This window comes from Streptomyces sp. NPDC004610, from assembly GCF_040609715.1.
In the GTDB taxonomy this organism is placed as follows: Bacteria; Actinomycetota; Actinomycetes; order Streptomycetales; family Streptomycetaceae; genus Streptomyces.
In genome coordinates this window covers 1-93556 of record NZ_JBEXLA010000042.1, presented here as the reverse complement: position 1 = coordinate 93556, position 93556 = coordinate 1, and the positions used below count along the sequence as shown (strand labels likewise).

The window sequence follows — 93556 nt, the reverse complement described above, 5'->3', positions numbered from 1 at the left end:
CGGAGGAACTCCCACTCCTCATCAGACAGCTCATGACGACGTATCACCCGACCATGATCCACCACGCAAGATCAATTGAAGACACGCCCTAGGTGCGGGCCGTCCCCGTGCCCTTCTCCGCGTCGAGCGCGTAGACACAGCGGTCCTTGCTGCACGCGTAGACGATGCCGTCCCGCACCACCGGGGAGCCGGTGATCTCGCCGCCGGTGGCGAGCTTCCAGCGCAGGCGGCCGTCGTCGGCCTTGAGGGTGTAGAGGAGCCGGTCGGTGGAGCCGAAGTGGATGCGGCCCTCGGCGACCGAGGGGGCGCCGACGATGTCGCCGCCCGCCTGGAACCGCCACTTGGGGGTGCCGGTGACCGCGTCCAGGGTGTAGAGACCGGTGCCGCTGCCCACATGGACATGGCCGCCGGCCACCAGGACCGGTTCGGTGGAGGCCCGGGACTCCGTGGCGATCCGCCAGCGGTCGCGGCCGTCGGCGCCGTCGAGGGCGTACACCGTGCCGAGGTAGTCGGCGAGATAGACGCCGCCGCCGGTGACGGCGGGCCCGGGGGCGAAGGCGGGCGGGGAGAGGAACACGGCCGGGGCCTCGAAGTGCCACTTCACATGGCCGCCGGTCACCTCGATGGCGAGGACCCGGGTCCCGGCCGAGACATATACGTACCCGTCGGCCGCCGGGGTGAGCCGGACCGGGACGCCGCCGCAGGAGGCCGCGTCGCCGATGGGGTAGGACCAGCGTTCGTCGCCGGTGCGGGCGTCCAGGGCGCGCAGCCGGGCGTCCTGCCAGACATAGGCGGTGCCGTCGTGCAGGGCGGGCCCGGCCTCCGGGGACTCGAAGTCGGTCTGGGCGCCGCTCAGCTCCCACAGCTTCTGCCCGGTGGCCGCCTCCCACGCCTGGACGCCGCCGCCGCGGGTGCCGGTCAGGACGGTGCCCCGGTCGGCCTTCAGGGAGTACACCCAGGCCTCGGTCTGGAGCCGCCACAGATCGGTGCCCCGGCGGGCGTCCAGGGCGAACAGGGTGGGCCCGTCGGAGGCGTGCACCCGGCCGTCGGCGATGGCCATGGACCAGGCCACGTCCCGGGTCTTGAAGCGCCGCCGCCCGGTCGCCACATCCAGCGCGTGCACCTCGAAGGAGGTGACGTAGACGAGGTCGCCGTCGACGGCCGGGGTGCCCCAGACGTCGTTGGACATCCGGAACCGCCAGGGCCGCCAGCCGGTGGTGGCCGGATCGGCGGGCGGGACGGCCGGGGCGGCGGGGACGGCGGGTACGACGCCACCGGGGGCGCCACCGGGAGCGCCGCCGGGGGCGGGGCGGGCCCAGGAGGCGACCAGACCGGCCGAGGGCGGCGGGGCCTGGACGGCGGCGGCACGGGCGTCGGCGACCCGGGGGCCGGGCCCGATCGGTACGGCGGCCCCGGCGAGCCGTACCGGGCCCGCGTCGGGAGCGGCGGCCGGGCCGGGCACGGGGGCGTGGCCGTGGGGCGCGTGCGGGGCGTGGGGTGCGTGCGGCGGGATGGGGGGCGCGTGGGAGGGCGGGGGCGGGACCGGGGGGCGTCCGCCGGCGCTGCGTCCGCCGTGCGGGGCGGGGCGGGGGGCGGGGCGGCCACCGCGGCGGGTCTCGATCAGGGAGACCGCCTTCTCGGGCAGCCAGGCCGACGCCGTACCGCTGTCGTCGGAGCCGGAGCCGAAGAGATGGGGCGCCAGCTGGGACTGGAGGTCGGCGGGGCTGGGCCGGGCGGTGGCCTCCATCTGCATGAGGGACTCGATCAGCGGGCGCAGCTCCTCGGGCAGGCCCTCCAGGTCCGGGCCCTCGCGCAGCAGCATGAAGACCGTCTCGACCGGGTTGGCGCCATGGAAGGGCGGATGGCCGGTGGCGGCGAAGACCAGGGTGGAACCGAGTGAGAAGACATCGCTGGCGCCGGTGACGGACCGGGAGTCCTTGGCCTGCTCGGGGGACATGTAGGCGGGGGTGCCGACGGCGACGTTCGTCATGGTCAGCCGGGTGTTCGAGACGCCGGAGGCGATACCGAAGTCGATCACCCGGGGGCCGTCCTCCACGACCAGCACATTGGACGGCTTGAGGTCGCGGTGGACGAGTCCGGCGCCATGGATCGACTGGAGCGCCTCGGCGACCCCGGCGGCCAGCCAGCGCACCGCCTGCGCGGGCATCGGCCCGCACTCGTTCACTATCTCCTCCAGCGACGGGGCGGGCACGTACGCGGTCGCCAGCCAGGGCACGGCGGCCCGGGGATCGGCGTCGACCACGGCGGCCGTGTAGAAGCCGGACACCGCGCGGGCGGCCTCGACCTCCCGGGTGAAACGGACCCGGAAGAGCTGGTCCTCGGCCAGTTCGGTGCGCACGGTCTTGATCGCCACCCGGCGTCCGGACGCCGAGCGGGCCAGATAGACCAGCCCCATGCCGCCCGCGCCCAGCCGTCCCAGCACCTCGAACGGACCGATCCGCCGCGGATCGTGCTGTGTCAGCTGATCCACCACTTAGCCTGCCACCTCCCCGTACGAGCCGCGTCCCCAGACATGGACGCGACCGAAGTGCAGCGTCTCACCACCGCACCGCCGAGGCGGCACGCACCCTGATTCTTCCTGTCCGGCGCTCAGGTTGCGAACCCGGTGACATACCGGGGTGTCTCCGGCTTTGTGCTCATATGGGAGGACCGTGCGCGGGACCGTGCGCGGCGGTGGCCCTCTCCGTCACCCGCTCCAGCAGCGCGAAGGACGCCCCCTGGTCGTCGGTGACGACCCCGACGGTCCCGTACGACGTGACGAACGGCTCGGCCTGGACCCGGCCGCCGAGCCGGGTCACCTTCTCCAGGCCCGCCGCGCAGTCCGGTACGGCGAAGTGGACGAGGAAGTGCGGTGGCATGCCCTCGGTGAACAGCTCGGTGACCGCCGCCCGCCCGACCTCCGGCTCGGCGCCGGGCCCGAAGAGCGCGTCGCTGAACAGTCCGCCGTAGAAGGCGTCGGCCGCCTCGGTGTCCCGGGCGTACAGCTCGGCCCAGGCGAAGGTGCCCGGGGCCTTGCGCAGGCCGAACCCTTGGTGGCCGCCCGCCTGCCACAGCCCGAAGACGGCCCCCTCCGGGTCGGCGGCCAGCGCCCCGGTGCCCAGCCGTCCGGTGCCCAGCGGGGCGGAGACCAGCTGTCCGCCGGCGTCCCGGATCCGCCGCCCCAGCGCGGCCACGTCCGGGGTGGCGAAGTACACCGTCCAGACGGTGGGCATCCGCCCGTCCGTCTTGTGGGCGAGCCCGGCGACCGGCTCCCCGTCCAGCCGGGCCCACAGCCCCGAACCGTCCGCCCGCTCCTCGAAGGACCACCCGAAGAGCCCACCGTAGAAGCGCCTGCCCGCCGCCACGTCCGGCAGCTGGGCGTCCACCCAGCAGGGGACGCCCTCCGCGTACCCCTGGGGGGCTACGGATCCACTGTTTTCGGCCATACCGCCAAACTAGCGGCGACCCAGACACCCCGCTCACCAGGAATGGGCCGCTCCGCACCCCCATGCACCCCATTTGCAGTCGGCCGAATCGCGCTCCGATCACCCCTCGGTAAGCTGACGGCATGACAGGACAAGTGCGTACCGTCGACGGCCGCGTGGCCGGTCGGCGTGGGCAGGCGACCCGGCAGAAGCTGCTCGACTGCCTCAGCGAGATGCTCAGCTCTTCCCCTTACCGGGACGTCAAAGTCATCGATGTCGCCCGGAAGGCGGGCACTTCACCCGCGACGTTCTACCAGTACTTTCCGGACGTCGAAGGCGCCGTCCTGGAGATCGCGGAGCAAATGGCCTCCGAGGGCGCCGGATTGACCGAGCTGCTCGACGGCCGCTCCTGGGTCGGCAAGGCGGGCTGGCAGACATCCCAGGAACTCGTGGACGGATTCCTGGACTTCTGGCGCCGCAACGACGCGATCCTCAGGGTTGTCGACCTCGGTGCGGCGGAGGGCGACAAACGCTTCTACAAGCTCCGGATGAAGATCCTCAACTCGGTGAACAGCTCCCTCGCGGACGCGGTCGCCGAGCTCCAGTCCAAGGGCCGCGTCGACAAGGACGTCAATCCGGCCGCCGTCGCGGGGGCACTGGTCACGATGCTCGCCGCCGTCGCCTCCCACCAGAAGGGCTTCCAGTCCTGGGGTGTGAAGCAGGCCGAACTCAAGCCGAATCTGGCGCTGTTGGTCCATCTGGGGATCACGGGGAAGAAGCCGACGAAGTAGTCGGCGAAGTAGTCGGCGAAGTAGTCGGATCCCTGCCTCGGTGAGCCGCTAGGCCGGCAGCCCCCGGTCCCTCACCACATGCTTCATCACCAGCGTGGACGTCAGCTTCTGCACCCCCGGAAGCGCGGCCAGCCGCTCGTCGTAGAGCCGCTGGTAGGCCGCGAGGTCGGCCGCGACCACCCGCAGCAGGTAATCGGGTTCGCCGAACAGCCGCTGCGCCTCCACCACGTTCGCCACCTCTCCCACCGCCCGCTCGAACTCGGCGACCGTCTCCCGGTCCTCCTGCCGCATGGACACGAAGACCAGCGCCTCGAAGCCCAGCCCCACGGCCACCGGGTCCACCATCGCCCGGTACCCGCTGATCGCCCCCGACCGCTCCAGCTCCCGCAGCCGCCGGTGGCACGGCGACACACTCAGCCGCACCCGCGCGGCCAGCTCGGTGACGGTCAGCCGCCCGTCCAGCTGAAGCTCGGCAAGAATCTTCCGGTCCATGTCGTCCATGGGGGAGATTTTCCCCCTATCTTCGGGGTCTCGGGCAAATTCAGGAAACACTTTCGCCCGATTCCCGCCTAATGTCCCCACCATGGACTCGGGAACCCTCCTCGCCTTCCTCGCCGTGGACCTGCTGCTGGTCTGTGTCCCGGGCGCGGACTGGGCCTACGCGATCTCCGCGGGCCTGCGCGACCGCTCCCCGCTCCCGGCGGTAACGGGCCTGGTCGCCGGCTACGCCCTGCACACGGCCCTGGCGGTGGCGGGCCTCGCGGTACTGGTCGCGGGCTCCCCGACGGCCCTGACGGCGCTGACGGTGGTGGGGGCGGTGTATTTGGTGTGGCTCGGGTGGGGGGTGGTGCGTCGTCCGGGGACCGCGTCGGAGGGGCCGGTGCCGGTGCCGGTGGCGGGGGCTCCGTCTCGTGGGCCTGTGCAGGTGGCGGGGGCTTCGTCTGGTGGGTCCGTGCCTGTGGAGGGGGCTCCGTCTGGTGGGTCCGTGCCGGTGGCGTCCTCGCGGCGCCGGGTGTTTCTGCGGGGCGCGACGATCAGCGGCCTCAACCCCAAGGGCCTGCTGCTCTACCTCTCGGTCCTCCCGCAGTTCCTGACCACCACCACCGGCGGTGCGGGCGGCTGGCCCGTCCCGGCCCAGACGGCGGTCCTCGGCGCCCTGCACATGGCGTGCTGCGCGGCGGTCTATCTGACGGTGGGCCTGACGGCCCGCGCGGTGCTGGGCGCCCGTCCGACGGCGGCCCGCGCGGTGACCCGTACCTCCGGCGCGGCGATGCTGGGTATCGGCGCGGTCCTGCTGGCGCAGAAACTGGCGACGCTGTGAGCGGGTGGGGCGGGCGGTGTCTGAGTGGGCGGGGCGGTGCCTGAGTATGCGGGCCGGTGTCTGAGCGGGCACAGGGGATGCCCGCGAAGGCACACCCCGTGCGCGGGGCCGCGCCAAGCACCCCGGACGGCCCTAGTGTCACCCTCCCAACGTCCCGCCCCGTGCCGGAGACGAGGCCAGTGGCGGGACCCGAGCGGGAAGGGACCTGTGATGCGCTTGAGGAAGACTCTGGCGGGGCTGGGGCTCGCGACCCTGGTCGCCACCGGCACGGTCGCGATGAGCGCGCCCCCGGCAGCCGCCGCGCACCAGTACATCCTGGACACGTACTGGTCCTCCACCCAGGCAAGGGCCGACGCGGGCTGCCAGGGCTGGGCGAATCTGTACAACCAGTCGGAGTCGGATCCGAACTTCTACTGGTGCGGCGCCGACAAGCCCGCGAGGTCGCCGGCGGGCCTGTACGGCACGCATCTGTGGGTGCGGTTGGCCTGAACGGCTCCCGAGGAGGACCGGCAAGCGCCCCTCGGGGGGCACCGGTCCTCCTCACCTTCCTCTCCTCACCAGCCGGAACACCGCAGTGCCCGCCGGTACTGCGCCAGGTGACGAGGGTGCATCCCCCTGACTCTGCCCCTGACTCTCTGAGTCTCGGTCAACTCTGTCCGTCGAGGAACGCGCCGCCGCGCAGATCGAGCCCAGGTTCAGCAAGTCGCCCCGGCCTCGCCGCAGGGGGACTCCGTATCCGCCGACGATCAGCCCTCGGGGTCGACTTCGGGGTGCGTGAACCGCACGGGCCTGCCCAGTGACCGGGCGTAGGCGATTTCGGCTCGGGTGCTGTCTCCGATGTAGTCGCCGACCACGAGCACCTCATCGGCGAGCCGGATCTTCGCCCGGTGCAGATCGTCGAGTCGGGCCTTCAGTGCCTCGGCCTCTACGGGATCGGACCAGAGTGCGTGCGGCGACTTCATGTCACAGCCCGGTTTGACGACAATCCGTCCGGCCGCGGTCTCCCGTAGATCGGCCTCGTTCATCGCGGTCATGAAACGGGTGGAGCCGCAGATCACGACGATACGCGGGAGGCTCAACCGCTTCTTCGCGTCGGCGAGCTGCTCCTCGGGGCCGAGCGGTTCCGGGTGGGACACCGGGTCCTCCTGGTGGTGCCTGCGGAGAAGAGGAGGGGGAGGGGGTTCGAGATCGCTCAGTGAGAGACGACACGTGGGCACCCTCGCGGCAGCACTCTATGGGGCGACCGGGACGACCGGCGACAGGCTGAGGAGCATCCTGACCCGGCGGCGGCCGGGGCGCTCCGGCCTACCATGGAAGGGCCGTTGGCTGAGCGAGCGCGCGGGAGTGGTGATCGTGGGCGACTGGTCCGATCTGACGAATGGCAAGCGCATCAAGCATCTGCGGGGTTCCGCGCTGACCCAGCAGGGGCTGGCCGATGTGTCGGGGCTGTCGCTGGCCCTGGTCCAGAAGGCGGAGCAGGACCGGGGCGAGTTGTCGGTGGGTTCGCTGCTGAAGCTGGCGCATGCGTTGAACACGGATGTGTCGGTGATTCTGGGGCAGCAGGCGCCGAGGAGAGGGATGAACCAGGGCGATCGGGCCGCCCTGCGTCAATTGTCCGACGCCGTGCACGAGAGCGCGCTCGGTGAATGGGACGGCATCGAGGACCCCAGCAGCGTGCGGGAGTTGGGCGAGGCCAGGGACCGGGCCTGGGACGCCTACTGGGCGAGCGACACGGCGAAGGTGAGCATGTACGCCTCCAAGGTGCTGATGGAGGGACAGGTCCGCTACGCCGGCGCCACCGGCGATGAGCGGCTGCTGCTGGGGGCGATCCTGGCGAGCACCTACCGGGTGGCCGCGTCCTGTTCCAATGGATTCGGGCGGCGGGATCTCGCCCTGAGCGCGCTCACCTCGGCGAAGGCGCTCGCGAAGGACGCCGGTGACCCGGTGATGACCGCGCTGCTGGAGTCGACCCTGTCGTGGGTCTATCTGCGCGGCGCCAATCTGCCCCGGGCCGAGGCCGTCGCGACGCGGGCGGCGCGGGCGATCGAACCGTCCTTCAGCAACGGCCATCGCCCCCAACTCCTCGCCTACGGAAGGCTGATGATCTCCGCCGCCGTCGCCGCCTCGCGGCGGGAGGACACGGCGACCGCCGACGACTACATCTCGCAGGCCCACGCGGCGGCGGCCCGGCTCGGCCGGGACGAGAAGCTGTACGGGACCAGCTTCGGCCCGACCGCCGCCAAGACCGAGGCGGTCGGCATCCATGTGGCGTCGAAGGAGTACGGGCGGGCACTCAAGCTGGCCGGGCAACCGGACATGAAGCTCCTGCCCCGGACGATGTCCAAGGTCGCCCGCAACCGCTACAAACTCGACGTAGCCCTCGCCCAATGCTCCGCCGGGCTCTACGACCAGGCCGAGAACACCCTCGTGGAGGTCGCCCTGGACGCCCCCGAATGGGTCCGGCACCAAGCACTCCCCGGGGTCATCGGCAAGCGGCTGGCCAAGGTGTCCACGGCGCGGGTGCGCAGCCTCGGCGAGCTGATCGGCGTACCCCTGATCGCCTGACCGGCTCCTACGGAGCGTACGACCCGCGTTCTGTCGACCTCGTGGAGTCGTACGCTTCATCACTTCACGCTGAGTGATCGAGCGGGCACGATTGATGCATGGTCAGTGAGCAGAGCGAAGAGGGCGGTCCGGCGGCCGGGCGGTCCCGGCGTACCGACGGGCAGGTGCGGCGCCGCAGGGCGCTCGCGGACGCGGCGGCCGGGGTCGAGCCCGGTGAGGCGGGCTTACGGAGGGACGCCACCCGGGTCGGACGGTTCCGGTGTGTGATCTACCTCTGCGGAGCGTCCCGTACGGACATCGCGGCGCCGCGTGAGGAGTGCACGGAGTACGCGGAGGCGTTCGGGTGGGTGATCACCGAGGTGATCGAGGAGCGCGCCGGGCTGCTGCCGCCGCACGGGCGGGACGGCCTGCGGCAGGCGGTCGAGCAGATCAGACAGGGCTCCGCCGGGGCCGTGCTGACGGCATGGCGCGCGATGATCTCGCCGGTGGCGCAGGAGTACGACGAGGTGGCGCGGGAGATCGAGAGCGCCGGAGGGTTCCTGCACGTCAAGGACGCCGTCCGGTGATCCGGGGCCTGGGCGGGGACGGCCCGTGGCTGACCGGGGTCTGCTGGCTCTACTGCCGGAGGCAGGGCGTGCCGGTGCTGGCGATCGGGTCGGTGACGGCGGCGCCGGGCGGGACGAAGGGGCTGTATGCCTGCCGGATGTGCGTCGCCGAGCTGGAGCACATGGTGCGGGGGCGGGTCGGGGTGGTGGCGCTGGAGATCACCGCGGCGGACGGGCCCGGGTGCGGGCGCTGCCGTGCGGGGGACGGGGCGGCGGGCGGCGGTACGGCCCGATGACGCACCGCCGCCGCACGGCCCACCGCCGCATGACCTCCCGCTCAGACCACCCGCCGGTCGGCGAGCGTGGCCACCTCGGTGAAGTACGCGCGGAACAGGGGCTCGTCACCGGGCGGAATCCGGAACTCGGGCGTGGTGCTGTACCAGAACGCGGTCCGGTCGGTGCCGTAGAGCGCGGCGTTCGGATCCTTTACGGTGCCGATGAACACCTGGCCGGGCCGGTCGGGCTTCTTGTGGAGCACCAGCGCCCCGAGCCACCGCAGCGGCACCCGCAGCTCGGATCTGCCCCTGGCGAACAGCTCGAACACCCCCCGGTCCACGCGCAGATGCCAGCTCTCGTAGTCGAACGTCAGTGGCTCCATGGCGGGAAGATAGCCCGGCTCCCGGGTCACGGCGCGACCACCCCCGCCTCACCCCCCGTCAGATCAGATCCACCCGCACCGTGAGCAACCCCGTCCCCACCACCCGTACCGCCGCGCTGTTCCCGCGCGGCAGCGTCCGCAGTCGCGCCACCGGGTCGTCGTCCGGCAGGAGATGCGCCGTGCCCTCGTGCCACCGGCCCCGCAGCCGGACGCGGACGCGCGGGTCGGCCTTGATGTTGCGGACGTACTGCGAGCGGTCCCCGAACTCCGACACCAGCCAGAACACGTCCCCCACCCGCCGTCCCCCCACCGGCGTCCGCCGCGGCTGCCCCGACACCCGGCCCGTCGTCTCCAGCAGGATCTGACCCGGCATCCGGCGCATCAGCGGATTGGCCACCCGGCGCTGGAAGGCCGTCGTCCCACGGAATCTGAGCTCCGCCCAGCGGGACGGTGAGGACGGTGAGGACGGCGAAGGCGGTGAGGACGGCGAAGGTGACATGAAGCGCTCCCGTCGTGAGAGTGAACGTTCGGACACGCGTGCATGGACGTATGGACGTACAGAGGCGTACCCCTCGTCTCCATCCTCCTCCTCCCCATCACCCTTGCTTCAATGGTTCCCGAGTCACGGGGCGAGAGCGGGGGGCCGCACGGTATGAGGGTCGTGTCCTGGAATCTGTGGTGGCGGTTCGGGCCCTGGGAGGCCCGGCAGAAAGCCGTCCTCGCCACGCTCCGCGAACTCCAGCCGGACATCGTCGGCCTCCAGGAGGTCTGGGACGCCGACGGGGAGGGGGAGGAGGACGGGGGGAGAGACCGTGACGGCGGGCGGGTCAATCTCGCCGACTGGCTCGCCGGTGAACTCGGACTGCACGCCCTCTACGCCCCCTCGTCCGCCCCCGAACGCTGGCAGCGGCGCATCGGCGATCCGCGCGTCGGCGTCGGGGTCGCCGTGCTCAGCCGGTGGCCGGTCATCGAGAGCGCCACCCTGCCGCTGGCCGCCCCCGCCGACCTGGACGACGGCCGCCTCGCCCTCTACGCCCGGCTCGCCGCCCCCGGCCACGAGGTGCCCTTCTTCACCACCCACCTCACCTCCGCCCCCTACGGTTCGGCCGTACGGGTCGGGCAGGTGAGCGCGCTCGCCGGGTTCGTCGCCGGGCACCGGGGCGGGACCGCCTTCCCGCCCGTCGTCACCGGGGACTTCAACGCCGTCCCCGACTCCGACGAGATCCGGCTCTTCGGCGGCCACCGCACCGCGCCCCCCGTACCCGGCCAGACCTTCGTGGACGCCTGGGCGTACGCCGACCCCGCCGCGCCCTGGGCCACCTGGGACTCCGCCAACCCCTATGTCGCCCTGGGCGGACTCCCGTCCACCCGCATCGACTACATCCATGTCGGCCCGCCCGGCCCCGGCGGCCTCGGCCGGGTCCTCGCCGTACGCCGGGGCGGGGACGGACCCCAGGACGGCGTCTGGCCCTCCGACCACGCGGCGGTGGTGGCGGACCTCGCGGATCTCGCCGTTCAGAGGGGATCGTGAGCGGCGCGCTCGCCATTCGGCGGCCTCCGGGAGTTTCGCACTGTCCCGAGTGGTGGGCGGCAGATGTCCGATGTTCAGGTCGGCAGGTGCCAGTGCGGTCCGTCAGGGCTGCCGAGCCGGACCGTTTGCCGCCAACGGTTGTTGCTGGAGCTGGTCGGTGGTCGTGATCAGGGCATGTACTCCCCCGGTGCGGCTGTGGCGCTGCGGGAGCACAGTTCGCGGGTGATGGTTGATGTGTTCCGCGATGTAGATGCCGCGGTGGCGGTAGTAGTGGCCGGCCTCCGGGGCCCCGGAGGCCAACCGACCTCCGGGGCGGCGGCGACGTGCCGTCACGGACCAAGCGCCGCAAGGCGGCTCGGCTTGCGCTCCAACAGACGCTCAAGCCGGGTCAGTAGCGCGGAGTCGGGGCCGACCCGTGACTTCCCGCGAGGTTTTGGGACCCGGCCCGGCAACGGCTCCGGGGGTAGCTCCGCCTCGGCTTCCGCGACCCTCACCGGCGGAGGCACAAGAGGCATCACCGCGTACACGACCTTGCCGCCCGAGGGGTGGTGGTACGAGTCCCAGCGCTCGCTCAACAGCGTCACCAAGGGCAGGCCACGCCCGTCCTCGGCATCCGACTCGGGCGTCCGCATCTTGGGCAGGGTGCGACTGGTGTCGTAGACCTCGACCAGCAGCCTCCCACCGGTCATGCGCAGCCGGACCGCCACGAGCGGCAGAGTCTCGCGGTCCTGATACGTCACGCCGGGCTCGGTGGTGCCGGTGGCCCGCACGGCGTTGGTCAACAGCTCCGAGACGATCAGGGTCACGGACTCGCTCATGTGGGAGAGGCCCCAGTCGGCCAGCACGTTGGCGGCGAACCGCCGTCCCAACGGCACGGCCTTGGACTTGGCCGCGTGCTGGAACCAGTACGTCATTCGGTCCACGCCGCGCTCACCTCCCGGCACCGCGAGCAGGTCGACAGCCTGCGGCGACCGCTGCCGGGCAGCAGACGATCAAGGACATACGTGATGAGGGTCAAGGGTCGGTCCTTCCGGTCGATCCGGGCCACGCCCAAACGCGCGGTCCACCTGCCGCGATGTGCGCACGGCGGTGATGCGGAGCCGCTCCGCGAGCCTCGCCACTCATTAGGGGCAGCATCGACTCACGGCGACGGTCCCGTCACGGTGAGTGCCGCGCCGGTCCTCAGCATGGCCTTGCATCAGGGTCTTGTGCAACTGGTTCGTATGCATCAGCTGCATTTGGGATTGGACTTGGCGATCCGGCCCGGCGTGAGCCAGACTCGGCGCTGACCCGCTCATGCGCATGAAGGGATGTGAGCGTGACCGCGAAGCCGCCGACGGTCCGCCGTCGTCGTCTGGCAGCAGAGCTGCGACGGCTGCGGAAAGCCGCCGAGCTGAGCCACGAGGAGGTGACCGAACAGACCGGCATCAGCCGCACGACGCTCTATCGCATCGAGAGCGCCCGCGTGACGCCCCAGCCGCGCACCGTGATCGCGATACTGGACACCTACCGGGTCGGCGACGCTGACCGCAGCGAGATCCTCGAACTCGCCAAGGGAGCGGACACGCCTGGGTGGTTGCGTCCCTACCACTCCGACCTGCGCGAACAGCTCACCGCCTACATCGCCTTCGAGGCCGAGGCGTCAGGGGTCCGCAACTATGAGAGCCTGTTCATACCGGGCCTGCTCCAGACCGAGCGGTACGCGCGTGCTGTGATCCCCGGTGTCTGGCCATCGGCTACCACCAAGGACATTGACCAGCACGTACAGGCGCGCATGGAACGCCAAGCGCTGCTGACCAAGGACGACCCCCTCGACTTCACCGTTGTCATCGATGAGGCCGCGCTACGGCGCTGCGTCGGGGGACCCGCTGTCATGGTTGAGCAAATGCAGCGGCTGCAAGTGGCCGCCAAGCAGCCGCACATCGGCGTGCAGATCATCCCGTTCGCGGTGGGTGCGCACCCCGGGATGCCAGGGAGCTTCAGCCTGCTCAGCTTCCCGGCCGCCGATGCGGACGAGATCGTGTACATCGACGGGATGGCCGGTGATGTCTTCCTCGAATCCGAAGCCGACATCAGCCTGTACACCGACACCTTCAGCGCCCTGCGGGCGCTGGCACTCAGCCCCGACGACTCGCTCAGCCTGATCGCGACAGCGATGCACGACCTGACGCGAGAAGAGGAGACATCATGAACACCGCCGTCGAACTCGCCGACGCAGCCTGGTTCATAAGCTCATACAGCAGCGGCCAAGGCCAATGCGTGGAGGTCGCGTGCCTGCCCGACGCGGTCGCCGCCCGTGACAGCAAGAACCCCACCGGCCCGGTCTTGGTGTTTGCGCGGGAGGACTGGGCAGGGTTCATCCGAGGCGTCAGCGCTGGCGAGTTCCGCCCGTAGCCCACGCAGCCAAGCGCCCCGTCAATCACCGGCTCTACAAGACGAGGCATGGGTGGATCCGGCAACTGGAGACAGCATGAACACTCCCGACTCTTTCGCCGCTGCCCGCTGGATCAAGAGCAGCTACAGCAGCGGCGAAGGCGAATGCGTAGAGGTCGCCGGCCTGCCCGGCGCAATCGCCGCCCGTGACAGCAAGAACCCCACCGGCCCGGTCCTGGTGTTCTCGCGAGAGGACTGGGCCGGGTTCATCCGAGGCGTCAGCGCCGCCGGGTTCCGCCCGTAACCCGCGTACCCCAGCGCCTCCGCCCCGTCACCGGAGCGGGGGCCTGCGCACGTGACACCAGCGCGACGCTTACGCCCGCCCCCAGAGCGCCGGATTGGTGAACCCGTCATCACCCCGCCAGCGCCCGGAACCGTTCCTCCAGATCCGTGACGCGCTCGGCTCGGCGGCCCAGGAGGTAGACCTTGGTGTGTGTGCGCTGCACTTCGTGCACCAGCGCGAACCCTTGGGTCTCGTAGTACTTCACCAGTTGGGGGAAGTGGCAGCCACGGCGAACCCATGTGCGCCCTTGTTGCGCGGCCCGGTCCACCGCCCACAGCGCCATGGCGGTTCCCGGCTTCAAGGCGCGGTAGGCGGGGTCGGTGACGGTCGAGTACAGGTAGTGCGCCGGCTCGTTCAGTTCCTCTTCCGTCCAGCCCCACGGGGGAGTCTGCTCCTGAACGGTGGTGCACCCGATGATGCGACCGTCACCCTCTGCGAGGACCCACACGTCGCCATCGGGATTCTCCGCCTGGCGCGCGAGTTCGGCCGCGTTCTCCCGCCAGCTCGGGAGCCCGCACTCCTCCAGCCAACCGGAGCGGGCGAGGATCACCTTCTCCACGGCGGGGATGTCGTCGGCTGTGGCCGGGCGCATGGCGAACACGCTGCCTCCTGATGGGGGGGAAGGGGTTACAGGAAAGATCACGCATTCTTTCCCTTCCGGGGAGCCCGAGGGCAGGGCGGTGCCGTCCTCCCAGCCCTTACGCCCTCCCCTTTGGGCCTCAGCAGCTCTGACGGAGCCACTCGTATGCTCGAAGGATGACGACACCCGCGACCACCGGACCCGGACCCGTACCCGGCCCCACCGAGAACTCCCTGCGTCGCGCCCTCAAACGTGCCCGTGACGGCGTCGCCCTGGACCTCGCGGAAGCGGCCACCCTGCTTCAGGCCCGTGGCGCCGCGCTGGACGATCTCACCGCGTCCGCCGCCCGCGTCCGGGACGCCGGGCTCGAACAGCACGGCCGCCCCGGCGTCATCACCTACTCCAAGAGCGTCTTCATCCCCCTCACCCGGCTCTGCCGGGACAAGTGCCACTACTGCACCTTCGTCACCGTCCCCGGCAAGCTCCGCCGCGCGGGACACGGGATGTTCATGTCCCCGGACGAGGTGCTGGACATCGCCCGCAAGGGCGCCGCCCTCGGCTGCAAGGAAGCGCTCATCACGCTGGGCGACAAGCCCGAGGACCGCTGGCCGGAAGCGCGGGAATGGCTCGACGCCCATGGGTATGACGACACCATCGCCTATGTGCGGGCCATCTCCATCCGGATCCTGGAGGAGACCGGGCTGCTGCCCCACCTCAACCCGGGCGTCATGAGCTGGACCGACTTCCAGCGGCTCAAGCCCGTCGCGCCCTCCATGGGCATGATGCTGGAGACGACGGCGACCCGGCTGTGGTCCGAGCCGGGAGGGCCTCATCACGGCTCGCCCGACAAGGAACCCGCCGTCCGGCTGCGGGTGCTGGAGGACGCCGGGCGTTCCTCCGTCCCCTTCACCTCCGGCATCCTCATCGGCATCGGCGAGACCTACGAGGAGCGCGCCGAGTCGCTCTTCGCGCTGCGCAAGGTCGCCCGCACCTACCACGGCGTCCAGGAACTGATCATCCAGAACTTCCGCGCCAAGCCCGACACCGCGATGCGCGGCATGCCGGACGCGGAGCTGGACGAACTCGTCGCCACCATCGCCGTCGCCCGGCACATCATGGGCCCCGCCGCCTGCCTCCAGGCCCCGCCCAACCTCGTGGACAGCGAGTACGAGCGGCTCATCGGCGCCGGGATCGACGACTGGGGCGGGGTCTCCCCGCTCACCATCGACCATGTCAACCCCGAGCGGCCCTGGCCGCAGATCGAGGAACTGGCCGAGCGGTCCCGGGCCGCCGGGTTCGAGTTGCGGGAACGTCTCTGCGTCTACCCGGAGTTCGTCCGCCGCGGCGAACCCTGGCTCGATCCCCGGCTGCGCCCGCATGTCGCCGCGCTCGCCGACCCCGCCACCGGACTCGCCCTCCCGGACGCCACCGTCGAGGGCCGCCCCTGGCAGGAGCCCGACGAGGCGTTCACCGCCTCCGGCCGCACCGATCTGCACACCACCATCGACACCGAGGGCCGTACCGGCGACCGCCGCGAGGACTTCGACGAGGTGTATGGCGACTGGGGCGCCCTGCGCGAGGCCGCCGCCCCCGGCATGGTCCCGTCCCGCATCGACACCGACGTCCGCGCCGCCCTCGCCACCGCCGCCGACGACCCGACGAGGCTCACCGACGACGAGGCCCTCGCCCTGCTGCACGCCGACGGCCCGGCGCTGGACGCGCTCTGCCGGATCGCCGACGACGTCCGCCGGGACGCGGTCGGCGACGAGGTGACCTACATCGTCACCCGCAACATCAACTTCACCAATGTCTGCTACACCGGCTGCCGCTTCTGCGCCTTCGCCCAGCGCCGCACCGACGCCGACGCCTACACCCTCTCCCTGGACCAGGTCGCCGACCGCGCCCAGCAGGCGTGGGAGGTCGGCGCGGTCGAGGTGTGCATGCAGGGCGGCATCCATCCGGATCTGCCGGGGACCGCGTACTTCGACATCGCGCGCGCGGTCAAGGAGCGCGTTCCGGGCATGCATGTGCACGCCTTCTCGCCGATGGAGGTCGTCAACGGCGCCACCCGCACCGGGATGTCCCTCCGCGAGTGGCTCACCGCCGCCAAGGAGGCCGGGCTCGACTCGATCCCCGGCACCGCCGCCGAGATCCTGGACGACGAGGTCCGCTGGATCCTCACCAAGGGCAAACTCCCCGCCGCCACCTGGATCGAGGTCGTCACCACCGCCCACGAACTGGGCCTGCGCTCCTCCTCCACCATGATGTACGGGCATGTCGACCAGCCCCGCCACTGGCTCGGCCATCTGCGCACCCTGGCCGGCATCCAGCAGCGCACCGGCGGCTTCACCGAGTTCGTCACCCTCCCCTTCATCCACACCAACGCCCCCGTCTATCTCGCCGGGATCGCCCGCCCCGGCCCCACCGTCCGCGACAACCGCGCGGTCACCGCCATGGCCCGGCTGCTGCTCCACCCCTGGATCCCCAATATCCAGACGAGCTGGGTGAAACTGGGCAGCGAGGGGGCGGCGGAGATGCTCCGCTCCGGCGCCAACGACCTGGGCGGCACGCTCATGGAGGAGACCATCTCCCGGATGGCGGGCTCCTCCTACGGCTCCTACAAGTCCGTCCAGGACCTGATCGCCGTCGCGGAGGCGGCCGGTCGTCCCGCCCGGCCCCGCACCACGCTCTACGGCGAGGTCCCGGAGGAACGGCAGCGGGTCGCGCGGGCCTCGGACGGTCATCTGCCGGAACTGCTGCCCCTGCTCGACTAGGGCCTGTGTGATACTGCCGTTTCGGTCGTGATCCTTGTCCCACCCGCTCTTGAGGGAGATTGCCGCGTTCCATGGCGACTGCACCTGACTCCGCGGCCCCCGGAGGGGCCGTCCGTCCGTCCGCCGCTCCCGGTGATGACGACGGCCGGCCCGCCTCCGGGACGCGTCCCGTGGGCACCGTGCAGATCGTGGACCACGCCATCCAGGTGCTCAAGGCCATCGCCGACGCCGACCGGCCCCGCGGGGTCCGGGAACTGAGCCGGGACCTGGAGATCAGCAAGAGTTCGGTGCAGCGCATCCTCGCCTCCCTGGAGCGCGAGGGGCTGGCCGTCGCGGACGAGGGCACCCGCAAGTACGTCATCGGGCCCGCCGCCCTCACCCTCGCCTGGAAGCACACCGCCAACAGCGATCTCGTCGGCGCCGCGTCCGCGACCGCGTCCCGGATCGCGGCGCTGACCGGCGAGACGGCCTGTGTCTCCACGGTCGTCGACGGACGCCGGGTCACCGTCTACGAGGCGGAGAGCCCTCAGCCGCTGCGGCTGATCACGGGCGTGGGGCGCCCGTACTCGCTCTTCTCCGGCGCCACCGGGCGGGTACTGCTGTCGATGCTGCCGCCCGAGCGGCTCGCTCCGCTGGTGCGGGAGCACGCGGGCGGGGACGCGGGGGTCGAGTCCGGTCTCCTCGCCCGGATCGAGCTGGCCCGTGAGCAGGGGTTCGCCGTCAGCCGGGAGGAGTGGATCCCGGGGGGGTGCGGGGTGGCCGTGCCGATCGGGTCCCAGGGGCGGATGGTGGCCACGCTCAGTATTTACGGGCCGCAGGCACGGCTCACTGATGAGCGGACGGCGGAGCTTGTGCCGTTGTTGAGGGCGGCTGCCGCGGAGATCACTGTGCGGTGGCGTCAGCCTGCGTGACGCCTTCGTTGTAATCGTTCGTCTGCGGGCCGGTGGGGGCTGGTCGCGCAGTTCCCCGCGCCCCTAGAGGCGTTCTACTCACCTACGTCATCAGTGGCCGGATCTTGTCGCCCGATGGCGGATTCAGTGCTTCCCTTCTTCCCCATCCTCCCCATTGACCTGTCTCCATCGCCGTAGGTACGTTGTCCCAACCGATCTGGTCCACTGTCCCAGATTGAGGGACACACCCCTTCCGGCCCCTTCGGGTCATCGTGAGAAAGAGGGATTCGTATGCTACTCGGCTGGCGTGCCCGTATTGGGCAGATACGTCCTGCTACGGCGATCGAGGGGGCTGAGGAGTGGCGTTCCGTCGCGCCCACCGGCGTGGCCTTCGCCGATGCGCGGACCATCGTGCCCAAGGTCGACGCCGAAGGGCTGCGGACGATGATGGCGCAGGTCCTGGAGGCGTCCCGGCAGCTGGCCACCGCCAAGGTCGATCTGATCGTCCAGTGCGGAGCACCCGGCACCTTCATCCCCGGCCCCGGCACCGATGAGAAGGTGACCGCCGAGATCACCGCCGAGACCGGCGTCCCGGCGATCACGATGATGCAGGCCCAGGTGGACGCGCTGCGCGCGGTCGGCGCCACCTCCGTGGCCGTCGGGTCCATCTACACCGACGAGGTCAATGAGGCCCTGCGCGCCTATCTCACCGCCGTCGGCTTCGAGGTCCCGGTCGTCGAGGGGCTCCAGATCACCGACCCGTACGAGGCCAGCGTCCATGACGCCGACAGCGCCTACCGGCTGGGGCGCAGGCTGCACCGGGCCGCGCCCGACGCCGACGCCCTGCTGATCTCCTGCGGCACCTTCCGCACCTTCGAGGTGCTGCCCTATCTGGAGATGGACACCGGGCTGCCGGTCATCAGCAGCAACCAGGCGTCCCTGTGGCGGGCGCTGCGCCATCTCGGTCTGCGGGACGAGATCCCGGCGCTCGGGCGGCTCGGCCGGATCGCCGAGCGATGAACGCCGGTTCCGGTCCCCGCCCCCACCCCGAGGAGAACACCCCCGTGCTCGTCGACGCCCTTCAGTTCGTCAAGCCCTCCCGCGACCGCTTCGAGGAGTGGCACGCGGCCGGTATCACCGCGATCCACGCCACCGTCGCCATCTGGGAGGACTCCACCGAGACCATGCGCGAGGTCGGCCGCTGGCAGCGGCTGCTGGCCGAGCACGCCGATCTGCTGCGCGAGGGCCGCTCCGCCGACGACATCCGCGCCGCCGGGCGGGAGGGCCGTACCGCCGTCGTCCTCGGGTTCCAGAACAGCTCGCCGTTCGAGGACGACCTCGATCTCGTCGGCGCCTTCCACCAGGCCGGGGTGCGGATCGCCCAGCTCACCTACAACACCCAGAACTCGGCGGGCGCCGGCTGCTGGGAGGGCGAGGACGCCGGGCTGTCCCGCACCTACGGCCGCAATCTGATCCGTGAGATGAACCAGGTCGGCATGGTCGTCGACATCTCGCACTGCAATGAGCGCACCTCGCTGGAGGCCATCGAGGCGTCCGAGCGGCCGGTCGCCGTCACCCACGCCAACCCGCGCGCCTTCGTCGGCGAGGACGTGGAACTCGCGCTGCGCAACAAGTCCGACACCGTGCTCAAGCAGACCGCCGCGTCGGGGGGAGTGGTCGGGCTCAGCATGTATCCGAGGATCGCGCCGGACGGGGTCGACTGCACCGTGGACAAGTTCTGCGACATGGTCGTCCATACCGTCGACCTCATCGGTGTCGAGCATGTCGGTCTCGGCTCCGACTACTACGCCGGGCACGGCGACGAGGAACTCCACTGGTGGCGGCAGGGCCGCTGGAGCCGCAGCCCCATGGTCCCGATCTCCGGGCCCGTCGAGTTCCCGGAGTGGTTCGCCGCCGGGCGGGGGTACGCCCTCGTCCGGGAGCGGCTGCTCGCCCGGGGCTTCACCGCCGCCGAGGTCGAGCGGATCTCCGGCGGCAACTGGCTGGATCTCTTCGAGGACGGCTTCACCGCCGCCGCCCGCGACTGACATGCGCCGCTATGACGCCGTGATCGTCGGCGCGGGACACAACGGGCTGGTCACCGCCGCCTATCTGGGGCGGGCGGGACTGCGGGTCGCGCTGCTCGAATCCCGGCCGGTGGCCGGTGGTCCCTGCGGGGGGTACGAGTTCCTGCCCGGCCGCCGGCTGGCCTTCACCAACTCGCCCGGCTCCCTCAGCCCGGATGTCGTCGCCGAACTCGGCCTCGCCCGGTACGGGCTGCGGTTCGTCCGGGTCGACCCGACCGTGGTGCACCGGTTCGACGAGGGGTGTTTCGTCGGGTGGCGGGATCAGGGGCGCGTGGATGCCCAGCTCGACGCCTTCGCGCCCGGTGAGGCCGGGCGGTATCGGGGGCTGATCGAGGGGCTGGAGCGGCTGGGTGCCCGGTTGGGGGTTCGGCTGGACACCCCGCCGCCCGAGACCGACGTCCTGCGGAAACGTTTGTCCGAGCCGGACGACCTGCGGTTGTTCGAGCTGGTCTTCGACCATGGGCTGACCGAGCTGCTCGACGCCCATCTGCGCTCCGACCGGGCCAAGGCGCTGCTGATGCTGCTCGCGCTCAACGCCCAGCTCGTACCGCCGTCGGAGCCGGGCAGCGGGGTCGGGCTGCTGATGCGGCCCTTCGCGCTCGCCGCCACCGGGGGCCGGGACCCGGGGGGTGCCGAACGGGTCGCCCTGCGCGGCTCCACCGGGCTCCCGGTCGGCTCCATGAGCGCCATCGCCGACGCCCTCACCGCCGCCTGCCGCGCCCATGGCGTCGAGCTGCGCACCGGCACCCCGGTCGCCCGCGTCCTGCACGGGCCGGACGGGGTGCGGGGCGTGGTCACCCCGTCCGGCGAGGAGTTCCTCGCACCCCGGGTGATCTCCACCGTCAACCCCCAGCACCTCTTCGGCGACCTGCTGGCACCGGACGCCATGGACCCCGGGATCGGGGACGCCGTCCTCGCCACCCCGATGCGCGGCTCCGCGTTCAAGGTGGTCCTGGAGGTCGATGAGCTGCCGTCGTACGCGGGGCTCCCGGACGGCACCGATCCCGAGGCGGCGCGGCTCTGCCAGTTCCGCTTCGGGTCCTCGCCCGCGAGCATCGCCCAGGCCATCGCGGCGGCGCTGGAGGGCCGCAGCGGCGACGAGATCCTGATGTGGGGGCTCACCCCCACCCTCACCTCACCCGGTCTCACCCCCGGCACCACCCATCTCATCAGCGTCAACGCCTGGCACGCCCCCTACCGGCCGCACGACGGCCCCTGGGACGCCGAGCGCACCGACCGCTTCGGGCGCCGCTGCGTCCGGCAGCTGAGCCTGCTGATGCCGGGCCTCGAAGACCGGATCGTCGCCCACCGTTTCATGAACCCGGTCGAGATGGCCCGCGAACTCGGCCTCACCGGCTCCAACATCACCCACGGAGACATGCTCCCCGCCACCCTCTTCGGCACCCGTCCCCACCCCGCCCTCGCCGCCCACCGCACCCCGCTGCCCGGTCTCTACCTCGGCGGCAGCGGCACCTGGCCGGGCGGCTATGTCACCGGCATCCCCGGCCGGAACACCGCGGCGACGGTCCTGAAGGACCTGAAGCACGCGAACGAGTCGCCCCGCCCGTCCGACCGCCCCTCCGGCCGCTCCGACGGCCACAGACCGCCCCCATGAGACTCCCCGAGCAAAGGCACCGTCCATGAGGCTCACACCACCATCCGGGCCGCCCGGCCCGACCCGTCCCCTCCGTACCGTCTCCCGCCGGGGCTTCGGCGTCCTGGTCGCCGGGGCGCTGCTGCTCACCGGCTGCGCCACACCGCCCAGCTTCGGGCGCGACCCGGACACCCTGGTCATCGGGGCCGAGGGCGAGATCCCCGTACTCGATCCGCAGCGGCTGTCCGGGACCGTGGGGCTGCGGGTCGTGGACGCGCTGTTCGACCCGCTGATCCGGGAGGACCTCGGCACCGAGACCGACCGGGCGCCCGCGCTGCGGCCCGCCCTGGCCACCTCCTGGGAATCGTCCCCGGACGCCATGACCTACACCCTCCAGCTGCGCACCGGTGTCACCTTCACCGACGGCACGCCCTTCGACGCGGACGCCGTGAAGCTGAACTTCGACCGGATCACCGACGAGAAGTCCCCGGTCCACGACGCCACCGCCGCCGGCAACATGAAGTTCCTGACCCGCTGGATCGACCGCGTCGAGGTCAGCGGCCCGCACACCATCGTGCTGCGGCTCACCACCCCGTACGCCGGACTGCCCCGGGTGCTCACCGACCGGCGGATGTCACTGATCAGCCCGGCCGTGCTCACGGAGTACGGGCCCGACGAGGTGGGGCTGCACCCGGTCGGCACCGGGCCCTTCCGCCAGCACGCCGCCGACCACGGCAAACGGGTCGAGCTGACCCGCAACACCGGCTACTGGGGCGGCACCCCGCGCACCGCGTCCATCATCGTCGAGTCCGTCAGCGACCCCACCACCCTGGCCATCGCCGCCCAGACCGGCGAGGTCGACGCGATCCTCAGCGCGGGCGCCCAGCAGGTCCGCCAGCTCGCCGGGCAGGGCACCATGACCGTCCAGTACCCCGAGCCCGCCAACCAGTACTTCCTGCGGCTCAACACCCGTACCGCGCCCACCGACAACGCCCTCTTCCGCCGCGCCCTCAACCACGCCGTGGACCGGCGGGCCATCGCCACCCTCACCGCCGACCAGGTCACCCCGTCCTCCGGCCCGCTGGCCCGCGGCAACGAGGCGTACCAGGAGGACGGCACCGGCGCCGACCGCTACGCCCACGACCCGGCGCTGGCCCGGCGGCTGATCGCCGAGAGCGGGGTGCCCACCCCCGTACGGCTGAAGCTGCTCGCGCCCGACAGCGGGCCCGGCTTCTCCCAGGCCACCGAGATCATGTCGCTGATCCAGCAGGACCTGAAGGCGGTCGGCGTCCGGCTGGAGGTCCAGTACATGGAATTCGCCTCGCTGGTCGCCGAGGAGGGCGGCGGCTACAAGGACGGCGTCCACGGCTCCTTCAACGGCTGGACCACCGGCGCCGACGCCGGGGACTTCCTGGAGCGGATGTTCAGCGGCGAACTGCACCCGCCGGACGGCGTGAACCGCGGCTGGTACCGCAACCCGGCCGTCGACACCCTCCTCGACCGGGCCCGCGCCGAGGCCGACGAGGCCACCCGCACCGGCCTGTACCGGCAGGCCGCCGACACCATCGCCGAGGACGCCCCCTGGGTCTTCCTCTACCAGGACCGGCTGCCCCGGCTGCTCAGCCGCACGGTCGACGGGGTCGTCGCGGCCCCCTCCGTCTACATCGACTACACCACCGTCCGCCGTGGGTGAGGAGGTTCCCGCCATGACCGCCACCAAGGCCGCCACCAAGGCCGCCGTACCGCCGGCGACCGCACCGGCCGCCGGGCTGCGCGAGCGGCTGCGCGCCGCCCGGGGCGGCAACACCACCGCGATCATCGGCGGCGCCGTCGTCGCCGGGACCGTGCTGGTCGCGCTGCTCGCCCCCTGGATCGCCCCCGCCGACCCGCTCGCCACCGACCCGGCGGCCATCGGCCTCGCCCCGTTCACCGACGGCCATCTCCTCGGCACCGACGAGGTCGGCCGGGACATCCTCAGCCGGCTGATGCACGGCAGCCGCCTCGCCCTGCTGGTCGCCGTACTGCCGACGCTGCTCGCGCTGCTCATCGGCGGACTGCTCGGCCTGGTCTCCGGCTATGTCGGCGGCTGGGTCGACAGCGTCCTGATGCGCGTCTTCGACGTGATGTTCTCCTTCCCCGGCATCCTGCTCGCCCTCGGCATCGGGGTCGCCCTCGGCCCTGGGCTGACCTCCATGGTGATCGCCATGGTGGTGGTCACCGTCCCCGAGTTCGGCCGGATCGTCCGCGGCAGCGTGGTGTCCCTGCGGCAGGAGCAGTACGTGGAGGCCGCCGCCGTCCTCGGCTACCGGCACCGCCGGATCGCCCTGCGCCACATCGTGCCCAATCTGCTCGGCCCGCTGGTGGTCTTCGCCACCCTCCAGACCGGCCGGAACGTCATCCTCGGCGCCAGCCTCGCCTTCCTCGGCCTCGGCGCCCAGCCGCCCGCCCCCGACTGGGGCCAGATGCTCAGCGGCGGCCGTGCCCTGCTGGTCACCTCACCCCATGTGGCGACCGTCCCCGGCCTGGTGATCGTCGTCCTGGCCATCGGGTTCAACCTGCTCGGCGACGGCGTACGCGACCGTCTCGATCCCCGCAGCCGCACCGCGCGCGGCCGGTCATGAACAGCCCAGGAGACACGCCATGCTGACCTTCACCCTGCGCCGGGCGCTCCAGATGATCCCCGTCGTCCTCGGGGTCACCATCGCCACCTTCGCGCTCGGCCAGATCATCCCCGGCGACCAGGCCACCGCCCTGCTCGGCCCCACCTCCACCGAGGAGGACCGGCAGGCCCTGCGCACCGACCTCGGACTCGACGAGCCCGCGATCTCCCGCTACTTCACCTACCTCGGCAACCTCTTCGGCGGCGACCTCGGCCGCTCCCTCTCCTTCGGCCGCCCGGTGTCGGAGGTGCTCTCGGAGCGGTTCCTCAACACCCTGCTGCTGTCCGGCACCGCCATCGTCGTCGCCGCCCTCGCCGGGGTCGCCATCGGCACCTGGGCCGCGATGAAGCCGGGCTCCCTGCGCGACCGGGGGCTGACCGTCGGGGTCCTCTTCCTCAACTCCGTGCCCTCGTTCTGGTTCGGGCTGGTGCTGATCGTCGTCTTCTCGCTCCAGCTGCGGATGCTGCCCGCCACCGGGATGACCTCCATCGGCGGCAGCGGCGGCTTCCTCGATGTCGCCGCGCACATGGTGCTGCCGGTGCTCACCCTCGCCGCCTGGTCCCTGGCGGTGATCGCCCGGATGACCCGGTCGGCCGTCCTGGAGGTGATCGGCAACGACTATGTCCGCACCGCCCGCTCCCGGGGCATCGGCGAACTGCGGGTCGTCGTCCGCCATGTGCTGCCCAACGCGATGCCGTCCGTCATCACCGTCATCGGGCTCCAGGCCGGATTTCTGCTCAGCGGGGCGGTGCTCACCGAGACCGTCTTCTCCTGGCCCGGTATCGGCCTCGCCCTCCACCAGGCCATCTCCACCCGGGACATCCCCCTGGTGCAGGGCGGAATCCTGATGATCGCGGTCGCCTTCGTGCTCATCAACTTCCTGGTCGACGTGGTCCAGGCGTACTTCAACCCCAAGATCAAGCTCGCGTAGGAGGGAGAAGGAGATGGAGAGGGAGACAGACACCGTCATGTCCGTTCTGGAAGTGGAACACCTCCGGGTCGCCTACCCGGACCGCCGCGCAGGCCGCGGCCCCGAGCCCGCCGCCCCCGTGGAGACCGTCAGGGACGTCTCCTTCCGGGTCGCCGAGGGCGAGGCCCTGGGCGTCGTCGGTGAATCCGGGTGCGGCAAGAGCCAGACCATGCTGGCCGTGCTCGGGCTCCTCGGGCACGAGGGCGCCGAGATCTCCGGCCGGATCACCTTCGACGGCCGCGACCTCACCGGGCTCGGCGCCCGCGCCCTGCGGCGCGTCCGGGGCAGCGGTATCGCCCTGATCTCCCAGGACGCCCTGTCCGCGCTCAACCCCGCCATGACCATCGGCGCCCAGATGGCCGAACCCCTCGTCCACTACGACGGCCACGGCCGCCGCGCGGCCAGGGCCCGCTGCGAGGAACTCCTCGACCTGGTCGGCATCCCCGCCCCCCGCGACCGGCTCCGCAGCTACCCCCATGAACTCTCCGGCGGGATGCGCCAGCGCGTCCTGATCGCCATGGCCGTCAGCCGCGAACCCCGGCTGCTGATCGCCGACGAACCCACCACCGCGCTCGATGTCACCATCCAGTCCCAGGTCCTCGGCCTGATCGACCGGCTCCGCCGCGAACTGGGCACCGCGCTCGTCCTCATCACCCATGACCTCGGGGTGGTCGCCGGGGTCACCGACCGCATCGCGGTGATGTACGGCGGCCGGATCGTCGAGACCGCCACCACCACCGCCCTCTTCGACGCCCCCGGCCACCCCTACACCCGCGCCCTGATGGCCGCCGTCCCCCGCATGGACCGCCAGGTCGACCGGCTCCCCGCCATCCCCGGATTCCCGCCCCACCCCGCCGACCCGCCCCCCGGCTGCGCCTTCCAGCCCCGCTGCGCCGGCGCCCGCCCCGAGTGCGGCGACGCCGTCCCCGAACTCCTCCAGCTGACCGGGGTCCGCCCCGCGCACCAGGTCCGCTGCCCCTACCCGGAGCCCGCCGCCGACGCCCCGCACCCCGCAGGAGCCCCCGCATGAGCCCGTCACCGACCGCCGCCGAGGTGACCGACGCCGTGACCGACGCCGTCACCGTCGAGGACCTCCAGGTCCACTTCCCGGTGCGCACCGGGGTGCTGCGCCGGGTCACCGGCACCGCCCGCGCGGTCGACGGCGTCTCCTTCACCGTCCCGGCCCGCTCCATCGTCACCGTCGTCGGGGAGAGCGGCAGCGGCAAGACCACCACCGGACGCGCCCTGGTCGGCCTCTCCCCGGTGGTCGCCGGACGCATCCTCATCGAGGGCCGCCCCCTGGCCGGGCTGCGCGCCGACCGGACCCTGCCCCGGGTCGCCCAGATCGTCCACCAGGACCCGTACGCCAGTCTCAACCCCCGGATGACCATCGGGGCGATGATCCGCGAGGTCGTCCAGGTGCACCGCACGGTCCCCCGGGAACGGACCGCCGAGCGCGCCGCGGAACTCCTCGCCCAGGTCGGCCTCGCCCCCGAACTCGCCGGGCGCCACCCGCACGAACTCTCCGGCGGACAGCGCCAGCGCGCCGCCATCGCCCGCGCCCTCGCGGTCGAGCCCCGCTTCATCGTCTGCGACGAGATCGTCTCCGCCCTCGATGTCAGTGTGCAGGGCCAGATCGTCAACCTCCTCAAGGACCTGCGCCGGGACCGCGAGGTGAGCTTCCTGTTCATCTCCCACGACATGAGCGTGGTCCGGCACATCTCCGACCGGGTGGTGGTGATGTACGGCGGCCGGGTCATGGAGAGCGGCCCCTGCGCCGAGGTCTTCGCCGCGCCCCGCCACCCCTACACCCACGCCCTGCTGGCCGCCGTCCCGGTACCCGACCCGAGGGCCCCGCTCCCCGGCACCGGCATCCGCACCCGCGCCGAACCCCCGGACCCGTCGGCCCCGCCCCCCGGCTGCCGCTTCCAGAACGCCTGCCCCTTCACCACGGACCTGTGCCGGACGCAGCCCCCACCGACCAGGGAGGTCCCCGCCGCCCCTGCCCCGGTTCCTCTCCCTCCCCCCGACCCCACCGGGGGCACCCACACCGTCGCCTGCCACCACCACGACGACCCCGCGGTCCGCGCCGCACTCACCGGGAAGAAGGCGGCCCAGCCATGACCCTTCCCCGGCCAACAGGACGCCCACCTGACCAAGCCCGCCGACCGAATCTGCGGGACGGCTACCCGACCAAGCCCGCTGGCCGAACCGGCGGGACGACCACCGCTCGCCGGACCGGCGGGACGTCCACCCGACCAAGGCCGCTCGCCGGACCGGCGGGACGACCACCCGGCCAAGCCCGCACGCCGAACCGGCGGGACTTCCGCGCGGCCACGGGTCCGCCTGCGACTGTCGGGCGAGGGGCGTCCGCTTGGTCGGCGGGACGCCGGTGCGGCGCGGGCTCCGCGCCGGGCCGGGTGGGTGCCTGTGGGGCGGTGGGTTCTTCCCGGGCCGTCGGGACGGCTGTCGGGTGGGGGGCGTTCGTCCGGCCGGTGGGATGTCGGTGCGGCGCGGGGTTCGCGCCGGGCCGGGAGGGTGCCTGTGCGGCGATGGGCGCTTCCCGGGCCGTCGGGACAGCCGTCCGGTCAGGGGTGTTCGTCCGTCCGGCAGGACGCCTGCCCGGCCTCGGGCCCACCCACCGCCGGGAGGACGCGCGTCCGGCGACGGGCGCTTCCCCGGCCGTCGGGACAGCCGTCCGGCCAGGGGTGCTCGCCCGCCCGGCAGGACCCCCGCCCGGCCTCGGGCCCACCCACCACCGGGAGGACACCCGTCCGGCAATGGGCCCTCCCCTGACCGCCCTCAGGACAGCCGTCCGGCCAGGGGCCTTCCCCACCCGGCAGGGCCCCCGCCCAGCAGTGGGCCCGCCCACTGCCCAGAGAGCGCCCGCCCGACACTGACCCCGCCCACCACCGAGATCGCACCCACCCACCCATGACCCCGCCCACCACCGAAGGGACCACCCCCCTCATGACCACCCCCACCCCCACCACCACCCCGCCCGTCTGGACCTCGTTCGTCGGGGAGCGGCGTCGCGCCCCCGGCGGTACCGAGGTGCCGCTGATCGACCCGGCCACCGGGGCCCGGTGGGCCATCGCCCACCAGGACCCCGACGCCGTGGCGGAAGCGGTCGCCGCCGCCTCTGGGGCTGCCCGGGACTGGGCCGCGAGGCCCCAGCACGCCCGCGCCGACCTCCTGCACCGGCTCGGCGACGTCCTCGCCGCGCACGGTGACGAACTCGCCGCACTGGAGACCCGGGCCAACGGCAAACCCCTGAGCGCCACCCGCGCCGAGGTCGCCGCCCTCGTCCGCTGGTACCGCTACTTCGCGGCCGTCGCCGAGACCCTGGAGGACCGTTCCCGCACCCTGAGCCCGACCGCCAGCGCCCTGGTCCGGCAGGAGCCGCTCGGGGTGGTCGCCGCGTTGACGCCGTTCAACGGGGCGCTCTCCCTGGGCTCCTGGAAGCTGGCCCCGGCGCTCGCCGCCGGGAACACCGTCGTCCTCAAGCCGCCGCCGCACGCACCGGCGTCCTCGGTCCGGCTCGCCGAACTCGCCCTGGAGGCCGGGTTCCCGCCCGGCGTCGTCGGCACTGTCATCGGCGGCGCCGAGGAGGCCCGGCTGCTGACCGAGCACCCCGATGTCGCCATGGTCACCTTCACCGGCTCGACCGCCGTCGCCCGGGACCTCGGGGCGCGGGCCGCCGCCCGGATGAAGCCGTTCGTGTGCGAGGCGGGCGGCAAGTCCGCCCATCTCGTCTTCGCGGATGCCGATCTGGACACCGCCGTCGCCGCCGCCCGCCAGGGCGCCTTCTCCGCCGCCGGGCAGACCTGTGTGGCCGGCTCCCGGCTGCTGGTGCAGGACGAGGTGTACGACGAGTTCCTCACCCGGTTCGCCGCCGCCGTGGACCGGCTGCGGGTCGGGGATCCGCGCGACCCCGCCACCCAGATCGGCCCGCTCGCCTCCCGCTCCGCCCTGACCAGGGTCGCGTCCTATGTCGACGACGCCGTACGGGCCGGTGCCCGGACCCTCACCGGGGGCCGCGCCCCCGACCTCGACGGGGAGGCGAAGAACGGCTTCTGGTATCTGCCGACCGTCCTGGCCGACGTCCGCCCCGAGATGCCGGTGTGCCGGGAGGAGATCTTCGGCCCCGTGGTCACCGTCCAGCGTTTCACCACCGAGGACGAGGCCGTGGCCGTCGCCAACTCCCTGGAGTACGGCCTCGCCGCCGGGCTGTGGACCCGCGACGCGTCCCGCGCCCACCGGGTCGGCGCCCGACTGGAGGCCGGGGTGGTGTGGGTCAACACCTACCGCCTGCTGCACTGGTCCGTCCCCTTCGGCGGCTACAAGCAGTCCGGCCTCGGCCGGGAGAACGGCGTCGAGGCCGTCGCCGAGTTCCTGCGCACCAAGTCCGTCATCACCGAGCACGGCACCGCCCCCGACCCCTTCGCCCACTGACCGCATCCCGAAGAACCCGCAAGGAGACGAACCACCGATGGAATTCCTCGTCAACATCCAGATCGCCTGGCCGCACGGCATGGACCCGGCCCAGAAGGACGCGGTGTCCGCCGCCGAGCGCGACCGGGCCGCCGAACTGGCCGCCGCCGGGCATCTCGTCCGGATGTGGAGGGTGCCCGGCCGCACCGAGAACTGGGGTCTGTGGCGCGCGGCCGACCCCACCGAACTGCACGCCATCATCTCCTCCCTGCCGGTCTGGCCCTGGATGACCGTCACCGTGCACGCCCTCGCCGTCCACCCGGTCGACCCGCTGCCCCCGGTCCCGGTGAGCAGCTCAGGCTGAGCCCCCCCGTTCCCCCCGTTCCCCCCGTTCCGTCCGTTCCGTCCCCCGTTCGCCCCCGCGCACCACGAACAACCCGGTAGAAAGGGGCGGTTGGCGCGAGGGCGACGATGTGACGTGATGTGACGAGCACGGGGGCACAGCGATGACGGGAAACGGGCCGGGGCTGCACCACGACGGGATGCCGGTGGTGTTCCGATCCTCGGACCGGGCGTCCACCAGCGGCCAGCGCCGCTACATCAGGGGCACCAAGGGACGGCTGGTGCTCGCGGTCGGCGCGGCGGTGTGCGGGGCGCTCGGCTCCCGCGCGGCGGTCGTCGCCCTGGTCCTGGTGTTCGTGGCGACGGTGTGCGTGGAGATCTGGCTGCTCACCGAACGCCCCGAGGAGGCGTGGTACGACGGCCGGGCGCTCGCCGAGTCCACCAAGACCCTGGCCTGGCGGTACGCCGTCGGCGGCAGCCCCTTCCCCGGCGACCTCCCGCTCCCCGAGGCCCGTGAACGCTTCCACGCCCGCCTGGAGACCCTGCTGCGCGAGGCACCGCCGGTCAGCCTCGCCCCGGTCGGCTCCACCGCCGTCACCCAGGAGATGAACGCCCTGCGCGCCCTCCCCTTCGCCGAGCGCCGACGCGCCTATCTGGAGGGCCGGATCGGCGGCCAGCTCGCCTGGTACTCCCGCAAGGCCACCACCAATGTCTCCCGGGCCCGCACCTGGCGGCTGCTGCTGATCGCCGTGGAGGGCCTCGGCCTGACCGCCGCCGTGCTCCGCCTCACCGGGGTCTACGACTTCGACCTGGCGGGCATCCTGGCCGCCGTCCTCGGCGCGGGCTCGGCCTGGTTCGCGGTCCGCCAGTACGAGACCCAGGGCCGCGCCTACACCTTCGCCGCCACCGAACTCAGTGTCATCCAGGGCCGCCTCGCGCACACCGGGGAGGACACCTGGGCCCAGGAGGTCGCCGACGCGGAGGACGCCATCAGCCGCGAGCACACGATGTGGCGGGCCTCGCGGGGGGCGGGCTGAGCGGTACGGGCACAGTACGATGATCCGACGCCGCCGCGGTCACGCGTTCCGCGTCGGGCGCTGTGGGTCGGGGCCGGAGTCCGCCGGAGACTGAGGAGTTGGGTGCCGTGGCTGCTCGTCGGCTGCCCTCGTGGATCTGGATCACCGGGCTGACCGCGGGTGCCGTCACCGCCGTCGGGGTCCTCGCCGTCCAGGCCGCCGAGGGGCCGCGCCCCGTGGCCGCCGCCGGTGATCCGGGGCCGTCCGCGTCCGCGAGCGCCTCACCGGGGCCCAGCGAACCGGCCTCGGTCCGGGTGCCGGACGGCTCCGGCAGCGGGCGCCGGATCGTGTACTCGCTCTCCGACCGGCGGGTCTGGCTGGTCGACGCCAGCGACGCGGCCCGCCGTACCTTCACCGTCTGGCCGGGGACGGTCGACCCCGACCCCGGCAGCTACCCGGTCGGCGACCGGGCCGAGTCCACCACCGGCTCGGACGGCGTGGAGATCGAGAACATCGTCTACTTCGCCGCCAAGTCCGGGGTGAACGTCGCCTTCTCCAGCGCGCTGGACGGTTCCTCGCCCCCGCCGCCCGCCGCCGGGGTCCGGACCGGCGGGATCCGGATGAAGTCGGCGGACAGCGCGGCGCTGTGGGCCTTCGGCACGACGGGGACGACGGTCACGGTCGTCGAGTGACTAGGGCTTCCGCCCCCGTACGGCGTCCGGCAACTGGTTCACCAGCAGCACCACCCCGCTCATCAGAAACACCCGGGTCGCCGCGTCCAGCCCGTTCCAGTCCTCCGACTGCCACATCGCGAACCACTCACCCCCGATCGCGATGAACCCGGCCCCGAACAGCAGCATCAGCATCAGCAGCCCGTACGTCGACCAGCGCCGCGCCCGCTCCGTGTCCCGGCGGGCCCAGAACCAGGTCCCGGCGATCAGCACCAGCGCGGCGGCGGTCTCCCAGACGATGATCGCCACATAGGCGGTGTCCTGGAGGGCGGTGCTGGTGATCGCCCGCCACATCAGGTCCTCGTCCCCGAATGTGGTGTCCATGGCCAGCACATGCCGGACGAACTGCTGGTTGGAGTCGAAGTCGGTGATGTTCCCGAGGGCCACCAGCGCGATGTAGAGCGCCAGGGTGCCGGTGAGCGCCAGCGAGGTCAGCCACAGCGCACGCGAGGCCGGGGGAGCGGCGGCGGGCGCCGGAGGGACGGTGGGGGTGGAAGTGGTCATGACACGGATCTTTCCAGGGACCGGTCCCGCCATTCCATGTCGAATACAGTGCTGAGCTGTCGTAGCACGGGACGCGAGCGCTGAAGGGGGTCCGGGTGGAGATCACGTCCGGTGCCGGGTGGGGCCGTGCCGAGCAGCAGGACTTCCGCAGCCGGGTGCGCGGCACGCTGCTCGGGGTGGCCGTCGGCGACGCGCTCGGCGCCCCCGTGGACGCCCTCGGCCTGGACGAGATCCGGGCCGCGTACGGCGCCGAGGGGCTGGTCGACCTGGTCCCGGCGTACGGCCGGCGCGGCGCGGTCAGCCATCTCACCCAGCTCACCCTGTTCAGCGTGGACGGGCTGATACGCGCCCAGGTCCGCCGGGACACCGGCGCCTGGCATCCGCCGACCGATCTGCACCGCGCGTATCTGCGGTGGGCGGCGACCCAGCGGGACTGGGGTCCCGACGAGCGCCGCAAGGACGACGGCTGGCTGGCCCGCGAGGAGTGGCTGTACGCCCGCCGCGCCCCGACCCGGGCGCTGCTGCTCGGGCTCGGCGACGAGACGATGGGCACGCTGGAGGCGCCGAAGAACCCGGGCGAGACCGGCCCCGAGGCGACGGCCCGCTCCGCGCCGTTCGGCCTGCTGGTCGGCTGGGAGCCGCAGCTCGTGGTCCAACTCGCGATCGAATGCGCCGCCCAGACCCACGGCGACCCGGTGGCGTACCTCTCGGCGGGCGCGTACGCGGTGGTCGTCCACGGACTCGCGCGGGGCGACGGGCTGGACGCGGCGGTGCAGCGGGCGCTGTCCCTCCTCTCGGCCCGCCCCGGCCACGAACCGGTCTCCGGGGCCCTGCAACGCGCCCTCGGCGCGGTCCGCCAGGGCATCCCGACACCGGACCGGGTGACGGAGCTGGTGGCAGGGGGTACGGCGGCGGCGGTGCTGTCGGGGGCGGTGTACTGCGCGCTGGTCGGCGACGACGTCCGCCAGGGCCTCCGGCTGGCGGCGAACCAGGAGGGCCCCTCGGGTCCGACGTCCACGCTGACCGGGGGCCTACTGGGCGCCCTGCACGGCGAGACAGCCCTCCCCCCGGCCTGGCTCACCGAACTGGAGGGCCGCGCGACCATCCTGGAACTGGCCGACGACTTCGCGATGGAGATGACCCAGGGCTCCGCCTTGCACACGCCCGCGGCGGCGGCGCCGGGTTGGCTGACCCGGTATCCCCGATAGGGGGGAGGCCGGGACGGGACGCCCGGTCGCGCAGTTCCCCGCGCCCCTAAAAACCCGCCTAGCCCCGCGCCGCGATCCCGCATAGCCGCGGGCAGTCGTGCCGCTGGGGCGGCACGGGTGGGCGCGGCGGCACCCCGCCAGCGCGGGTGAGCGCCACGCCCCGCCCCGTACCCCTTCGCCGGGCCAGTGCCTCACCGGCGTTCCCCCGGTACCGCCTCCACCCGCCCTGTGCGCGGTTCCCCGCGCCCCTAAAAACCCGCCTCGCCGCGCCCCGCGATCCCGCCCAGCCGCACCCCGCGATCCCGCCCAGCCCCGCGCCGCGATCCCGCCCAGCCGCGCCCCCCCATAGACCCGCTTAGCTGCGGGCAGTCGTGCCGCTGGGGCGGCACGGGTGGGCGCGGCGGCACCCCGCTCGCGCGGGTGAGCGCCACGCCCCGTACCCCGTCGCCGGGCCAGTGCCTCACCGGCGTTCCCCCGACCCGTACCCCGTCCCCGGATCAGTCCTTCACCGGCGTACCCCCCGCCTGCGCGGGAACGGCAGCCGCCGCTGAGTCGTCGTCATCCGTATTGATCCGCTCGATGATCGCGTCCCGCTCCGCCGTGTCCTCCGGCTTCACCCACCCGATCACCACGTACAGCACCAGCGACACCGCGAGCGGCACCGACACCTGGTACTGCAACGGCACCCCGCCCTCCACACTCCAGTTGATCGGATAGTTCACCAGCCAGAACGCCACCAGCCCCGCCCCCCACGACGTCAGCGCCGCCGTCGGCCCCGAGCGCCGGAACTGCCGCAGCAGACCCAGCATCATCGGAATCGCGATCGGCCCCATCAGCCCGGCCACCCACTTGATGACGACGGTGATGATGTCCTTGAACGTGGGGGAGTTGATCTGCGTGGCGACCGCCATCGACAGCGCCAGGAAGGCCACCGTGGTGACCCGCGCCGCGATCAGCCCGGACTGCTCCGACCACGACCGCGCCTTCGCGGACAGCACCGGTGCCACATCCCGGGTGAAGACCGCCGCGATGGCGTTCGCGTCGGAGGAGCACATCGCCATGGTGTGGGAGAAGAAACCGACGATGACGAGACCCAGCAGCCCGTGCGGCAGCAACTGCTCGGTCATCAGCGCGTACGAGTCGGAGCCGTCCGGTTTCTGCGACTCCACCAGCAGCGGCGACATCCACATCGGGAAGAACAGCACCAGCGGCCAGACCAGCCACAGCGCCGCCGACAGCCGCGCGGAGCGCTCCGCCTCCTTCGGCGTGGCGGTGGCCATGTACCGCTGGGCCTGGTTGAGCATCCCGCCGTTGTACTCGAAGAGCTTGATGAAGAGGAAGGCCAGCAGGAAGACCGTGCCGTACGGTCCCACCAGCGGTTTCTCATGGCCGTCCAGCTCCGGCCGGTCCCAGACGCCGAAGAAGCCGCCGTAGTCGCCGAGTTCCACCAGCACCGCGACGAACATCGCGAGCCCGGCGAGGAGCTGGATCACGAACTGGCCCAGCTCGGTCAGCGCGTCGGCCCACAGTCCGCCGATGGTGCAGTAGATCCCGGTCACCACGCCGGTGATCAGAATGCCCTGGTTCAGGGACACACCTGTGAACACGGCGAGCAGCGTCGCGATCGCCGCCCACTTCGCCGCCACGTCCACGATCTTCAGCAGCATCCCGGACCAGGCCAGCGCCTGCTGGGTGGGCAGGTTGTACCGGTTCTTCAGATACTCCAGCGGCGACGCCACATGCAGCCGTCCGCGCAGCCGGTTGATCCGCGGCGCGAACAGCTTCGACCCGATGGCGATACCGAGGGCGATGGGAAAGGACCAGGTCACAAAGGAAGTGACACCGTAGGTGTAGGCGATGCCCGCGTAGCCGGTGAACATGACCGCGCTGTAGCCCGACATATGGTGCGAGATGCCGGACAGCCACCACGGCATCTTCCCCCCGGCGGTGAAGAAGTCGCTGACGCTGTCCACCCGCTTGTGGGACCAGACGCCGATCGCGACCATGACGCCGAAGTAGCCGATGAGCACGGCCCAGTCGAGACCGTTCATGAGCCCCCTTCCACAGTTCAGTCCAGGAATCCGTCTGCTGTTCCGGCTTGTGAACGCCTCGCGACGGCTCGCTCATCGTCCGGGCGTCGGCGCGGACACGACAAGAAAGCTGAGGGTCAAGAGAACGCAAAATCGTTCGCCTTGATGACTTCAGTTCATGGACGTGAATAAATGGAAGGAGAAAAGGGAGGGTGGAGAGAACAAGGGATGAGTAGGGAACGTGCACAGGACGAGCACAGGACGAGCAGAGGGCAGGGCCCGGAGAGGTAGGACCCGATGACGGAGCGGCAGCGCTACGGCTGCTCCACTCCCGGCACCCCCACGCGCAGCTCCTCCGGGCAGGGCGTCCCGCGCGGCAGCTGATAGGGCGCCCCCAGCCGGTACGTCCCGGCCTCCGGCGCCAGCAGCACCGTCCACTTGTCGCCCTGGGCGTCCTCCGCCGCCTCCATCACACACCCGTTGACATTGTCGAACGTCCTCGGTGTGCCCTCCGGGCGCTCCTTGGACGCCTCCGTCTCCTGCGGCGGCTCCACCCCGTTGCCGTCCGCGTCGACCAGCCCCAGCCACGGCGAGTACGGCACCCGGACCAGCACCTCGCCCGGCCGGCTCACCCGGATCGTCCAGCCCTCCTGCCCGGCCCGCTCCACCGTGGCCGGCGGATCCGCCAGCGGCGCCGGATCGGTCACCTCGAACAGCTGCCAGTTGGCGTCGCCCCAGATCTGCGTCAGATACGGCAGCCCGCGCTGCACCAGCTCCCGCTCCCGCTCACCGCCGTCCCCGTCCGGCGCCCCCTTGGGCAGCACCACGTAGTGCACGGCCCAGCGCTTGAGCCACTCGTGGTAGTTCGCCGAGTTGAGGGTGTCGTCGTAGAAGAGCGGATTGCGCTCCATGTCGGCCTGCCGGTTCCAGCCCCGCGCCAGATTCACATACGGGGCCAGCGCGGACGCCTCGCGGTGCGAGCGGGCCGGGACCACCTCCACCCGGCCCCGGTCGGCGCCGACCTCCTGCAACTCGTTCACCAGCGGCGCCAGCTCCCGCGCCCAGGACGCGGCCGGGGTGGTGTTCACCACGTCGTCCACCGACTTGTAGCCGATCCACACCATGAACCCCGCCGAGGCCACCACCAGCGCGTACCAGCGGCGCGAGCGCTCCACGGTGAACGGCAGCGCCGCCACCAGCGCCGCCCCCGCGAACAGCATCGGCAGCCGGGTGATGTTCGACCCGATCTGCGAACTGACCAGCCACACCAGCAGCACCGCCAGCGCGTACACCGCCGCCGTGATCCGCACGGTCTTCCACGCGGGCGGCACCGCCAGGAACACGAACACCGAGTAGAGCAGCGGCAGCGCCGCCGACCCGAACGACATCGGCTGCGTCCCGGAGAACGGGAACGCCCACGCCGACACCGCGACCACCGCCACCGGCGGCAGCCCCAGCACCCAGGCACCCGGCCGCCGCTTCTGGAGGAACAGCGCCGCCGCCACCAGCCCCACGAACAGCCCCGCCACCGGAGACGCCATGGTCGCCAGCGCGGCCAGCGGCGCCGCGCACAGCGCCTTCGCCACCCGCCGGTACCGCCAGCGGTACGGCCAGCAGAACACCGCCGCGACCGCGCCCAGCGCGAACAGCACCCCCAGCCCGAACGTCACCCGCCCCGAGGCCGCGTTGCACAGCAGCGCGAACACCCCGGCCAGCGACGCCCACAGCGGATTGCGCACCTCCCTGACCCTGACCAGGATGAACGCCAGCAGCGCCGCCGAGACCGTCCCGGCGATCATCATGGTCGTCCGCACCCCGAGCACGGACATCAGATACGGCGACACCGCGCTGTACGACACCGGATGCATCCCGCCGTACCAGGCCAGGTTGTACGCCGAGTCCGGATGCCGCCCGGCGAACTCCGCCCAGGCGTCCTGCGCCGCGAGATCACCACCGCTGTTGGCGAACGTGAAGAACCAGACGAGATGCAGCAGGGCGGCCAGCGCGGTCGAGAACAGCACCGGATGCGCCGACGGCCACCGGCGCAGCGCCGAGACGTCCCCGTCCTCTATTCGGCGGGGTCCCTCGCCCCGTCGCGCGTCCCTGTCCTCGGCGCGTGTCGGCTCCGCAGTGGCCACCTCAAGGCACTCCCCGTGTCCCGTCTTCTCCCGGCGTCGCATCACGTCCCCGGTGGTTCCGCCACCGGTCGCGCCCTGTTCTTCCCGGCTCCACCGTGCCGTCGCCATGCCCGCCGACCTGTCCCGATTCGTGACGCTAGCAGAGACCCCGCCGACGGGCTCCGGGGTGGGTGCCCGCCGACGGGGTCGGCCGACGCGGTTCAGCTGATGCCGTTCAGCCGATGCGGGTCAGCCGATACGGGTCAGCCGATGCGGGTCAGCTTGTCCGTCCAGGCCGGTTCCACCAGGTCCGCCTGGAGCGCCACCGGCACCGACACCGCGCCGCCGCTGCCGTCGCCCACGGTCAGCGAACCGACCTTGGTCCCGGCCTTCGCCGTGCGCGGCAGCTCGTCCTCCGTGAAGGACAGCTCCACCTCCAGACCGGACCAGCCGGCCGCGTTCACATCACGGGTCGCCACGACCGGCGTCCGCCCGCCGAGCCCGTCGTCCACATACCCGACGACATCGCCCTTCTTCAGCAGCGTCTGCGCGGTCAGCGCCTCCTGCGCGGCCCGGATGAGCCGGTCACCGGCGGAGAGCGCGCCCTGGAGGATGGTGTTGTCGGAACCGCCCGCCGGCTGCCGCACCACCGCGCCGACCACGGTCCGGGTCTCCCCGCCGACCTCCTTGGTCGCGGCGAAGAGCAGATTGCCGAGCGCGGAGGTGGTGGTGCCGGTCTTGATCCCGACGACACCGTTGCTGCCGACGATCTGGTTCCAGTTGGAGTGATTGACACCCTTGTAGTCGTCGTACGACATCATCGCGGCGACCTCGCGGAAGACCGGCATCTGCATCGCCGCCTTCCCCAGCTTCACCTGGTCCACGGCCGTCGACACCGTCGAGTCGTTCAGCCCCGAGGGGTCGGTGTAGGTGGTGTCGGTCATGCCGAGGTCCTCGGCGGTGGCATTCATCTTGTCCACGAACGCCTGGTCCGACCCGGCGTCCCAGCGGGCCAGCAGCCGGGCCACGTTGTTCGCCGATGCGATCAGGATGCTCTCCAGGGCCTCGCGCTGGGAGATCTGGTCCCCGGCGGTGACATCCACCGTCGACTCCTGACCGGCGTCCGACTCCTCCTCGGCGCGCTGGTCGATGTCGAGCATCCGGCCCTCCTCACCGCTCTTGAGCGGGTGGTCGCGCAGGATGATGTACGCCGTCATGACCTTGGCGACACTGGCGATCGGTACGGGCTTCTGCTCACCGGCCGAGCCGAACGAACCGATGCCCTGGACATCCAGCGCGGCCTGTCCGTCCTCCGGCCACGGGATGCTCACCTCGCCGCCCTCGAAGGTGTGGCTCTCCTGCGCGGTCAGCGCGAGGGTGGGCGACGGGACGGGGCGGACGGTCTGTACGACCGCAAACACGACGAGGAGCAGCAGGACCAGGGGGGTCCAGATCTTGACCCGGCGCACCACCGTGCGCAGGGGGGTCGCCGGGGGCGGGGGTGTGTTGGTCAGCTCGGCGAGGAGGTCGAGGGGGGGTTTGGGGGGGAGCGGTTGCTGGGTGGTGAACTCGGGGCCGACCTGGGGGATGGCGGTGGTGCGGGTCTGGCCGGCGGGGCGTTCTGCGGGGCGCTCCGCCGGGCGCTCCGCGGGGGTGTCGAGGGGCTTGAGGGCGACGAACTTGCTGGTGCGCTCCGCCTCCGGCGTGGGCGGGAGTTTCAGCATGGCGGTCGGCTGGTCGACGGGTTTGGCCTCGGCCTCGGATCCAGCCTCGGCTTCGCCTTCGGCCGGGTCTTGTTTCCCACCCGCACCGCCCGTGCGGGTCTCGTCGTCGGGTGCGGGTGGCCCCTGTGGGGCGGGATCGCCGTCGGCGGCAGCGGGCGCGTCCTCGGCGTCCTCCGGGGCGTTCTCGTCGTCCTCGTGTGCGTCCTCGGGGGCCGTCGCCCTGCTGCGGGCCTCCGCGGTGAGCGTCAGGGTGGCACCGGCGGGGGTGGGCTCGGGGGTGGCGGGCTTGTCGCTGTCTGCGATCCCGGTCCCGGTCCTGTCTTCGGGCCCTTCCTCGTCGGCGTCCTCCGGCGTCTGCGGAGCCTCCGCCTCCGGGGTGGCGTCCTCGGGGGGCGCGGCGTCCTCCGGGGCCTCCTGAGCGCCCTCAGGGGCGTCCTGGGCCCCTTCGGGGCCCTTCTCGGCGTCCTGGGGCTCCCCGGCGCCTTCAGCGGCGTCCTCGGCGGCCTCTACGCGCTCCCCGGCACCGACAACCGCGTCCTCTGGCTCCCCGGCGTCTGCAACCGCGTCCTCGGGCTCCCCGCCGTCAGCAGTCACCGCCTCCCGCTCCCCCGGCCCCCCGGCGTCCGTCAGCGAGCCGGGGCCGTCAGAGCCGTCAGAGCCGTCGGGGTCGGAGCCGGAATCGGAATCGGAATCGGAATCGGAGCCGGGGTCGGAATCGGGCTCCGGGGTGACCCAAGTCGCCACCGCCTCCCGCAGGCGGGACGTCTCCGTGGGGTCGTCGGGACCCTCGGGACCCTCGGGCTCCTCCGGCGTGGTCCTGGGCGGGACCGTCAGGACGCGGGTCGTCGAGTCCGTCGTCGCCCCGTCCGGGTGGGGCTGGTCGCGGGTGACGGCTACGCGGGGATCGGGAACCGGGGCCCCGTTCCCCGACGTCGGTTCTGCCGACGACTCGCGCTGCTTCGACCTGTCGGGGGACTCGCCCGCCACCGATGCCTCCTCTGCGCCGCACGCTTTCAGCGCGCTGTCCGAACCATGTACCAGTGTCCTGTGTGAGGGCTTGGCCCCTGCGGTAGACGAGAACGACATACCTACCGGTTCCACAACAAACAGGTCACGCACCCTCGACAGACCAATGTGAGAGGGGTCACCCTGTGATTCATCCACGCGGGGAGGCATGGATGGGCAGGAGCCGCAGAACAATTCCGGAGGAGCTTCTGCTGCTGGCGTTGGACCCGACCACGGGTACCACCGCACAGCCGCAGTCGCTCGACCTCGGTCTGGCCGGAGCACAGCTAGTAGAGCTGGCGCTGGCCGGACGGATAGCCCCAGACGGGGATCGTATCGCCGTGGTCGTACCACGGCCGACAGGAGATCCGACTCTGGACTGTGCGTTGGAGCTGCTGCGCAGGCGCGGCGCTCCGGTACGTGCTGTCCACTGGATCGGCGGACCCCGGCTGGGGCTCCGCCAGACGTATCTCTCGCATCTGGAGCGGTGCGGCATGGTGCATGCCGTGGCGGGCCAGATGTGCGGGGTGCTGCCGACGACTCGCTATCAGGCGACGGACACCGACATCAGCCGGGAGATCAGGTCCCGGCTGGACTCAGCGATCCGCACCGGTGTGCCACCGGACCCGCGGACCGCTGCGCTCGCCGCGCTGGCGCACGCGGTCGGTCTCGGCAAGCACCTGTATCCGGGCAACGAGGGCCGATCCTCGCGCTCCCGGCTACGGGATCTGATCCGGCACGACCCGATGGGCGGTCTCGTCGCGCACGCGGTGATGGACGTCCAGAACGGTGCGGCGGCACAGCCGCGCCGCAACCCGGCGACGGCCGCCCGACCGGCCCCGGCGGGCCGGCAGGCGGCGGAACCCGCCCGAGGAGTCCCGGCACAGCCGCGCCGGGGTTCCATGGCACGCGCCGTGGCTCACTGAGCCGCAGTCACGGCACACGCGTACGCCCCAGACCCGGTTCGGGAGCCGCTGGTCCGAGCGGGGCGGTGAGACCGTCATGGCCTCGCCGCCCCGCTCGGCCGTGTCCGCCGCCACGGTGAACGGGGTGGCGTGCGACGGCGTGAAGTGGTGTGTCCTCGCTGCATATCCGCCGTTTGCCAGCGGTGGTAAGCACCTTGGTGGCAGTCTGCTGAACAGCAGATACGCATAGTTGCAAGTTTTGAGGCACGCAGCCGGAGGTGCACGTCCCGTGGCGTCCAATGTCAATCCCACCGTCAGACGACGCCGGCTGGGCCAGGAGTTGCGCCGGCTCCGCGAACTGAAGGGCATGACCGCGGAGGAGGTCGCCGAGCGGCTGCTGGTCTCCCAGTCGAAGATCAGCCGGCTGGAGAACGGGCGGCGCAGCATCAGCCAGCGCGATGTCCGCGACCTGTGCGGGGTGTACGAGGTCGAGGACATCAGGATCGTCGAATCGCTGATGCAGATGGCCAAGGACTCCCGCCAGCAGGGCTGGTGGCACTCCTTCGGCGACATCCCCTACAGCGTCTACATCGGCCTGGAGACCGACGCCGCGAGCCTGCGCGTGTACGACCCGCAGGTCGTCCCCGGGCTGCTCCAGACCCGGGGTTACGCCGAGTCGCTGATCATGGGCGCGCTGCCGGAGGCGGCCGGGGCGGACATCGACAAGCGCGTACAGGTCCGGATGCGGCGGCAGGAACGTATTTCTGCCGCCGAGAACCCGCTGCGGCTGTGGGCGGTGCTGGACGAGGCGGCGCTCCGCCGCGAGGTGGGCAACAAGCAGGTGATGATCGAGCAGCTGGAGCATCTGCTGGAGATGTCCCAGCTGCCGCATGTCACCGTGCAGGTCATCCCGTTCTCCATGGGCGCCCACCCGGGTGTCAGCGGCCAGTACGCGATCCTGGAGTTCCCGGACGCGGCCGACTCCAGCGTGGTCTACATCGAGGGTGTCACCAGCGATCTGTATCTGGAGAAGCCGCAGGACGTCGGCAAGTACAGCGTGATGTACGAGCATCTGCGGGCGCAGGCGCTGAATGTGGAGCAGACCCGCCAGTTCATCGCCGACACGGCGAAGGAGTACGCCCGGGAGTCGGCGGGCTGAGCCCTCGCCCGGCACGGCGGGGCAGTGTAAGGGGTGGCGCGGCCGGGAGGGAAGGTTCTACCGGAATATGCCCCCCGGTCGAGTGAATGGCAGCTCCGTTCAGCGGCGTTGGCGAGTAGCGTCGATCACGCCATCCACTGATGTGGATGGCGCAAACCGTGTGCCGCACGGTGACAGCAACTCAGCAACTGCTTACCGGAGCGAAAATGGCAATCACACAGGGCGCGACGGACACCTGGGTCAAGTCGTCCTACTCCCAGGGCAATGGCGCGTGCGTCGAGATCAAGTCCCCTGTCCGGTCGGCGATGGCCGTCCGGGACTCCAAGGTCCACGACGGCCCCGTCCTCGCCTTCCCCGCGACCGCGTGGAACGAGTTCGTGGACTCGGTCAAGGCGTAACGGGAGGATCTCTCCGATCCTGCGCCACCTCCTACGACCACAACTCAACAAGCACCACCCACGAGCCCTCTCGACCAGCCCGCCGTCCTTGCCGAGAGGGCTCGGCCCCTGCCCGGACCCCCGCGGCGGCGGCCAAGTCCTCCATGGCGGCTACGGCGGCTACGGCACGGGAGCGCGGCCGGGAGCGCGGCCGGGAACACGATCTTCCTCCCCGACAGCCAACCACCCAGGTACGCGGCGAGCGTGCGCTGTCCGGCGGCCCTGGTCTCCACCCGGGCCCGGCGCAGGGCCTCGGGGGAGAGCCGGGCGCGGACGGCGAAGGCACCGATGGTGAGCGGCCCGGTGCCGTCACCGTCTCCCTGTGCCGGTTCGTCGTGCATGCCGCCCTCCTCCGTCACCGGGCGCGGTCGGCCCGGTGACACAGGACGCTCGGGTCTGCCCCAGGGGCGAGGTCAACCCAGCTGGGCCTCCACGGCGGCGGTCAGCTCGGCGGACTCGGGGTCGGTCCCCGGGGCGAACCGGGCGACGACGGTGCCGTCCCGGCCGATCAGGAACTTCTCGAAGTTCCAGCGGATGTCACCGCTGTGCCCCTCGGCGTCGGCGAAGCCGGTGAGCAGGGCGTAGAGGGGGTGGCGGGCGTCCCCGTTGACCTCGATCTTCTCGGTCAGGGGGAAGGTGACGCCGTAGGTCGCGGAGCAGAACTCGGCGATCTCCCCGGCGCTGCCGGGCTCCTGCCCGGCGAACTGGTTGCAGGGCACGCCGAGCACGGTCAGCCCGCGCTCGGCATAGCGCCGCTGGAGCCGCTCAAGGCCGGCGTACTGCGGGGTGAGACCGCACTTGGAGGCCACGTTGACGATGAGCACGGGCCGGCCGGTGTACTGGGCGAGGTCGGCGGGGGTGCCGTCGAGGGCGTGGATGTCGACGTCGAATACGGAGTTAGCCGTCATGGGGAGAGCGTAGGCCGCGGCCGTTTTCCGCCGGTTTCCAGGGGGCGCTACGGGTGGCGGTGCGGGCTCGCGTCCAGCAGGACCTGACCGGCGGCGGTCCGCTCGTAGTAGACGGAACGCCCGGCCGGACGGCGTTCGATCAGCCCGGCGTCGCGCAGGACGCGCAGATGGCGGCCGACGGAACCGAGCGGCTGCCCGGTGAGGGCGGTGAGCTGGGTGGTGGTCATCGGGGTGGCCAGCAGGGCGAGCACCCGGGCACGGGCGGCCCCGAGAAGGGTGGCGAGGGCGGCGGCGGGCGCCGGGGCCCGGCCGGGGTCGTGGGCGAGGGTGCCGGCGCAGGGGTAGATGAGGGCGTAGGAGCCGGCGGAGGCTGATCCGGATTCCGACCCGGAGGCCATGCCGGATCCCGCGCCGGATTCCGACCCGGAGTTTGGTTGTTCCCCCTCCTCCCAGGAGACCCAGCCGGTCTGTGGGGTGACCGGGACCAGGAAGAGCTGGGCGCCGGAGATCTCGCGGGGCGGGTACTCGTGGTGGTTGACCTGGAGGCGGCTCCCGCCCAGCCAGCGGGTGCCGGGCCGCAGTTCGTCCAGCACGCCCGCCCAGCCGCCCCGGCTGACCCGGGCGGTACGGGCGATGACATCGGCCTCCAGGATCCGTCTGCGCCGGGGCCAGGAGGGCCGTACGGCGTCCTCCCAGACCTGGGTGAGGAGGCGGGCGGCGCGGTCGGGGAGGTCGTCGCGGTCGAGGGCGGGCGGGAGGGGCCCGGCGAGGGCGACCCGCAGATGGGCGCGGGCGGCGGCGGGGTCGGCGCCCCGGACCCGGGCGAGCGCGTCCTCGAAGGTCTCGCCGTCGAGGGGGGTGGGGGTGAGGAAGTCGGCGATCCACTCCCGGCCCAGCCCGGCCCGGACCAGCAGCGCGGTCACCGGGTCGGCGGCGAGCCGGGCCCGGTGGGCGAGGAGGTGGGCGCGCAGCCACGCCTGTTCGCCGGGGTGGGAGCCGGTCCCGGCGTGCAGCAGCTTCAGGGCGGCGAAGGTCTCCGCGAGCGGGGAGAGCAGGAAGCGGCTGCGGGCGAGGGTGTCGGCGTTGACCTGCCACCACCCCATGGGACCGGCCCCCTCCTCGACCACGTTTCGCGTACCGGCGAAACATTATCGGCCCGGTCGGGAGCCGTCCCAGACTCCGCGCATGCCAAGCACGTACCGGGAGTTGTTCCGTACGCCGGAGTTCCGGCCGCTGTTCGTGAGTACGGGGGCGCAGGTCGCGGCGCAGACGGTGAGCGGTCTGGCCCTGGCCACCCTGGTCTACGGGGCGACCGCGTCCCCGCTGCTCTCCGCCCTCAGTATGTTCGGCCCGTCGCTGGCGCAGATGCTGGGGGCGACGTTCTTGCTCTCCGCCGCGGACCGGCTGCCGCCGAGAGCGGCACTGACGGCGGCGTCCCTCGCCTTCGCGGCGGGCACGGCGGTCCTGGCGCTCCCGTCCCTGCCCCTGGGGGCGGTCTTCGCGGTGATCCTCGTCCAGGGCCTGGTCGCGTCGGTGGGCGGCGGGGTCCGCTGGGGCCTGCTGAACGAGATCCTGACCAGGGAGAGCTACGTCCTGGGCCGCTCGGTCTTCAACGTCATGAACGGCCTGACCCAGATCACGGGCTTCGCGACCGGCGCCGCGCTCCTGACCCTGCTCTCCCCCCGCCCCACCCTGCTCCTCGCTGCCGCCCTCCACCTCCTGGCGGCCCTGACGGCGGCCGTCGGCCTCACCCCCCGCCGCGCCCGATCCACCGACCGCCCCTCGATCCGCGCGACCTGGCGCACCAACACCCTGCTCTGGTCCTCCCGGCCCCGCCGCCTCACCTACCTCGGCCTGTGGATCCCCAACGGCCTGGTCGTCGGCTGCGAGTCCCTCTTCGTCGCCTACGACCCCGGCTCCGCGGGCACCCTCTTCGCCTGCGCGGCGCTCGGCATGCTCATCGGCGACGTCTGGGTGGGCCGCTTCCTCACCCCGGCCCGCCGCGCCCGCCTGGCCCACCCCCTCCTGCTGCTCCTGGCGGCCCCGTACGCCCTCTTCGTCCTGCACCCCTCCCTCCCCCTGGCCGCGACCCTCGCCACCCTCGCCTCCACCGGCTTCGCCGCGAGCCTGATCCAGCAGGAACACCTGATGTCCCTCACCCCACCCCACCTCTCCGGCCAGGCCCTCGGCCTCCACTCCGCGGGCATGCTCACCGCGCAGGGCACATCAGCGACCTTGGCCGGCACGATCGCCCAGTTCACGTCCCCGGGCACGGCGATGACGACCCTGGCGACGGCGTCGGTGGCGGTGACCGGGGGGTTGGTGGTGGCGGGGCGCCGACGGGGGCGGAGGGGGAGCCGACCTGAGGAGGGGAGGGTCCGAAGGCGGGATGAGAGGGCGGGATGAGAGGGAGAGGGTGGCGGGCCGGGCGGCCTCTCCCTCTCCCGCCCCGGCCCGGTTCCTTCCTCGGAGTGCGCGCCTCCCCCCGCTCCCCGCCCCTACGTTGGGAGCCACGTCATTGCCGAGCCCCAGGGAGTTTTCATGCCGGTGGATCCCGTGATGGTCAACAGTGAGGTTCCGCATTCCGCTCGGATCTGGAACTACTGGCTGGGTGGGAAGGACTGCTACGAGGTCGACCAGGAGGTGGGGGACCGGATTCGGGAGGGGAATCCGGCGATCATCGAGATCGCGCGGGCGCAGCGGGCGTTTCTGGTGCGGGCCGTGGAGTATCTGGTGCGGGAGGCCGGGGTGCGGCAGTTCCTGGATGTGGGGACCGGGCTGCCGACCGCCGACAACACCCATGAGGTCGCCCAGCGGCTCGATCCGGCGGCCCGGATCGTGTACGTCGACCACGACCCGATCGTGCTCGCGCACGCCGAGGCGCTGCTGACCACCACGCCCGAGGGGGCCACCGCCTATGTCGACGCCGATCTGCGCGACCCGGAGGGGATTCTCGCGCAGGCCGCCGGGACGCTGGACCTCGCCGAGCCCGTCGCGCTGATGCTGCTCGGCATCACCGCGCACATCACGGACGACTCGGTGTACGGGATCGTCGGCCGGCTGATGGACGCGCTGCCCGCCGGGAGTCATCTGGTGCTGTGCGACGACACCGAGGTGATCCGGCCCGAGGCGATGCGGCGGATGATCGAGGACTGGAACCGGGCCGGTGACAATCCCCGGGTCAACCGCAGCCCGCGGGAGATCGCGCGGTTCTTCGCGGGGCTTGAGGTGGTCGAGCCCGGGGTCGTGTCGGTCAGCCGGTGGCGGGGTGAGGGTGAGGAAGTTGATGACTTTGGTGGGGTGGGGAGGAAGTAGGGAGGTGAGGGGGGAAGTGGGTCGGCTCTTGGCTCAACTTCATCTGTGTTTACGGGAGTTCACCTGATTTTCGGTCTCGTTCGCCGGGCGCGGGCCTACAGTGACCGCACCCGTACCGGGGGAGCGGCGAGAGGGGGACGCCCGTGTCCGTGCGCAGAAGGATCGTCCTGCTGTGTGTCCTCCTCGCGGTGCTCGGCGGCCCCTGGGCGCAGGATGCCCGGCTCGACCTGTACGAGGACCTCTACGACAACGCGTTCGCGCGCTGGCTCCTCGACGCGCTCTTCCTCGTCAGCTGGGACACCGCCGACGACAGCCTCCTCGGTACCGAGTACGTCGTCGTCACCGGTCTCAGCGCCGCTCTGCTCCTCGCCCTGTTCGCCTTCCTCGCCCTGCGGTTCACCGGGCGGGGGACCACCGGGTGGGCGCGGGCGCTCGCCGTCGGGCTGCTCGCCGGGCAGCTCGGCGGGTTCGTGCGCTGGGTACTGCTCTCCTCGTTCACCGTCGCCCTGGAGATGGAGTTCTGGCCCGAAGGCGCCCTGCGCGGTCTGCTCCGCGGCGCCGCCCTCGACTTCGGGCTCCTCGCCGGCATCCTGCTCGCCCTGCTCACCGCCGGGTTGCCCCGCCCCACCGCCGCAGCCGCGACGCTCCGCCGCCCGATCAGGAAGGGGAGCGTCGGCATGACGACTCCGCAACCGCACATGCCGGTCGGACGCGAGCCGGGCGATGTCACCCGGTATCTGTGCGCCGCCGCCCATGTCGACGAGGACTTCGCCGAGCGGATCGTCGAGGAGGTCGTCGCCGACGAGGCCAGCGCCGCCGCGCCCTCGCCCGATGTCGACCTGGTCGCCGTCGCCCACCACAGCCTCGCCGCCCAGGAGATCCGGTACGCCCGCGATCTCCGGCTCACCGCCGCCTGCGGCGCGGTCCTGCTCTGCGCCCCGCTCTGGGTGGTGCTGCCCGCCGCGCTCGTCGCCGTCGCCTCCGCCGCCGGGCGCTCCCGGCCCAGCCTCGCCACCCGCGGCAGCCGTCCGCCCACCCGCCGGGCCCTGACCGGTGCCGCCCTCGGTGCCGCCGTCGCGGTCTTCTGCGCCTTCCTCGTCGCCTTCACCCTCGGCCGGCTCGGCCTGTCCGGCTTCCCCGCCTGGCTGTTCGGCGGCTACGGCGGCGGACTCCCGGCCCTCCTGATCGCCCTGGCCGCTACGGCGTACGCGTATGTCATCGTCGTCCAGCACGACATCGCGACCGATCGGCGGCTGCGGGCCGGGATGACCCGGGAGCGCTTCTACCGGTTGCCGCTGCCGCCGCTCCCGCCCCGCCCCTGGATCGCCGACCGGATGGCCGCCCTGCGCGAGGCCCGCGACGGCAATGTCACCGTCTACAGCGGTTACACGCCGTTCAAGGGCTACGCGCGGACCGACTCCACCTGGTCCCTCGCCGTCCCCCTGCTGCCCGCCGACGAGCCCCCGGGCGGGACCTCGGGCGGGACTCCGGGCCGGACGCCGGGCGCCGCCGACGAGCCCCGGCCCTTCGCCGTCACCGAACTCATCGATCATGTACGTGAACAGCTGCGGGGTGTCGCCGCCCGGAGTGAGGGCGGTGAGGGGGGCGGTGACGAGGGCCCTCGCGGGGGTGGTGACGAGGGCAGGGTCGCCGGGGAGAGTCTTTCGTCGCTCACCATCGAGGACCGGGTCTTCGTCGCCGGCACCAGCGTCGCCGACGACAGCCGGTTCATCCAGCCGGACCGGCTCACCCCCACCGCCCGCCTCACCCCCGAGGCCGTCGAGCAGATCATGCTCCACCCCACCGGCGCGGTCCGGCACTATCTCGCCGTCCATGTGCCGCTCTGGGGCGGGGACGTCGTCCCCAGCGTCTTCCTGCACTTCTCCACCGCCGGGCGCACCCTCCATCTGCACTGCGACAACCATGTCCTCAGCCCCGTCGCCGCCCGCTACCACCTGGTGGACCGGTTGCGCGGGCCGCTCTCCCGGGACGACGAGCGCGGTCTGCTGCTCGCCGCGCTCCCCCGTACCGGCCGGGCCCTCTACCGCGCCCCCCGCGCCGCCCTGCGCCACCTCCGCTTCGAGCACCGGCACAACCGCCGGATGCTGGACGAACTGACCGCGATGGAGCAGGACCCGGTCTACGACTTCGGCGCCCGGGTCAGCGTCCGCGAACTGGGGCTCAGCCCCGAGTACCACAACTACTTCCAGGTCGTGGACGCCACCCGCATCGTCGCCACCGTCCAGCGCCACACCCTCGCCGCGATCCGCGCGTTCCTCGACGCCCGCGGCTATGACACCACCGACTTCCGCAGCCAGCAGCAGACCATCCTCAACCAGGGGCTCATCCAGCAGGGCGGCACCAGCATCATCGGCAACCAGGCCATCGGCGCCGGGGCCACCGCCACCCAGCAGGTGGGGCGGCAGGCCGGACCCGCGCGGGGGACGGCGGGAGCGGGCGCCGGATCGGGGACCTCCGGCGCCGGTGAGTGACAAGACGCAGTTACCAGCGACCAGTTACCGGTTACCAGGGACCAGGGACCAGGGACGATGAGTGAAGGAGGTCCGGCATGGGTGAGGACGACAGCCGTGAGGGCGACAGCCGTGACGCCCGGCGGGTCCAACCGCCGGTCAATCATGGCGTGGTGATCCAGGGCGGTACCCACTACGTCGGCAACCAGGCCGTCGGCCACCGCGCCCAGGCGTTCTCCGGCACGGTCGGCTTCCAGCAGCACGGCGGCGCCGAGGCCGCCCGCACCGCCGAACTCCTCGCCCTGGTCGAGCGGTTGCTCCAGGAGCACCGGGAGGACCTCGCCGACCCCGACGCCAGCACCCGCGAACTGCGGCGGCTGCGCGAGGAACTGGACGAGGCGGAGCCCCAGCCGACGGTCCTGCGCCGCGCCCTGGACCGGCTGACCGCCTTCGCCCAGCCGGTCGCGCCGCTCGCGGTGGCGGTGGGGGAGCTGTCGACCACGGTGCGCGGGGTGCTGGGGGCCTGAGGGGGCGTTCGGGGGATTGACCGCGTGCGTTCCGTTGGCAATGCTGAGGTCAAGGGTCGCAGGACTGGACCAAGTCCACATCCATGAACGAGGGTGACAATGACCATCCCCCTGTTCCGGCTGCTGACGACCGGCGCCCTGCTGGCCGGCGGCCTGGCGGCGACGGGCGCCGCCCCCACCGCCGTACCCCCCACCGCCGTACCCCCCGCCCCCACCGCCGTACCGACCACCGTCACCCCCCTCACCACCGGCCTCAGCGTGCCCTGGGGGCTGGCCTGGCTGCCGGACGGGTCCCACGCGCTGGTCACCGAGCGCGACGACTTCCGGGTCTGGAAGGTCACCCCGAGCGGCCAGAAGACCCAGGTCGGCACCGTCCCCAACAGCCAGACCACGGGCGGCGAGGGCGGGCTGATGGGCGTCGCCGTCGACCCGGCCTGGGCGACCACCCGGCACGTCTACTTCATGCACACCGCGGCGGAGGGCAACCGCGTCGCCCGGATGACCTACGACGGCACCTCCCTCACCGGCTACACGGTGATCCTCCAGGGCATCCAGAAGGCCCGCTACCACAACGGCGGACGCCTCGCCTTCGGCCCCGACGGCCATCTCTACGTCGCCACCGGTGACGCCCAGAACACCGCCCTGGCCCAGGACCGTGCCTCCCTCAACGGCAAGATCCTGCGGATCACCAGGACGGGCGCCCCGGCGCCGGGCAACCCCTTCGGCACCGCCGTCTACAGCCTCGGCCACCGCAACCCGCAGGGCCTGGCCTTCGACCGCAACGGGCGCCTGTGGGAGGCGGAGTTCGGCGACACCCGCTTCGACGAGCTGAACCTGATCAAACCCGGCGCCAACTACGGCTGGCCCACCTGCGAGGGCACCTGCTCGACCGCCGGGATGACCAACCCCCGGAAGACCTGGACCACCGGCGAGGCATCCCCCAGCGGCATCGCCATCGCCGACAACGTCGTCTACATGGCCGCCCTGCGCGGCCAGCGCCTGTGGCGCGTCCCCATCGACGGCGACACCGAGAACGTCGGCACGGCCACCGCCTACTACGTCGGCACCTACGGCCGTCTCCGCACGGTCGTCACCACCCCCGGCACCGCACCCCAGCTCTGGCTGACGACGACGAACGCCGACGCGAACGGCGGCCAGCCGGACGGGGCGGACCGCATCCTGCGAGTGACCCTGGCCTGACGCCCACCCCCCCCGTCTCCCCCCCCTATTTCCCCCCTGTCTCCCCCCATCCGAGCCCTCTCGCCCCCCGCCCCCGGCTCACCCGCCCGGCGGTACGCTGCGGTGCGCGCGCGGCGGATCCCGAAGGATCGTGCGACCGGGGTCCGATGGACGGGGAGGCAGGGGCGTGGCAGGCTCGGAGAAGATGGACGAGGGCAGCCGCGAAGGGCCCCCACCAGGGCCCTCGGCAGATCCTGAGCACCTCCCTGACGTACGTGGCGCGCTGGAAGCCATCGGGGCCGGGGCCTATGTCGTGGACGAACAGGGCTGCATCCTGGTCTCCAATGAGCACGCCCAGCGGCTGCTGCGCCGCTCCGGCGCCGAACTGGCCGGGCACGACGCCCATGACCTGCTGCACCGCGGACCGCACGGACAGCCGCTGCCCCGCACCCAGTGCGCGATGCGGCGGGCGTTCCACACCGGCGGGACCGCGCAGGCCGACGAGGACTGGTTCGCCCGTGGCGACGGCACCCTGCTGCGGATCTCCTGGCTGGTCACCCCGTACGCGCTCGGCGACGGACGGCAGGGCACGCTGGTCGTCTTCCACCCCGCCCCGGCACCGGCGCCCGGCGAGCCCGCGGAGACCGGGGCGCTGCCGCAGCTGGAGCGGCTGGCGCTGCTCGCCGAGACGACCACACAGCTCAGCACCACCCTCGATGTCGATGAGGCGCTGGCGCGGATGGCGGAGCTGATCGTGCCGCGCCTCGCGGACTGGGCGATCGTCGATCTGATCACCGAGCGCGACGAGGTGTGGCGCACCGTGGTGGCGCACGCCGAGGACGGCGGCGTCGCCCGCCGGGAGGACCTCCAGGGTCCGATGCCGCCGATCCCCGAGGACTCCCCGTTGCCCCTGTCCCGGGCCCTGCGCGGGGTGGCCTCCACCCTCACCGGCCCGCAGGTCTACCAGGGCGCGCCGGACTCGGGCATGGCCGTCGAGCAGCGGCATCTCTTCGAGTCCACCGGCATCCACTCGGCGGCCATGGTGTCGCTGCGCAGCGCCCGTGAGGTGCTGGGCGCGGTGACGCTGGGCCGGGCCGAGAACCCGGTGGCGTTCACCCCGACCGATCTGTCCCTGCTGGAGGACATCGCCCGCCGCGCCGGGCTCGCCCTGGACAACGCCCGCCTCTACCAGCGGCAGCGGGCGGTCGCCGAGACCATGCAGAAGCATCTGCTGCCCCAGATGCCCCGCGTGCCCGACCTCAGGATGGCCGTCCGCTACCAGGCGGCCCCGGACGCCTCCCAGGTCGGCGGCGACTGGTACGACGCCTTCCGGCTCTCCGACGGCTCCACCGCGCTGGTCATCGGCGATGTCGTCGGCCACGATCTGGAGGCCGCGGCGGGCATGGCCCAGATACGCAACATGCTGCGCGCCTACGCCTGGTCCGCGCACGAACCGCCCAGCCGGATCGTGGCCCGCCTGGACGAGGCGCTCCAGCACATCACCGATGTCACCATGGCGACGCTGGTCTTCGCCCGCATCGAGCGCGGCGACGGCGACGGCGACCATGACGGCGATGGCGACCGCGACCGCGCCGGCGACCGCGACGGCCACTGGCGGCTGTCCTGGACCAACGCCGGCCATCCCCCACCGCTGCTGATCAGCCACGACGGGGTCGCCGACTATCTCACCGACGGCCACGGCATCCTGCTCGGCGCCGGAGCCGACCTCCCGCGCACCGACGCCACCCGGACCCTGCCGCCCGGCTCCACCCTCGTCCTCTACACCGACGGCCTCATCGAGGCCCCCGGCCACCCCCTGGACGAGGGCCTGGACCGCCTCCGCCGCCACGCCGCCGCCCTCGCCCACCGCCCCCTGGGCCCCTTCACCGACCAGCTCCTGCACCGGGTGCGCTACCCGGAGAACGACGACGACGTGGCGGTACTGGCGCTGCGGACGCCGGGCCGCGACCGGTGACCCGGATCCCCTGATCCCCGGACCGTCGGACGCTCAGATCCCGAACGGCGCCGCGTACCGGATCGTCCCGCCGGGCAGCGGGTCCCCCGGGGTGAGGCTCAGGGCCATCAGTGCCTCGTCGGGGACGTCGAGGGTGATGGAGATGCCGTGCGCGGAGGCGCGGGTGAAGCCGAAGCGGGGGTAGTACTCCGGATGCCCCAGCACCGTCACGAAGCGCTCCCCGCGCTCCGCCGCCGCCGTCAGCGCCGCCCGGATCGCGGCGGACCCGGCGCCGCCGCGCTGGTACTCCGGGAGCACCGAGCACGGGGCCAGGCACAGGGCGGGGGCGTCCCCGATATGACACCGGGTGAGCAGCGCGTGCCCGACGACCTTGCCGTCCCCGTCCTCGTCCCCGTCGACGGAGACGACTGACAGCCCGTCGATCCAGGAGGGGTCGGCCCGCAGCGCGTCGACCAGTTCCGCCTCCTCCGGCCTCCCGAAGGCCGCGCGGACGACTTCCCGGACGGCGGGGATGTCGGCGGGGGTCTCGGGACGGGTGGTCCAGGCGGAATCGGTCGTCTGCGACATACGGCTGCTGCTTTCGTTCGGGAACGGCCGGCCCGGCGGACATCTCCTGCCCGGCCGGGGGACCTCCGCGCGCTCGCGGGAGCGGGCGACGGCCCCGAGCCGCGACTGTAGTACGGGAGCAGGGGAGCAGCGCGGGAGCACGGGCGGACGGGCCTGGGCGGAAAGCCCGAGTGGCGCCGCCGGGTGAGGGACGGGAGGGCAACGGACCCCCGAGTTCCACCGATCGGCCTACCGCCCGACACCCTCCCCCGGCACAATCACCGGTATGACGATCACCACGGGTGGGCCGCCGCGGCACAATGTCGCCCTCGAACTCGCCCGTGGCCTGCTGGGCGGTGGGGTGATCGGCGTCTCGCTGGCCTCGCTCGTGGTCGGCGTGATCATCGAGAATGTCCCGCTGTTCGTCACCGGTCTCGCCCTCCCCCTGGTCCACGGCCTGCTCGTCTTCGTCCCCGGCGCCAGGCTCCGCGCCCGCCGGGCGGCCGTGGTGCCCCGTACGGCACTCGCCGTGATCGAGAGCGCGGAGGTCGCCAAGGGCGGGGACAGCGACGTACCGGTCGGCTTCGAGCTGACCGTCGCGCCCGACGACGCCCCCGCGTACCGCGTGCTGCTCACCCATCACGTCAATCCGGTCGATCTGCCCGACCGCCGTCCCGGCGCTGTCCTGGTGGTTCAGTACCCGCCGGACGAGCCATGGCGGGTGAAGATCGTGCGCCGCCCGACACCGGAGTGGGAGCGGCGTGCCGCCGGGGCCCGGATCGACTCCGTGCCCGGACCGGCGATGCTCAGCGAGCGGCCGGACAGCGCGGCCCTGGGCTGCGGGGGGCTCCTCGCGGTGCTGCTCGGCGCGGCGCTGATCGTCCTGCTGTTCCGGGCCGAGTTGTTCGACGGCGAGTCGGCCGAGGGACGGCAGCCGTCCCCGTCCGTCTCCTCGTCCACCTCCACCTCGACCTCCACCACGATCGTGACCTCGGCGACCGGCACGGTCACCCTCGGCGAGGGCCAGTCGCTGCTGGACGAGGGCGCGCTGCGACGGGCCATGGAGTCGCTCACCGAGGCCAAGGACGGGGACGAGGCGCTCACCGTCGTCGTGCAGGAGCGGATGCTGACGGTGGTGTTCGTCCCCACCGGCGACTCGGCCGGTACGGCGGCGACACCGGGCTTCGACCCGAAGTCCCTGCCCTACGACCGGATCCCCGCCCTGGTCGCGGAGGCCGAGCGCACCCTCGGCACCGGCACCCCCCGGACCTGGCAGCTCACCGCCGACCGGACCATGGGCTCCCTCACCCTCCGGGTCGCGGTCACCGGCTCCGAGGGCACGGGCCTGCTGGAGGCGGACGGCGACGGCGAGGTCGTGCGGCGCACACCGGCGGCGGGGTGAGGGGGGCGGGGTGACGGGCCGAGGTGACGGGGCCGGGGTGACGGGTCCGGGTCCGGACCCGGAGAGAGCCACTGCGGACATGGGGAGAGAGAAGGCGTCATGAGCTGGCACGGCTATATCGCGCTGTGGTGCGCCCTGTGCGCCGCGGTCGCGCTTCTCGGCTACGGCCGCTCGCTCGCCGGGATGACCCGCGCCCAGCGGACGGTCCGGACCACGGGACGGGTCGAGGAGGTGCGCGAGCTGCGGCACGGGGGCTCCCGCCGGGACGGGGTACCGGTGGTCGTCACCTTCCAGGACCCGGCCACCGGGCAGGAGTTCACCGTCACCAACGACCGGGACCGCGGCGAGACGGTCACCGCGGCCTGGATCGGCCGCAGGGTCGCGATCCGCTACCACCGGGGCAGACCGCACGCCTACGAGTTCCACTTCACCGGCGAGGCACCCGGCGAGGAGCCCGAGCGGGACCGCGGCCTCGGTGTCCCGAACTGCGCCGTCTTCCTGATCTACGCCGGGCTGGTGACCGGCGCGGCGATCGAATGGGGCTGGCCCTGGGCGCTGATCGCCACCTGCGGCCCCCTCGCCGTCGGCGCGGCCCTGCAACTGCCCGAATCCCTGCGCGCCACCGACCGGCGCCGGGCGACGACGGCCACCCTGGTCGCCGTCCCGGCCCGGGTCGTCGCGGTGCTCCGGGACGTCTCCACGGACGGGGAGGGCAGTTCGTACACCACCTGGACCCCGGTCGTCGACTTCACCACGCTCGACGGCACCGCCGTCACCGCGTACTGCCCGACCGGGATCCCCGACCCCGAGAAGTCCCGGGGCCGGACCTTCACGCTCCACTACAACCCCGCCGACCCGGCCCACTTCACCCCGGCCATGACATCCGAACAGCGCTCCCACGCGCTGGACGACGCCTTCACCATCCTGTTCCTGCTGGCGACCGTGGCGGCGACGGTCGCCGGGGCGATCCTGCTCTGGCGGTGAGGCCGCCCGGTGGGGCCAGGCGGTGGGGCTGGACGGCGAGGGTCAGGCGGTGGGGCGGCGGGTGCCGCGGCGCCCGCCGGAGCCGCGCCGGGCCGCCGTACCGGATGCCGAGCCAGAGGTCGAACCGGAGCCGGAGCCGGAGCCGTTGCCCCGGCCCTCCGTCGCCGCCGCGCCCGGCTGTCCGGTGCCGCCGCCCTCGCCGCGTCCGCGCCGCCGGGACCGTCGGCCGGGCTCTCCGCCCGCCTGGGCCCCGCCCGACTGACGGGCCCCGGACTGGGGGCCACCGCCGGACCTCCGCCCGCCCGACCGGGACGCACCGCCACCGGACCTGGCGGACTTCGCCGCCCTGGCGGGCGCCGGCGGCTGCGGTACCTCGATCGTCACCGGCACCCCGGACGGCTCGCGCGCCCCGGTGATGGTGGCCAGCTCGGTGTCACCGGAGGTGAGGCGGGTGGTGCGGGGCCGGATGCCCGCGTCCGACATCAGCCGGGTGACGTCCCGCTTCTGCTCGGGCAGCACCAGGGTGACCACACTGCCGGAGTCCCCGGCGCGCGCCGTACGGCCGCCCCGGTGGAGGTAGTCCTTGTGGTCGGTGGGCGGATCGACGTTGACGACCAGATCGAGATCGTCGATGTGTATGCCACGGGCGGCGACATTGGTCGCCACCAGAGCGGTGACCTGCCCGTTCTTGAACTGCTCCAGGGTGCGGTTGCGCTGCGGCTGGGAGCGTCCGCCGTGCAGGGCGGCGGCGCGGACCCCGGCGGCGAGCAGCCGCTTGGCGAGCCGGTCGGCGGACCGCTTGGTGTCGAGGAAGAGCAGGACCCGGCCGTCGCGGGCGGCGATCCGGGTGGTGACGGCCTTCTTGTCGGTCTCGTCCTGGAGGTGGAGCACATGGTGCTCCATGGTGGTCACCGCGCCCGCGGACGGATCGACGGAGTGCACCACGGGATCGGTCAGGAACTGCTGGACCAGCCGGTCGATATTGCGGTCCAGGGTGGCCGAGAACAGCAGCCGCTGCCCATCCTCCCGAACCTGCCGGATCAGCTTGACGATCTGCGGCAGGAAGCCCATGTCCGTCATCTGGTCGGCCTCGTCCAGCACGGTGATGCGGACGTCACCGAGTACGCAGTCCCCCCGCTCGACCAGGTCGTTGAGCCGACCCGGGCTCGCGACGACGACCTCGGCGCCGCGCCGCAGCGCCGCGGCCTGCTTGGTGATCGACAGTCCGCCGACGACGGTGGCGAGCCGCAGATTCACGGCGGTCGCGTAGGGGGTGAGGGCGTCGGTCACCTGCTGGGCGAGTTCCCGGGTGGGGACGAGGACCAGGGCGAGCGGCGCCCGGGGCGCGGCGCGCAGTCCGGCGGTCCGGCCCAGCAGGGCCAGCCCGAAGGCGAGGGTCTTGCCGGAGCCGGTGCGTCCCCGGCCGAGGACATCACGGCCGGCGAGGGAATTGGGCAGGGTGGCGGCCTGGATGGGGAAAGGGGTGGTCACCCCTTGGTCGCTGAGGGTTTTCAGCAGTCCCTCCGGCATGTCCAGAGCTGCGAAGTCCTCGACTGCGGGAAGAGCGGGTGTCGTGTTCTCCGGCAACCGGAATTCCTGCGGCGCCGACGCGGCGGGGCGGGGCGACGGGGCACGTCGTTTGGGCGGCTTCTGGGACCTGCGGGACATACGGCTCTCTGCCTTCCTGGAAACACACAACCGGGGCCGCACCATGACGGTGCAAGCCCCGGTGAGCGAAAACGCGCCCGGCGATCAGGCGGGGAGAATGTTCTCCGCCTGCGGACCCTTCTGGCCCTGCGTGACATCGAAGGAGACCCGCTGGCCCTCCTGGAGCTCCCGGAAGCCCCGCGTCGCGATGTTCGAGTAGTGGGCAAAGACGTCGGGACCGCCGCCGTCCTGCTCGATGAAGCCGAAGCCCTTTTCAGAGTTGAACCACTTGACGGTTCCCTGTGCCATGATCTTTTCCTTCTGTAGGCAGAGGCCCCATCCGGAGAAGCCGGAAAAACAAATAATGCGCCTGAGGATAAACATTCCCGTCAGGCGCACATAGGTTCATGGGTACCACAACTGCAACGTCGAAACTTTAGCACAGGCCACTGCCCGGATTGGGGACGAGAGGGCGCCGGGAGTGTCCGCCGTGACCCATCTCTCACCACGGATACGGCAGCCGCCGCTCTCACCCGCTCCCGCGCCCCGGCCGCCACATCGCCGTCACCGTCAGGCCCCCGAGGCGGGTGCGGGCGAGGACCCCGAAGCCGAAGTACTCGTAGAACGGCTCGTTGGCGGGGTCGGCGGTGGTGAGGAAGATGCCGTCGCGGGCGGGGACGGTGTCCACCGTGTGGGTGAGCAGACGGCCCCCGGCGCCCCGGCCGCGGGCCCCCGGCGCGACGCCGAGGAACTCCAGGGTCCAGGCGCCGGGCGGGGCCTGCGGCTCGGTGGCGTGCAGATAGCGCAGGGTGCGGAGCAGCGGGCGGGGGCCGCAGTGGCGGAGGGTGGCCAGGCTCCAGGTGGCCGAGGCGCGGGCGGAGGGCTCGGCGCCGGGCGGGGTGAGCACGGCGGCGGCTAGCGGGGCGGGTGCTGGTATCGCTGCTGGCGCTGGTGCCGGTGCCTGTACGGGTGCTGATGCCGGTGGCCTCTGAGGGGCGTCGGTCAGGACCGTCCGCCGGGCGCCCGGGAGGGTCGCCTGCGTCGCCAGGGTCGCCGCGAACCAGCGCTCCCGTACCGCCGTCGAGTCGCCGCAGATCCAGCGGGTGGCCGGTTCCCGGGCGAAGGCGGCGGCGAGGACGGCGCCGCACTCCTCGACGGAGGCGTTCTCGCGCACGGGGGAGAGGGAGCCGTCAGTCATGCGCCCCCCTCGCCCTCGCCCTCGTCAGCCGCAGCGGAGCCTCCGGTACGAGATGGCACACCAGCAGCTTCAGATGGAACAGCGGCGCGAACCACACCAGCGCGAGCGGCACCGTCAGCCAGAAGAGATTGACCAGCACCACCGCCGTCCAGACCCCCACCGCCACCGGACGGGCCAGCCCGGCAGGCGCGTACTCCACCGCCGCCGCCCCGGCCAGCAGCAGGCCCGCGTTGCCCAGCGTCCAGCCGATGTCGCCCTCCAGCACCACCGTCCCCAGCACCGCGAGATGCAGCAGATGGGCCGTCACGAAGAGCAGCCGGGCCCGGCGGGCGCCCGGAGCGCGCCGGTGGTACCAGCGCTTGGCCGCGTTGGTGGCGTTGGTGAGGATCCCGCCGATCAGATCCAGCCCGGCGACCAGGACGACCGTCAGCTGCACGGCGGACCAGGACTCCCGTGTCGCCGAGGCCGCGGGCGACCACAGCCCGGCCACCAGCAGCGCCGCGCACAGCAGCCCGCCGCCGATCTCCACCGCCGACTCGGCCCGGGACTTGCCGGGACCGAGGAACCGTTCCAGACGGCCCGCCAGGCCCGGTGGCGTCGGCGGTATCTCCCAGTCCACCACCGGCTCAGCGCGCATCCCCGGCTCCTTCCCGGCCGCCCCAGAGGCCGCGCAGCAGCAGCCACACCGGGGCCCGGTCCACCGCGCGGCCCGCCGCGAGGTCCGGCAGCGCCCACTCGTCCGCCGCCCCCAGGACGGCGGCGGTGGCCGAGGCCATCAGCGCGGTGTCGATGTCCGTACGGATCACCCCGAGCCGCCGGCCGTCCTCCACGAGGGTGACGAACCAGCCCCGCCAGGCCGAGCCCCCGGCCCGCGCGAGCGCCGCCCCGGCGAGGGCCAGATCGTCCGGGTGCGCGGCCAGATGCAGGGTCAGCGCGTCCGCGCTGGACTCCAGCCGCGACCAGAAGGCCGCCGGGTCCGGGGCGGGGGAGTACGGGCCGAGGGCCGCCAGCAGCCGGGCCAGCACCTCGTCCAGGACCGCGCCGAGCAGATCCTCCCGGCCGTCGAAGTAGTGGTAGGCGGCGGTCTTCGACATGCCCGCCGCCTCGATGATCCGGTTGTACGAGGCGTCCTGCGTGCCGTGCTCGGCGAAGTGCGCGCGGGCCACGGCCAGGATCTCCGCCTGCCGCTCGGGCGGCAGACGGTGGAAACGGGGGAGGGGTGGGGGTGTCATGGGAATGAGTGTACGTACTGGTGGGGTGTACCGCTAGTACACCCTCGCTTCGGCTGTCGGCTGTTGGCTGTCGGCCGCCGGTCAGTCGAACCACAGGGCCAGTACGCCCAGCACCAGCGACCGGAGCGTGACGGTGGCGGCGAAGGCCCTCGCTGTGAGCCTGGCGCCGAGCACCACGACCAGCAGCGCCAGCACGGCGAGCAGTGCGGAGGAGGGGGCGGCGGGGGCGGACGGGGAACCGGGTCCGTGCATGGTGGGCCTCCGGGGTGCGAGCCGCCGTCCGGGCGGTCCGGACGGGGTGAGCCCCGACTTTCGGCGTTCCGGTGTTCGCCGCCGTTCGCCGCGAACACAATGAACGCGGTCGCCACCGGGGGGAGGGGGGACGGGCGGAGGGGGGCCGGAGGAGCTGGGTGGTGTGGACCGGAGGGGGGCCGGGGACATGCGGGACGACGACGAGCCGCTCGGCGCGCTCAGGAGCGCCCCGGACGATCCGCTCGGCGTGCTCAAGACCACCCTGCGCGAGGCGATGGCGCGGCGACGCCTCCAGGTCGGCCAGTTGGAGCGGCGGTCCGGGCTCAAGCACACCACCGTCAGCCAGGCCCTCAACGGACGCAAGGTGCCCAGCGCCGCCACCGTCCGCGCCCTCGCCCGCGCTCTGGACCTGCCCGCCGACGACCTCCTCGCCCTGCGCGAGCGCGCGCTGCGGGGCGCCGCGCCCGGGGTGGACGGCTGCCCGTACCCCGGGATGGCGGCGTTCGGCGCGGACCGGGCCGAACTCTTCTTCGGGCGGGACGAGTTGATCGCCCGGCTGGTCGGCGCGCTCGACCGGCGGGCCCGGAGCGGGGGTATCCAGCTGGTGATCGGCGCGTCGGGCGCCGGGAAGTCCTCGCTGCTGCGGGCCGGGCTGGTGCCCAGGCTGCTCGCCGGGGCCCTGCCCACGGAGGGGCTGCCGCCCGTCCCGGTGGTCCTCACCCCGACCGCCGAGCCGGGCGCGGTGCTCGACCGGTACCGCGAGGAGCGGGACCGCGCGCCCGACGCCCGGCATGTCCTCGTCGTCGACCAGTTCGAGGAGCTCTTCACGGAGTGCCGTGCCGAGGCCGAGCGCCGCCGCTTCATCGACGCCCTGACCCGGCTCGCCACGCCGGGCGCCGACGGCACCCCACCGGCCGCGCTGGTCGTCGTCGGACTGCGCGCCGACTTCTACGCGCCCTTCCTCGCCCACCCCGCCCTGCTCGCCGCCTCCGACGAGCCCCTCACCGTCGGCCCGATGACCCCCGCCCAGCTCCGCGACGCCATCACCGGCCCCGCCGCCGGGGCCCGCCCCCGACTCCGGCTCGACGGCGGCCTGGTCGAACGCCTGCTCGCCGACCTCGGCACACGCTTCGACGCTCCCCCCGCCCCGGGCGGCCACGACGACCGCGACGGTTACGGGGGTTACGGCGGTGATGACGGTTATGACGCCGGGCGGCTGCCGCTGCTCGCCCACGCGCTGCGCGCCACCTGGACCGTGCGCACCGGCGACACCCTGACGCTCAAGGGCTACGAGACCACGGGCGGCATCCTCGGTGCCGTCCAGCGCTCGGCGGACCGGGTCTGGGAACGGCTGGACGGACCCGCCCGTGAGGAGGCCGACGCGCTGTTCCGGCGGCTGGTGCGGGTCGGCCGGGGCGAGGCCGACACCCGGCGCCGGGTCACCCGGGACACCCTGTTCGCCGCCAGCGGCAGACCGGAGGTGCTCGCCGGGGTCGTGGACGCCTTCGTCGCCGAACGACTGCTGACGCAGTACCAGGACACCGTGGAGATCACCCATGAGGTGCTGCTGCGGGCCTGGCCCCGGCTGCGGGACTGGGCGCAGGAGGAACGGGCCCGGGATCTGGTCCACCAGAAGCTGGAGGACGACGCCGCCGTCTGGCACCGGCGCGACCGGGACCCGGCGCTCCTCTACCGGGGCAGTGTGCTGAGGACGGCCGAGGACAGCGTGCCGGGACGGCGGCGCAAGACACCGGCCCCGGAGGGGCGACCCCCTTCTCCCTCCTCCTGGGGTCCCGGCTCGCCCGTCGCCCGGGACTTCCTCGCCGCCGCCGTCCGGTTGCGGCGCCGGAGTCTGGTCCTGCGGCGCGGTGCCGTCGCGCTGCTCAGCGTCCTCGCCCTGCTCGCGACCTCGGCCGCCGTCTACGCGCTGCGCCAGCGCACCGCCGCGCAGGACGAGCGGGACCGCGCACTGGCGGCCCGAATCGCCTTCGAGGCGGACCGGGTCAGGGCCGCCGATATGTCGCTGGCCGCGCAGCTCGACGCCGCCGCGCACCGGCTGGACCCGGCCGAGGACACCTGGGCGGAGGTGGTCTCCGCCGCCGCGAACCCCCTGTCCGAGCCGCTGCCCTGGCAACTGTCCCGCGAGGACATGGTGGCCTTCGGCGCCGACAGCACCACCCTCCACGGCTTCGAGGCGCTGCCGCTGGCCGATGACACCACCGTCGCCACCTGGCGGATCGGCGAGGAGCGGCCGGGCCGGGGACTGACCGCGACCCTGCCCCGGGACTGGCGGCCGGTGCGGTGGATGAGCGTGAGCCCGGCCGTCCCCGTGATGGCGGTCCGCGACGACCGGGGCCGCACGGGCCTGTGGGACACCCGCGACCCGGCCCGCCCGCGCCTGCTCACCCTCCTCGACCCGGCGGTGGTCGCGGTGGAGTTCGCCCCGGACGGCGCCGTGATGGCGACGGTGGCGGATGTCGGGGGCGACGCCGGACAACTGTCGAACGTGGACGAGACCCGCGTCCGGGTGTGGGACATCGCCGACCCGGCCCGCCCCCGTCCGCTGACCCCGTCCTTCGGAGCGCCCGGCACCGCGATCGACACCGTCTCCCTGGCGAACGGCGGGCGGACCCTGGCCACGGGGGCGCTGCGGGAGGCGAGCGGCATCCAGCTCTGGCGCGTCGGGCCGAAGTCGCCCGACACACCCCCTGAACCGGTCGGCAAGCCCTTCGCCAAGGGCGCGAACACCTTCCGGCTGCGCCCCGACGCACGGGCCGTCGCCGTGCTCGCGGGCCATCGGGCGAGCGTCTGGCGGCTGGACGACGGCCCGCCCACGGCCACCGTCCTCGGCAACCCGCCCGCGAACGTGGGCGCCCTCGCCTACAACCGGGACGGCACCCGGCTGGCCACCGCCTACACGGACCGGCCCGAGGTACAGCTCTGGAACGGCGATGTGTCCCACCTGGAGGCGGTGGGCCCGCCCCTGACCGGCCACACCACCCCGGTCGCCGCCCTCGCCTTCGCCCCCGACGGCACCTCCCTGGCCACCATGGACGAGGAGACCGTACGGCTGTGGCGGTTCCCGGCGTCCACCCCGGTGACGGCGGATGTCTTCAGCGACGGCGGCACCCTCGCCTACCGGCGGGACGGCGATCTGCTGCTGCTCAAGGTCCTCGGCGAACGCCTCCAGCTCTGGGACACCTCCGCCCCTCTGCGCCCCCGCCGCCTCGCCGAGCTGGACGCGCCCTACCTCGCCGACGGCGTGTTCGGCCCGGACGACCGCACCCTGATCACCTACGACGGCCTGGGCGAGGTCGCGTTCTGGGACATCGGCACCCCGAGCGCGCCGCGCCCCACCGGAACGGCGTTCCGGCCCGGGGAGGGTGAGGTGACCTCCTTCGCCCTGTCCCCGGACGGCCGGCTGCTCGCCGTCGCGGTCGACGAGGGCGTGGCCCTGTGGGACGTCGGCGACCCCGGACAGCCCCGGCACACGGGCACGCTCAAGGAGTCCGGGGCGGTCACCGGGCTGCTCTTCACCCCGGACGGCCGGGGGCTGCTCACCCTCGGCGACACATCGGGCGCCGACCTCTGGGACGTACGGAACCCCACCTCCCCGCCGTCCGAGGAACGCGCCACCACCGACACCGTGACCACCTACGACAGCGCCGCCTTCGCCACGGACACCCGGGTGCTGCTGACCGGGCTGTCCAGCACCGTGCTCGGCGGCAGCGTCTGGATCTGGGACACCGCGCGCCCGGCGGGCCCGGACAACCCCCAGGAGATCCCGACGGGACAGACCGGCCCGGTCGACTTCGTCGCCGTACAGCCGGGAACGGGCGTGGTGGCGACCGCGGCCCAGTACGGCTCGGTGCGCCTGTGGCACCTGGAGGACACCCGGCTGCGCCCCCGGGGCGGCCCCCTCACCGGCCACGGCCCCTCCGCCCCACCCGTCTTCGCCCCCGACGAGCCCGTCCTGACGATCGGCCCGAGGGGCGGCACCCTGCTCCTGTGGCCCCTCGACATCGCCGACGCCACCCATCAGGTGTGCGCGGCGAGCGCGGGGGCGCTGGGGGTGGAGGAGTGGGGGGCGGTGCTGCCGGAGATGGACTACGCGTCGGCGTGCGACTGACGCCCGTCCGGCCCCGCGGGTTCCCGGCGGGTGTGGCGGTCGACCGCTTCGAGGAGGTGGTCGATGGCGTCGGGGGTGTGGGAGAAGGCGGTGACGAAGCGGACGACGCCGGGTTCCCAGCGGTCGTGGTAGAAGACATAGCCCTCGGCGAGGAGCCCTTCGGTGACCTGCCGGGGCGGGCGGCAGAAGACGATGTTGGCCTGCGGGGCGGCCAGCAGACCGGTGCCGGGGATGGCCTTGAGACCGTCGCCGAGGCGGGCGGCCATCGCGTTGGCCTGGCGGGCGTTGCGCAGCCAGAGGCCGTCGCTGAGATAGGCGTCGAGCTGGGCGGTGTGGAAGCGCATCTTCGAGGCGAGCTGACCGGCGCGCTTGGTGCGGAAGGCGAGTTCGGCGGCGAGCGCGGGGTCGAAGGAGACGATGGCGTCGGCGGTCATCGCGCCGTTCTTGGTCGCCCCGAAGGACAGGACGTCGACACCGGCCTTCCAGGTCATCTCGGCCGGGTCGGCGGCGAGATGGTCCAGGGCGTTGGCGAAGCGCGCGCCGTCCATGTGGACGCGCAGACCGGCGTCCTTGGCGATGGCGGCCAGACGGCGGATCTCGGCGAGGGAGTAGACGCTGCCGCTCTCGGTGGCCTGGCTGATGCTCACCACGGACGGCTGCACACTGTGCACGTCCCCGGCCCGCCGCCGCACGGCCCGCTGGAGCGCGTCGGGGTCGATCTTGCTGTCGGGGCCCGGGACGCCGACGAGTTTGGCGCCGCCGGTGAAGAACTCGGGGGCGCCGCACTCGTCATGGTGGATATGGCTGTCGGGATGGGCGAGCACGCTGCCCCAGGGCGGGGTGAGGGCGGCCAGGCCCAGTCCGTTGGCGGCGGATCCGGTGGAGACCGGGAAGACATCGACGTCCCGCTCGAAGATCTCCGCGAGCCGGTGGCGGGCCCGGTCGCTGAAGGGGTCGTTGCCGTAGGGGAGCACCTGCCCGACGGCGGCCTCGGCGACGGCCTGGGCTATCCGCGGGGAGGCCCCGGCCATGTTGTCGCTGATGAAGGCGCGGGTGGTGGGGGTGATGGGGGTGGTGGTGGGGAGGGCAGTAGGGGTGGTGGCGGGGCTGGAGGGCATGAGGGGGCGTCCTTGGTCTCAGGTCTCAGGTCCAGGGGTCAGATCTCAGGGGTCGGTGCTCAGGTCTCAGCTGCTGATCGGGGAGGCGAAGACGACGGTGATGTCCACGTCCTCGGCGCCGGTGCGGTAGAAGTGCGGGGCGTCCCCGGCGAAGGCGAGCAGATCGCCGGGGCCCAGGTCGTGCGGGGCGTCGACCGGGCCCGCGGTGACGTGCCCGGTGGCGACGAGCAGGTGCTCGATCGTGCCGGTGGCGTGCGGGACGCCCGCCAGTTCTGTCTCCGGCGGGATGCGCAGCCGCCAGATCTCCAGGCTGTTGCCGCTGCTGATCCGGCGCAGCAGTTCCCGGGAGACCTCACCGGGCTCGCCGTCCGTGGCGGGCCTGAACACCGGCCCGGTGTCGGCGTCCCGCGCCAGCAGGTCGGCGATCGGGATGCGCAGGGCGATGGCGATGGCGTCCAGGGTGTCGATGGTCGGATTGCCGTTACCGGCCTCCAGCTGCGACAGCGTGGCCTTGCTCAGCCCGGCCCGCCGGGCCATCTCCGCGGCACTCATACCGCGCTGCTGGCGCCGCAGCCGGATCTTGGCGCCTACGGCGGCGGCGGTACTGCTTACCGGTGGTCGGTTGGGGGGCGGGGGCGGGGGCGTCATCGGTGGTTTCCGGGGATGGAGGCGGGGGTGCGGGTCGCGGGGGCGCGGTTGTCGGTTGGGTGAACCATGGGTTCACTATAACGAACGATGAGGCGGGAACGGCGAGAATGGCGAACCTCTCGTTCATTTCAATGAACGCGCCTACGCGCCGCTCCCCTCCCCGGCTGCCCCGCGTGATGGCTCCCCGGACCGGTGTCAGATCTCGTCGGAGTGGGCCCCGGTGCCGGCGGGGCCCAGGCCGGGGGTCGGCTGTGAACGGGCGTCGTCGACGGGTGTCGCCGTGTCCACGGTGAGATGGAGCCGGGTGTCGCCGTCCAGGCCGGGATAGCTGCGCTGTTCCGCACCGGCGAAGCGGTGACGCAGTGTCTCCGCCACGGCTCGGGCGGCTTCGGGGGTGCGCGCGATGATCCGCACCTCGGCGTGGCCGAGCGAGGGCAGGGTCTGGGGCTCGATGTACTTCATGGGGGCGGGTTCCTTTTCTGGGCGGGTGTTCGGTATGTGAAGGGGCAGCGGATGCCGAGGGGCAGGGGTGAAGGGCGGTGGCCGTCACTGTCAGGTGGGGACGATGGTCCCCGCGGGGCTCACTCGCAGGCGGTTCCGCGCAGTGGCAGACGGCGGCGGGGAAGCAGACCCCCGGGCGGGGACATACAGGCCCCGCCCTCGCCCTCCCAGATGTCCTCCCGGCGACGGGCGTCGCGGATACCGCGTCCGATGGCGGTCTCGTCGGCCATCAGCATCGCCGCGGTGAGGACACTGCCCGGCATCGCCGCGGCGGCCATCAGACGGGCGGCTGCGGCGGGTGCCGTCTCGGGCGGGACGACGAGGAGGTCCCAGCGGCCGACGGTGTAGGCGAGCAGGATCAGCTTGTCGGGGTCCTGCTCGGTGAACCAGCCCACGTGCAGCTTGTGCCTGTCCACGACGACGGTGCGCGGTATCACGGGCCAGCGGGTGGGGTTCACGGTGACGCGGGTGATGCGGCCCCAGGGCTCCGCCAGGGCGGCGGCCAGCGCCGGAAGTTCGGCTATGAGGTCGCGGGAGCGGGGCCACCAGGCGCCGTCCAACTGACCGGCGGGGGCGGTCTTCGGGGCCTTGGAGGTCTTCGGGGTCTTCGGCGTCTTGAGGGTCTTCGGGGTGAGGGACAAGCGTGCCGGAGGCTCTGCGGCGAGGTCGCGGGGCGCGGTCCGGTCGAAGGTGATGGTCATGATGCGGACCCTGCCCCCGGGCTGCGCGTCAGCAGCCCGGTTTCTAGGCGATCACCGGAAATGGCACCCGCGTGAAAGCCGGTGCGCGAAGTACCTCCGATGACTCCACCGTACGCCCGCCCGATGGGTCACGGCCGGTGTCAGGTCGCCCGGAGCAGGGCGCGGCCGGAAACGGCGTAGCGCGCGCCGGCCCGGAGACAGGTGCCGAGGTTGCCGGCGTCGACACCGCCGTCGACGCCGACCGGGAGGGCGTGGCGGGTCTGTCCGGCCCTGGCCGCCAGTGCCGGATCGGCGGCGTCGGTGCTGCCGGGTTCGATCAGCATGACGAGGAGTCCGTCGACCATGTCGAAGCAGGGGCGGACCGCGCCGAGTTCCGTGGTCGGCGCCACCGCGAGCCAGGCGTGCGCACCGGAGGCGCGGATCTGTTCGGCGGTGTCGGCCACGGCCGCGTGGTCCGGGCAGGACTCGTAGGGGAAGGTGACGCGGTCGGCCTTCTCGGCGCAGACCTCGTCGATCAGACCGTCGAGTTCCGGTGCGATGAGATGGATGTCGAGCGGCCCGATCCGGCGTTCGGCGAGTGTGCGCACCAGGGAGAGGCTCACACCGCGATGCGTACCGTCGTCCACGATGAGGTCGGCGTGGATCCACAGGCCGGCGCGGTGCAGGCGCTCGGCGGCGGCGAGCCGGTCCGTTTCGGCGACGGCGTAGAGACTGCCGGCGAGGACCGACCCGGGGTGGCGCGCGATCTCGGCGAGGAGATCCGGGTTCAGGCCGGGGTTCAGGTCTGGGGTCAGGCTCGGATTCAGGTCCAGGTCCAGGTCCGGGTTCAGGTCCGGGTCTGGGTTCAGGTCCGGGTTGTGCCGTGTCATGTTGTTGCCCTCATATGTCCGTCGCGGTCGCGGTCGCCGTCGCCGTCGAGCGCGTCCCAGCCCGCGAGCACCGTGTAGGCCCGTTCCCGGGCGTCCGTCGAGGCGGGGCGGGGAGTGGCGGCCGGGCGGGTGGCCGGTGCCCACTCGCTGCGGATGTCGCGTACCGGACGGCCGGACGCGATGGCCGCCGCCTGGACGCAGGCGCCGCGCGCCGATGCCTCGGGGGCGTCGGCGACGAGCACCTCACGGCCGGTGAGGTCGGCCAGGAGCTGGGTGTAGGCGGCGGAGCGCGCGCCACCGCCGGTGGCGATGAGGCGTCCGGCGGTGGCGACCCCGGCGGCGTTGAGGTGCCGCTCGCCGGAGAGCAGGCCGAGGATGACGCCCTCGAAGGCGGCCCGTGCGATGTCCTCGCGGCTCGTCGCGGAGGTCAGCCCGGCGAGGATGCCCTGGGCGCCGGGCCGGTTGGGCTTGCGTTCGCCGTCGAGATAGGGGACGAGGACAGGCCCGGCGGTGGCGGTGGCGGTGAGCGCCAGTTCGGCGAGGGCCTGGTGGCCGACGCCCAGGATGCGGGCGAAGGTGTCGGTGACGCGGGCGGCGTTCAGGGTCGAGACGAGGGGGAGGTAGCCGTCGGTCATGTCGGCGACGCCGTCGACGATGCCGTGGAGATCGAACACGGGGCTGTCGCTGGGCGAGAGGACGACACCCGAGGTGCCGAACGTGTAGACGATGTCGCCGGGGACGACACCGAGACCGAGGGCCGCCGCGTGCTGGTCCCCGCCGCCGGGGCCGACCAGGGTGCCGACCGGCAGTCCGAGTTCCGTGCGGGCGGTGGCGGTGAGCGCTCCTACGGCCGTCGAGGCGTTCATGACCTCGGGCAGGGCGTCGGTCCAGTCCCGTTCGGCGTCGACCCGGGCCAGGACTTCGGGGAGATAGCGGGACTGCGCGGCACTGTAGTAGCCGGTGCCGGACGCCTCGGAGCGGTCGGTGGCGTAGCGGCCGGAGAGTTTCCAGGTCAGCCAGTCGTGCGGCAGCAGGACGCGGTGCAGGCGCCGGTAGTGGGCCGGTTCGTTCTCGGCGAGCCAGGCGATCTTGCTGAGGGTGAAGGCCGCGGTCGGCAGGGAGCCGGTGGCGCGAATCCACTCCGGTGCCCCGATCAGGCCCTTGAGCCGTTCGAGCTGGGGCGCGGAGGTGGTGTCGTTCCACAGCTTCGCCGGCCGCAGGACCCGATCGGCGCTGTCCAGGGGGACCATGCCGTGGCACTGGCCGTCGACCGCGATCGCGGCGATGTCGCCGGGGGACACGCCCGCGCCGTCCCCGGCGGCCCTGAGCGCGGCTCCGAGCGCCGCTTTGAGCGCCGTCCACCAGGCGGCGGGGTCCTGTTCGCTGCTGGGCGGGAACGCGGGGGGATGGGGTGCGCTGCCCGAGCCGAGCAGCGAGCCGTCGTGCAGGTCACGCAGCTCGACCTTGCAGGACTGGGTCGAGGAGTCGACTCCGGCGACGACGGGCATGGGGTTCTCCTTGCGGGCGGGCCAGCGGGCGGCCGAGGTCGTGCAGGTGGTGGCGGAGGCCGGTATCGAAACGGCGGGGTGGTGGACCCTCCTAGCCTGCCGGGACGGCCGCGGTGACGGATGTGTCCGGTGGCTGGTTGTGGCTGCTGGGCCAGGCGAGCTGGCGCAGATCGCCCGGGGTGACGGTGTCCACGGGGTAGGTGACACCGTCGCACCGGCCGTCCTTGAAGACACACACCGCGTCGGCGAGTCCGATCAGCTCCTCCTCCTCGGTGGACACCACGATCACGGCCACGTCCCGCTCGGCGGCCATGGCGCGGATCAGCGCGTGGATCTCGGCCTTCGCGCCGATGTCGACGCCCTTGGTCGGCTCGTCCAGCAGAAGGAGCCGCGGCTGTTGCAGGGCGGCGCGGGCGAACAGCACCTTCTGCTGGTTGCCGCCCGACAGCCGGACGATGGGCTGGTCGAGGTCGCCGCGGACCGCGACCTGGTCCAGGGCCTCGCGCGTCGCCTCGGCGATACGCCTGCGCTGGAGCCGCCCGGCACGGCTGAAGGCGTGCAGCACGGGGAGCGAGACGTTCTCCCTCGCGGTCATCCCCGGGATGAAACCGTCCGCCTTGCGCTCCTCGGAGAGGAAGACGATCCCGGATCTGATCGCCTGGGCCGGACTCCTCGGCCGGTACGGAGCGCCCATCAGGGTCAGCGACCCGGACGGAGGGCGCTCCGACCCGTACACGGTCCGCAGGAAGCGTGAGCGTCCCGAGCCCACCAGCCCGTACAGGCCGAGCACTTCACCGGCCCGGACCTGGAGCGTCACGTCCTTGAGGCGGTCGGTGGAGAGTTGGACGGCGCTGAGCACGACGTCGCCCGCCGGCCGGGACGCGCGGGCCGCACGGGCCTCGCGGACCTCGCGGACCTCGCGGACCTCGCGCTTGTCGTCCTCCCGCTTGTCGTCCCCCCGGTCGTTGTCCTCCCCGTCACGGCTCGGGCCGTCCGGTGGCAACGGGTCCGCCGACGCGGAGTCGCCGATGATGGCGTGCACCACGTCGTCATGGCGCACGCTGTCCGCCGCGCCGCTCAGCGTGACCTGACCGTTGGAGAGCCCGATGATGTGGTCGGCGACGGAGAACACCTCGTCGAGCTTGTGATCCACCAGCAGGACCCCGATGTCCCGCTCGCGCGAGATGCGCTTGACCGTGGCCAGCAGATGATCGATCTGCTGGGCCTCCAGGGCCGTCGTCGGTTCGTCCAGGAGGAGATACCGCGCGTTGCGGTTGAGCGCGGCGACCACCTCCACCATCTGGCGCTGGGCGACGGACAACTCGGCGGCGCGGTCGGTGGGGGACGCGGTCACCCCGTACTCCCGGCACAGCTCGGCGGTACGCCGGTTCATCTCCGAGCGGGCCAGCCTGCCGTGCCGGCTGAGCTCATGGCCGAGGAAGACGTTCTGGGCGACGGTGAGCTGGTCCACCAGCCTGAGTTCCTGGTACACACAGGCGACCCCGGCGGCCAGCGCGTCCGCGGGGCCGGTGAAGTGCTGGGGGACGCCGTCGATGAGCACCGAGCCCTCGTCGGGCCTCTCGGCGCCCGCGAGCATCTTCAGCAGGGTGGACTTGCCCGCGCCGTTGTGACCGACGAGGGCGAGCACCTGACCGGGGTGGAGTGTGACCGTCACACGGTGGAGGGCCCGTGTCTGCCCGTAGTGCTTACTGATCGAGTCGACGGCGAAGCACCGCGCAGTGGCTCCACTCACTCTTGTGCACCTCTCTGTGTATGTCTCGGCCTTCTTTGTGTTCTCTTGCGCTCTCTTGTGCTCGCCTTGTCGTCCCGGCAGCAGTGCGTGGGCGGGCCGGGTCAGCCGACCTCGCCAGGGCCCGGGGTGCCGCTGGTGAAGATCTTCAGCGGCTGGAGGATCTCGGCGGGCACCTGCTCCCCGTCGAGGTACTTCTCGACGTTCTCGACGACGATCCGCGCGTAGTCGGCGGGTTCCTGGGCGGCGCACGCCTTGTAGGTGTCGTCGAGCGCCTTGTCGGCGGCGCAGAACCCGTAGAGGGCGATCTCGCCGTCCCTGCCGAGCTGGCTGATGGCCTGGAGCGCGCCGACCGTGCCGGGACCGGTGTCGGCGAAGATCACATTGATGTCGGGGTTGCCCTGGAGCATGTCGGTGGTGACCTGGAGGCTGATGTTGGGGTCGACCTTGCTGTTGACGGTCGGGCCGACGGCGGCGTTGGGGTTGGCCTCCAGTGCCTCCTTGAAGCCGCTGTCCCGCTGGTTGGTGGGGATCTGGTCGGGGTCTCCCACGATCCCGGCCTCGATCTCGGCGTCCGCGCCCATGTCCTTGAGGAGCTGGGTCCCCATCGCCCGGCCCCCCTCGACCTGATCGGCGCCGACGTACTGGACGATGCTGGCGTTCTGGGTCTTGAGGTCGTCCGGCGAGACGATGACATTGACGGTGAACACCGGGATCCCCGCCTGATTGAGCGCGGCGACACTGGCGGCGCCGGGACCGGAGTTCACCGCGTTCAGCGCGACCGCGCAGACCCCCTGCTGGATGAAGCTGTTGATCTGCGAGAGCTGGGTCGAGTCGCTGTCGTTGGCGATGGCGAGCTTGACGTCGAATCCGCTCGCGGCGCCGTTGTCCAGGAAGCTCTGACGCATCGCGACGTAGTAGGGATTCACCGTGTTGGGCAGGGCGACGCCCAGCACGGGCTTGTCCGTGGCGCAGTTGTCGGGCAGCGCGGTGCTGCTGTCCGCCGTGGGGGTGCCGCTCGTGGCCTGGTTGCTGCAGGCGGCGGTCAGGAGGGCGAGGGAGAGGGCGGCGGTCGCGGCGACCATCCCTCTGTTCCCTCTGTTCCCTCTGTTTCTGCTGATTCTGCTGATTCCTCTGTCGCTTCCGCTGCTTCTGTCGCTTCCGTTGGGCATCTTCATCTCTCCTCGGTTGGCGCGTCCGGCGGGGTCGTCCGACGCTGGCTGGGGAATGTGCCGGCCGCCGGTGGGGGCGGGACTCGGGCCGGGGCTGGGAGGGGTGGGCGGATTACGGCTGGGGCGGGGCGGTACGGGCGGGGCGGCGCGGGCGGGGCGGCGCGAGTCGGGGCGTCGGCTAGACCGCCGTGGGCTCCTTCGCCGGTGCCGGCTGCCGCGAGGTCCGGGTGAGCGAGCCGAGGATCGAGGCGCCGTTCAGGCCCCGCCGGTAGGTGTCGAAGGAGACACCGAGCAGGATGATCAGGCCGATCACCAGCGACTGCCAGTAGCTGCTGACGTTCAGGACGTTCAGGCCGTTGGAGACCGAGGCGATCAGGACGGCACCGATCATGGCGCCGGGCACCGTCCCCGTACCGCCGAACAGGCTGACCCCGCCGACCACCGCCGCGGCGATGGAGAAGAACAGTTCGTTGCCCAGTCCGGTGGCCGGGAATCCGACCATCAGACGCGAGGTGGCGATGAGCCCCGCGATGCCCCCGCAGACACCGCTGACGGCGTAGACCAGGATCGTGACGGCCGGAATGTTCACGCCCGCGAGCCGGGCGGCCGGCTTGTTCCCGCCGGCGGCGTAGACATGCAGACCGAGCCTGGTCCGGGTCAGGAACCAGGTGGCCACGACAGCCGCGATCAGCAGCATGACCACCGGCAGCGGGACTCCCGCGATACGCCCCTGCCCGATCCAGGAGAAACCGGCCTGGCCCACGGAGACGGAGTTCGCGCCGGTCATGATGAGGGGGACGGCGATGGCGACGCCCTGGGTGGAGAAGGTGACGATGAAGGGCGGCACCTTCACGTAGTGGATCACCAGCCCGTTGATCACCCCGAGGACGAGTCCCGCCCCGACGGCCAGCACGGCGGCCACCGGCCAGGGAAGCCCGTCCCGCATGAGGACGGCGGCCAGCACTCCCGTCATCGCCACATTGGCCCCGGTGGACAGGTCGATCCCGCCGGTCAGCAGCACGAACGTCTGGCCCAGGGCGAGAAACGCGATGACCGCGCCGTTGAGGAGGAGGGCCATGCCGTTGTCGACGGTGCCGAAGGACGGCGACAGGATGCTCAGCACGGCGAGCACGACCAGCAGGACCAGGAAGATTCCCGTCTCGTCGGGCAGTCGGAACTTTCTCATGGGAGTCTCCGTGATTCGTGGTTCGTCGTCTCGGCGGCGGGATCGGCTCCGGGCGCGGATCGTGACTCGGCTGCGGGGCCGGTTGCGGGGCCGGGTGCGGAGCCGGTTGCAGGGCCGGGTGCAGGGCCGAGTGGGGGCCCGGTTGGGGGGCCGTTCTCCGACTCGGCCGCAGCGCCGTGCTCCGACTCGGCCGTGGGCCTGCCCCCGCTGCCGCGGCTCAGCGCCGCCGTGTCCAGCGCCGCCGCGTCCAGGGGCGCCAGCTCTGGCGGCGCTTCGGTGAGCTGTCCCACCGTCCCGGCCGGGTGGGCGGACAGCACCTGGGACCAGGAGTAGCCGTTCAGCCGCATCAGGGTGACGGCGAGCGCGTCGCCCCAGGCCGATACGGCGAGGGTGCTGCCCATGGCGATCACACCCCCCGGGTCCGCGTGGGAGGCGGGGGCGATCCGCACGCTCACATCCGCGATCCGGCCGAGCGCCGAGTCCACGCGAGCGGTCAGCGACAGGACGCGGGCGCCGCGCTCCTGCGCCCCGCGGGCGAAGTCGTTGAGTTCGGCGGAGCCCCCGCCCTTCGAGATGGCGATCACCACGTCCGACCCGGACACCGCGCCCAGGGAGCCGTGCAGCGCGTCCATGGGGTGGAGGAAGACGGCCGGGGTGCCGCAGACGGACAGGAGGTGAGCCATCCGCCGGGCCACCGTCCCCGAGGTGCCTGAACCCGCCACGACGACCTTGCCCCGGCACCCGAGCAGCAGCGAGACGGCGGTCAGGAAGGACTCGTCGAGCTGGTCCGCGATGCCCGCGGTGGCGGCGCCCTCCCGGCGGATCACCTCCCGGGCGCCCTCAAGGATCTGGTCCTCAGCTGGCGAACTCACGACGGTGTACCTCCGGGGACGGCGGGGATCGGGCACCCGGTGCGAGTGCTCGGCCAGGGAACGCATCGACCCGTTCCGGCCGTCGGCGGCACGGCGTGTCCACGACGACGTACGGGTGTGATTCCACGACGTACGCGTATATGTCCACGACGTAAATGCCGCATTACGACTCTGTGGCGCGGGTGGGTTTATCAGACCCTCACGCCGCCCATGCGTCAAGTAGGGTGCCCATATGGGCGGGCAAGACCCGGAGCGGTCCACCGACCAGCCAACCGACCAACCAGCCAACCGACCAACCGACCAGGCCACTGAACCGGGTGTCATGCGCGAAGGAGAATCCGATGGGTCCAGCCGAACTCCAGCGAGCCACCACGGTCGCCCGCAGATACTTCGTGGAGGGCAAGGCGAAGATCGAGATCGCCCAGGAGCTCGGCCTGTCGCGCTACAAGGTCGCGCGCATCCTCGACGAGTGCCGCAAGCAGGGCATCGTACGGATCGAGATCGGCGTACCGACCGCCGTGGACAGCGAACTGTCGGAACAACTGCGTGCCGCGTACGGGCTCCAGCACGCGCTGGTGGTCAAGGTGACCGCACCGGGTGTGGCCACCCTGCGCCGCGAACTGGGCGCCGCCGCCGCCGAACTCCTCACCGAGATCGTGACCGAGGACGATGTCCTCGGGGTGAGCTGGGGGCGCACGCTCGACGCGATGGCGGGCGCGCTCAAGACGCTGGCGCCGTGCAGCATCGTGCAGATGACGGGGGTCACCGGCGCGGTCGGCGCCAACAGCGCCGATCTGGTACGCCAGTTGGCGGCGATCTCGCACGGCCCCGCCTACCCGATCTACGCGCCGCTCGTGGTCTCCGACGAGCGAACCGCCAGCGCGCTCTACGCCCAGCCCGGCATCGCCGCCGCCACCTCGCGGTTCCCCTCCATCACCAAGGCCGCCGTGGCGATCGGCAGCTGGGACTCCGAAGGCTCGCAGTTCCACTCGGCACTGCCCCCCGCGCTGCTCGCCTCACTGCGCCACGAGGAGATCGCGGCGGAGGTCTGCTCCCTGCTGCTCACGGAGACCGGCGCCCCGCTGGACGGAAACCTCAGCAGACTGACGATCGCCATCGGCGCCGACCGGCTCCGCCGCATCCCGGAGGTCATCGCGGTGGCCGGCGGAGCGTCCAAGGCACGGGCCATCCGCAGCGTGCTCCGCGGCGGACTGGCCCACTCCGTGGTAACCGACGAAACCGCGGCCCGCCGCCTGCTGGATCCACACCCCGGGGACACCGCCTGAGCGGGACTCCCCGCCTGCCGCTCAGTCGGTGTCCCCGCGCACACGAACGGCCCCGGACGGGGGTACGGGGCCGAGTAGCAGCGCTGTTCAGAGCGCTGACGCGCGGTGCCCCCGGCGGGGGACCAGACAGATGGGAACGCGGGCGGGCGATGGGCCATGGCGTCGGGGGCGTTATGGAATCGGCCTTCGGTCTCTGAGCGGCTGGGGAACCCCCGGTGGCCCTTCGCCGCCCACTCCCGCACTCGACTTCACGCAGGCGAGCCTGGGGTACAACCCCATGAGCGTCTTCACGGAGGACTGCGGCCTCGTCGCCGTCTCCGGCAGCGAGGTCGGCCCGTTCTGGAACTTCAACGACCTGTGACCAGGCCGCTGATCCCCTTCCAGACATAGCTCCGGCCAGGCCATTCGAGTGGACGCCTCGGTGCTGACCGGTTCCTCCTCCTCTTCGACCGGGAGCCCGCCTACGAGGAGTTCGTGGGCCGGGTCCAGCTGGAGGGCGACCTGTTGGCGGGGCGTGGGCCCGTCGGCGTCCGTGCGGCGTCCGTGCGGCGCGTGTGGTGCCGCGCCGCGAGCCGTCGAGTCCGCACGGCTTCGTCGTCCGCACGACCGCCCCGTTCCAGCTGCGGGGCCGCCCGCAGATGTCCACGAAGCCCCTCGAACCCGACCGCAGTACCGCGAGCTGGAGCAGGTGATGCGCGCCTGCCTGGGCGGCAGTCGGCTGACGACGCCCAGAGCAACGCAGACGCGCTCGGCGCGTACCTCCGTCACACCCGGCACACCGCCCATGGGCCATCGCGGAGGCGGAGCACCAGCTGCCAGCGGCTGGTGCCCGCAGGACATCGTCGATGAATTCCCCGACCCCGCCACCCCCGACCCCGCCACCCCCGACCCCGCCACCCCCGACCCCGCCACCCCCGAACCCCAACTCCTCGCCCCCCTCGTGGGCGAACTCCATGGACTGCCCAGCCTCGCTCTGGACGACGGGGACGACGCTCTGGCGGCAGCCGAACTCTCAGCATGGCGGTCGCCCGCGTTGACGACGCCGACAGCAGCAACCCCTGGGGGTGTGGCGAGTGGCCGGATCGGCGGGAACGCCGAGCGCAGAGTGCGTTCTGGCTGGGATTCCCGCCGTTGCATCAGTTGACCCTCAGAATGTTGGAGGTCCGGGAGGACCAGGTATGGCTGATCAGTTGATGCCGCTGATGGCTACGCAGGTGTGGCCGCCTGGTCCTTCGGGACGCTCCGACTGGTGATTGAGAACTGCGAAGATCGCTCTTGAGGGTCCTGTCGGCGGAGTGTTCCTCGGGCCATGTCGGAACTGGGCACGGAGGAACGGAGCACCTCGAGTGACGGACCACAGCGCGCGCATATGGGTCGGGATCGACGCCGGCAAGGCTCACCACTGGGCTACCGCCATCGACGCCGACGGCCGGATGACGCTCTCCCAGAAGGTCATCAACGACGAGACCGAGATCCTGGAACTGATCGCGACAGTGTGCGAAGCAGCCGACGAGGTGGCGTGGGCCGTGGACATCTCCGGCCGCGCCTCGACGCTGCTCCTGACCTTGCTCATCGGGCACGGCCAGAACGTGGTCTACATTCCCGGCCGCACCGTCAACCGCATGTCGGCGGCCTACCGGGGCGAGGGGAAGTCCGACGCCAAGGACGCGCTGGTCATCGCTGATACCGCCCGGCTGCGACGGGACTTCGCCTCGCTCAGCCTCCCGGACGAGCGGGTGGCCACGCTCCAGCTGCTGACCGCGTACCGAGCTGACCTGGTGGCCGACCGGGTTCGACTGATCAACCGGATGCGGGACACCCTGGTGGGCATCAGCCCCGCCCTTGAGCGGGCCTTCGACTACTCCGCCTCCAAGGGGGCAGTGACGATGCTCACCGAGTATCAGACGCCGGCCGCACTGTGCCGCATCGGAACCAACCGGCTTGCCGCTTGGCTCAGGCGCCGGAGCGTCCGCAAGGCCGATGATGTTGCCGACCGAGCCGTCGAGGCGGCCCGGTCCCAGGTCACCGCGCTGCCCGGCGAGGACCGCGCAGCACGGCAGGTGGGCGCTGTCGCACGCCGGCTCCTGGACGTGGACGAGCAGATCAAGGAGACCGAGCGAGAGATCCGCGAGGTCTTCCGCGCCGACGAGCGAGCCGCGGTCATCGAATCGATGCCGGGCATGGGCCCGATCCTCGGTGCGGAGTTCGTGGCGATCGTCGGTGACCTGTCCGGGTACGCCGATGCTGGACGTCTGGCGTCGCACGCCGGACTGGCGCCGGTCCCGCGCGACTCCGGCCGCCGGACCGGAAACTTCCAGAGGCCCAAGCGCTACAACCGACGGCTCCGGCACATCTTCTACCTGTCCGCGCAGACGGCCATGATGAGGCCCGGCCTGTCGCGCGACTACTACCTGAAGAAGCGAGCCGAGGGTCAGACGCACGTCCAGGCCGTGCTCGCGCTGGCGCGACGCCGAGTCAGTGTGCTGTGGGCGATGCTGCGTGACGGGCGGCCGTACGACTCCGGTCCGCCGGTTGCACAGGTGGCTTGACTTCTTCATTAAGACACCGGCGGGCGATCGTGGCCGCCTGATCGCATGCCGGCTGCGCCCGCGAGCCAGGTTGCCGCAGTGCGGAGAAGGCCCCATCTTCGCTGATCAGGTGAGTGATTGCCGCGTCGCGTCACAGCGATCACCGATGGCCTGCCGTGTGCCCGTGATGCGACTGTCTGGATTCCGAGCATCGGGAGGCTGTCGTTCCGCTTCAGCGGTTTCTCTTGACGTTGGCGTGCTCATTACTGTCTCTTGAACCCACTGTGTTGATCACGTGACTCTGGGGTGGGGTTGTGGCGCAAATGTGGATACGGCGTGCCTGTGCCGTGCGGAAGGGCGCAGGGGGTCGACGCGGACTGCCGTCCGAGGCGGGCGAAGGGGGCGGATACCGAGCCCGTCTGGCCTGGGTCGTTGCGCTGATCGTCCTTGTGGGGGCTTTGGCGGGTGCCCCCGTTCTGTCGGGGCAGAGGGCGGCGGCAGCACCGGCGCAGGATCTGTCCGACTCGGAACGGGCCCAGTTGCGGGCGGTTGACACGGGTGAACCGGTCGAGGTCGTGGGGGAGCGGACCGAGAGTGAGACCGTGTTCGCGAACCCCGACGGAATGACGTTCCTGCTGCGCAAGTCGATCGTTCCGGTACGGGTGCAGGAGGCGGATGGCGGCTGGGTCGCTCCCGACGCGACGCTGGTGACACGTGCCGATGGTTCGGTGGGGCCCAGGGCGACCACGGTCGACCTCACGTTCTCGGGCGGGGGTGACGGCAAGAGCCTGGTCACGATCGCCGAGGACGGGCAATCGGTGACGATGGGCTGGCCGGGCCTTCTGCCGGAGCCGCGACTGGACGGTGCCCGGGCGGTCTACGAGGACGTCCTCCCGGACGTGAATCTGATCCTGACGGCGACGGTCGAGGGTTTCCGGCAACTCCTGGAGGTGGAGACACCGCAGGCGGCACAGAGCCCTGAGCTTGCGGCGCTCGAGTACTCGCTGGATGCGGAAGGGCTGAGTGTCCGTGAGGGCGGGGCCGGGAGCATGGAGGCGGTGGACGGAAACGGGCAGGCCGTATTCCGTTCGCCGTCCGCCCGGATGTGGAATTCGGCGGGCGGGACCGAAAGTCCCGGTGGGGCGAGTACCCAGAGCCTCGGGGCGCATCCGCTGCGTGCCACTGATCCGCAGGCCCTTCCCACCGCTTCCACGGCGTCCCAGGACGGGCGTCCAGCCGGACCCGTCGGCGAGGGGGACGCGCTGGCCGGTCCGAGTGATGGCGATGAGGCGGCGGTCATGGAGGTGGAGGTGTCGCCGTCGCGGATCACGGTCACTCCGGACGCAGCGCTGATCGCAGGTACCACCAGCGCTGAATTCCCCCTCTACATCGACCCGTCGGTGGAACTGAACGACTCCGAGCGGACCGTGCTGTCCTCCGACGGTGACGCGTTCTACAACTTCTCCGGTGGCGAGAACGGCATGAGCGTAGGCCGGTGCGCCTCGGCGGTGATCGGCGGATACCTGTACTACTGCACCTCCGGCAGCCCGTACACCAACCGGATGTATTTCGAGTTCACGCCGGGCGGGCTCAAGGGCAAGCAGGTGCTGGACGCCACGTTCGCGGTGACCGAGACCTGGTCGTTTTCCTGTGATGCCCGCACGGTGGACCTGGAGCGCACGGACGGCATCTCGTCGTCCACCCGCTGGCCGGGGCCGGCCGGTCCGAAGTCGGACAACTCCTGGGACCAGATGGGCGACCGCAGTGTCTCGGCGGGCCGCGGCAGCGCGTGCAGCCCCTCCCAGCCGAGGGCGACGATCGAGTTCAACGACAACCCTGCCGAGACCGACGAGAACCTCACGCCGACGGTGAAGGACTTCGCGGCCGGCAAGTTCAGCACGCTGACGCTGATGCTGAAGGCCAAGGACGAATCCGACCCGATCGCGTGGAAGCGGTTCGACCACGACGCGGTCCTCGACGTGACGTATGTCGGCAAGCCCGCCGTACCCACGGAGTACGGGCTGGAGACCGGCAGCAACCAGATCTGCTCGAAGTCCGCCGGCGCCCCCACGACCTGGTCGGACCCGACGCCCAACCTCGCGGCCACTCCGCAGACGGCGGCCGGTGGCGAGTCCTCGGCGACTCTGCGCGTCTACTTCGACCTGGATGTGAAGAACACGGACGGCTCCTGGGCGGACGCGCCGGAGCCAACGACCGGTTCGGAGAGCCCGACCAGCGGATTCGTCGGAGACGGACACGATCTCAACAAGACGTGGAACACCGCGCTCACGGACGGCAAGCAGTACCGGTACCGGGCCTGGACCCGCTCCTACTACAACAACGGGAACAGCATTCTGGGCGGCTCGGCCACCCCGTTCTGCTACTTCACCATCGACAGCAGTGCCCCCAAGCCTCCGACGATCACTTTCGCGTCGACCTATTCCGTGTGCGAACCGGGTGCCTGCGTCCCGGCGGGCGGCCCCGGCAAGCCGGGCACGGTGACGTTCAGCCCCGCTGCCGGCGATGTGAACACCTCGTACGCCTACAGGCTCTCCACGGACAGCGCCTGGCGGCCGTGGAGGACCGGGGCGACGGTGACCGAGACCGTCACCCCGGTGGACTCCGGGACCATCACCCTGGAGGTCATGGCCAAGGACTCGGCCGGGCGGACAGGACAGAACAAGGTCCGCTTCCTGGTGAGCGAGAGCGCCGGCCCGGTCGGCCGATGGACCTTCAACGAGCCATCCGGACCTGCGGTCGACGTCTCCGCCGGCACCCCGGCCCTGCGTGACGACGCGACGATCACCGGAGCAACGCGAGTGAACACGGGCCGGCGCGGTGTCGTCACCGATGGCACGACCACCGGTCAGGACAAGGCCCTCAAGACCGGCGGCACCTCGTACGCGGCGACCGCCGGCAAGGTACTGGAGACCCAGGCGTCCTACACGGTGTCGGCCTGGGTGCGGCTGGACAGCACCAGCATGACCGTCACGGTCATCAGCCAGGACGGTACGTACTACAGCCCGTTCTTTCTCAGCTACTGCTCGGTGGTCAACCGCTGGTGCCTTCGGATGGCCGATGCCGACGCGCCCACCACCATCCTGGACGACCAGCGCGTGAACTCCCTGGAGCCGCCGCAACTCAAGGTATGGACCCATCTGGCCGCCGCGGTCGACACCACGGCCAGAACCCTCACCCTCTACGTCAACGGTGTGCCGCAGGGTACGGACACACTCACCACCGGCGACTGGTCGGCCTCCGGCGCGCTGCAGATCGGGCGGGTCAAGTACAAGGGCGGCTACGTCGACCACTTCCCCGGGGAGATCGACGAGGTCGCGGTGTGGCAGCACGCGAGCCCGCGGTCCGATGTCGAGAAGGAGGCCAGCCCGGTCAACGCCAACGGCAAGTCGTATCTCGAACTCGTCGGCGACTACAAGCCCATGGGGGCGAGCGGAACCACGCTGACGGACCTGTCCGGTTACGGCAACAACCTCACCCTGTCCGCCACGGGAGCCACCCTCGACGGCGAGGCCCTGGTCCTGAACGGCACGACTGGCGCGGCCACGGCAGCACGGCCCCTCGTCTCCGACTCGGGCTCCTTCACCGTCGCCACCACGGTGGACGTCGACACCCAGGCGCTCGGCGGAAAGCCCGACAACTACCGTGGCCAGATCCTCGGCCAGCGCACGACGTCCGGTTCGTCGTGGGGTCTGTGGGTGGAGAAGACCGGTACGAGCACCGAGGAAGTGGTCGACGACGAGGGCAATCCGGTTCTGGACGAGAACGGGATCCCCATGACCCGACCGGTACCGGTCGCCCGTTGGCACTTCGGCCGGCTCACCGCGGACGGCACCGGCACCTCCGTCGTCAGCACGGAGACGGCGGTCCTCGGCAGCGAGGTGGGACTGGTCGGCGCCTACGACGCACGCACCCGGACGATCACCCTGTATGTCGGAAGCGACCGGCAGGCGGATCCGCTCGTCTACACCGCGGCCATGGGCAGCGGCGAGTTCACGGCAGGCCGGGGCTATCTCGACGGAGCCTGGGGCAACTACCTGACCGGCAGGATCACCGACCTCCGTCTGTGGGCCGGGTCCGTGACCGACCCCACCCAGGTCGAGACCGACATCGGCTACTGACCCACCGCCCCCACCGCAACACCACCGTGCCGGGACAGCGCACCAGCTGTCCCGGCACGCAGCGATGACCACGCCTGGCCGTCCGGGTGCACCCGATGTCAAGCCGACCAAGGTACGACGGGTCGACAGCCCGCAAGCCGAAGCGGCCCGGGCGAAGGTGGCGCGTGAGAGTAAGGCCGATCGGGAACTGGTGGAGAGCGCACGCGCCGAGCGTGCGCTCACCCGGCCAAAGCCCGCCACGACCACGACGGACATGTCGCTCGTGCCGGACGGCGACGCGCTGGTCACGGTGAATTCAAGAGCCGCTCGGAGGCGCAGACGTGGCGCTGGAATCTGGCGGCTACGGGGGCGGCCACCTGGGGGAGATCCGCAACGGCCGACGCGACGACGCGCTGTTCACCGGTCAGCCGTCCAACAATGGCCCGATTCCACCAGCGACGACATTCTGGCCCTGACCCGCCCGCGCGTCGCCTCGACCGCAGGGTCCTGAACGGGATCGTGTGGAGGTTCCGGACCGGCACGGCCTGGCGGGATGTGCCCGGGCGCTATGGTCCTGGGCCACGCTGCATACCCGTTTCCGCAGGTGGGCGGCGGACGGGACGTTCGACCGGATGCTGCGGGCTGCGCAGGCGAAGGCGGACGCGGCGGGCGACATCGAATGGCTGGTGTCGGTGGACTCCACGGCCGTCCGGGCCCATCCGCATGCGGCCGGGGCTCGAAAAGGGGGCTGCGCGACCCGGCCCTCGGCCGATCTACGGGCGGACTGACCAGCAAGATTCACCTGGCCTGCGACGGCAGGGGCCGTCCCCTCGCCTTTGTCGTGACGGGCGGCAACACCAACGACTGCACCCGCTTCACCGCCGTGACGGAAGCGATCCGGGTGCCCCGCCCCGGACCCGGGAGGCCGCACACCCGGCCCGGAAAGGCAGCCGCGGAGGCCGCCCGCCCGCCTTCGACCGTGAAATCCACAAGCACCGTAACGTCGTGGAACGCTGCTTCAACCGCTTGACGCACTGGCGCGGAATCGCCACCCGCTACGACAAGACCGCCCAGTCCTACGAGGCCACCGTCACCCTCGCCTCACTCCTGATGTGGGCGTGACACTCGACGACAGCTCCTAGGCCCGCCACCGTCACCGTCTCGACAGACCTGCACGACGAGGACATCCTCATGCCGTTCGCTGAGACCTCGTCTTCGACTGCGGAGAGAACCGCATCGGCCCCGGCCCTCTCGTCCGGAGTCCCGCGCACGTCGCGCTGTTCCCCGCTGACCTGCTGCCGTGGGCCGTCCACGACCGGGCGCACCGCGCCTTCTTTCCCTCAGCACGGAACCTGGGTGCGATTCGCGGTACGGCTCGCATCATCTGGGAGATCGAGATCGAGATCGTGGATGGCCAGGAAGGCAAGGCCCTTGCGTGTCATCGGACCCAGGTGATGCTTGAGGTGCTGGCGTGGATCGCCGAGCAGCGGCACGGACAGAATGGCTCGGCGACGTCCGAAGCGGACCGACGGTATCGGGCTTCGCCCAAGTGGGGTCTCCGCAGGGTTCGGCCCTGCGACCAACGAGCAGTCCCCAGTTTGAGCCGCAAAAGCGCTCTCAACCGGACCTTCTCGCGAACGGGCAGTGATAACACCGCCTGCGGGGGCCTAACCCACACGCGTCCCCACAGCCCCAGAGAAACGCGCTACGGGCGCTGACCTGCACAGTCAGCGCACCGCAGCAATGTGCCCCCGGCAGGATTCGAACCTGCGACACCCGCTTTAGGAGAGCGGTGCTCTATCCCCTGAGCTACGAAGGCGAAGGCGGCGTTGACATGGGATGTGCCCGCGAGCCGGGCCGCCGCCGACGTCAGTGTAGCGGGTGGGAGTTTCAGGGTCGGGCGGAGTCGGGGTGGCGTCGCCCCGGGGTGGAGGCTGGCGGCGGCGGCGGTGGTGGCGTCGCCCGGGGTGGAGCCGGAGGCGGAAGTGGCGTCGCCCCGGGCGGGGGCCGGAGGCGCAAGGTGGGGAAAAAAAGGGTGGAGGCCCGCACCCGGTGCGTGCTTGCATGGCCGCATGGTGTCTCCTGAGCGGTTGCTCGCCTTCGGTGCCATGTCGTTTCTGCTGATCGTGGTGCCCGGTCCCAGTGTGCTGTTCGTGGTCGGGCGGGCCCTCAGCCAGGGGCGGCGGGCCGCGCTCACCTCCGTGGTGGGGAACACCGTCGGGGCCTATGTGCTGATCGTCGCCGTCGCGCTCGGGGTCGGGTCGCTGGTGGAGCGGTCGGTCGTGCTGTTCACCGTGCTGAAGCTCGCCGGGGCCGCGTATCTGGTCTATCTGGGGGTGCGGGCCTGGCGGGAGCGCGGGGCGCTGGCGCGGGCCGTGGACGGGGACGCGGAGGCCGGTGGCAGCGGTGGGCTGCGGACCTTCTGGGAAGGGTTCGCCGTGGGCGTGACCAACCCCAAGACCATTGTCTTCTTCGCGGCCGTGCTGCCGCAGTTCGTCGACCGGGCGCAAGGGCAGGTCGCCGCGCAGATGCTGCTGCTCGGGCTTGTGTTCAGCGCGATTGCCGTCGCCTCCGACACCGTATGGGGGCTGGTCGCGGCCACCGCCCGGGACTGGTTCGCGCGCTCTCCCCGGCGGCTCTCCGCCGTCGGAGGCGCCGGGGGGCTCGCCATGATCGGGCTCGGGGTCACCGTCGCCGTCACGGGGCGCAAGGATTGAGGCTGCCGATCTTCCGGGCGGCCTAATGGCCAGGTCGCCGGGTGGCCTCTTCGCTCTCTCCGCGGCCTCACCCCCCTGAAGGCGCGGCCCCCGCCCCGGACGGCGACGTCCCTCGCGGCAGCCGCAAGCAGTACCCCACCCCCCGCACCGTATGGATCAGCGGAAGGTCGAAGCGGTGGTCGATCTTGCGGCGCAGGTACTTCACATAGGTCTCGATGATGCGGGTGTCCCCGGCGAAGTCGGGGTGCCATACCTGCTCGACGATCCGGCGGCGCCGCACCACCCGGCCCGCGTCGGCCATCAGACAGGCGAGGAGGTTGAACTCGGTGGGGGACAGGGGGACGTACTCGCCCGCCCGGTGCACCTCGTGGGCCGCCTTGTCGAGCCGCAGGTCGGCGAAGAGGAGGACGGTGCCGTCGTCGGCGGCGAGCTGGGCCGGCGGGGCCGTGCGGCCCAGGAGGGTGCGCAGACGGGGGAACAGGTCCTCGACGCCGAAGGGTTTGGGGAGATGGTCGTCCGCGCCCGCCCGCGCCCCGGCCGGGCCGTCGCCGGGGGCCCCGGTCAGCAGGAGTACGGGGGTGTCGTCGCCGTTGGCCCGCAGGGCGCGGGTCACCTGGAGGCCGTCGAGGCCGGGGAGGGCGGCGTCGAGGAGTACCGCGTCGGGCGAGGTCCGTTCGATGTCCCGCAGGGCGGAGCGGCCGGAGCCCGTGCCGGTCACCGTGTAACCGGTGAGGCGGAGCACGGACTCCAGCAGGGCCCGGAGGGTGTCATCGCCCTCGGCGACCAGTACCCGGTGCGGGGTCCTGGCCGGGTCGGGCGGGGTGTCGTCGCCCCTGGCGGCCAGTACCTGGTGTGGGGTGCCGGCCGGGTCGGGCGGGGTGTCCTCGCGCTCAACGTCCCGCACCCGGCGTGGGGCGCGGGCCGGGTCCGGCGGGGTGTCCTCGCGCTCAACGCCCCGCACCCGGCGCGAGGCGCGGGCCAGCTCCGGCGAGGCGCCCTCGCCCTCAACGCCCCGCACCCCACGCGACGCACAGGCCAAGCCCGGCAAGGCGTCCTCGCCCCCAGCGCCCCGCACCGCCGACGGCGGCACCCCCGCACCCCTCACCCCCGCACCCCCCACCCCACCCAACGCGCGACCCCCCTCCGGCATCAGCGGACCGGTGGCGGCGGGGCGTTGCCCGCCCGTCCCGGGTTCACGGCCTCCAGGTCGACGGCCATCCGGATGGTGGCCCGTGCGAGCCGGGACGGGTCGGAGCGGTCCCAGGTGACGGTGAGCATGCCGTCGGCGGCGGTGTCGCCGGTGTAGAAGGCGTCGGTGGCGTTGGTGGTGCGGGGCAGGCCGTTCCCGGTGTACGGGGGGATCGCGGAGACGGCCTCGATCAGTTCTTCGGGGAAGAAGACCTGACCGGTGTGGACGGTCTGGCCCTCGGCGTACGCATGGTTGAGGAAGACGCCCCGGGTGTGCACCTTGGTGTGGATGTGCACGGTCCGGCCGGTGTACCAGCCGGGCACGATGGTGCGGAACCCCACCCAGCCGTCGGCGCCGGTCATCTGGAAGCCGCGCAGATAGGTGGTGCTGCTGTCCGGGGTGAGCTTGGGGATGGGGCCGGGGAAGACGAGTTCGCCCTCGTTCATCGCCTCCGAGGTCTCCTCGTACCCGGAGTAGATGCCGAGCGTGTCGCACTGCCAGATGTCGACGGAGGCGTCCGGCACCGGGTCGCCGGTCGCGGCGTCGAGGACCTGGATGCGCAGGTCCAGCGGGGTGCCGCGGCGGCCCTCGGTGATGTCGACGCGATGTTTGTCGTAGTCCAGGTAGTAGGGGCCCTCGGTGGTCTCGTTGGTGAGGGGGAGGACGTCGGCGGAGGTTAAGGGCGACCCCGGGGCGGTCGTGGCCGTGGCCGTGGATCCGGTGTCGGCGGCTGCTATGTACGCGCCGCTCAGTCCGATCGCGGTGATGCCCGCGCCGCCGGCCACGATGGCATGGCGGCGGCTCATGGGGAGGTGCTGGTGGTCTGCCATGGCCCGGACGCTAGGAACCGTTCCTGGGAGCGGGCCATGAAGGAGGCATGGTTCCCCAATGTGGCCCGGACCGCTGCCCTTTGGGGCAGCCGACGACGCCTTTTCATCCCAACTGGACACGCAGGTACTACATATGTATGCAGTGGGGCGAATCAGTCGGTGCGAGTCACCCTAACCGCGTACGTCCCCTCCGGGTCCGCCGAGGTCACCGCGATGGTGATGCCGTTCCCGGGGTCCTCGAAGGTCTCGCCGGGGACGAAGGGCGCGTCGGAGAGTTCGGCGTGGACATTGGGCGAGCGGGTGCAGCCGCCGCTGTCCCGCCGGGAGTCGTAGACCCGCACCGGACCCTGCCCGGTGTCGATGTCCGCGTCCACCTTGTAGATCAGGACGCCCGAGCGGCACACCGTCTCGTCGTTGCCGCCCCGGGTGCGCAGTTCGATGGCGTAGCCGGTGCGGGTGTCCAGGGGGACGACGACGAGTTTGGGGCCGCCGGTCCGGGCGAGGGGGGTCAGGGAGTGCTCGGAGGCGCCGGGGGCCGAGGCGCAGGCCACCTGGGCGGGCTGGAGCCAGCCCAGCTTCCACTTGTGCCAGCCCAGCAGATCGTTGTTGGCGCCCCAGTCCTCGCTCATGATGTCCCAGTGGCCGACCGCGCCGCCGCCCTCCTGGGTGTAGAGGTCGGGCAGGCCGAAGACATGGCCGTTCTCGTGCGGGAGGACGCGGTAGCCGGTGCGCCGGTAGGAGCCGGAGCCGTCGTCCTGGCGGGAGTAGACGAAGGACGCGTTGGCGACCGGGACGCCGTCGGCGGTGGGCGCTTCCGGGTTCCCGGCGAAGGTCACCGACAGCACGGTGTCCAGCGCGGAGGGGCCCGCGTTGGGGGTGACCAGGACGTTCAGCAGGTCGTAGCGGCTGAAGTCGACATCGGGGTCGGCGGCGGTCACCAGGTCCTGGACCAGGCGCCGGTAGCCCGGGTCGAAGGGGGCGCCGCGCTCTATGCCGTACTCCTCGAAGGTCTGGGGCATGCGCAGCCAGCCGGTGACGGGGGCCTCGGAGCGGTAGTCGAGACGGCCGTAGGAACTGGTGCGGAACCAGTCGGTGGTCTGCGGGAAGAACTCCCGGTAGCGGTCCAGGGCGTCGCCCTGGCCGGGGGCGTCGGGGAAGTCGACCATCAGGCTGAGCGCGCGCACGGTGCCGGTGGAGCGCGCGTAGCCGCCGGTGGTGGGCACGCCCTCGGACATCAGCACCTCCTGGCGGCCGGTGATCATGCAGGGTCCGAGCGCGGAGGAGCGGGACAGCGCGGTGGCGCCCGCGGCCGAGGAGCCGACGGTGTGCCGTCCGGTGCCGGCGGCGGTGCTGACGGCGAAGGTCAGCGTGGTCACGGAGGCGAGGGCGGCGAGTCGGCGGGGACGTATCCGGCTGCGGGAGGGCTGCATGGGGGGCCTTTCGCTCCGGGCAGCCGCCGTCCCGGGGCGCGAAGGGGGAGGGTCGGCACCGGTTGCTGCCTTTCGCCCACCCTGTGTCGAAGTCGCCGCCGTCGCGCGCCGGGAGAGCCGAACGTGGGGTGGGGTGTGGTGGGGGAGGTAATTCCGGGGGCGGTGTGGGCCGGAGTGGGCCAGAGTGGGCCGAGAGGTGTGGCTCAGGTCACATGGAATCTTTTCCCGGGCGGGAAATAACCGGGGACGCCCTCCCCGTTTAACCACGCGTACGACGATCCGGGGACCGACTCCCCGGTTCACCCAGCAGACCGATGCTTAGATCGACGGCTAGACCTATGCCCGGGCCTACGTCCGGGCCTACGTCCGGCTCCACGCCCAGACCGGCGCCCCGACCTACGCCCCGATCAACGCCCCGATCAACGCCCAGACCGACGCCCGGCCGGACCCCACGCCGCCGGACCACCCGCCGAGGAGGCACCCGTGGACACCGCGACCCCCGTGCGCCGCAAGGCACCCCGGCCCCGTGCCGATGCCCTGCGCAACCGGGAGCGGATCGTCACCGCCGCCCGGGAGTTGTTCGTGGAGTACGGGGCCGACGCCCCGCTCGACGAGATCGCCCGCCGCGCCGGTGTCGGCAACGCCACGGTGTACCGCAACTTCCCGGACCGCGATTCCCTGGTCCGCGAGGTGGTCTGCTCGGTCATCGACCGCACGGCCCGCGCGGCGGAACAGGCCCTCGCGGAGTGCGAGGACCCGTTCTCGGTGCTGGAGCGCATCGCGCACACCGCCGCCGACGAACGGATCAGCGCCCTGTGCCCGATGATGACCAGCAGCTTCGACCGCAGCCACCCCGATCTGGAAGCGGCGCGGATGCGGTTCGAGGGGCTGGTCGGTGAGGCGCTGGAGCGGGCCAAGGCCGCCGGGCAGGTCCGTCCGGATATCGGGGTCGGCGATCTGATGCTCGTCGTCGCCCAGCTCAGCCGGCCCCCGGCCGGCACGGTCTGCATGGGCATGGACCCGTTCGTACACCGTCATCTTCAGCTGCTCCTGGACGGGATGCGGGCACCGGCCCGCTCCACGCTGCCGGGGGCCGCGGTCACCATGGAGGATCTGCGCCGGAGCACCGCCCAACGATGAGTTCGGCCGCCGGCCACAGTCACCACACCCACCTGAGCCCCGTCCGTCACGCGTTCCGCTGAACGTGTTCGGCGTTCCCCTCACCGGGCCCGAAATTTCACCAGGTTCCAGCAGATCAGCATAGATCCGCTGCTATAGAGCTCCCTTTTCCAGCTTTCTCGTCCCTTCCCGTCACATACATCCGTCACATACATCCGTCACGAAGTCCCGAAGTGGGTACCTCCATGTCTGCAACAGCCGCCAAGGCTTCCGGCGCCTCCGGGCTGCCGGTCTCCGATCCGGGTCGCTGGAAGGCCCTGATCTTCATCGCGCTCGCCCAGCTGATGGTCGTCCTGGACGCCACCATCGTGAACATCGCCCTGCCCTCCGCCCAGCAGGACCTGGGCATCTCCGACGGCAACCGGCAGTGGGTCGTCACCGCCTACGCCCTGGCCTTCGGTGGTCTGCTGCTGTTCGGCGGCCGGATCGCGGACCTGTGGGGGCGCAAGCGCGCCTTCGTCATAGGTCTGGTCGGCTTCGCCGTGGCCTCCGCGCTCGGCGGTGCCGCCACCAACGAGGCCATGATGTTCGGCTCGCGCGCCCTCCAGGGTGTCTTCGGCGCCCTGCTCGCGCCCGCCGCGCTGTCCCTGCTGGCGGTGATGTTCACCGACGCCAAGGAGCGCGCCAAGGCGTTCGGCATCTACGGGGCCATCGCCGGTGGTGGTGGTGCCGTGGGTCTGATCCTCGGCGGGTTCCTCACCGAGTACCTGAACTGGCGCTGGACGTTCTTCGTGAACATCCCGTTCGCCGTCGTCGCCGCCGTCGGTGCCTGGTACGTCATCCGTGAGCCCGAGGGTGGCCGCAACCGGTCGCCGCTCGACATCCCCGGCGTCATCCTGTCCACCCTGGGTCTGGTCGCGCTGGTCTACGGCTTCACCCGCGCCGAGTCCGAGGGCTGGAGCGACGCGCTCACCGTCGGCATGTTCGTCGCGTCCGCCGTGCTGCTGCTCGCCTTCGTGGCCGTCGAGGCCAAGGTCAAGGCGCCGCTGCTGCCGCTGCGTGTGATCACCGAGCGCAACCGCGGCGGGATCTACCTCTCGCTGGGCCTGGCCGTGATCGGCATGTTCGGCCTGTTCCTCTTCCTGACCTACTACCTCCAGATCGTGCGGGGCTACTCGCCGGTGCGCACCGGCTTCGCCTTCATGCCGATGATCGTCGGCATGATCGTGGGCTCCACCCAGATCGGCACCCGGCTGATGACCCGGGTCGCGCCCCGGCTGCTGATGGGACCGGGCTTCCTGGTCGCCGCCGTCGGCATGCTGCTGCTGACCCAGCTGGAGGTCGACACGTCCTACGCGGCCGTGCTGCTGCCGGGGATGCTGCTGCTCGGCCTCGGTATGGGTACCGCCTTCATGCCGGCCATGTCGCTGGCCACCCTGGGGGTCGCCCCGCGTGACTCCGGGGTCGCCTCCGCGATGGTCAACACCTCCCAGCAGGTGGGCGGCGCGATCGGTACGGCCCTGCTGAACACCATCGCCGCCTCCGCGACCACGTCCTACATCGCCGACAACATCGCGGGCGCGGGCACCTCCCGCTCCGCGCAGGAACTGGTCCAGCTGCGCGGCATGGTCGAGGGCTACACCAGCGCCATCTGGCTCGCCGTCGGCATCCTGGTCGCCGCCGCGCTGATCGCCTTCGCCATGGTCAACGCCGGCCGCCCCGGCTCCACCACGGTCGCCTCCTCCGGCAAGGACGGGGAGGGCGCCCACGACGAGGCACCGGTGCCGGTGATCGCCCACTGACCGGGGTACCCGGTCACTGACGGACGGCCCCGCGCCGTCCGGCCCCTCGGGACCGCCGTACGAGGGAGGAGGGGACGCCTCCGCGTACGGCACTGAAGGACCTGCCCCGGGCTCCGCCGGGTGAGCGGCTCAGCGGAGCCAGGGCAGGTCCGCACCCGCTTCGCTCGGCTGAAGTCCCTCGGCGACGATCCGCATGATCTCGCCGAGGGACTTCTGCTGTTCCGGCGTGAGCCGCGCGAACAGCGCCTGCCGTACGGCGTCCACATGGCCGGGCGCGGTGCGCCGCAGCACCTCGTGGCCCGCGTCGGTGAGGACGGCGACCTGGCCGCGTTTGTCGGAGGGGCAGTCCTCCCGGCGCACCCAGCCGTGCTGTTCGAGGCGGGCGACGGCGTGCGAGAGACGGGAGCGGGTGATCTTGGCGTGCCGGGCGAGCTGGGTCATCCGCAGCTGCCTGCCGGGCGCGGCGGAGAGCTGGACGAGCAGCCCGTAGTAGATGTGCGGCATGCCCGCGTCCCGCTGGAGCTGCCGGTCGAGATGGTCCTCCAGCAGCGTGGTGGCGTGCAGATACGCCTGCCAGACACGCTGCTCATCGGCGCTGAGCCAGGTGTTCATGGATCCACTGTACGACCAATCTTCTTGAATTTTGAACAAATGGGTCGTACGGTGGTGTCGGCATTGCTTGAGGTTTCAAGCAACAAGCAACTCGGCCTCTACGCATTCCGAGCAACTCACCCCCTACGCACCTCAGCCGTCACGCACCCGACTGGAGGGTCCCCCGTGGTCACCGCGCCGGACGACGCCACCGCACCCGTATCCCCCGCGCCCGCGCCCGCGCGGATGCCCGCCCTCTATCTCAGCCATGGCGCCCCGCCGCTCGCCGACGACCCCGTCTGGCCCGGCGAGCTGGCCGCCTGGAGCGCCACCCTGCCCCGCCCCCAGGCGATCCTCATCGTCTCCGCCCACTGGGAGGAGGCCCCGCTCGCCCTCGGCGCGGTGCACCCCGTCCCCCTGGTCTACGACTTCTGGGGCTTCCCCGAGCACTACTACCGGGTCCGCTACGAGGCCCCCGGCGCCCCCGCCCTCGCCGACTCGGTGCGCAAGCTGCTGCGCGCCCCCGGCACACCCGTGCAGGACATACCGGACCGGGGTCTGGACCACGGCGCCTATGTCCCGCTGGTCGAGATGTTCCCGGGCGCCGACATCCCCGTCCTCCAGATCTCCATGCCCACCCTCGACCCCCGGCGCCTGATGGACATCGGACGCCGGCTGGCCCCGCTGCGCGACGAAGGGGTGCTGATCGTCGGCTCCGGCTTCTTCACCCACAATCTGGCCGCGCTGCGCCACACCGGCCCGGGGGTGCCGACCTGGTCGGCGGAGTTCGACGACTGGGGCCGCCGGGCCCTGGACACCCAGGACTGGGACGACCTGCTGGACTTCCTCGACAAGGCCCCGGCCGGGCGCTACGCCCACCCCCGCACCGAGCACTTCGCCCCGCTGTTCGTGACCATGGGCGCGGCGGAGGCGGCCGGTGAGCTGGACGCCCAGCGGTCGGTGATCGACGGGTTCTGGATGGGGTTGGCCAAGCGGTCGGTGCAGTTCGGCTGAGCGGGGTGGGGGGTGGCTCCTCCTCCGGCGGGGGGGGTGCCCCTATGGGTTTGGTCAAGGTGATGGGGCAGGTTGGGGATCGTAGTAGGTGCCGTCTCGGAGCATGGCGAAGAGGACGTCGGC

84 protein-coding genes, 1 tRNA gene and 1 pseudogene are annotated in these 93556 nt (G+C 72.1%); 48 read left to right on the top strand and 38 right to left on the bottom strand.

Features of this window, described 5'->3' with window-relative positions:
- Window positions 1-88: 88 nt before the first annotated feature.
- Both ABZX40_RS35135 and ABZX40_RS35130 read right to left on the bottom strand, forming a co-directional pair.
- Complete coding sequence (locus ABZX40_RS35135) at window positions 89-2494, bottom strand: serine/threonine-protein kinase (RefSeq protein ID WP_355746577.1); 2406 nt, start codon at window positions 2492-2494, stop codon at window positions 89-91.
- Between the two features lie 163 nt (window positions 2495-2657).
- Window positions 2658-3446, bottom strand: coding sequence for a VOC family protein (locus ABZX40_RS35130; protein ID WP_355746580.1), 789 nt, complete (start codon window positions 3444-3446; stop codon window positions 2658-2660).
- A 134-nt stretch (window positions 3447-3580) separates the two neighbouring features.
- Between ABZX40_RS35130 and ABZX40_RS35125 the strand changes: the two genes are divergently transcribed.
- The gene (locus tag ABZX40_RS35125; protein WP_355746786.1) at window positions 3581-4216 is read left to right on the top strand and encodes a TetR family transcriptional regulator; all 636 of its coding nucleotides are present in this window, start codon (window positions 3581-3583) and stop codon (window positions 4214-4216) included.
- A 48-nt stretch (window positions 4217-4264) separates the two neighbouring features.
- Here the strand turns inward: ABZX40_RS35125 and ABZX40_RS35120 are convergent, their stop codons facing one another.
- Window positions 4265-4717 (bottom strand): Lrp/AsnC family transcriptional regulator, encoded by a 453-nt coding sequence (locus ABZX40_RS35120; RefSeq protein ID WP_355746583.1) that lies wholly within the window; start codon window positions 4715-4717, stop codon window positions 4265-4267.
- A gap of 82 nt (window positions 4718-4799) precedes the next feature.
- Here ABZX40_RS35120 and ABZX40_RS35115 point away from each other — a divergent pair, with 82 nt between their 5' ends.
- Together ABZX40_RS35115 and ABZX40_RS35110 are read left to right on the top strand one after the other, a co-directional pair.
- Window positions 4800-5537, top strand: coding sequence for a LysE family translocator (locus ABZX40_RS35115; protein WP_355746586.1), 738 nt, complete (start codon window positions 4800-4802; stop codon window positions 5535-5537).
- Between the two features lie 216 nt (window positions 5538-5753).
- Window positions 5754-6026 carry a hypothetical protein gene (locus ABZX40_RS35110; protein WP_355746589.1) on the top strand — a complete coding sequence of 91 codons (273 nt, stop codon included), beginning with the start codon at window positions 5754-5756 and terminating at the stop codon, window positions 6024-6026.
- Between the two features lie 257 nt (window positions 6027-6283).
- On the opposite strand, the gene ABZX40_RS35105 is transcribed toward ABZX40_RS35110, so the two are convergent.
- On the bottom strand, window positions 6284-6673 hold the full coding sequence (locus tag ABZX40_RS35105; RefSeq protein WP_355746592.1) for a hypothetical protein: 390 nt from the start codon (window positions 6671-6673) through the stop codon (window positions 6284-6286).
- Between the two features lie 217 nt (window positions 6674-6890).
- Here ABZX40_RS35105 and ABZX40_RS35100 point away from each other — a divergent pair, with 217 nt between their 5' ends.
- The 3 genes from ABZX40_RS35100 to ABZX40_RS35090 all read left to right on the top strand — a co-directional run bounded on the left by ABZX40_RS35100 (window position 6891) and on the right by ABZX40_RS35090 (window position 8943).
- The gene (locus ABZX40_RS35100; protein ID WP_355746595.1) at window positions 6891-8102 is read left to right on the top strand and encodes a helix-turn-helix transcriptional regulator; all 1212 of its coding nucleotides are present in this window, start codon (window positions 6891-6893) and stop codon (window positions 8100-8102) included.
- Between the two features lie 98 nt (window positions 8103-8200).
- Window positions 8201-8668 carry a recombinase family protein gene (locus ABZX40_RS35095; RefSeq protein ID WP_355746598.1) on the top strand — a complete coding sequence of 156 codons (468 nt, stop codon included), beginning with the start codon at window positions 8201-8203 and terminating at the stop codon, window positions 8666-8668.
- Window positions 8665-8943 (top strand): hypothetical protein, encoded by a 279-nt coding sequence (locus ABZX40_RS35090; RefSeq protein ID WP_355746601.1) that lies wholly within the window; start codon window positions 8665-8667, stop codon window positions 8941-8943. The genes ABZX40_RS35095 and ABZX40_RS35090 overlap by 4 nt, the downstream gene beginning before the upstream one ends.
- Window positions 8944-8984: 41 nt before the next feature.
- Here the strand turns inward: ABZX40_RS35090 and ABZX40_RS35085 are convergent, their stop codons facing one another.
- A complete protein-coding gene (locus tag ABZX40_RS35085) occupies window positions 8985-9305 on the bottom strand; it encodes a hypothetical protein (protein WP_355746604.1) in 321 nt (106 codons plus the stop codon).
- Window positions 9306-9363: 58 nt separating this feature from the next.
- On the bottom strand, window positions 9364-9804 hold the full coding sequence (locus ABZX40_RS35080; protein ID WP_355746607.1) for a nitroreductase/quinone reductase family protein: 441 nt from the start codon (window positions 9802-9804) through the stop codon (window positions 9364-9366).
- Between the two features lie 153 nt (window positions 9805-9957).
- Between ABZX40_RS35080 and ABZX40_RS35075 the strand changes: the two genes are divergently transcribed.
- The gene (locus ABZX40_RS35075) at window positions 9958-10836 is read left to right on the top strand and encodes an endonuclease/exonuclease/phosphatase family protein (RefSeq protein ID WP_355746610.1); all 879 of its coding nucleotides are present in this window, start codon (window positions 9958-9960) and stop codon (window positions 10834-10836) included.
- Between the two features lie 329 nt (window positions 10837-11165).
- Here ABZX40_RS35075 and ABZX40_RS35070 read toward each other — a convergent pair whose 3' ends face one another.
- Window positions 11166-11750, bottom strand: coding sequence for an ATP-binding protein (locus tag ABZX40_RS35070; protein WP_355746789.1), 585 nt, complete (start codon window positions 11748-11750; stop codon window positions 11166-11168).
- Between the two features lie 404 nt (window positions 11751-12154).
- Here ABZX40_RS35070 and ABZX40_RS35065 point away from each other — a divergent pair, with 404 nt between their 5' ends.
- From ABZX40_RS35065 to ABZX40_RS35055, 3 genes are all read left to right on the top strand, one after another.
- Window positions 12155-13027: a helix-turn-helix transcriptional regulator gene (locus ABZX40_RS35065; RefSeq protein WP_355746613.1), complete on the top strand. Its 873-nt coding sequence runs from the start codon at window positions 12155-12157 to the stop codon at window positions 13025-13027.
- Window positions 13024-13230, top strand: a complete 207-nt coding sequence (locus ABZX40_RS35060) for a DUF397 domain-containing protein (protein WP_355746616.1) — start codon at window positions 13024-13026, stop codon at window positions 13228-13230. The genes ABZX40_RS35065 and ABZX40_RS35060 overlap by 4 nt, the downstream gene beginning before the upstream one ends.
- A 76-nt stretch (window positions 13231-13306) precedes the next feature.
- Window positions 13307-13513: a DUF397 domain-containing protein gene (locus ABZX40_RS35055; protein ID WP_355746619.1), complete on the top strand. Its 207-nt coding sequence runs from the start codon at window positions 13307-13309 to the stop codon at window positions 13511-13513.
- A gap of 109 nt (window positions 13514-13622) precedes the next feature.
- On the opposite strand, the gene ABZX40_RS35050 is transcribed toward ABZX40_RS35055, so the two are convergent.
- The gene (locus ABZX40_RS35050; protein ID WP_355746792.1) at window positions 13623-14144 is read right to left on the bottom strand and encodes a GNAT family N-acetyltransferase; all 522 of its coding nucleotides are present in this window, start codon (window positions 14142-14144) and stop codon (window positions 13623-13625) included.
- 164 nt (window positions 14145-14308) lie between these two features.
- Here ABZX40_RS35050 and ABZX40_RS35045 point away from each other — a divergent pair, with 164 nt between their 5' ends.
- The 14 genes from ABZX40_RS35045 (at window position 14309) to ABZX40_RS34980 (ending at window position 31591) form a co-directional block, all read left to right on the top strand.
- Window positions 14309-16906, top strand: coding sequence for a bifunctional FO biosynthesis protein CofGH (locus ABZX40_RS35045; protein ID WP_355746622.1), 2598 nt, complete (start codon window positions 14309-14311; stop codon window positions 16904-16906).
- A 170-nt stretch (window positions 16907-17076) separates the two neighbouring features.
- Window positions 17077-17817: an IclR family transcriptional regulator gene (locus ABZX40_RS35040; protein ID WP_355746794.1), complete on the top strand. Its 741-nt coding sequence runs from the start codon at window positions 17077-17079 to the stop codon at window positions 17815-17817.
- A gap of 270 nt (window positions 17818-18087) precedes the next feature.
- Entirely contained in the window at window positions 18088-18816 is a 729-nt protein-coding gene (locus tag ABZX40_RS35035) for an aspartate/glutamate racemase family protein (RefSeq protein WP_355746625.1), read from the top strand.
- A 44-nt stretch (window positions 18817-18860) separates the two neighbouring features.
- A complete protein-coding gene (locus ABZX40_RS35030; RefSeq protein ID WP_355746797.1) occupies window positions 18861-19844 on the top strand; it encodes a membrane dipeptidase in 984 nt (327 codons plus the stop codon).
- Between the two features lies 1 nt (window position 19845).
- Window positions 19846-21498, top strand: a complete 1653-nt coding sequence (locus tag ABZX40_RS35025; protein ID WP_355746628.1) for an NAD(P)/FAD-dependent oxidoreductase — start codon at window positions 19846-19848, stop codon at window positions 21496-21498.
- A 25-nt stretch (window positions 21499-21523) separates the two neighbouring features.
- On the top strand, window positions 21524-23170 hold the full coding sequence (locus ABZX40_RS35020; RefSeq protein WP_355746631.1) for an ABC transporter substrate-binding protein: 1647 nt from the start codon (window positions 21524-21526) through the stop codon (window positions 23168-23170).
- Window positions 23171-23183: 13 nt separating this feature from the next.
- Window positions 23184-24098 carry an ABC transporter permease gene (locus ABZX40_RS35015; protein ID WP_355746634.1) on the top strand — a complete coding sequence of 305 codons (915 nt, stop codon included), beginning with the start codon at window positions 23184-23186 and terminating at the stop codon, window positions 24096-24098.
- A gap of 19 nt (window positions 24099-24117) precedes the next feature.
- Complete coding sequence (locus ABZX40_RS35010) at window positions 24118-25068, top strand: ABC transporter permease (protein ID WP_355746636.1); 951 nt, start codon at window positions 24118-24120, stop codon at window positions 25066-25068.
- 37 nt (window positions 25069-25105) lie between these two features.
- Complete coding sequence (locus ABZX40_RS35005; RefSeq protein ID WP_355746639.1) at window positions 25106-26137, top strand: ABC transporter ATP-binding protein; 1032 nt, start codon at window positions 25106-25108, stop codon at window positions 26135-26137.
- Window positions 26134-27231: an oligopeptide/dipeptide ABC transporter ATP-binding protein gene (locus tag ABZX40_RS35000; RefSeq protein ID WP_355746642.1), complete on the top strand. Its 1098-nt coding sequence runs from the start codon at window positions 26134-26136 to the stop codon at window positions 27229-27231. Before ABZX40_RS35005 ends, ABZX40_RS35000 begins: the two co-directional genes overlap by 4 nt.
- An 846-nt stretch (window positions 27232-28077) precedes the next feature.
- Window positions 28078-29562 carry an aldehyde dehydrogenase family protein gene (locus tag ABZX40_RS34995; RefSeq protein WP_355746645.1) on the top strand — a complete coding sequence of 495 codons (1485 nt, stop codon included), beginning with the start codon at window positions 28078-28080 and terminating at the stop codon, window positions 29560-29562.
- A gap of 37 nt (window positions 29563-29599) precedes the next feature.
- Window positions 29600-29905 (top strand): muconolactone Delta-isomerase family protein, encoded by a 306-nt coding sequence (locus ABZX40_RS34990; RefSeq protein ID WP_355746648.1) that lies wholly within the window; start codon window positions 29600-29602, stop codon window positions 29903-29905.
- Window positions 29906-30047: 142 nt separating this feature from the next.
- Window positions 30048-30920 (top strand): DUF4231 domain-containing protein, encoded by an 873-nt coding sequence (locus tag ABZX40_RS34985; RefSeq protein WP_355746651.1) that lies wholly within the window; start codon window positions 30048-30050, stop codon window positions 30918-30920.
- A 107-nt stretch (window positions 30921-31027) separates the two neighbouring features.
- Window positions 31028-31591: a hypothetical protein gene (locus ABZX40_RS34980; RefSeq protein ID WP_355746654.1), complete on the top strand. Its 564-nt coding sequence runs from the start codon at window positions 31028-31030 to the stop codon at window positions 31589-31591.
- Here the strand turns inward: ABZX40_RS34980 and ABZX40_RS34975 are convergent, their stop codons facing one another.
- Window positions 31592-32134 carry a DUF2165 domain-containing protein gene (locus tag ABZX40_RS34975; protein WP_355746656.1) on the bottom strand — a complete coding sequence of 181 codons (543 nt, stop codon included), beginning with the start codon at window positions 32132-32134 and terminating at the stop codon, window positions 31592-31594.
- 95 nt (window positions 32135-32229) lie between these two features.
- Here ABZX40_RS34975 and ABZX40_RS34970 point away from each other — a divergent pair, with 95 nt between their 5' ends.
- Window positions 32230-33342, top strand: a complete 1113-nt coding sequence (locus ABZX40_RS34970; protein WP_355746658.1) for an ADP-ribosylglycohydrolase family protein — start codon at window positions 32230-32232, stop codon at window positions 33340-33342.
- A gap of 497 nt (window positions 33343-33839) precedes the next feature.
- Here the strand turns inward: ABZX40_RS34970 and ABZX40_RS34965 are convergent, their stop codons facing one another.
- The 3 genes from ABZX40_RS34965 to ABZX40_RS34955 form a co-directional block, all read right to left on the bottom strand.
- Window positions 33840-35393, bottom strand: coding sequence for a sodium:solute symporter family protein (locus ABZX40_RS34965; protein WP_355746661.1), 1554 nt, complete (start codon window positions 35391-35393; stop codon window positions 33840-33842).
- A 293-nt stretch (window positions 35394-35686) separates the two neighbouring features.
- Window positions 35687-37510: an MFS transporter gene (locus tag ABZX40_RS34960; RefSeq protein WP_355746800.1), complete on the bottom strand. Its 1824-nt coding sequence runs from the start codon at window positions 37508-37510 to the stop codon at window positions 35687-35689.
- A gap of 242 nt (window positions 37511-37752) precedes the next feature.
- A complete protein-coding gene (locus ABZX40_RS34955) occupies window positions 37753-40200 on the bottom strand; it encodes a D-alanyl-D-alanine carboxypeptidase (RefSeq protein ID WP_355746663.1) in 2448 nt (815 codons plus the stop codon).
- A gap of 191 nt (window positions 40201-40391) precedes the next feature.
- On the opposite strand from ABZX40_RS34955, the gene ABZX40_RS34950 reads away from it, so the two are divergent.
- The 3 genes from ABZX40_RS34950 (at window position 40392) to ABZX40_RS34940 (ending at window position 42680) form a co-directional block, all read left to right on the top strand.
- Entirely contained in the window at window positions 40392-41144 is a 753-nt protein-coding gene (locus ABZX40_RS34950) for a GPP34 family phosphoprotein (protein WP_355746666.1), read from the top strand.
- A 268-nt stretch (window positions 41145-41412) separates the two neighbouring features.
- The gene (locus tag ABZX40_RS34945) at window positions 41413-42282 is read left to right on the top strand and encodes a helix-turn-helix transcriptional regulator (RefSeq protein ID WP_355746669.1); all 870 of its coding nucleotides are present in this window, start codon (window positions 41413-41415) and stop codon (window positions 42280-42282) included.
- 206 nt (window positions 42283-42488) lie between these two features.
- A complete protein-coding gene (locus ABZX40_RS34940) occupies window positions 42489-42680 on the top strand; it encodes a DUF397 domain-containing protein (protein ID WP_355746672.1) in 192 nt (63 codons plus the stop codon).
- 452 nt (window positions 42681-43132) lie between these two features.
- Here the strand turns inward: ABZX40_RS34940 and ABZX40_RS34935 are convergent, their stop codons facing one another.
- Both ABZX40_RS34935 and ABZX40_RS34930 read right to left on the bottom strand, forming a co-directional pair.
- On the bottom strand, window positions 43133-43627 hold the full coding sequence (locus ABZX40_RS34935) for a glutathione peroxidase (protein WP_355746674.1): 495 nt from the start codon (window positions 43625-43627) through the stop codon (window positions 43133-43135).
- A 47-nt stretch (window positions 43628-43674) separates the two neighbouring features.
- The gene (locus tag ABZX40_RS34930) at window positions 43675-44730 is read right to left on the bottom strand and encodes a helix-turn-helix domain-containing protein (RefSeq protein WP_355746677.1); all 1056 of its coding nucleotides are present in this window, start codon (window positions 44728-44730) and stop codon (window positions 43675-43677) included.
- Between the two features lie 82 nt (window positions 44731-44812).
- Here ABZX40_RS34930 and ABZX40_RS34925 point away from each other — a divergent pair, with 82 nt between their 5' ends.
- From ABZX40_RS34925 to ABZX40_RS34900, 6 genes are all read left to right on the top strand, one after another.
- Entirely contained in the window at window positions 44813-46033 is a 1221-nt protein-coding gene (locus ABZX40_RS34925) for an MFS transporter (RefSeq protein WP_355746680.1), read from the top strand.
- 135 nt (window positions 46034-46168) lie between these two features.
- A complete protein-coding gene (locus ABZX40_RS34920) occupies window positions 46169-46942 on the top strand; it encodes an SAM-dependent methyltransferase (RefSeq protein WP_355746683.1) in 774 nt (257 codons plus the stop codon).
- Window positions 46943-47085: 143 nt separating this feature from the next.
- Window positions 47086-49434: a hypothetical protein gene (locus ABZX40_RS34915; protein ID WP_355746686.1), complete on the top strand. Its 2349-nt coding sequence runs from the start codon at window positions 47086-47088 to the stop codon at window positions 49432-49434.
- 77 nt (window positions 49435-49511) lie between these two features.
- A complete protein-coding gene (locus tag ABZX40_RS34910) occupies window positions 49512-49940 on the top strand; it encodes a DUF5955 family protein (protein WP_355746689.1) in 429 nt (142 codons plus the stop codon).
- Window positions 49941-50039: 99 nt separating this feature from the next.
- Window positions 50040-51140 carry a PQQ-dependent sugar dehydrogenase gene (locus ABZX40_RS34905; protein WP_355746692.1) on the top strand — a complete coding sequence of 367 codons (1101 nt, stop codon included), beginning with the start codon at window positions 50040-50042 and terminating at the stop codon, window positions 51138-51140.
- A gap of 166 nt (window positions 51141-51306) precedes the next feature.
- The gene (locus ABZX40_RS34900) at window positions 51307-53094 is read left to right on the top strand and encodes a SpoIIE family protein phosphatase (RefSeq protein WP_355746694.1); all 1788 of its coding nucleotides are present in this window, start codon (window positions 51307-51309) and stop codon (window positions 53092-53094) included.
- A 33-nt stretch (window positions 53095-53127) separates the two neighbouring features.
- Here the strand turns inward: ABZX40_RS34900 and ABZX40_RS34895 are convergent, their stop codons facing one another.
- Entirely contained in the window at window positions 53128-53661 is a 534-nt protein-coding gene (locus ABZX40_RS34895; RefSeq protein ID WP_355746697.1) for an N-acetyltransferase, read from the bottom strand.
- 265 nt (window positions 53662-53926) lie between these two features.
- Here ABZX40_RS34895 and ABZX40_RS34890 point away from each other — a divergent pair, with 265 nt between their 5' ends.
- The gene (locus ABZX40_RS34890; RefSeq protein ID WP_355746700.1) at window positions 53927-55042 is read left to right on the top strand and encodes a hypothetical protein; all 1116 of its coding nucleotides are present in this window, start codon (window positions 53927-53929) and stop codon (window positions 55040-55042) included.
- A 99-nt stretch (window positions 55043-55141) separates the two neighbouring features.
- Window positions 55142-56026, top strand: coding sequence for a DUF3592 domain-containing protein (locus ABZX40_RS34885; protein ID WP_355746703.1), 885 nt, complete (start codon window positions 55142-55144; stop codon window positions 56024-56026).
- Between the two features lie 42 nt (window positions 56027-56068).
- On the opposite strand, the gene ABZX40_RS34880 is transcribed toward ABZX40_RS34885, so the two are convergent.
- The 6 genes from ABZX40_RS34880 to ABZX40_RS34855 form a co-directional block, all read right to left on the bottom strand.
- Window positions 56069-57694: a DEAD/DEAH box helicase gene (locus ABZX40_RS34880; RefSeq protein ID WP_355746706.1), complete on the bottom strand. Its 1626-nt coding sequence runs from the start codon at window positions 57692-57694 to the stop codon at window positions 56069-56071.
- 84 nt (window positions 57695-57778) lie between these two features.
- Complete coding sequence (locus ABZX40_RS34875) at window positions 57779-57982, bottom strand: cold-shock protein (protein WP_355746708.1); 204 nt, start codon at window positions 57980-57982, stop codon at window positions 57779-57781.
- 220 nt (window positions 57983-58202) lie between these two features.
- Window positions 58203-58871 (bottom strand): GNAT family N-acetyltransferase, encoded by a 669-nt coding sequence (locus ABZX40_RS34870; protein ID WP_355746709.1) that lies wholly within the window; start codon window positions 58869-58871, stop codon window positions 58203-58205.
- A complete protein-coding gene (locus ABZX40_RS34865; protein WP_355746712.1) occupies window positions 58864-59508 on the bottom strand; it encodes a hypothetical protein in 645 nt (214 codons plus the stop codon). The genes ABZX40_RS34870 and ABZX40_RS34865 overlap by 8 nt, the downstream gene beginning before the upstream one ends.
- The gene (locus ABZX40_RS34860) at window positions 59498-60103 is read right to left on the bottom strand and encodes a TetR/AcrR family transcriptional regulator (RefSeq protein ID WP_355746715.1); all 606 of its coding nucleotides are present in this window, start codon (window positions 60101-60103) and stop codon (window positions 59498-59500) included. Before ABZX40_RS34860 ends, ABZX40_RS34865 begins: the two co-directional genes overlap by 11 nt.
- Window positions 60104-60184: 81 nt before the next feature.
- Window positions 60185-60355 carry a hypothetical protein gene (locus tag ABZX40_RS34855; protein WP_355746717.1) on the bottom strand — a complete coding sequence of 57 codons (171 nt, stop codon included), beginning with the start codon at window positions 60353-60355 and terminating at the stop codon, window positions 60185-60187.
- 163 nt (window positions 60356-60518) lie between these two features.
- On the opposite strand from ABZX40_RS34855, the gene ABZX40_RS34850 reads away from it, so the two are divergent.
- Window positions 60519-64484 (top strand): helix-turn-helix domain-containing protein, encoded by a 3966-nt coding sequence (locus tag ABZX40_RS34850; RefSeq protein WP_355746719.1) that lies wholly within the window; start codon window positions 60519-60521, stop codon window positions 64482-64484.
- Here the strand turns inward: ABZX40_RS34850 and ABZX40_RS34845 are convergent.
- From ABZX40_RS34845 to ABZX40_RS34800, 10 genes are all read right to left on the bottom strand, one after another.
- Window positions 64463-65602, bottom strand: a complete 1140-nt coding sequence (locus ABZX40_RS34845; protein WP_355746722.1) for a low specificity L-threonine aldolase — start codon at window positions 65600-65602, stop codon at window positions 64463-64465. The genes ABZX40_RS34850 and ABZX40_RS34845 overlap by 22 nt on opposite strands.
- Before the next feature lie 66 nt (window positions 65603-65668).
- Window positions 65669-66250, bottom strand: coding sequence for an XRE family transcriptional regulator (locus ABZX40_RS34840; RefSeq protein WP_355746725.1), 582 nt, complete (start codon window positions 66248-66250; stop codon window positions 65669-65671).
- A 195-nt stretch (window positions 66251-66445) separates the two neighbouring features.
- Complete coding sequence (locus ABZX40_RS34835) at window positions 66446-66712, bottom strand: hypothetical protein (protein WP_355746728.1); 267 nt, start codon at window positions 66710-66712, stop codon at window positions 66446-66448.
- Window positions 66713-66831: 119 nt separating this feature from the next.
- Window positions 66832-67452, bottom strand: a complete 621-nt coding sequence (locus ABZX40_RS34830; RefSeq protein ID WP_355746730.1) for a DUF5994 family protein — start codon at window positions 67450-67452, stop codon at window positions 66832-66834.
- Between the two features lie 140 nt (window positions 67453-67592).
- Window positions 67593-68321, bottom strand: coding sequence for a hypothetical protein (locus tag ABZX40_RS34825; RefSeq protein ID WP_355746733.1), 729 nt, complete (start codon window positions 68319-68321; stop codon window positions 67593-67595).
- Window positions 68318-69829: a xylulokinase gene (gene xylB / locus ABZX40_RS34820; protein WP_355746736.1), complete on the bottom strand. Its 1512-nt coding sequence runs from the start codon at window positions 69827-69829 to the stop codon at window positions 68318-68320. Before xylB ends, ABZX40_RS34825 begins: the two co-directional genes overlap by 4 nt.
- 91 nt (window positions 69830-69920) lie before the next feature.
- Window positions 69921-71504, bottom strand: coding sequence for a sugar ABC transporter ATP-binding protein (locus ABZX40_RS34815; protein ID WP_355746739.1), 1584 nt, complete (start codon window positions 71502-71504; stop codon window positions 69921-69923).
- Window positions 71505-71683: 179 nt separating this feature from the next.
- Window positions 71684-72664 carry a substrate-binding domain-containing protein gene (locus ABZX40_RS34810; protein ID WP_355746742.1) on the bottom strand — a complete coding sequence of 327 codons (981 nt, stop codon included), beginning with the start codon at window positions 72662-72664 and terminating at the stop codon, window positions 71684-71686.
- A 265-nt stretch (window positions 72665-72929) separates the two neighbouring features.
- Window positions 72930-73937 (bottom strand): ABC transporter permease, encoded by a 1008-nt coding sequence (locus tag ABZX40_RS34805; protein WP_355746745.1) that lies wholly within the window; start codon window positions 73935-73937, stop codon window positions 72930-72932.
- Window positions 73934-74809 carry an SIS domain-containing protein gene (locus ABZX40_RS34800; protein WP_355746748.1) on the bottom strand — a complete coding sequence of 292 codons (876 nt, stop codon included), beginning with the start codon at window positions 74807-74809 and terminating at the stop codon, window positions 73934-73936. The genes ABZX40_RS34805 and ABZX40_RS34800 overlap by 4 nt, the downstream gene beginning before the upstream one ends.
- A gap of 341 nt (window positions 74810-75150) precedes the next feature.
- Between ABZX40_RS34800 and ABZX40_RS34795 the strand changes: the two genes are divergently transcribed.
- The 7 genes and pseudogenes from ABZX40_RS34795 to ABZX40_RS34765 all read left to right on the top strand — a co-directional run bounded on the left by ABZX40_RS34795 (window position 75151) and on the right by ABZX40_RS34765 (window position 83771).
- Complete coding sequence (locus ABZX40_RS34795; RefSeq protein WP_355746751.1) at window positions 75151-76095, top strand: sugar-binding domain-containing protein; 945 nt, start codon at window positions 75151-75153, stop codon at window positions 76093-76095.
- A 784-nt stretch (window positions 76096-76879) separates the two neighbouring features.
- On the top strand, window positions 76880-77239 hold the full coding sequence (locus ABZX40_RS34790; protein ID WP_355746754.1) for a hypothetical protein: 360 nt from the start codon (window positions 76880-76882) through the stop codon (window positions 77237-77239).
- Between the two features lie 202 nt (window positions 77240-77441).
- Window positions 77442-78644, top strand: a complete 1203-nt coding sequence (locus ABZX40_RS34785; RefSeq protein ID WP_355746756.1) for an IS110 family transposase — start codon at window positions 77442-77444, stop codon at window positions 78642-78644.
- A 581-nt stretch (window positions 78645-79225) separates the two neighbouring features.
- Window positions 79226-82762 carry a LamG-like jellyroll fold domain-containing protein gene (locus tag ABZX40_RS34780; protein WP_355746759.1) on the top strand — a complete coding sequence of 1179 codons (3537 nt, stop codon included), beginning with the start codon at window positions 79226-79228 and terminating at the stop codon, window positions 82760-82762.
- A 417-nt stretch (window positions 82763-83179) separates the two neighbouring features.
- Window positions 83180-83317: pseudogene (locus ABZX40_RS34775) on the top strand (transposase); the annotation flags it as partial.
- Window positions 83318-83373: 56 nt separating this feature from the next.
- Complete coding sequence (locus tag ABZX40_RS34770) at window positions 83374-83529, top strand: hypothetical protein (RefSeq protein WP_355746808.1); 156 nt, start codon at window positions 83374-83376, stop codon at window positions 83527-83529.
- Complete coding sequence (locus ABZX40_RS34765) at window positions 83490-83771, top strand: transposase (protein ID WP_356162797.1); 282 nt, start codon at window positions 83490-83492, stop codon at window positions 83769-83771. Before ABZX40_RS34770 ends, ABZX40_RS34765 begins: the two co-directional genes overlap by 40 nt.
- A 46-nt stretch (window positions 83772-83817) precedes the next feature.
- Here the strand turns inward: ABZX40_RS34765 and ABZX40_RS34760 are convergent, their stop codons facing one another.
- The 3 genes from ABZX40_RS34760 to ABZX40_RS34750 all read right to left on the bottom strand — a co-directional run bounded on the left by ABZX40_RS34760 (window position 83818) and on the right by ABZX40_RS34750 (window position 84560).
- Entirely contained in the window at window positions 83818-84066 is a 249-nt protein-coding gene (locus ABZX40_RS34760) for a hypothetical protein (protein ID WP_356162792.1), read from the bottom strand.
- Between the two features lie 15 nt (window positions 84067-84081).
- The gene (locus tag ABZX40_RS34755) at window positions 84082-84234 is read right to left on the bottom strand and encodes a hypothetical protein (RefSeq protein ID WP_355746762.1); all 153 of its coding nucleotides are present in this window, start codon (window positions 84232-84234) and stop codon (window positions 84082-84084) included.
- A gap of 253 nt (window positions 84235-84487) precedes the next feature.
- A tRNA-Arg gene (locus ABZX40_RS34750) sits at window positions 84488-84560 on the bottom strand.
- 253 nt (window positions 84561-84813) lie between these two features.
- Between ABZX40_RS34750 and ABZX40_RS34745 the strand changes: the two genes are divergently transcribed.
- The gene (locus tag ABZX40_RS34745) at window positions 84814-85458 is read left to right on the top strand and encodes a LysE family translocator (RefSeq protein WP_355746765.1); all 645 of its coding nucleotides are present in this window, start codon (window positions 84814-84816) and stop codon (window positions 85456-85458) included.
- A gap of 67 nt (window positions 85459-85525) precedes the next feature.
- On the opposite strand, the gene ABZX40_RS34740 is transcribed toward ABZX40_RS34745, so the two are convergent.
- The 3 genes from ABZX40_RS34740 to ABZX40_RS34730 all read right to left on the bottom strand — a co-directional run bounded on the left by ABZX40_RS34740 (window position 85526) and on the right by ABZX40_RS34730 (window position 88907).
- Window positions 85526-86476, bottom strand: coding sequence for a response regulator transcription factor (locus tag ABZX40_RS34740; RefSeq protein WP_355746768.1), 951 nt, complete (start codon window positions 86474-86476; stop codon window positions 85526-85528).
- Window positions 86477-86607: 131 nt separating this feature from the next.
- Entirely contained in the window at window positions 86608-87477 is an 870-nt protein-coding gene (locus ABZX40_RS34735) for an intradiol ring-cleavage dioxygenase (RefSeq protein WP_355746771.1), read from the bottom strand.
- A gap of 152 nt (window positions 87478-87629) precedes the next feature.
- Window positions 87630-88907, bottom strand: coding sequence for a M6 family metalloprotease domain-containing protein (locus tag ABZX40_RS34730; protein ID WP_355746774.1), 1278 nt, complete (start codon window positions 88905-88907; stop codon window positions 87630-87632).
- A 483-nt stretch (window positions 88908-89390) separates the two neighbouring features.
- Here ABZX40_RS34730 and ABZX40_RS34725 point away from each other — a divergent pair, with 483 nt between their 5' ends.
- Together ABZX40_RS34725 and ABZX40_RS34720 are read left to right on the top strand one after the other, a co-directional pair.
- Window positions 89391-90047: a helix-turn-helix domain-containing protein gene (locus ABZX40_RS34725; RefSeq protein WP_355746777.1), complete on the top strand. Its 657-nt coding sequence runs from the start codon at window positions 89391-89393 to the stop codon at window positions 90045-90047.
- Window positions 90048-90271: 224 nt separating this feature from the next.
- Window positions 90272-91828 carry an MFS transporter gene (locus tag ABZX40_RS34720; RefSeq protein WP_355746780.1) on the top strand — a complete coding sequence of 519 codons (1557 nt, stop codon included), beginning with the start codon at window positions 90272-90274 and terminating at the stop codon, window positions 91826-91828.
- Between the two features lie 129 nt (window positions 91829-91957).
- On the opposite strand, the gene ABZX40_RS34715 is transcribed toward ABZX40_RS34720, so the two are convergent.
- Window positions 91958-92440 carry a MarR family transcriptional regulator gene (locus ABZX40_RS34715; protein ID WP_355746783.1) on the bottom strand — a complete coding sequence of 161 codons (483 nt, stop codon included), beginning with the start codon at window positions 92438-92440 and terminating at the stop codon, window positions 91958-91960.
- Between the two features lie 225 nt (window positions 92441-92665).
- On the opposite strand from ABZX40_RS34715, the gene ABZX40_RS34710 reads away from it, so the two are divergent.
- On the top strand, window positions 92666-93433 hold the full coding sequence (locus ABZX40_RS34710) for a class III extradiol ring-cleavage dioxygenase (protein WP_355746806.1): 768 nt from the start codon (window positions 92666-92668) through the stop codon (window positions 93431-93433).
- The last annotated feature ends 123 nt before the right edge of the window (window positions 93434-93556 follow it).

Excerpts from the sequence above, each read along its gene's own strand:
- ABZX40_RS35130 (WP_355746580.1), bottom strand. The coding sequence starts at position 3,446 with ATGGCCGAAAACAGTGGATCCGTAGCCCCCCAGGGGTACGCGGAGGGC.
- ABZX40_RS35120 (WP_355746583.1), bottom strand. The coding sequence starts at position 4,717 with ATGGACGACATGGACCGGAAGATTCTTGCCGAGCTTCAGCTGGACGGG.
- ABZX40_RS35115 (WP_355746586.1), top strand. The coding sequence starts at position 4,800 with ATGGACTCGGGAACCCTCCTCGCCTTCCTCGCCGTGGACCTGCTGCTG.
- ABZX40_RS35095 (WP_355746598.1), top strand. The coding sequence starts at position 8,201 with ATGGTCAGTGAGCAGAGCGAAGAGGGCGGTCCGGCGGCCGGGCGGTCC.
- ABZX40_RS35085 (WP_355746604.1), bottom strand. The coding sequence starts at position 9,305 with ATGGAGCCACTGACGTTCGACTACGAGAGCTGGCATCTGCGCGTGGAC.
- ABZX40_RS35080 (WP_355746607.1), bottom strand. The coding sequence starts at position 9,804 with ATGTCACCTTCGCCGTCCTCACCGCCTTCGCCGTCCTCACCGTCCTCA.
- ABZX40_RS35075 (WP_355746610.1), top strand. The coding sequence starts at position 9,958 with ATGAGGGTCGTGTCCTGGAATCTGTGGTGGCGGTTCGGGCCCTGGGAG.
- ABZX40_RS35070 (WP_355746789.1), bottom strand. The coding sequence starts at position 11,750 with ATGACGTACTGGTTCCAGCACGCGGCCAAGTCCAAGGCCGTGCCGTTG.
- ABZX40_RS35060 (WP_355746616.1), top strand. The coding sequence starts at position 13,024 with ATGAACACCGCCGTCGAACTCGCCGACGCAGCCTGGTTCATAAGCTCA.
- ABZX40_RS35055 (WP_355746619.1), top strand. The coding sequence starts at position 13,307 with ATGAACACTCCCGACTCTTTCGCCGCTGCCCGCTGGATCAAGAGCAGC.
- ABZX40_RS35050 (WP_355746792.1), bottom strand. The coding sequence starts at position 14,144 with ATGCGCCCGGCCACAGCCGACGACATCCCCGCCGTGGAGAAGGTGATC.
- ABZX40_RS35045 (WP_355746622.1), top strand. The coding sequence starts at position 14,309 with ATGACGACACCCGCGACCACCGGACCCGGACCCGTACCCGGCCCCACC.
- ABZX40_RS35035 (WP_355746625.1), top strand. The coding sequence starts at position 18,088 with ATGCTACTCGGCTGGCGTGCCCGTATTGGGCAGATACGTCCTGCTACG.
- ABZX40_RS35025 (WP_355746628.1), top strand. The coding sequence starts at position 19,846 with ATGCGCCGCTATGACGCCGTGATCGTCGGCGCGGGACACAACGGGCTG.
- ABZX40_RS35020 (WP_355746631.1), top strand. The coding sequence starts at position 21,524 with ATGAGGCTCACACCACCATCCGGGCCGCCCGGCCCGACCCGTCCCCTC.
- ABZX40_RS35015 (WP_355746634.1), top strand. The coding sequence starts at position 23,184 with ATGACCGCCACCAAGGCCGCCACCAAGGCCGCCGTACCGCCGGCGACC.
- ABZX40_RS35010 (WP_355746636.1), top strand. The coding sequence starts at position 24,118 with ATGCTGACCTTCACCCTGCGCCGGGCGCTCCAGATGATCCCCGTCGTC.
- ABZX40_RS35005 (WP_355746639.1), top strand. The coding sequence starts at position 25,106 with ATGTCCGTTCTGGAAGTGGAACACCTCCGGGTCGCCTACCCGGACCGC.
- ABZX40_RS35000 (WP_355746642.1), top strand. The coding sequence starts at position 26,134 with ATGAGCCCGTCACCGACCGCCGCCGAGGTGACCGACGCCGTGACCGAC.
- ABZX40_RS34995 (WP_355746645.1), top strand. The coding sequence starts at position 28,078 with ATGACCACCCCCACCCCCACCACCACCCCGCCCGTCTGGACCTCGTTC.
- ABZX40_RS34990 (WP_355746648.1), top strand. The coding sequence starts at position 29,600 with ATGGAATTCCTCGTCAACATCCAGATCGCCTGGCCGCACGGCATGGAC.
- ABZX40_RS34985 (WP_355746651.1), top strand. The coding sequence starts at position 30,048 with ATGACGGGAAACGGGCCGGGGCTGCACCACGACGGGATGCCGGTGGTG.
- ABZX40_RS34975 (WP_355746656.1), bottom strand. The coding sequence starts at position 32,134 with ATGACCACTTCCACCCCCACCGTCCCTCCGGCGCCCGCCGCCGCTCCC.
- ABZX40_RS34965 (WP_355746661.1), bottom strand. The coding sequence starts at position 35,393 with ATGAACGGTCTCGACTGGGCCGTGCTCATCGGCTACTTCGGCGTCATG.
- ABZX40_RS34950 (WP_355746666.1), top strand. The coding sequence starts at position 40,392 with ATGGGCAGGAGCCGCAGAACAATTCCGGAGGAGCTTCTGCTGCTGGCG.
- ABZX40_RS34940 (WP_355746672.1), top strand. The coding sequence starts at position 42,489 with ATGGCAATCACACAGGGCGCGACGGACACCTGGGTCAAGTCGTCCTAC.
- ABZX40_RS34935 (WP_355746674.1), bottom strand. The coding sequence starts at position 43,627 with ATGACGGCTAACTCCGTATTCGACGTCGACATCCACGCCCTCGACGGC.
- ABZX40_RS34930 (WP_355746677.1), bottom strand. The coding sequence starts at position 44,730 with ATGGGGTGGTGGCAGGTCAACGCCGACACCCTCGCCCGCAGCCGCTTC.
- ABZX40_RS34925 (WP_355746680.1), top strand. The coding sequence starts at position 44,813 with ATGCCAAGCACGTACCGGGAGTTGTTCCGTACGCCGGAGTTCCGGCCG.
- ABZX40_RS34920 (WP_355746683.1), top strand. The coding sequence starts at position 46,169 with ATGCCGGTGGATCCCGTGATGGTCAACAGTGAGGTTCCGCATTCCGCT.
- ABZX40_RS34910 (WP_355746689.1), top strand. The coding sequence starts at position 49,512 with ATGGGTGAGGACGACAGCCGTGAGGGCGACAGCCGTGACGCCCGGCGG.
- ABZX40_RS34905 (WP_355746692.1), top strand. The coding sequence starts at position 50,040 with ATGACCATCCCCCTGTTCCGGCTGCTGACGACCGGCGCCCTGCTGGCC.
- ABZX40_RS34895 (WP_355746697.1), bottom strand. The coding sequence starts at position 53,661 with ATGTCGCAGACGACCGATTCCGCCTGGACCACCCGTCCCGAGACCCCC.
- ABZX40_RS34890 (WP_355746700.1), top strand. The coding sequence starts at position 53,927 with ATGACGATCACCACGGGTGGGCCGCCGCGGCACAATGTCGCCCTCGAA.
- ABZX40_RS34885 (WP_355746703.1), top strand. The coding sequence starts at position 55,142 with ATGAGCTGGCACGGCTATATCGCGCTGTGGTGCGCCCTGTGCGCCGCG.
- ABZX40_RS34880 (WP_355746706.1), bottom strand. The coding sequence starts at position 57,694 with ATGTCCCGCAGGTCCCAGAAGCCGCCCAAACGACGTGCCCCGTCGCCC.
- ABZX40_RS34875 (WP_355746708.1), bottom strand. The coding sequence starts at position 57,982 with ATGGCACAGGGAACCGTCAAGTGGTTCAACTCTGAAAAGGGCTTCGGC.
- ABZX40_RS34870 (WP_355746709.1), bottom strand. The coding sequence starts at position 58,871 with ATGACTGACGGCTCCCTCTCCCCCGTGCGCGAGAACGCCTCCGTCGAG.
- ABZX40_RS34865 (WP_355746712.1), bottom strand. The coding sequence starts at position 59,508 with ATGCGCGCTGAGCCGGTGGTGGACTGGGAGATACCGCCGACGCCACCG.
- ABZX40_RS34860 (WP_355746715.1), bottom strand. The coding sequence starts at position 60,103 with ATGACACCCCCACCCCTCCCCCGTTTCCACCGTCTGCCGCCCGAGCGG.
- ABZX40_RS34855 (WP_355746717.1), bottom strand. The coding sequence starts at position 60,355 with ATGCACGGACCCGGTTCCCCGTCCGCCCCCGCCGCCCCCTCCTCCGCA.
- ABZX40_RS34845 (WP_355746722.1), bottom strand. The coding sequence starts at position 65,602 with ATGCCCTCCAGCCCCGCCACCACCCCTACTGCCCTCCCCACCACCACC.
- ABZX40_RS34840 (WP_355746725.1), bottom strand. The coding sequence starts at position 66,250 with ATGACGCCCCCGCCCCCGCCCCCCAACCGACCACCGGTAAGCAGTACC.
- ABZX40_RS34835 (WP_355746728.1), bottom strand. The coding sequence starts at position 66,712 with ATGAAGTACATCGAGCCCCAGACCCTGCCCTCGCTCGGCCACGCCGAG.
- ABZX40_RS34830 (WP_355746730.1), bottom strand. The coding sequence starts at position 67,452 with ATGACCATCACCTTCGACCGGACCGCGCCCCGCGACCTCGCCGCAGAG.
- ABZX40_RS34825 (WP_355746733.1), bottom strand. The coding sequence starts at position 68,321 with ATGACACGGCACAACCCGGACCTGAACCCAGACCCGGACCTGAACCCG.
- xylB (WP_355746736.1), bottom strand. The coding sequence starts at position 69,829 with ATGCCCGTCGTCGCCGGAGTCGACTCCTCGACCCAGTCCTGCAAGGTC.
- ABZX40_RS34810 (WP_355746742.1), bottom strand. The coding sequence starts at position 72,664 with ATGGTCGCCGCGACCGCCGCCCTCTCCCTCGCCCTCCTGACCGCCGCC.
- ABZX40_RS34805 (WP_355746745.1), bottom strand. The coding sequence starts at position 73,937 with ATGAGAAAGTTCCGACTGCCCGACGAGACGGGAATCTTCCTGGTCCTG.
- ABZX40_RS34795 (WP_355746751.1), top strand. The coding sequence starts at position 75,151 with ATGGGTCCAGCCGAACTCCAGCGAGCCACCACGGTCGCCCGCAGATAC.
- ABZX40_RS34790 (WP_355746754.1), top strand. The coding sequence starts at position 76,880 with ATGGGCCATCGCGGAGGCGGAGCACCAGCTGCCAGCGGCTGGTGCCCG.
- ABZX40_RS34770 (WP_355746808.1), top strand. The coding sequence starts at position 83,374 with ATGCTGCGGGCTGCGCAGGCGAAGGCGGACGCGGCGGGCGACATCGAA.
- ABZX40_RS34745 (WP_355746765.1), top strand. The coding sequence starts at position 84,814 with ATGGTGTCTCCTGAGCGGTTGCTCGCCTTCGGTGCCATGTCGTTTCTG.
- ABZX40_RS34735 (WP_355746771.1), bottom strand. The coding sequence starts at position 87,477 with ATGGCAGACCACCAGCACCTCCCCATGAGCCGCCGCCATGCCATCGTG.
- ABZX40_RS34730 (WP_355746774.1), bottom strand. The coding sequence starts at position 88,907 with ATGCAGCCCTCCCGCAGCCGGATACGTCCCCGCCGACTCGCCGCCCTC.
- ABZX40_RS34720 (WP_355746780.1), top strand. The coding sequence starts at position 90,272 with ATGTCTGCAACAGCCGCCAAGGCTTCCGGCGCCTCCGGGCTGCCGGTC.
- ABZX40_RS34715 (WP_355746783.1), bottom strand. The coding sequence starts at position 92,440 with ATGAACACCTGGCTCAGCGCCGATGAGCAGCGTGTCTGGCAGGCGTAT.
- ABZX40_RS34710 (WP_355746806.1), top strand. The coding sequence starts at position 92,666 with ATGCCCGCCCTCTATCTCAGCCATGGCGCCCCGCCGCTCGCCGACGAC.